The 115343-nt window shown below is 58.3% G+C and carries 105 protein-coding genes, 1 tRNA gene and 1 pseudogene (1 of these 107 cut by a window edge); 86 read left to right on the forward strand and 21 right to left on the reverse strand.

Translation table 11 applies throughout. The features are described from left to right. The 5 genes from GTO89_RS04115 to GTO89_RS04135 form a co-directional block, all read left to right on the forward strand. Positions 1-209, forward strand: the 3' portion of a protein-coding gene (locus GTO89_RS04115; RefSeq protein WP_161260806.1) for a hypothetical protein. Its footprint begins 169 nt before the window's first position; only the last 209 of its 378 coding nucleotides appear in the window; its start codon lies beyond the left edge, outside the window; its stop codon occupies positions 207-209. Positions 210-266: 57 nt separating this feature from the next. Beyond that, positions 267-659 (forward strand): hypothetical protein, encoded by a 393-nt coding sequence (locus tag GTO89_RS04120; RefSeq protein WP_161260807.1) that lies wholly within the window; start codon positions 267-269, stop codon positions 657-659. A 13-nt stretch (positions 660-672) separates the two neighbouring features. Further along, a complete protein-coding gene (locus GTO89_RS04125; protein ID WP_161260808.1) occupies positions 673-1320 on the forward strand; it encodes a gluconate 2-dehydrogenase subunit 3 family protein in 648 nt (215 codons plus the stop codon). Beyond that, positions 1317-2900: a GMC family oxidoreductase gene (locus GTO89_RS04130; protein ID WP_161260809.1), complete on the forward strand. Its 1584-nt coding sequence runs from the start codon at positions 1317-1319 to the stop codon at positions 2898-2900. Before GTO89_RS04125 ends, GTO89_RS04130 begins: the two co-directional genes overlap by 4 nt. A gap of 430 nt (positions 2901-3330) precedes the next feature. Continuing rightward, positions 3331-4530, forward strand: coding sequence for a peptidoglycan-binding protein (locus tag GTO89_RS04135; protein ID WP_161260810.1), 1200 nt, complete (start codon positions 3331-3333; stop codon positions 4528-4530). A 152-nt stretch (positions 4531-4682) separates the two neighbouring features. Here GTO89_RS04135 and GTO89_RS04140 read toward each other — a convergent pair whose 3' ends face one another. Continuing rightward, positions 4683-5270 carry a CHAD domain-containing protein gene (locus GTO89_RS04140; protein ID WP_161260811.1) on the reverse strand — a complete coding sequence of 196 codons (588 nt, stop codon included), beginning with the start codon at positions 5268-5270 and terminating at the stop codon, positions 4683-4685. A 213-nt stretch (positions 5271-5483) separates the two neighbouring features. On the opposite strand from GTO89_RS04140, the gene asd reads away from it, so the two are divergent. Next, entirely contained in the window at positions 5484-6308 is an 825-nt protein-coding gene (gene asd, locus GTO89_RS04145; protein ID WP_204758208.1) for an archaetidylserine decarboxylase, read from the forward strand. 277 nt (positions 6309-6585) lie between these two features. Then, positions 6586-8121: a phosphoenolpyruvate carboxykinase (ATP) gene (locus GTO89_RS04150; RefSeq protein ID WP_161260812.1), complete on the forward strand. Its 1536-nt coding sequence runs from the start codon at positions 6586-6588 to the stop codon at positions 8119-8121. Between the two features lie 123 nt (positions 8122-8244). Here the strand turns inward: GTO89_RS04150 and GTO89_RS04155 are convergent, their stop codons facing one another. The 3 genes and pseudogenes from GTO89_RS04155 to GTO89_RS17280 form a co-directional block, all read right to left on the reverse strand. Then, positions 8245-8958 carry a coiled-coil domain-containing protein gene (locus tag GTO89_RS04155; RefSeq protein ID WP_161260813.1) on the reverse strand — a complete coding sequence of 238 codons (714 nt, stop codon included), beginning with the start codon at positions 8956-8958 and terminating at the stop codon, positions 8245-8247. Positions 8959-9215: 257 nt separating this feature from the next. After that, positions 9216-10010, reverse strand: coding sequence for an RNA polymerase sporulation sigma factor SigK (gene sigK / locus GTO89_RS04160; RefSeq protein ID WP_161260814.1), 795 nt, complete (start codon positions 10008-10010; stop codon positions 9216-9218). A gap of 96 nt (positions 10011-10106) precedes the next feature. Further along, positions 10107-10451 (reverse strand): annotated as a pseudogene (locus tag GTO89_RS17280) (cell wall hydrolase); the annotation flags it as partial. A gap of 344 nt (positions 10452-10795) precedes the next feature. Here GTO89_RS17280 and GTO89_RS04170 point away from each other — a divergent pair. From GTO89_RS04170 to GTO89_RS04200, 7 genes are all read left to right on the forward strand, one after another. Next, positions 10796-12625 carry a DUF2334 domain-containing protein gene (locus GTO89_RS04170; RefSeq protein WP_161260816.1) on the forward strand — a complete coding sequence of 610 codons (1830 nt, stop codon included), beginning with the start codon at positions 10796-10798 and terminating at the stop codon, positions 12623-12625. A gap of 21 nt (positions 12626-12646) precedes the next feature. Then, positions 12647-12973 (forward strand): Hpt domain-containing protein, encoded by a 327-nt coding sequence (locus GTO89_RS04175; protein ID WP_161260817.1) that lies wholly within the window; start codon positions 12647-12649, stop codon positions 12971-12973. A gap of 139 nt (positions 12974-13112) precedes the next feature. Further along, complete coding sequence (locus tag GTO89_RS04180; protein ID WP_161260818.1) at positions 13113-16598, forward strand: hybrid sensor histidine kinase/response regulator; 3486 nt, start codon at positions 13113-13115, stop codon at positions 16596-16598. A 321-nt stretch (positions 16599-16919) separates the two neighbouring features. Then, the gene (locus GTO89_RS04185; protein WP_161260819.1) at positions 16920-17135 is read left to right on the forward strand and encodes a 4Fe-4S binding protein; all 216 of its coding nucleotides are present in this window, start codon (positions 16920-16922) and stop codon (positions 17133-17135) included. After that, the gene (locus GTO89_RS04190; protein WP_235920229.1) at positions 17132-18277 is read left to right on the forward strand and encodes a 2-oxoacid:acceptor oxidoreductase subunit alpha; all 1146 of its coding nucleotides are present in this window, start codon (positions 17132-17134) and stop codon (positions 18275-18277) included. The genes GTO89_RS04185 and GTO89_RS04190 overlap by 4 nt, the downstream gene beginning before the upstream one ends. Next, positions 18278-19105, forward strand: a complete 828-nt coding sequence (locus GTO89_RS04195) for a 2-oxoacid:ferredoxin oxidoreductase subunit beta (protein WP_161260820.1) — start codon at positions 18278-18280, stop codon at positions 19103-19105. Next, positions 19098-19649 carry a 2-oxoacid:acceptor oxidoreductase family protein gene (locus tag GTO89_RS04200; protein ID WP_161260821.1) on the forward strand — a complete coding sequence of 184 codons (552 nt, stop codon included), beginning with the start codon at positions 19098-19100 and terminating at the stop codon, positions 19647-19649. The genes GTO89_RS04195 and GTO89_RS04200 overlap by 8 nt, the downstream gene beginning before the upstream one ends. 165 nt (positions 19650-19814) lie before the next feature. On the opposite strand, the gene GTO89_RS04205 is transcribed toward GTO89_RS04200, so the two are convergent. Next, positions 19815-19967: a hypothetical protein gene (locus GTO89_RS04205; RefSeq protein ID WP_161260822.1), complete on the reverse strand. Its 153-nt coding sequence runs from the start codon at positions 19965-19967 to the stop codon at positions 19815-19817. Positions 19968-20088: 121 nt separating this feature from the next. Further along, positions 20089-21525, reverse strand: coding sequence for a TolB family protein (locus GTO89_RS04210; protein WP_161260823.1), 1437 nt, complete (start codon positions 21523-21525; stop codon positions 20089-20091). 219 nt (positions 21526-21744) lie between these two features. Here GTO89_RS04210 and GTO89_RS04215 point away from each other — a divergent pair, with 219 nt between their 5' ends. Together GTO89_RS04215 and GTO89_RS04220 are read left to right on the forward strand one after the other, a co-directional pair. Beyond that, positions 21745-22140, forward strand: coding sequence for a TIGR04086 family membrane protein (locus tag GTO89_RS04215; protein WP_161260824.1), 396 nt, complete (start codon positions 21745-21747; stop codon positions 22138-22140). 82 nt (positions 22141-22222) lie between these two features. Further along, positions 22223-22897, forward strand: coding sequence for a TerC family protein (locus GTO89_RS04220; protein ID WP_161260825.1), 675 nt, complete (start codon positions 22223-22225; stop codon positions 22895-22897). 92 nt (positions 22898-22989) lie between these two features. Here the strand turns inward: GTO89_RS04220 and GTO89_RS04225 are convergent, their stop codons facing one another. The 4 genes from GTO89_RS04225 to GTO89_RS04240 form a co-directional block, all read right to left on the reverse strand. After that, the gene (locus GTO89_RS04225) at positions 22990-23919 is read right to left on the reverse strand and encodes an L-lactate dehydrogenase (RefSeq protein ID WP_161260826.1); all 930 of its coding nucleotides are present in this window, start codon (positions 23917-23919) and stop codon (positions 22990-22992) included. 54 nt (positions 23920-23973) lie between these two features. Beyond that, a complete protein-coding gene (locus GTO89_RS04230; RefSeq protein ID WP_161260827.1) occupies positions 23974-24930 on the reverse strand; it encodes a ketopantoate reductase family protein in 957 nt (318 codons plus the stop codon). Further along, the gene (gene panB / locus GTO89_RS04235; RefSeq protein ID WP_161260828.1) at positions 24930-25760 is read right to left on the reverse strand and encodes a 3-methyl-2-oxobutanoate hydroxymethyltransferase; all 831 of its coding nucleotides are present in this window, start codon (positions 25758-25760) and stop codon (positions 24930-24932) included. Before panB ends, GTO89_RS04230 begins: the two co-directional genes overlap by 1 nt. An 83-nt stretch (positions 25761-25843) precedes the next feature. Further along, complete coding sequence (locus tag GTO89_RS04240; RefSeq protein WP_161260829.1) at positions 25844-26239, reverse strand: rhodanese-like domain-containing protein; 396 nt, start codon at positions 26237-26239, stop codon at positions 25844-25846. A gap of 166 nt (positions 26240-26405) precedes the next feature. Between GTO89_RS04240 and GTO89_RS04245 the strand changes: the two genes are divergently transcribed. The 30 genes from GTO89_RS04245 to GTO89_RS04390 all read left to right on the forward strand — a co-directional run bounded on the left by GTO89_RS04245 (position 26406) and on the right by GTO89_RS04390 (position 58860). Further along, positions 26406-27395, forward strand: a complete 990-nt coding sequence (locus tag GTO89_RS04245) for a Mov34/MPN/PAD-1 family protein (RefSeq protein ID WP_161260830.1) — start codon at positions 26406-26408, stop codon at positions 27393-27395. Positions 27396-27585: 190 nt separating this feature from the next. Then, the gene (gene meaB / locus GTO89_RS04250) at positions 27586-28554 is read left to right on the forward strand and encodes a methylmalonyl Co-A mutase-associated GTPase MeaB (protein WP_161260831.1); all 969 of its coding nucleotides are present in this window, start codon (positions 27586-27588) and stop codon (positions 28552-28554) included. Positions 28555-28938: 384 nt separating this feature from the next. Next, positions 28939-31623 (forward strand): valine--tRNA ligase, encoded by a 2685-nt coding sequence (locus tag GTO89_RS04255; protein ID WP_161260832.1) that lies wholly within the window; start codon positions 28939-28941, stop codon positions 31621-31623. After that, positions 31623-33116 carry a bifunctional folylpolyglutamate synthase/dihydrofolate synthase gene (locus tag GTO89_RS04260; protein WP_235920230.1) on the forward strand — a complete coding sequence of 498 codons (1494 nt, stop codon included), beginning with the start codon at positions 31623-31625 and terminating at the stop codon, positions 33114-33116. Before GTO89_RS04255 ends, GTO89_RS04260 begins: the two co-directional genes overlap by 1 nt. A gap of 114 nt (positions 33117-33230) precedes the next feature. After that, positions 33231-33860, forward strand: coding sequence for a DUF47 domain-containing protein (locus GTO89_RS04265; protein ID WP_161260833.1), 630 nt, complete (start codon positions 33231-33233; stop codon positions 33858-33860). Next, positions 33853-34851: an inorganic phosphate transporter gene (locus tag GTO89_RS04270; protein WP_161260834.1), complete on the forward strand. Its 999-nt coding sequence runs from the start codon at positions 33853-33855 to the stop codon at positions 34849-34851. The genes GTO89_RS04265 and GTO89_RS04270 overlap by 8 nt, the downstream gene beginning before the upstream one ends. Positions 34852-34867: 16 nt before the next feature. Continuing rightward, positions 34868-35503: a redox-sensing transcriptional repressor Rex gene (locus tag GTO89_RS04275; protein WP_161260835.1), complete on the forward strand. Its 636-nt coding sequence runs from the start codon at positions 34868-34870 to the stop codon at positions 35501-35503. 317 nt (positions 35504-35820) lie between these two features. Then, complete coding sequence (locus tag GTO89_RS04280) at positions 35821-36255, forward strand: DUF6917 domain-containing protein (RefSeq protein ID WP_161260836.1); 435 nt, start codon at positions 35821-35823, stop codon at positions 36253-36255. Positions 36256-36361: 106 nt separating this feature from the next. After that, on the forward strand, positions 36362-36817 hold the full coding sequence (locus GTO89_RS04285; RefSeq protein ID WP_161260837.1) for a RidA family protein: 456 nt from the start codon (positions 36362-36364) through the stop codon (positions 36815-36817). 60 nt (positions 36818-36877) lie between these two features. After that, complete coding sequence (locus GTO89_RS04290) at positions 36878-38344, forward strand: hypothetical protein (RefSeq protein WP_161260838.1); 1467 nt, start codon at positions 36878-36880, stop codon at positions 38342-38344. Between the two features lie 49 nt (positions 38345-38393). Further along, the gene (locus tag GTO89_RS04295) at positions 38394-39680 is read left to right on the forward strand and encodes an FAD-dependent oxidoreductase (RefSeq protein ID WP_161260839.1); all 1287 of its coding nucleotides are present in this window, start codon (positions 38394-38396) and stop codon (positions 39678-39680) included. 55 nt (positions 39681-39735) lie between these two features. Then, the gene (locus GTO89_RS04300; RefSeq protein WP_328793858.1) at positions 39736-41070 is read left to right on the forward strand and encodes a hypothetical protein; all 1335 of its coding nucleotides are present in this window, start codon (positions 39736-39738) and stop codon (positions 41068-41070) included. Positions 41071-41285: 215 nt separating this feature from the next. Then, positions 41286-41534 (forward strand): hypothetical protein, encoded by a 249-nt coding sequence (locus GTO89_RS04305; RefSeq protein ID WP_161260840.1) that lies wholly within the window; start codon positions 41286-41288, stop codon positions 41532-41534. Between the two features lie 6 nt (positions 41535-41540). After that, positions 41541-43373 carry a cobalamin B12-binding domain-containing protein gene (locus GTO89_RS04310; protein ID WP_161260841.1) on the forward strand — a complete coding sequence of 611 codons (1833 nt, stop codon included), beginning with the start codon at positions 41541-41543 and terminating at the stop codon, positions 43371-43373. Next, complete coding sequence (locus tag GTO89_RS04315) at positions 43370-44458, forward strand: hypothetical protein (protein ID WP_161260842.1); 1089 nt, start codon at positions 43370-43372, stop codon at positions 44456-44458. Before GTO89_RS04310 ends, GTO89_RS04315 begins: the two co-directional genes overlap by 4 nt. A gap of 132 nt (positions 44459-44590) precedes the next feature. Continuing rightward, positions 44591-44848: a DUF4321 domain-containing protein gene (locus GTO89_RS17775; RefSeq protein WP_161260843.1), complete on the forward strand. Its 258-nt coding sequence runs from the start codon at positions 44591-44593 to the stop codon at positions 44846-44848. Between the two features lie 24 nt (positions 44849-44872). Continuing rightward, complete coding sequence (locus GTO89_RS04325; RefSeq protein ID WP_328793865.1) at positions 44873-45487, forward strand: Maf family protein; 615 nt, start codon at positions 44873-44875, stop codon at positions 45485-45487. Positions 45488-45533: 46 nt separating this feature from the next. After that, entirely contained in the window at positions 45534-46223 is a 690-nt protein-coding gene (gene radC, locus GTO89_RS04330; protein WP_456237454.1) for a RadC family protein, read from the forward strand. A 20-nt stretch (positions 46224-46243) separates the two neighbouring features. After that, the gene (locus tag GTO89_RS04335) at positions 46244-47275 is read left to right on the forward strand and encodes a rod shape-determining protein (protein WP_161260846.1); all 1032 of its coding nucleotides are present in this window, start codon (positions 46244-46246) and stop codon (positions 47273-47275) included. A gap of 360 nt (positions 47276-47635) precedes the next feature. Next, complete coding sequence (gene mreC, locus GTO89_RS04340; protein ID WP_161260847.1) at positions 47636-48478, forward strand: rod shape-determining protein MreC; 843 nt, start codon at positions 47636-47638, stop codon at positions 48476-48478. Then, positions 48479-48982 (forward strand): rod shape-determining protein MreD, encoded by a 504-nt coding sequence (gene mreD / locus GTO89_RS04345; RefSeq protein WP_161260848.1) that lies wholly within the window; start codon positions 48479-48481, stop codon positions 48980-48982. It abuts the gene before it with no gap. Further along, positions 48979-51087: a penicillin-binding protein 2 gene (mrdA, locus tag GTO89_RS04350; RefSeq protein ID WP_161260849.1), complete on the forward strand. Its 2109-nt coding sequence runs from the start codon at positions 48979-48981 to the stop codon at positions 51085-51087. Before mreD ends, mrdA begins: the two co-directional genes overlap by 4 nt. A 128-nt stretch (positions 51088-51215) precedes the next feature. Next, positions 51216-52088, forward strand: a complete 873-nt coding sequence (gene minC / locus GTO89_RS04355) for a septum site-determining protein MinC (protein WP_161260850.1) — start codon at positions 51216-51218, stop codon at positions 52086-52088. Positions 52089-52101: 13 nt separating this feature from the next. After that, positions 52102-52905, forward strand: coding sequence for a septum site-determining protein MinD (gene minD, locus GTO89_RS04360; RefSeq protein ID WP_161260851.1), 804 nt, complete (start codon positions 52102-52104; stop codon positions 52903-52905). A 33-nt stretch (positions 52906-52938) separates the two neighbouring features. After that, positions 52939-53208 (forward strand): cell division topological specificity factor MinE, encoded by a 270-nt coding sequence (gene minE, locus GTO89_RS04365; protein WP_161261019.1) that lies wholly within the window; start codon positions 52939-52941, stop codon positions 53206-53208. Positions 53209-53357: 149 nt separating this feature from the next. Beyond that, positions 53358-54488: a rod shape-determining protein RodA gene (gene rodA, locus GTO89_RS04370; RefSeq protein WP_235920231.1), complete on the forward strand. Its 1131-nt coding sequence runs from the start codon at positions 53358-53360 to the stop codon at positions 54486-54488. Between the two features lie 13 nt (positions 54489-54501). Continuing rightward, on the forward strand, positions 54502-55161 hold the full coding sequence (locus GTO89_RS04375; protein WP_161260853.1) for a flagellar brake protein: 660 nt from the start codon (positions 54502-54504) through the stop codon (positions 55159-55161). 129 nt (positions 55162-55290) lie between these two features. Then, positions 55291-56973, forward strand: coding sequence for a nucleoside kinase (locus GTO89_RS04380; RefSeq protein WP_161260854.1), 1683 nt, complete (start codon positions 55291-55293; stop codon positions 56971-56973). A 12-nt stretch (positions 56974-56985) separates the two neighbouring features. Further along, complete coding sequence (locus tag GTO89_RS04385; protein WP_161260855.1) at positions 56986-58524, forward strand: N-acetylmuramoyl-L-alanine amidase; 1539 nt, start codon at positions 56986-56988, stop codon at positions 58522-58524. 147 nt (positions 58525-58671) lie between these two features. Then, the gene (locus tag GTO89_RS04390) at positions 58672-58860 is read left to right on the forward strand and encodes a hypothetical protein (protein ID WP_161260856.1); all 189 of its coding nucleotides are present in this window, start codon (positions 58672-58674) and stop codon (positions 58858-58860) included. A gap of 123 nt (positions 58861-58983) precedes the next feature. Here the strand turns inward: GTO89_RS04390 and GTO89_RS04395 are convergent, their stop codons facing one another. Further along, positions 58984-60396, reverse strand: coding sequence for an amino acid permease (locus GTO89_RS04395; RefSeq protein ID WP_161260857.1), 1413 nt, complete (start codon positions 60394-60396; stop codon positions 58984-58986). Between the two features lie 236 nt (positions 60397-60632). Then, entirely contained in the window at positions 60633-60809 is a 177-nt protein-coding gene (locus tag GTO89_RS17065; RefSeq protein WP_170294374.1) for a hypothetical protein, read from the reverse strand. A 113-nt stretch (positions 60810-60922) separates the two neighbouring features. On the opposite strand from GTO89_RS17065, the gene GTO89_RS04400 reads away from it, so the two are divergent. The 31 genes from GTO89_RS04400 to GTO89_RS04550 all read left to right on the forward strand — a co-directional run bounded on the left by GTO89_RS04400 (position 60923) and on the right by GTO89_RS04550 (position 91314). After that, a complete protein-coding gene (locus GTO89_RS04400; RefSeq protein ID WP_161260858.1) occupies positions 60923-61804 on the forward strand; it encodes a murein hydrolase activator EnvC family protein in 882 nt (293 codons plus the stop codon). Next, entirely contained in the window at positions 61801-62688 is an 888-nt protein-coding gene (locus GTO89_RS04405; protein ID WP_161260859.1) for a site-2 protease family protein, read from the forward strand. Before GTO89_RS04400 ends, GTO89_RS04405 begins: the two co-directional genes overlap by 4 nt. Before the next feature lie 123 nt (positions 62689-62811). Beyond that, complete coding sequence (locus GTO89_RS04410) at positions 62812-64806, forward strand: TIGR03960 family B12-binding radical SAM protein (RefSeq protein WP_170294375.1); 1995 nt, start codon at positions 62812-62814, stop codon at positions 64804-64806. Continuing rightward, positions 64781-65479, forward strand: a complete 699-nt coding sequence (locus tag GTO89_RS04415) for a TIGR03936 family radical SAM-associated protein (RefSeq protein ID WP_161260860.1) — start codon at positions 64781-64783, stop codon at positions 65477-65479. Before GTO89_RS04410 ends, GTO89_RS04415 begins: the two co-directional genes overlap by 26 nt. After that, positions 65476-66717: an Rne/Rng family ribonuclease gene (locus GTO89_RS04420; protein ID WP_161260861.1), complete on the forward strand. Its 1242-nt coding sequence runs from the start codon at positions 65476-65478 to the stop codon at positions 66715-66717. Before GTO89_RS04415 ends, GTO89_RS04420 begins: the two co-directional genes overlap by 4 nt. A 263-nt stretch (positions 66718-66980) precedes the next feature. Beyond that, a complete protein-coding gene (locus tag GTO89_RS04425) occupies positions 66981-67751 on the forward strand; it encodes a hypothetical protein (protein ID WP_161260862.1) in 771 nt (256 codons plus the stop codon). A 135-nt stretch (positions 67752-67886) separates the two neighbouring features. After that, complete coding sequence (locus tag GTO89_RS04430) at positions 67887-68999, forward strand: sensor histidine kinase (RefSeq protein ID WP_328793859.1); 1113 nt, start codon at positions 67887-67889, stop codon at positions 68997-68999. Beyond that, a complete protein-coding gene (locus GTO89_RS04435) occupies positions 68977-69663 on the forward strand; it encodes a response regulator transcription factor (protein WP_161260863.1) in 687 nt (228 codons plus the stop codon). Before GTO89_RS04430 ends, GTO89_RS04435 begins: the two co-directional genes overlap by 23 nt. 183 nt (positions 69664-69846) lie before the next feature. Further along, positions 69847-70158, forward strand: a complete 312-nt coding sequence (rplU, locus tag GTO89_RS04440) for a 50S ribosomal protein L21 (RefSeq protein ID WP_161260864.1) — start codon at positions 69847-69849, stop codon at positions 70156-70158. Between the two features lie 18 nt (positions 70159-70176). Next, complete coding sequence (locus GTO89_RS04445; protein ID WP_161260865.1) at positions 70177-70524, forward strand: ribosomal-processing cysteine protease Prp; 348 nt, start codon at positions 70177-70179, stop codon at positions 70522-70524. Beyond that, entirely contained in the window at positions 70518-70796 is a 279-nt protein-coding gene (rpmA, locus tag GTO89_RS04450; protein ID WP_012283722.1) for a 50S ribosomal protein L27, read from the forward strand. The genes GTO89_RS04445 and rpmA overlap by 7 nt, the downstream gene beginning before the upstream one ends. A gap of 116 nt (positions 70797-70912) precedes the next feature. Then, on the forward strand, positions 70913-71515 hold the full coding sequence (locus GTO89_RS04455) for a Spo0B domain-containing protein (protein ID WP_161260866.1): 603 nt from the start codon (positions 70913-70915) through the stop codon (positions 71513-71515). Between the two features lie 95 nt (positions 71516-71610). Continuing rightward, positions 71611-72933, forward strand: coding sequence for a GTPase ObgE (gene obgE / locus GTO89_RS04460; protein WP_161260867.1), 1323 nt, complete (start codon positions 71611-71613; stop codon positions 72931-72933). 169 nt (positions 72934-73102) lie between these two features. Next, positions 73103-74251 (forward strand): glutamate 5-kinase, encoded by a 1149-nt coding sequence (gene proB / locus GTO89_RS04465; protein WP_161260868.1) that lies wholly within the window; start codon positions 73103-73105, stop codon positions 74249-74251. A 30-nt stretch (positions 74252-74281) separates the two neighbouring features. Continuing rightward, entirely contained in the window at positions 74282-75535 is a 1254-nt protein-coding gene (locus GTO89_RS04470; RefSeq protein WP_161260869.1) for a glutamate-5-semialdehyde dehydrogenase, read from the forward strand. Beyond that, the gene (nadD, locus tag GTO89_RS04475; protein WP_328793860.1) at positions 75519-76283 is read left to right on the forward strand and encodes a nicotinate-nucleotide adenylyltransferase; all 765 of its coding nucleotides are present in this window, start codon (positions 75519-75521) and stop codon (positions 76281-76283) included. Before GTO89_RS04470 ends, nadD begins: the two co-directional genes overlap by 17 nt. Before the next feature lie 102 nt (positions 76284-76385). Beyond that, positions 76386-76646 (forward strand): RNA-binding protein, encoded by a 261-nt coding sequence (locus tag GTO89_RS04480; protein ID WP_161258653.1) that lies wholly within the window; start codon positions 76386-76388, stop codon positions 76644-76646. A gap of 55 nt (positions 76647-76701) precedes the next feature. After that, positions 76702-77334 (forward strand): bis(5'-nucleosyl)-tetraphosphatase (symmetrical) YqeK, encoded by a 633-nt coding sequence (yqeK, locus tag GTO89_RS04485; protein WP_161260870.1) that lies wholly within the window; start codon positions 76702-76704, stop codon positions 77332-77334. A 32-nt stretch (positions 77335-77366) separates the two neighbouring features. Next, positions 77367-77735, forward strand: coding sequence for a ribosome silencing factor (rsfS, locus tag GTO89_RS04490; protein ID WP_161260871.1), 369 nt, complete (start codon positions 77367-77369; stop codon positions 77733-77735). Between the two features lie 77 nt (positions 77736-77812). Next, on the forward strand, positions 77813-78475 hold the full coding sequence (gene sdaAB, locus GTO89_RS04495) for an L-serine ammonia-lyase, iron-sulfur-dependent subunit beta (protein WP_161260872.1): 663 nt from the start codon (positions 77813-77815) through the stop codon (positions 78473-78475). An 82-nt stretch (positions 78476-78557) separates the two neighbouring features. Then, entirely contained in the window at positions 78558-79400 is an 843-nt protein-coding gene (gene sdaAA / locus GTO89_RS04500) for an L-serine ammonia-lyase, iron-sulfur-dependent, subunit alpha (protein WP_235920247.1), read from the forward strand. Between the two features lie 246 nt (positions 79401-79646). Next, positions 79647-80888: a threonine synthase gene (locus GTO89_RS04505; RefSeq protein ID WP_161260874.1), complete on the forward strand. Its 1242-nt coding sequence runs from the start codon at positions 79647-79649 to the stop codon at positions 80886-80888. A gap of 200 nt (positions 80889-81088) precedes the next feature. Then, complete coding sequence (locus GTO89_RS04510; protein ID WP_161260875.1) at positions 81089-82444, forward strand: PLP-dependent cysteine synthase family protein; 1356 nt, start codon at positions 81089-81091, stop codon at positions 82442-82444. Positions 82445-82856: 412 nt separating this feature from the next. Continuing rightward, positions 82857-83984 (forward strand): BMP family ABC transporter substrate-binding protein, encoded by a 1128-nt coding sequence (locus tag GTO89_RS04515; RefSeq protein WP_161260876.1) that lies wholly within the window; start codon positions 82857-82859, stop codon positions 83982-83984. A 214-nt stretch (positions 83985-84198) separates the two neighbouring features. Further along, positions 84199-85746, forward strand: coding sequence for an ABC transporter ATP-binding protein (locus GTO89_RS04520; protein WP_161260877.1), 1548 nt, complete (start codon positions 84199-84201; stop codon positions 85744-85746). Further along, on the forward strand, positions 85736-86851 hold the full coding sequence (locus tag GTO89_RS04525) for an ABC transporter permease (RefSeq protein ID WP_161261023.1): 1116 nt from the start codon (positions 85736-85738) through the stop codon (positions 86849-86851). The genes GTO89_RS04520 and GTO89_RS04525 overlap by 11 nt, the downstream gene beginning before the upstream one ends. Positions 86852-86853: 2 nt before the next feature. Further along, positions 86854-87786 carry an ABC transporter permease gene (locus GTO89_RS04530; RefSeq protein ID WP_161260878.1) on the forward strand — a complete coding sequence of 311 codons (933 nt, stop codon included), beginning with the start codon at positions 86854-86856 and terminating at the stop codon, positions 87784-87786. A 36-nt stretch (positions 87787-87822) separates the two neighbouring features. Then, positions 87823-89220 carry a 5'-deoxyadenosine deaminase gene (locus GTO89_RS04535; protein ID WP_161260879.1) on the forward strand — a complete coding sequence of 466 codons (1398 nt, stop codon included), beginning with the start codon at positions 87823-87825 and terminating at the stop codon, positions 89218-89220. A gap of 86 nt (positions 89221-89306) precedes the next feature. Beyond that, positions 89307-90086, forward strand: coding sequence for a selenium cofactor biosynthesis protein YqeC (yqeC, locus tag GTO89_RS04540; RefSeq protein WP_161260880.1), 780 nt, complete (start codon positions 89307-89309; stop codon positions 90084-90086). Further along, the gene (locus GTO89_RS04545; protein ID WP_161260881.1) at positions 90043-90717 is read left to right on the forward strand and encodes a nucleotidyltransferase family protein; all 675 of its coding nucleotides are present in this window, start codon (positions 90043-90045) and stop codon (positions 90715-90717) included. The genes yqeC and GTO89_RS04545 overlap by 44 nt, the downstream gene beginning before the upstream one ends. A 402-nt stretch (positions 90718-91119) precedes the next feature. Next, positions 91120-91314, forward strand: coding sequence for a hypothetical protein (locus GTO89_RS04550; protein ID WP_161260882.1), 195 nt, complete (start codon positions 91120-91122; stop codon positions 91312-91314). A 101-nt stretch (positions 91315-91415) separates the two neighbouring features. Here GTO89_RS04550 and GTO89_RS04555 read toward each other — a convergent pair whose 3' ends face one another. The 7 genes from GTO89_RS04555 to GTO89_RS04585 all read right to left on the reverse strand — a co-directional run bounded on the left by GTO89_RS04555 (position 91416) and on the right by GTO89_RS04585 (position 104523). Beyond that, positions 91416-92870 carry a TIGR02679 family protein gene (locus GTO89_RS04555; protein WP_161260883.1) on the reverse strand — a complete coding sequence of 485 codons (1455 nt, stop codon included), beginning with the start codon at positions 92868-92870 and terminating at the stop codon, positions 91416-91418. A 3-nt stretch (positions 92871-92873) separates the two neighbouring features. After that, positions 92874-97193 carry a TIGR02680 family protein gene (locus GTO89_RS04560; protein ID WP_161260884.1) on the reverse strand — a complete coding sequence of 1440 codons (4320 nt, stop codon included), beginning with the start codon at positions 97191-97193 and terminating at the stop codon, positions 92874-92876. Positions 97194-97338: 145 nt separating this feature from the next. Then, positions 97339-98610, reverse strand: a complete 1272-nt coding sequence (locus GTO89_RS04565) for a TIGR02678 family protein (protein WP_161260885.1) — start codon at positions 98608-98610, stop codon at positions 97339-97341. Between the two features lies 1 nt (position 98611). Beyond that, a complete protein-coding gene (locus GTO89_RS04570) occupies positions 98612-100096 on the reverse strand; it encodes a TIGR02677 family protein (RefSeq protein ID WP_161260886.1) in 1485 nt (494 codons plus the stop codon). 211 nt (positions 100097-100307) lie between these two features. Further along, positions 100308-102290 carry an ABC transporter ATP-binding protein gene (locus GTO89_RS04575; RefSeq protein ID WP_161260887.1) on the reverse strand — a complete coding sequence of 661 codons (1983 nt, stop codon included), beginning with the start codon at positions 102288-102290 and terminating at the stop codon, positions 100308-100310. Next, complete coding sequence (locus GTO89_RS04580) at positions 102287-104044, reverse strand: ABC transporter ATP-binding protein (protein ID WP_161260888.1); 1758 nt, start codon at positions 104042-104044, stop codon at positions 102287-102289. Before GTO89_RS04580 ends, GTO89_RS04575 begins: the two co-directional genes overlap by 4 nt. Continuing rightward, positions 104038-104523: a MarR family winged helix-turn-helix transcriptional regulator gene (locus GTO89_RS04585; RefSeq protein WP_161260889.1), complete on the reverse strand. Its 486-nt coding sequence runs from the start codon at positions 104521-104523 to the stop codon at positions 104038-104040. The genes GTO89_RS04580 and GTO89_RS04585 overlap by 7 nt, the downstream gene beginning before the upstream one ends. A 409-nt stretch (positions 104524-104932) precedes the next feature. Here GTO89_RS04585 and GTO89_RS17135 point away from each other — a divergent pair, with 409 nt between their 5' ends. The 5 genes from GTO89_RS17135 to leuS all read left to right on the forward strand — a co-directional run bounded on the left by GTO89_RS17135 (position 104933) and on the right by leuS (position 110714). Further along, positions 104933-106021, forward strand: coding sequence for a peptidylprolyl isomerase (locus GTO89_RS17135; protein ID WP_204758210.1), 1089 nt, complete (start codon positions 104933-104935; stop codon positions 106019-106021). A gap of 88 nt (positions 106022-106109) precedes the next feature. Beyond that, positions 106110-106862: a class I SAM-dependent DNA methyltransferase gene (locus tag GTO89_RS04595; protein ID WP_161260890.1), complete on the forward strand. Its 753-nt coding sequence runs from the start codon at positions 106110-106112 to the stop codon at positions 106860-106862. 12 nt (positions 106863-106874) lie between these two features. After that, the gene (locus tag GTO89_RS04600) at positions 106875-107522 is read left to right on the forward strand and encodes a DedA family protein (RefSeq protein WP_161260891.1); all 648 of its coding nucleotides are present in this window, start codon (positions 106875-106877) and stop codon (positions 107520-107522) included. An 87-nt stretch (positions 107523-107609) separates the two neighbouring features. Further along, positions 107610-107846 carry a hypothetical protein gene (locus tag GTO89_RS04605; RefSeq protein WP_161260892.1) on the forward strand — a complete coding sequence of 79 codons (237 nt, stop codon included), beginning with the start codon at positions 107610-107612 and terminating at the stop codon, positions 107844-107846. A 288-nt stretch (positions 107847-108134) separates the two neighbouring features. Continuing rightward, a complete protein-coding gene (gene leuS, locus GTO89_RS04610; protein WP_161260893.1) occupies positions 108135-110714 on the forward strand; it encodes a leucine--tRNA ligase in 2580 nt (859 codons plus the stop codon). A gap of 256 nt (positions 110715-110970) precedes the next feature. On the opposite strand, the gene GTO89_RS04615 is transcribed toward leuS, so the two are convergent. Continuing rightward, positions 110971-111046 (reverse strand) — tRNA-Lys (locus GTO89_RS04615). Between the two features lie 272 nt (positions 111047-111318). Here GTO89_RS04615 and GTO89_RS04620 point away from each other — a divergent pair. From GTO89_RS04620 to GTO89_RS04630, 3 genes are all read left to right on the forward strand, one after another. Continuing rightward, on the forward strand, positions 111319-112167 hold the full coding sequence (locus GTO89_RS04620; protein WP_161260894.1) for a lipid II flippase Amj family protein: 849 nt from the start codon (positions 111319-111321) through the stop codon (positions 112165-112167). A 414-nt stretch (positions 112168-112581) separates the two neighbouring features. Continuing rightward, positions 112582-113343, forward strand: coding sequence for a DUF5683 domain-containing protein (locus tag GTO89_RS04625; protein ID WP_161260895.1), 762 nt, complete (start codon positions 112582-112584; stop codon positions 113341-113343). Positions 113344-113357: 14 nt separating this feature from the next. Next, entirely contained in the window at positions 113358-113840 is a 483-nt protein-coding gene (locus GTO89_RS04630) for a hypothetical protein (RefSeq protein WP_161260896.1), read from the forward strand. Here GTO89_RS04630 and GTO89_RS04635 read toward each other — a convergent pair. Next, positions 113837-114550 (reverse strand): hypothetical protein, encoded by a 714-nt coding sequence (locus GTO89_RS04635; protein ID WP_161260897.1) that lies wholly within the window; start codon positions 114548-114550, stop codon positions 113837-113839. The genes GTO89_RS04630 and GTO89_RS04635 overlap by 4 nt on opposite strands. A gap of 324 nt (positions 114551-114874) precedes the next feature. Between GTO89_RS04635 and GTO89_RS04640 the strand changes: the two genes are divergently transcribed. After that, positions 114875-115315: a hypothetical protein gene (locus GTO89_RS04640; protein WP_161260898.1), complete on the forward strand. Its 441-nt coding sequence runs from the start codon at positions 114875-114877 to the stop codon at positions 115313-115315. Positions 115316-115343 lie beyond the last annotated feature (28 nt).

A 115343-nucleotide genomic window follows, 5' to 3' on the forward strand; every position in this document is an offset into this window, starting at 1 on the left:
GACGCAGCCTCACCTCGCTGGTAGAGGGCATCGAGCGGGACAATGACACCCGGGTCATGGCCGCCGCCATGCCGACAGCGTCGGGGATGGCCGATGGCGCCACCTTCGTATCGGGCGAGAACTACCTCGTCACCGTTGTCTGTGACGGCGAACGGCAAGAGGCGGCCAAGGGAATGCTTGCCTCCTATGGGGGCAACGTGGACGCCTGATCGGGCGAGGTGCTCATTACGACAGCGGCGACTGGACGCGCAAGGAGGCTTGCCAATATGGATCGTTGGTTGGGATGGCCCGTCGACCGGATCCTGATCCTGTTTACGTCCTTGGCCTTCGCTCTGATTGCCATTCAGGTAACCCTGTTCCACTACCGGCAGAACTTTCGCCACTATGCCATGTGGGGACCGGTCATCGGCCTGCCTGTGGCGGCGCTGATTGGATTGGCCTTGACCATCCGCGACGCCCCCATCTGGCGCTGGCTCTTTTTCATCGCGCTCACCGGCGAGATGCTCAGCGGGCTGATGGGCTTTTACTTTCACGCCAAGGGAATCAGCCAGCGTGTCGGCGGCTGGGGAGTCAACAATGTGCTGGTGGGGCCGCCGCCGGTGCTTCCGATTGTGGTGTCGGCCTTGTCGTTGCTGGGGCTGCTCGCCCTGTACCTGTGAGGAGGGGAGCGCCATGACTGTGAAAACCATTTATCCCGAATATGACGTGATGCAAGAGAGCCCCCACTGGGATGAGAACACCCGTGTGCTGGTGCAAACACGATTGCAGCCACCGGCGATGCCCCAGGTGTTTACACCCCTCGAATTTTCCGTCTTGCAAGCGGTCATTGGCCGGCTCGTCGATGAGAATGACGAGAACTTGATAATTCGCGTGGCGGGGCAGTTGGACCGCCATCTCTCGGAAAAGCAAGGCCAGGGCTATCATCCCGTCACAGAGCCGCCTGAGGAGCAACTGCTGCGGGGCGGCTTGGCCTGGCTGGACGCGACTGCCTTGCAACTGCACCAGCGATCGTTCCTGCAACTGGCCCCTTGGGAGATGGACGATGTTCTCGGCAAGGCCCAGCGCGGGGAAGTGACCTGGACAGGCCTGTCATCGCAAGACTTTTTTAAGAAAATGCTTCGGACGGCCATCGATTTCTTTTACTCCCAGCCGGAGGTCTGGTCGGAGATCGGCTATGGCGGACCAGCGTACCCGCGCGGCTACTACCGGATTGAATACGGGTTAAAAGACCCTTGGGAACCACGGCTCGACCTGGAACGGGTGGAGGAGCGGGCCAAAGACGGTTTGGGACCTGGTCCCGTTCGGAGGGTGGACCGATGAACCATCAAACCGGCTTGGCCTGGAAGTGGCTCGAAGAAGAGGTGGACGCCGTCATCGTCGGCGCCGGGGCGACGGGGGCCGTTGTGGCCAGGGAGTTGGGGCAAGCGGGGCTGCGGGTGGTGCTCATCGAGGCGGGGCCCTATTGGGAGGTGAGCCGCGATTTCGTCAGCGACGAGTTGCATATGCGGCGAACGGCCTGGCGCTACAAACGGCTGACAGCCGGAACCAACCCGCCCGAACTGGGCCACAACACCTCCGGTTCCGGTGTCGGCGGCGGAACGCTCCATTTTACCGCTGTCGTCCCCCGCTTCTTTCCCTCCGATTTTCGCGCCCGCTCCACCGACGGGGTGGGAGAGGACTGGCCCATCGACTACGCCGATATCGAGCCCTACTACGGAAAACTGGAAGAAGAAATCCCCGTTTCGGGGCCAAAAAACTACCCTTGGGGCGCCTTCCCCGGTCCCTACCCCTACCCTGAGAGGGAACCGATCGCCGGAACCCACCAGGTGTTGCGCATCGGCTGCGAAAAGCTCGGCATCAGCAGTTCTATCGCCCCCCTGGCCATCCTGTCGGCGCCCTACCGGGGACGGCCGCCTTGCATCAACCGGGGCTTTTGCGCCCAGGGCTGCCTGCCCAATTCCAAGTTTTCCACTCTGATTCACCACATCCCCCAGGCCCTGGACGCAGGGGTGGAACTGCGCCACGGCTGCATGGTCAATCAGGTGCTCTGCCGTCCCGATGACCGGGTGGAAGGGGTGACCTTCCTCTTCAACGGCCAGGAATACCGGCAACGGGCGCGGGCGGTTATCCTCTGCGCCTCGGCAATCGAGACGCCCAGGCTGCTCTTGATGTCCGTTGACGGCCGCCACCCCAATGGCCTGGCCAACAGCAGCGGCATGGTGGGCAAGTGCTTTATGCTCCACTCGGGCCACGAGGTCATGGCGAGATTTTCCGAGGAGATCCTTCCATATAAAGGGACTCCAGTCCTGGCCTTGACCCAGGAATTTTATGAGACCCCTGCCGATCGCTCGCGCGCTCGCGGCTTCACCATCCTCGCCCATGGCTCACGACCGCTGGCCTTCATGAACATCGTCGCCAAGGCCACCGGGTTGTGGGGGAAAAACCTGCGCGAGATCGGCCGTGACTATAACTACTTTGCACGCTTGTCCATCGTCGGTGAGACCCTGCCCAGCGAGAACAACCGGATCAGTTTGTCCGATCAGAAGGATGAGGTCGGTCTCCCGGCGCCGCAGGTGACCTTCACCTTCGGAGAAAACGACCACAAGGTGATCGCCCAAGGCATCGAGATGTGCAGGCGCATCCTTGAAGCCGCCGGAGGCAAGGTGGAGTTTGTGGCGCCCGATACGTCCCATATGCTCGGCGGTTGCCGGATGGGCGATGACCGCCAGCGCTCTGTCGTCGACAGGTGGGGGCGCGCCCATGACCACCCCAACCTGTTCATCGCCGATACCTCCCTTTTCGTCACCTCAGGCGCTTCCAACCCGACCATCACGGCCATGGCCTTGGCTTGGCGGACGGCAGACGCGATCAAGGAAGCCTTCCGGCAGGGGGAACTGTAACATCGGCCTGTCGTCATCGTCAGGCTGCCGGGATGTGGGTACCCCGTCTTTCCATGCCAGGGAGGACGGGGTTCTCGTTTATCGACAGGCAGGGACGGCAAAGATAGGGGGGAGGAAACGGCAGGAGCGAGGTGAGCGAGTCGTGGAAGAGCGTCGGGAAGACTTTTTTAGGGGCCTGTTGGCGGCGGTACTGATCAGCCTGCCTCTATGGGGCCTGATCATCGGTATCACATGGATGACATGGCGATAAGGAAAATAGGGTGAAAAAACATACTGTAGCGGAGCAAAGGCGGTCTCGAAGGGAGGCGGCCTTTTTTGATCGTCGCGCTTATGGACCATGAGCGCGCGAGCGGGCGATTCATAGGGTTATTACGGACCGATTGGGTGTGACTGGAATATCATGGAACCGGATAGAAAGGAGTGATGTTGGTTGATCGTTTATTATGTTCGACCGGGCGACACATTGACTGCCATCGCCCAGAGGTATGGCGTCACATTGGAGCAGCTGCTGGCGGCCAACCGGCTGCCGAACCCGGATGTCTTGCAGGTGGGGCAGGCGATCACGATTCCTACACCGGCCTTGCCGGGAGGCCTTTGCCCAACCCTCTCTCTGGGCGCTCGGGGCGCCCAGGTCAGGCGTCTCCAGCAACTGTTAGCCAGGTCCGGTTTCAATCCGGGACCGATCGACGGAATCTTCGGAACCGCTACGAGAAACGCCGTCATCGCCCTGCAGCGACGCCAGAACCGGGAGCCTTCCGGTGTGGTTGAGAGGGCGGAATGGCAAGCCCTGGGTGTCAACTGTGCTCGTCCGCCCATCCCGCCCTTTCCCAGACAGCCGGCACAGCGACCTCCAGCGTCGCCGCAGCCGCCTCGCCGTCCGGCGCCGGCGCCGCCGCGGCCCACGCCGCCGAGACCTGCGCCGCCAGAGCCTGCCCCGCCCCCTACGCCGGCGCCGCCTGCAGGGCCCACCTGTCCCGACCTGGCCCGGGGGAACACCGGGGAGGCTGTTCGGCGTCTGCAACGGCTCCTGGACGCCGCCGAGTACCCGGTCACCGTCACCGGTGTCTTTGATCAGGCGACAGAGAACGCCGTGCGGACCTTTCAATCTGAAGTGGGGATCAATCCCACCGGACGGGCCGATCTGGAGACGTGGCTCTCCCTCGGAGAATCCTGCGGCGATCTGCCCAGGCCGCCTCGTCATCGCATCACCCGCGTGATCAACAATATCCGTTACACCCTGTACACAAACAAGGCCGTCTACCGGCGGGGAGAGCCCATCTTGATCACCTTCATCAAAACCAATGTGGGCGCCCAACCGATCACGCTCAACTATCCCTCTTCCCAGCGGTATGATCTGAATGTGGAGTTGGGATTGAGCGGTATCGAGGTTTGGCGCTGGTCCCGTGGTCGTTCCTTCAATCCCGTAGCAGAGACCATCGTATTGAGGCCGACGGAATATCAGGCCTTCCAGGAAACGTGGAACCAGTCGAGCAACACCGGCCAGGAAATCCGTTACCCCGGACGATACATCCTCACCGCCACCAACCTGGGGACCCGGCAGGGCGTCAGTGTCGAATTCGAACTGCAGCCGGCGGTCAGCGCTTCAGAATCCGAAAACCGGATGGACTGATCGTTCTGACGGGTATGACCGTCACTGGAAAAGGGGAAAGGACGAACCCGTTTGACGCAAAAGACCCGCGTTTTCAGCGCGGGTCTTTTGGTGAGATTCTCTCTGTGTTTTTTTAAGGAATATGCAGGCGCGGTAAAAAGGGGGGGGCAGAGTCAATCACCGCTGGCCGGAGCGCCGCCCTTGACATCACACTCCCTGGGTTCATCGGCTGAAACCGTTGTTTCTGAATCTGCTGTTTCCAGCGAGCCCCGGACCGCTTCCCGGCAGGCGCACAGTTCCTCCGTCAGATCGAGAAGGCGGCAGAAATCGATCAGCGCCGGTTCATCCGGGAAGGTGTTCAGCCGCCTATCGACATCCTGATACCGGTTCACCCGGGAACGCCGCAGGTCGTGCCGGATCCCGGCAAGCAGCGCTTCCGGGTGATGGGCTGTGAGGGCATCGAGGTGTTCTGTCAGCACATCCAGATCTCGCGCCTGTCCCGTCTGTTCCTGCACATCGTCCACAAGGGCGTAAAAACGCTTGCGCGTTCCCTTGGGGAAACAGTCGTAAATCGTTTCCAGGGGATAGCGGAGGCGGCGGAGGCCGATGCGGAGTTGGTGCAACGCCTCCGGGTCTCTGGTCGTCACATAGCGAACATGCTGGGCCAATACCTGGCGGAGCCGGTCACGGATGATCAGGCGCGCCATTTTCGCGAGCGGCTTATCCGGGTCGATCCCCTCAATCTCCCACTTTTTCCTCATCCCGAATCCCCCCTTGCCTTCGACGCCATTGTTTTTTTGGCGGAATCGCCATAATAAAGACCCTTCAGGTCCACACTAAGCAGGTAATTCTGGGAAGAGATTGCTATTCTCATTGTAGCCTATCCCATGCTGGCGCACCAGATTTGTTTGACAGAATTGCGTGCTCTCGGTTATCCTGAACGTTGGTAGACACATCAGCCAGGAGGGAAAAGGTTGCGACGCGTCAAACTTGCCATTCTACATATGCTGCCCCAGACCTGGCTGTCCCGCCAAAGCGGGAAGTGGGCCGCTTCCCGCTGGAGCCGGAGGGCCATCCCCTGGTTTATCCGCCGCTACGGCGTGAACCTGGAGGAAGCGGAAAAATCCTGGCAGGAGTATCGTTCGCTGGCCGATTTCTTCTGCCGCCGCTTAAAGCCGGGCATCCGTCCCGTCTGTCCCGACGACAACATCATCGTCAGTCCCGTAGACGGTCAGATATCCCAGATGGGCGCCGTATCAGCGGGGCGCCTGATTCAGGCAAAAGGGATCAATTACTCCCTCGAACAACTCCTCGGTGACACAGAACAGGCGAGACGATTCACCGGAGGGGAGTTTATCACCATCTATCTGAGCCCCCGCGACTACCATCGCATTCATGCGCCCCTGGCCGGGCGGGTGACCGGGTACGCCTATTGGCCCGGACGGCTCTATCCCGTAAACGACCTTGGCGTGCGCGGGGTGCCCAACCTCTTCGCCCGCAATGAGCGCCTGATCACCTACATGGACACTGACGTGGGACAAGTTGGGGTGATCAAGGTGGGCGCGATGATGGTCGGCAGCGTCCGTGTCGGCTATGCCGAGATCAATCGGCGCAAGCGGGCCAAGTTGGTCTCCGTTACGGAAGGTCCCTATCTGGAAAAAGGGGACGAGTTAGGCTACTTTGAGTTCGGATCTACGGTGATCCTTCTCTATGAACCCGGCGCCATTCGCTGGAAAGCAGGCATTGAAACGGGTGCTCGTCTGAAGATGGGCGAGGAGATTGCGGAAAAAATTATTTGAGAAAAAAGGCCGGCAGATTTGACCGGTCTTTTTTATTTGTATGGCATTATTGGTCAATAAAGAGTCATAATCTAGGGATGAAGTGGCGAGATCTTAATCTATTGGCCCAATTGGGCCATTTTATTTGTATTCGTGAAAGATTCACAAAAAGGAGGGCTCTCCAGAGTTGTGTCGAATTAGCTGTTTTGGGCAAATCCTTCCAAGGGCAGCGCGACAGGAAGCACAGGAAAGCCGCTCCGTAGACTGGGGGTTTGCCACACTATTGGAGGTGTCATTCATGCATCCTTTCCGCCAACCCCTCGAGCTTGCTCGCCTGATCGACAACCCCACGGCAGAGCAACTGCGGGAAATGGCTCGTGGCGAGGAACACACGACAGAGTTTGGCAGTCCCTGTTATGTCTCGGCAGTGCGCAACCGCAGCGCCAAAAAGACCTACCTCGTGGAAGACGGCATCACCCTGGGCGTCGACCAGCAGGGAATCTCCTTGGAAAAAGCGACAGCTTTGGCCGCTGAGGTGCATCGCTACCTGGCTGATAAAAGCGTCATCCGTCTTGACCGGCAGATGGGCCTGGACTCAGCACACAGCTACCACTGCCGCCTCTATATCACCGAGCCCTACGCCCGCATTCCCGCCATGTGGGTACACTCCCTCTTCGCGCCGGTGGACAAGGACAAGGAACCCGATCTGATCAGCATCTATGTGCCCGAGTGGCCGGAACGAATCATCTTTTGCCACCCGGTGGCTGGCATTACATATATCCTCGGCACCGACTACTTCGGCGAGTGCAAGAAATCCTTCCTGCGCATGGCCATGTTCCGGACGAAGCAGAAGGGCGGCCTGGGTCTGCATGCCGGCTCCAAGGTGCTCCGTGTCCGCGACGGTTCAGGAGAAGTGAAGGATATCGGCTTTATCCTCTTTGGCCTCAGCGGCACCGGCAAGACCACCCTGACCATTCATGACCACGGCCTCAACGGTGATGAGCGCGTGATCATCCGCCAGGACGATATTGTGCTCATGGATCCCAACGGCTTTTGCGCCGGCACGGAAGACGGCTTTTATATCAAAACCGACGGCCTCGACAAACCCCAGAAGGTGCTCTACGACGCCGCTGTGTCACCGAACGCCCTCTTTGAGAACATCAAGGTTTTCGAGGGCGGCGTCATCGACTTTTTCAACCAAGAACTGACTTCCAATGGGCGCGGCATCGTCTTGCGCAAGGAAGTGGCCGGCTCGGACGACTCCATTGACCTGCAAAAGGCCCACAAGATCATCTTCATCACTCGACGCAACGACATCGTGCCGCCGCTGGCCCGCTTGAACCCTGTCCAGGGCGCCGCCTACTTTATGCTCGGTGAGTCCATCGAAACCTCTGCCGGCGACCCGACCAAGGCCGGTCAATCGAAGCGGGAGGTGGGCACCAACCCCTTCATCGTCGGTTTCGAAGAGGAGGAGGGGCATCGCCTCCTGGAGATCCTCCGCAACAACCCCGATATGGAATGCTACCTCTTGAATACCGGATCCGTCGGCGCCCATGAGGGCGACGAGGGGGTCAAGCTCTCCATCAAGGTCTCTACGACGTTGATGAAGGAGATCGCCCATGGTCGCATCGAGTGGACCGTCGACCCCGACTGGGGCTACGAAGTTCCTCTCTCCGTTCCCGGCATAGACATCGAGGAACTGATGCCTCGTCACTTCTACAGTGAAGAGGAGTATCAGGCTCGGGTGGAAAAACTCCGCAATGAACGGCGCCAATGGCTGTCCCGCTTCCCAGGACTGGCGAAAGAGGTTCGGGAGGCTGTGGAGAAGGCGTAATGGGAGAGGTTTACGCGCCACCCCGCCTTGTTTGATTTGGACCGTAGGGTATCTATGGCAATGAAAAATCCCTTCTCCGTTTTTTGGCGGGGAAGGGATTTTGTTTTTTAACAAAATCGTATTTCATTTTGCTTGTCGTAATTCTCGGATTTCGGATTCATGCTTCGTGGTTCGGTAGCTCAGTTCTTTGAGAACCGCCGTTACGTCTTCCTGCAGATCGACGATTCGGTTGACTTTTCCCTCGAACCGGTCCATCCGTTCTCCAATTCGAAGGACCTCAGCTCGCGTTTCATGCATATTGTTTTCTATCGCTCTTGTTAATTGGAACAACTCTTTTTGACCTTGTTCCAATCCGGTTTGTCGCTGTTCCATTCTGGACAGCTGTTGCTCCATCCTGGTTTGTCGTTCATCCATTTTGGACTGCTGTTGCTCCATCTTGGTTTGTCGTTCATCCATTTTGGACTGCTGTTGCTCCATCCTGGTTTGTCGTTCATCCATTTTGGACAGCTGTTGTTCCATCTTGGATTGTCGTTCATCCATTTTGGACAGCTGTTGCTCCATCTTGGATTGTCGTTCATCCATTTTGGACAGCTGTTGCTCCATCTTGGATTGCCGTTCATCCATTTTGGACAGCTGTTGCTCCATCTTGGATTGCCGTTCATCCATTTTGGACTGCTGTTTTTCCATTTTAGCTTGCCGTTCATCGAACTTAGACAGCCGTTCATCCATATTACCCTGTCGTTCTTCTATCCCAGTTAATCTTATTTTCATCTCTCTGATATCGGTCTTTGTGAGTTTGATTTCGTCTAGAATCTGACGGAGAATTGTCTCGCTCATTCAGAACCTCCTCATCCAATGATCGCGAATCAGGTCAAATAAAACGTAAAAATCGCATGTGTTGCCATAACGATGACTGAAAATCATAGGTGCTACGCAATTCTTCTGCGAGTTTTCGACTAGTTCAGTCGTCTTATACATAAATGTTCGTCGCTTGCGGACGCCTTTCCTGCGATCGACCCCATACTTCATTTTAAAATAAAACAAGCCCTTCCTATTTTTGCTAACAGGTAGGGCTTGCCTGCAAAGCTATCCAGTTAAAACGTCTCAGGCTCGTCTCCCTTCTTCGGCGTCGTCTTCTTCAACTCCCTGCCCTTCTTCATAAGACCAACTCCATCACCGTTGCCGCTGATCTCCCGCGCATACTCCTTGATCAGTTTACGGATCCCCCGCCCCTCGATCCGGCTCACATAACTGCGAGAGATGTTCAACAGGTCGGCCACAGTCTGCTGCGTCTTTGGCGTCCCGTCGTCCAGACCGTAGCGAAGCATCAAGATTTCACGCTCTTTTTTGTTCAGGCGTCGGCGAACCTTATCCTGAAGGTCTTCCACCTCAAAGGAGCGCTCCACCATCTCAGAAACAGTGTCGCCGTCGGTGCCGAGGATGTCGCTGTAGGTCATCGTGTTTCCGTCCTTATCGACACCGACAGATTCTTCGAAGGATACCACCCGGGAATCGCGTTTTTTGTCCCGAAAGTGCATGAGGACTTCGTTCTCGATGCATCGCGAGGCGTAGGTGCTCAGGCGCACCTTTTTCTCCGCTTTGAAGGTGTTGATCGCCTTGATCAGACCGATCGTGCCGATGCTGATCAACTCTTCAATCTCTTCGTCGTTGGAATAGTACTTCTTGCAGATGTGCGCCACCAGCCGAAGGTTGTGCGTTATCAATTTTTCTCGTGCTTCTGCGTCGCCGCTGGCCGTACGCGCGATGCATTCCGCTTCCTCCTCGACCGAGAGGGGTTTCGGAAAAGAGTTGCTGTTCAGACCGCCGAAGAGCGTGGCAAAGCCCTTGAGCAGTAACGTCAGAAAGGCGGCAACGCATGCCGTTACCAATCGATCACCCCCATACTTGATTCCACTTTATGGAAAAATATGGAGGCTGGTGCGAGTCCACAATAAAAGCGTCCTCCCAAAGGGAGGACGCCACAGTTATCTCGTGAAAATGTGTTTGCCGATGCGATTGATTTGGGGCCGACTCCAGATCCAGCGGCTTGTCGCTGTGGCTGGGTTAAAGTAGTAAATGGCGCCGCCGCTGGGATCCCAGCCGGCCATAGCGTCACGAGCCGCTTTGAGACTGGTCTGGTTGATGTTCATCCAGATCTGCCCGTCATCGACGGCTGTGAAGGCGCCCGGCTGGAAGATCACACCCGATACGGTGTTGGGGAAGACGGGGCTGCGAACACGGTTGAGGATGACGCCGCCAACGGCCACCTGCCCCACATAGGGCTCTCCCCGGGCCTCGCCGGTGATGCAGCGCGCCAGCATCCATACGTCATAGGACCTTGGCCAGCCCGGTCCGATCGCCTGGGCTTCCGCCGTTTCGATCTGTGGTCCGAACTTCTCCAGGAACTGGGCGTAGGTCATCGGCAACGATGGCTCGCTGTCAGGCCACGGGAAAAGCAGCATCGACAGGATCAGCAGGAGGAGCCCCGCTTTTCCACCGATTCGAAGCGTTTGCATCATAGACCCCCTTTTTTGATTCAAATCGATTCGTCAATCCATTTTCGGGGATAGTATGGGCGAAAGGGCGGGAGTCCATGCAAAAGCGATGACGAAAAAGCGCCCCTGCGCATGGGCCCATTTTTCTCTCGTAAGAAAGAAGGTTTTTTCCCCGTCGCATGGAATTGCAAGGGAAGGAAAGCCCCAAGCCGCTGAGCAAGCTCCCTCCCGTCATGAACAAAACGACACAGCAATCAGGTGATATTTTGAGCGCCTCCTACAAGCAATACCGCCTTTTCGCCACCGCAGCGATGCTTTTTTTGCTGATCTTTATGGGGCGATTCGCCATTACCGCCGAAGGATCCGGCGCGATCGACGCTCCCCAAGGGGAAGCGATCAAGACGGCCAAGACGGTCCTTGTCGTCTACCCGACGCCGCGACTTCTGCGAGGCACCCTGCCCTGGCAGGAGCGCGATTGGCCTGTCATGTTGCAAAACCTCCTCGGTCACTTTGACGTCGAGGTGACCCTTCGCACCAGCGGGGAGTACCAAGAAGGCGATCTGGCCCGTTACGATGCTTTCGTCTACATGGGCGCCTACACGGAGAAAGTGCCCCGCGCCCTGTTGCGAGACGTAACCCGTTCCCAAGGACCGGTCATGTGGCTGGGGCGCAACATCGGGCAACTGGCTGTCGTTGGCGGTCCTCGTTGGCAGACTCGTCTTTCCGAGCGACAGACGATCACCTACACCTACAAGGACAAACGGCTGGGTGAGGATCATCCGGTCCAGTGGAACTTGGTTGAGGAAAACCCCGCCGAGAGCGATGTTTGGGCCTGGGCCGACTGCCCCCAGGGGCGGTACCCTTTTGGTTTGAAGGTTCACCGCTTCTGGTATGTGGCCAATACGGATCTGAACAGCCAGGCGTATCTGTTGGTGGCCGATCAACTCTTTGATTTTTTGGGACATCCTCCGGAAGGGAAGCGTTGGGCCAGCTTGCGCATTGAAGACGTTCATCCCTTGCGTTCGCCCGAGATGCTGCGCCAGTTCGCTGATACGCTGAAAAGCCGGAACATTCCTTTTATGGTCACCGTGGTTCCCGTCTATATAAACCCCAAAACGGGGGAAAGAGTAACACTGCCGGAACGCCCGGAAATGGTTGATGCCCTTCGATATATGGAGGCTTCCGGCGGCACGATCCTCGTTCATGGTTTGACCCACCAGGTGGGGGATACGGAGACCGGTTGGGGTTTTGAGTTCTGGGACGCCGATGGGGAACGACCGGTCATCTCGCGGCGCTATCTCGATTGGGCGGAGATGCGGTGGGATCGCGCCATCAATGATCTGCGCGCCCTCGGTTTGCGTCCCCTGGGCATTACCGTTCCCCATTATGCCATGCAGGCCGAGACCTATCGCCAACTGCGTGATCGGGTCGATCTGCTCGTCGGCTGTCCGCAGATCGCCGGTTATTCCAGGCTGACCCAGAAGGTGCCCTATCTCTTGAAAAAGGACCGGAACGGCTATCAGGTGATACCGGAGAATATCGGCTTTTTCGATTATCGCCAGGCCGATCCGGTAGCGCCGATGCTGGAAGCGGCCGATGAGGTCGCCCTGGTGCGCGACTGCGCCGTCGGCGCCTTTTTCCACTCTTTTCTGGACAGCGGGCAACTGGCGCAACTGGTTGATGGTTTGCGCCACCAGGGATTTACCTTCCTTGACGCCCGGAGCCTCCCGGTTCGGGAGGTGCTTCCCTCCGCATCGCCGGAGCGGGCGATCGGCGCGATCGACGATAGGGCTGTTTTCTCCGATCCCATCGTGAACGGCGATGCCGTGAACCCTGCTCCCAGTCTATTGCTTGGAAAGGTGGCAGCAGGGGCAGCCGATGCGCTGCCGCTGACCGGAGTTATCTTGACTGCGCTGATTCTGTCAACAGGCATTCTGGTCATCGGCACAAGGTTGGTAGACGCTGTGTCTTCGACTCCATTCCAATCGAAGGCACAGAAAAAGCAATGAACAAAAAGGGAGGTAGGGAAGATGCGCTTTGTGCTGGAGGAGGCTGCAGCATCGTTGCTGCTGTCGCCCGAGGAGTTTCGGGAAGTCCTCGAGATTTTTTTCGAAGAGGCCGAGAAATCACTGGCGGGTATCGACGCTGCGCTGCCCAAAGGGGATGAGAAGGCGCTGAAAGCCCTCTTTCACGATTTAAAAGGGTCTGCCTTCAATTTTCGTATAGATGAAGTGGGCGAAAGGGCGAAAACCCTGGAGGCCTGCGCCGCAACAGGCGATTGGGATCGGATCCATCGAGAATTTCCCCTTCTCCGGGATGAACTGGTTCAGATCAAGAGGATGGTGCAACCACGGTAGAAATCGTTTTTTTGATGGAAAAGGAACTGCTTTCATGTAAAAACGGCGGAAATCATGAAAAAAGCGCTGCAATGTGCTAGCATAGAAGCAACTGCATCATTGTTTTGATCATCAGTGGTCCCGAAAGGCGGGTTCCGGCATGATATCATTTTTGTCGCGCGAACAGGACTACATTCTTTTTAGCTACGGCCTCGGTCTGATCATGTTGGTGTCTGTAGCAGGGAACCTGCGTCAGAGTGAAAACCGGCAGTTTTCCTGGGGCTATTTTGGGTTGTATGGTTTTTCCCTCGGTTTATCCACATGGCTGGATCTGATCGCTTGGGATTTTGGCGATACGACCCCCTTGGCTGCTGGGCGGTTGTTGTTATCGTTGACCGCCTTCATTTCGCTTGTCCTTTTTGTTAAAAGCGGCTTGTCCCAGCAAAAGGGATCGACGCGGACGACTCCAGTTGACTTCCTGTCCGCCATTTTGGTGATCACAGCCTTCGTCATGGCTGGAATGAGCGCCGGCATGGCCGGCTTAACCGTGATTGCGCGCTACGGTTTGATGTTCTTGGTATGGTTAGCCGCCGCCTGGGCTTTGGGTCGTTGCGCCCGAGAGGAAGAGCGGCAAAGGGCCCGCGCCTTGTTTGGCGTGGCCGGCTTCCTCCTGTTGCAGGCTCTTTTGGCCTTTATTGCGCTGGTGGTTTTTTTCACTGGAAATCGACCGAGTCTGCCGTCTCTGATCGCTGTCATCGGGATACCCATTGCGGCCTTGCAACTGTTGCCGGCCATGGGAGCGGTCTCTTTTCTCGGGTGGTATGCCTGGTTGGTTCATGGGCGGGAGCGTCGCCCCTTCATGACCACGGGAAAGTATGGTTGGTGGCGTCCTCTGGCCGCGCTCTACCTGTTGCTTCTGAGCGGCTGGTTCGCTACAGAAATGATCGGCGATGTCGGTGAAGGTCATGCTCGCGAAAACCTCCTGAAGCGAGCGAAGACAGCCGCGGCAGCTATTGATGGGAATATGGTGGCCCGTCTTTCGGCGACAGAGTCTGATCTGGACAATCCCGAATACCGTTCCCTGCGGGAACGGGTTATCGCTATGCGAGGAGCCAACGAAGATGCCCGTTTTGTCTACCTCTTAGGGAAAAACGAAGAGGGGCTGTTCTTTTTTCTTGATTCGGAGCCGGAGAGTTCGGAGGACTACTCACCGCCAGGAGAAAGGTACGCCACTGTGTCACCGCAGTTGCAGGAGAGCTTCGACACCGGTGAGGCTTTTGTCGAGGGACCGCTGCAAGACGATTGGGGAACCTGGGTAACAGGTCACGCTGTGATCCGCGATCATACGACAGATAAGGTTGTGGCCGTTTTTGGCATGGATGTGAGTGACCGCCAGTGGCGAATGACCATCGCCGGTTACCGGATGGTTTCGATCATCGCCACGCTGGCCTTGTTTGGCGTCGTGGAGATTTTCTTCAAGGCCCTATGGTCTACCCGCCGGGCGGCGGAAAAACTGCGGGAGCATGCGGTCCTGGTGCAGGGCGTTGCGGAAGGCTCTCAGCGGTTGTTGACGGTCAGCGACTACAACCAAGCCATCCAGTCGGCCCTCGCCAGCCTGGGTCAGGCGGCAGGCGCTGATCGCGTCTACATTTTTGAACACCATATCCATCCCCAACTTGGAGATTGGGCGATCAGCCAGCGTTTCGAGTGGACAAGGGATGCTGTTTCGCCACAGATCGATAATCCTGAGTTGCAGAATTTCTCCTACAGCGCCCATGGTTTCCTCAATTGGCGCGACGCCCTTGTGGCGGGGCAGCCGATCAGTGGGAGTCGCCGGACCTATTCCGCGGCAGAAGAACGAGTCTTTATTCCGCAAGGGGTGCAGTCATTCCTGGTGGTGCCCATCGTCGCCGGCGGAGACTGCTGGGGCTTTATCGGATTTGATGATTGCGGCCGCGAGCGCAATTGGACCGCCTACGATAAGACGCTTCTCGCAGCGATGGCCGCCGGCATCGGTGGCTTTATCGAGCGCAAAGGGGCGGAGGATGAATTGGCGAGAGCGCGTGATCAGGCGTTGGAGGCGTCGCGGCTCAAATCGGAATTTGTGGCCAATATGAGCCATGAGATCCGAACGCCGATGAACGCCATTATCGGCATGAACGAACTCTTGCTGGAGACAGATCTGGATTTGCAACAGCGTGATTTTGCCGAGATCGTTCATCAATCGGCAGAAGGGTTGCTCCGGATCATCAACGATATCCTGGACTTTTCGAAAATTGAAGCCGGGAAAATGACCCTCGATGAAGCAGCGTTTCATCTCGCCGATACAGTGGAAAGCATCGCCGACATCTTGGCGGCGGGGGCGCGAAAAAAAGAATTGGCGCTGAGCTTGTTCGTCGATCCGGCCATCCCTGCTGTGCTCCATGGCGATGAGGGTCGGTTGCGCCAGGTCTTGTTGAACTTGGGGGGGAATGCCGTCAAGTTTACGGAACGGGGCGGTGTCACCATCCTGATCACACCGGTCGACGGGTCATCTCATGTCCTGCGCTTTGATGTGATCGATACAGGCATCGGTCTTTCCCCGGTGGCGCGGCAGCGATTGTTTCAACCCTTCACCCAGGCCGACGGGTCGACGACGCGCAAGTATGGCGGCACCGGCCTTGGTCTCTCCATATCTCGCCGCATCGTTGAAGGGATGGGTGGGGAGATTGGCGTGGAAAGCGAATACGGGCGGGGGGCGCAGTTCTGGTTTACCCTTCCCTTTGCCGCAGAGGCAGAACCGGCGCAAGCGCCAGCCGTCATCCGGGAAAAAAGGCTGCTCATTATCGCCGAAGGTGGAACCGGCGTCACGCTGACCCGCTACGGCCAGGCGTGGGGTCTCCATTGCCATTGTGTCGGCAATGAGGACGAGGCGGTGAGACGGTTGCGAGAGGCCAGTGAGGCGCAGGCGCCCTTTGATTTTGTCATTGTCGATGATGCGCTGCCCCATCAGCGCTTCTTGGAAACAGCCCTTCGCTACAGAGAAGGCGACCGACGTTCCGCCTTCATCCTGTTGATCGAAATCGACGGACGGGAGCGGGGAGAGGCGGCGCGGGACGCCGGTTTTTTCGACTACCTGATCAAGCCGGTAAAAGGAGCGAAATTCGCCGCCTCTCTGGCGAAGGCAGTGATGCCAGAAGATCAGCAGAGGGACAAGGAAAACTGGCAAGGGCAGCAACCGGAACCGATCGCGGCGGAGATTGGCGACCCATCGTCGTCGCATAAGGGAGAAATCCTGGTCGTCGAGGACAACCGGTCGAACCAGAAGTTGGCCCTGCTTCTGTTGAAACGGCTGGGTTATCAGGGCCATTCTGTGTCCACGGGACGGGAGGCCCTTGCGGCTGTGGCGGACCGTCCCTATTCGCTGGTGCTGATGGATTGCCAGATGCCGGACATGGATGGATATGGGGCGACTGAAGCCATCCGGCGCCGGGAGAAGGAGAGCGGAGGCCACCTGCCCATCATCGCCATGACAGCCAACGCCATGAAAGGAGACCGGGAACGTTGTCTCGCAGCCGGCATGGATGACTATCTGACCAAGCCGATCCGTCCCGACAAACTCCGTGAAATATTGGAACAATGGCTGTCTTTTTCGAATAACTCCTGAAAAAAGATGGATTAACCTGATAATGGAAGAAACCTGTCGTTTTCAGTTGCATTTCACCGAAAATGACAGGTTTTTTTATCTGAAGCGACAAAAGGCGAACCTTATCTTTGATAAATTTGCTGTAGGCTAAACCCTTGGAACGTTTTTTTCTTTTAAGCAATCATTGGGAGAAGCGAGAAAATATATAGTTTCACTTAAATTGACAGTCGATCATGCCTTCGTCTACAATGAGTATACGAGGCAGGATTAAAAATTCTGAATTGTCTAGGAAAACTTTTCAAAAACAATATTTTGCTCTGATATGAATTATGAGGTGATGGAATGTCATCGGCCGTCGAACAGCCGCCTATTCAGATCAATCTTGCCTGGTGCAAGGGCTGCGGAATCTGTTACACCCTTTGTCCCACGAAAGTCCTCGGCGCGGATGAGTTGGGGAAAGTCACGCTCACGCAACCGAAGAAGTGCACGAAATGCAAGATTTGCGAAAATCATTGTCCTGATTTCGCTATTTCTGTCTCAGGGGGGAAGAAAAGTTGACCACTGCACCCAACAAGGCCCGCCTGATGCAGGGCAACCAAGCTTGCGCCGAAGGCGCCATCTATGCCGGCCTCCGGTTCTACGCCGGTTATCCCATCACCCCGTCCACGGAAATTGCGGAAGTATTGGCCGAACGGCTCCCCCAGGTGGGTGGTCGTTTCATCCAGATGGAAGATGAGATCGCCAGTATGGCCGCCATCATCGGCGCTTCCTTGACAGGGACGAAAGCGATGACGGCGACCTCGGGTCCTGGTTTCTCGCTTAAGCAGGAAAACCTGGGCTACGGCATTCTCGCGGAAGTTCCCTGTGTCGTCGTCAACGTGCAACGTCTCGGCCCCTCTACCGGTGGACCGACAGCGCCGGCTCAGGGAGACGTGATGCAGGCGCGCTGGGGAACCCATGGCGACCATCCCGTCATCGCCCTCTGCCCCAACTCGGTGCAGGAGTGTTTTGACCTCACTGTGACGGCCTTCAACCTATCCGAACGGTTCCGCATCCCCGTTCTCTTCATGCTGGATGAGGTCATCGGTCACATGCGCGAGCGGATGGCCATTCCGGACCCTGGCGAATTGGAAGTGAGCGAGCGGAAAAGGACTGCCCTTCCTCCCGACGAGTATGTGGCCTACGCGCCTGTTGATGATACACTGGTTCCGCCTATGGCGAACTTTGGCGAGGGATACCGGTTCCATGTGACTGGCCTGCTGCATGACGAGACAGGGTTCCCTTCCAACAGTTCATCTGTTGTCGGACCTCATCTGGATCGCTTGCACCGCAAGGTGGAACGCGGTCTCGATGAGATCGTCATGGTGGAAGAGATCGAGACAGACGACGCTGATGTCGTCATCGTCGCTTACGGCTGTGTGTCCCGTTCGGCCGCCCACGTTGTGCGCGAAGCGCGCGCCCAAGGGTTGCGCGTCGGCCTGTTGCGCCTGATCACCCTCTGGCCCTTCCCGGTCGATGCCGTTCGACGTGTCGCCGAAGGCGCCCGGGCCATCATCGTGGCGGAAATGAACCTTGGCCAGGTGCTCGATGTGGTCAAGAGCGCCGTCGAAGGGCAGGTCCCCGTCTATGGCGTCTGCCGTGCCGACGGAGAAATGATCGCTCCCGACACCATCCGGGAGAAGGTCGAGGAGGTACTATAAGTGTTTGCCGAAATCGAACAGTATTTCCGCACGAACCGGCTCCCCCATATCTGGTGTCCCGGTTGCTCCAACGGCATTATCGTCAAGTCGATCGTGGAGGCCATTCAGAAGGCTGGCCTCGATCAAGACAAAACGGTCATCGTTTCCGGCATCGGCTGCTCCTCCCGGGCGACGGGCTACTTAAACTTCGATACCCTGCACACCACCCATGGCCGGGCGATTGCCTTTGCCACCGGCGTCAAAGTGGCCAACCCGGAACTGAACGTCTTCGTCATCACCGGTGACGGCGACTGCACCTCCATCGGAGGCAACCACTTCATCCATGCGGCCCGGCGGAACATTGACCTCAATGTGATCCTCTTCAATAACAACATCTATGGCATGACCGGCGGACAGTACTCGCCGATGAGCCCTACAGGGGCAAAGGGAACCACCGCTCCGTATGGTAATATCGAGCGTCCCTTCGATATCTGCAACCTGGCCATCGGCGCCGGCGCCACTTATGTGGCCCGAGGCAACTCCTTCCACACGCACCAGTTGACCGACATCATCCACGCCGGCATCGCCAACAAAGGGTTTTCCTTTGTGGAGGCTCTGGCTGCCTGCCCCATCTACTATGGCCGCAAAAACAAGCAGGGCAGCGCCGCCGACATGCTCAAATGGCAAAAGGACCATTGCTTGTCCAAAGAGGCCGCTGACCGGCTGCCTCTGGAAAAAAAGGAAGGCAAAATCCTTACTGGCGTCCTCCACAACGTATCGGCTCCGGAGTATACGGAGCAGTACGATAAAATCATTTCGAGATTCAAGGAGGCCAACAGCAATGCGTGATAGTTGGGAAATCCGACTGGGCGGCACCGGCGGTCAAGGTCTGATCACCGGGGGGATCATCCTGGCCGAAGCGGCCATCCTCGATGGGAAGAATGCTGTTCAATCCCAGAGTTATGGTCCCGAGTCCCGTGGCGGTTCCTCCAAAGCCGAGGTCATCATTTCTGGCGACCGGATTGACTACATGAAAGTCAAAGATGCTGACCTGCTGCTGGCCATGAGTCCGGAAGCGGCCAAGAAGTATATCGATGAGGTCAAGGAAGAAGGCATCGTCATCCTTGACAGCACCTATATCAAAAACTGCGAGCCAGCCAAGGGGAAAGTTTACCCTGTCGACATCAGCCGTCTGGCCCGCCAGGAAGTGGGCCGTGAAGTGGTCGCCAATATCGTTGCCCTGGCCGTCATCGTCGGCTTGACTGGCGTCGTTTCCCGGGAAGCGCTGGAAAAAGCCGTTCTTTCCCGTATCCCCAAGGGGACCGAGGAGATGAACCTGAAGGCCATCGCCGTCGGTTTCCGGGCGATTGAAGAGGCGTTGAACGCCGCCTAAGTCAAAAACACCGTAAATCCTTTTTTCTCGTGGTCACTCTCGACCCGAGTGGATCAACTAGAGAAGCCCTGTCACGACTCCGATTAAGGCGTGACAGGGCTTTTTTGCGCACAAGAAAGCCGCTTTGGCCTTCGACTGCTGTCATTGGCCAAAGCGGCAGGAGGGCTACCGGCGCCGGATCGCCTCGCGGATATCGACGACGGCGTCGGTGATGGTCCGCAGTTCCCGAATAAACCAGGCAACCAGGCCGATATAGGCCACTATCGCCAAATGAGCCACATTGGCGTGCATCCTCCGGAAGCCTGAACAGTGGTGCATGCGGTCACCTCCCAGCGTTAGCTTACCCCCGGGAGGTCAAATTATTGAGAGATCTGTAGAAGTCAAACAATGGTTCCATCGGAGCCGGATCGGAAAAAGGCATGCCGGTGAAATGAAGAAATCAATAGGGGCAGTAATAAATCGTGTTGTACCCGTCGACAGCCACCAACCGCAGGGGCGTCGTCGATGTCCACACCTTTTGCCGGGTCATCTGGTCGAAATCAAAGAGGTACAGCTCGTATTTCGACGCATCGGCCGTTGACGTCCCTTCCGATTTGGCGTCGATCATGTAGAAGAGCTTGCTGTCTCGATTCCAGGCGTAGGTGAAGCGGGTGTCGATGGGCAGGTTATGGAGTTTTACCCGTCGCCAGCCGAAGAAGGAGGTGATCTCTCGGTTGGCCGCGATCAGGTCATAGCTGTTGGAAACCTTGGCTCCCGCTTCAGCAGGAACAGGCCCTTCTTTGGACCCTGTCGATACAGCGCCTGCCGCTGGCTGATACTGGCGAAGGATGATCAGTCGCTCGTTGGGCGAAGCGCAGAGGAAACGGTTGGATTCGGCGCTGTCAAAGCCGGTAAGCCAGCGGATGCTGCTATCGGAGTGCGGCCGGATCTCACCGACATGGTGACGGCCTGTATCGATGCCATTGGCCGTAACTTCCGTTTCCATAATGATCGTCGAGGGGTATTTGAGCCAGGCCATCGGCGCAACAGCTTTGCCGAGGTCGGTCATCTTCAGCAGTTCCCTTGTCTCCGGGGCGTAGCGATAGATCTCACACCGCTCCGGTGAGGAGTATTGGCTGAAAATGAGATAGCTGCTGTCCGGCGACCAGCGGGGGGAGCGGAGGTCGGCGCCCATGCTGACTGGGGTGCGGTTGTTGGTCTTGACCTCATAGATGAAAAGGGGATTGTCGAGGGCGATGTAATTGTCGTCAGGCGACCAGATGGGCAGGTTGGGGCGCTTGTCCGACTGGTGAATGTTCTTGACCTCGCCGTCGTTGACGCGGGCCAGGCTGACCGTGTAGGTGAGGGCGCCCCCGTCTTTCGGGTGAGTGATCGTTCCAAAGGTCACCATGTTGTCATCGGGGCTCCAGGCGATGGCGGGGAAGAACTCTGTCCCGTCGTCATCGGTCAACCGGTGCAACCGGATCGACTGTTTCGTTTTCATGTTGACGATAAAGAGACTGTTGCGCGTGGTGAAGGCCATGCGCTCTTTTTTGTTGCTGAAAGTGATGCTGGACCATTGGATCTCGTCCTTAGCGGCGGCATCGGTCGTTTTTTTCTCCGGCGTCGGCTTTGAGTCACCGAGGCCGGGCGTGCGAACCGTGTAAGAAGCGAGCGCCTGGTCACAGACCTCGCGCAGGTCGACAAGATGGTAGCCGGCGGGGGGAACGTCCACTGGCGGAAGGGTCTTCGCTTCGACCCACTGGGTGTCCGGCCCGGGAACGATGCTATCGGCCGTCGTCAAGGGGAAGCGCTTGTTCGTGGCGAGGTTATAGGCAGCAAGGGCAACGATGAGCAGGGCGGCAAGCAAGGGGATTCCGGGCTTAAGGCGTTTCATGGAAGACCTCCTGGTGGTGATGGCCACATTTTAGATTCTGTCTGGACTAGACCTGAATTAGACAAAAGCTATCGAATTCCTGCCGATTAAAGCGAAACTTGTGGCGCTTGTCCTGTTTCCTCCCCTTTGATCATAGGGTGTAGAAGGAAATAGGCGAAAGGGAACGGCGATGAAGGGGGAGCTTTCGCGAGTGAAACAGAACAAGAGAGGAGTGGCGTAATGGCTTCTATCTGGCACTGGAAGCCGATCCGATATGGTTTGCTCCGTGCGGCGGCAGTCCTGATCGTCGGGATGATGATCACCGGTATCCTCGTCTGGCGGTTGTCGGGTCCCGTATACTTTTTCAGTCCCTGGATAATGTTTCTGCTCGGGGCGGCGGCTCTCGCCGGAGGTTATCGGGCGGCCCGCCTGGCCAAGAGGCGCGGGGGGCTGCAGGGACTTTCTGTTGGGGCGTTGCTGGCGCTGTTCTGTATGTTTTTTTGGTCTGTAACAGGGAGCTATTCGCTCGTGACGGCTGGTCTCGACGCCCTTTCTTTAATGGCCCTGGGCGGCGTAGGCGGCATGCTGGGCGCCTTTTCAATCGAGAGAGGACGGACGATCCGAGCCGGCCGGTGACGGAATAACCCCATATATGTCCGCGCAATCTAGTTCTGGAAGCCTGACCGGCAGAACAGAATTAAACGAGACGGAGGCGCGCATGGACTGGGGAATGATTGCGGGTATCCTCAATATCATTGTCATCAATCTTGTCTTGAGCGGCGATAACGCGGTCGTCATCGCGATGGCCAGCAAAGGCTTGCCGGAGGAGTACAGAAAAAAAGCGATCTTTTGGGGGGCTGCCCTGGCGGTCGTCTTGAGGATTCTCCTTACCTTTCTAGTGGCTTTGTTGCTGCGCGTCCCTTTGATCCAGTTGGTTGGCGGACTGTTGCTAGCCTGGATTGCCCTTAAGCTGTTGTACCCGGAGAAAGAGACGAAAAACATGGAGGAGGCCACTGATGACTTCAAAAAAGTGCTGTTTACGATTCTCGGCGCTGATCTCCTGATGAGTCTCGACAATGTCCTCGCTGTGGCCGGAGCGTCACAAGGAAACTTCTATCTGCTCGTCTTCGGGTTGTTATTGAGTATCCCCATTGTTTTGGTTGGGAGCACCTTTTTATCGAATCTGCTCTCACGGTATGCTTGGCTTGTCTATGTCGGTTCCGGGATACTGGCTTGGACAGCAGGGAAGATGATTGTTGAAGACAAAAGCGTGGGACCCTTTCTGGAACACTTGCCCATATCGGAGTATCTTGTTCCCTTGGCGATAACGGCGATAGTCATCTTGGTCGGTAAATGGATCCGGGACAGGGCATTGGCTGCCGAAGGGAGTTGAAAGAAAAAAAGACACGAACGGTTGAAAGGCTGCTTTCAGAACAAGCAGCCTTTCCGTATGCCTCCATCGTGTCTCGATAAACGGTCTAATAATCAAAATCCAAGTCCGGACAGCACCTTGCGCAATTCCTTTGCGCTGTGCCGCAGCAACCCTTCTTCCTCGTCACTCAGGGGCAGGTCAAGGATCCGTTCCCGGCCGCCGGCGTGGACGAGGCTCGGCAGGCTGAGGCAGACGTCGTCGATCCCATAGTGACCGTCGATGAGGCTCGAGATCGTCAGCACCGAGTGTTCGTCGCGCAGGATGGCCTCGCAGATGCGCCGGACGGCAAGGGCGATGGCGTAGTAGGTGGCGCCTTTGCGTTCAATGATGTGATAGGCCGCTGTTTTCGTCTCTTCAAACAATGCTTGACGGTCCAGGGGCGCTTTGCCGAAGAATTCGATGTGATCCAGGTCGGCGCCGGCGATGTTGGCCAGGCTCCAGAGGGGCACCTCTGTGTCGCCGTGTTCGCCGGCGATGTAGGCGTGCACATTGCGCACATCGACACCAAAATGGCGGCTCAAGGTATAGCGGAGACGGGAACTGTCCAGGACGGTGCCGGAACCGATCACCTGCCGGTGTGGCAGGCCGCTGACTTGGAGGGCCACATAGGTCAGGATGTCGACCGGGTTGGCCACCATCAACAGGATGGCGTCAGGGCAGTGCTTCATCAATTCAGGGATGGCCTGTTTGAGGATGGCTGCGTTTTTACTCGCCAGATCCAACCGCGTTTCTCCCGGCTTCTGATTGGCGCCGGCGGTGAAGATGACGATGCGCGAGCCCTTGCAGTCGCTGTAGTCGCCCGAAACCACCTCAACGGGGCTCACAAAGGACACGCCGTGGTTTAAGTCCATGGCTTCCCCTTCAGCCTTCTTCCGGTTGATGTCCACCAGGACCAGTTCGGAAACCGTCGAGGCGCTGAGCAGACCGAAAGCGGTGGCTGCGCCCACATTGCCGGTGCCGATGATAGAGACGCGAACATCCATGGCAAAAGTTCACCTCGCCCTTAGTATGTCCGGTTCCGGCTTTCGCCCGACCACTTATGGCATTGATTCGAGCTGACGCAGTTGGGTGAGCCCATTGACCAGCAATGTGAGGGTTTCATTTACTGGCGTGGCGACGCCATGACGGCGGCCGTAGCGCGCCACCGCCCCGTTGATGGCGTCGATCTCTGTCACCCGGCCGGCTTCCATGTCTCGGAGCATGCTGGAACGGTTGGCGGCCGTTGCCAGAGCAACGGCCTTTGCCCGCTCGACAGGCGCGGGAGAGAGGACGATGCCGGCAGCCGTCGCCACCGCCGCCGCTTCAGCGACCGCCTCGGTCATCAGGCAGGCCAGCGCCGGTGATTCCAGCACTTTGCCGTTGGGAATGCCGGCGATGGTCGTCAACGCGTTGATGCCTACGTTGATGAGCAGTTTATCCCACAACAGTCCCGTCACATTGCCGCTGGCCGCCGCGTTCAACCCGGCCCGGTTGAAGGCCGTCGCGATCGCCACAATCCGTTCGGAGTGAAGGCCTCCCGGCTCTCCCAGGTGGGTCTGTCCCCGCCCGGTCAGCCGGACACTGCCAGGGCCGACAAGGAGGGCGCCGAAGGAACTGGTTCCCACCAGCACCCGTTCGGCGCCCCAGCGCTCCGCCAGGATCTCGGCATTGCCCAGGCCGTTTTGCAGCGTGAGCAGGGAGGTGTGGGGGGCCAGGAGCGGCCCCAAACCCTTGGCAGCAACGGCTGTATCGGTCGCTTTGACACAGAGGATGACCAGATCGGCCGGACCAATCTCGGCGGGACAGGTGGTGGCGCGCACCGGGATGGTCAACGGTTCGTCCGTTCCTCCCGGAGCATCCAATCTGTTCAGTCCGCTCAGGCGAAGGCCTTCTTTGTTCATCTGCTCCACATGGGCGGTCTTTCGAGCGATGAGGGTCACATCGGCGCCGGAGCGAGCGAGGAGGCCGCCGTAGAGGCAGCCCATAGCGCCGGCGCCCACCACGGCGATGAGCATTAATAGAGTCCTTTCATCTCGTCGTCCATGCCGAAGCTGTGTTCCCGGTCGGGAAAGACGCCGTCGGCCACTTCCCGGGCGTACTCATTGAGCGCCGACCGGATGACAGGGCCCGTCTGGGCGTATTGCTTGACGAATTTGGGGATGAAACGATCATACATTCCGAGCAGGTCCTGGATGACGAGGACCTGGCCGTCACAGAAGGGGCCGGCGCCGATGCCGATGGTCGGGATGGAAAGGCTGTCGGTGATCGTTCGGGCCAGGCCGGCGGGGACACATTCGATGACGACGCTGAAGGCGCCGGCCGCCTCCAGCGCCAAGGCGTCTTTCAGCATCTGCTCGGCTGCTTCCTCTGTCTTCCCCTGGACCTTGAAACCGCCCAGTTGGGCCGCCGTCTGCGGGGTGAGACCGATGTGGCCCATGACGGGGATGCCGGCGTCGACGAGAGCGCGGACCGTTGGGGCGATGTGGGTTCCCCCTTCGATCTTGACGGCTTCAATGCCGCTTTCCTTCAGCATGCGGTTGCCGTTGCGAATGGCGTCTTCAGGAGAGACATTGTAGGTTCCGAAGGGCATGTCGGCGACGATCAGGGTGTTCTTTGCGCCCCGAACGACAGGCCGGCAGTGATGGATCATTTCTTCGAGGGTGACCGGAACGGTGCTGTCATAGCCCAGAACAACCATCCCCAGGGAATCGCCGACCAGGATGATCTCGATGTCGCTCTCATCGACAAGGCGGGCGAAGGGGTAGTCATAGGCGGTGATCATGCGCAGCCGTTTGCCTTGCTTTTTCACTTCTTTGCACTGGGGCAAGGTGAGCTTCTTGGCCAAAACCAATTCCTCCTGTCTGTTTCGCTTTCTATAGACGCCCCTTTGGACGTCGAAAATGCGCTGCCGTCGCTGAAGAGGGGCGGTCAGCCGCTTTCCAATTCTCCCTGCCAGTTAGTTATGCCGCCACGGAAATTTTTCACACCAGAGAAGCCCTGTTTGCGGAGCGTTTGAACGGCCATTCGGCTGCGCATGCCGCTGGCGCAGATGACGACGATACTGTACTGCCGGTATGGTTCCAACTCGGTCAGGCGCTGTTTCAACTCCTGGAGGGGAATGTTGTGGGCACCAACGGGCCGGCGGGTTTGGTGTTCACGGGCGGTTCGGACGTCGAGCAGGAGCGCTCGCTTCTCCTCCGCCAGGATGCGCGCCGCCTGATCATAGGAGATATCTTCTGCGTCGCCGCCGAAAACATAGCGCGCCGCCAGCCACAAGGCGAGGGCGGCAAAAGCGGTAATGACGATCGTTAGCGCCAATTCCATGTGGGAACCCCCTGTCTGCTTAGTATTTTTCCCTTTTGGTCTCACCGATCTGTTATTTTTTATGGAGCCGCCCCATTCTCCTCCATTTTCTCCCCTCTGGTGGATTGAATCGTCGAAATACCGGGGATATAATGGTAACGCTACGGGGAAAGGGGTTAGAATTCCGATGAACGAAGAGATTAATGTCGAATATCTACACGTTGAAATCCTGGACAAGGCCTTCAACGATGTGAGTGAATATGTAGGAAAATCCAACCATGAGGCCGGCGGCCTGCTCCTGGGCGATGTCTTTTTTCAGGAACGTTCAGGGATTTTAGGGGCCCTTGTTCGCGTGGACACCTTCCTGCCGGCCCTGAACGCCGAGCCGGTCCATACGAGTCTCAAGCTGACAGAAGCCGATTGGAAGGAGTGGGAGCGCCTGCGCAAGCTGGCGCCGAAACTGCAGGTTCTCGGCTGGGTGCACAGCCATCCCGGCTGCGGCCTCTTCTTTTCCGGTCAGGATTTGACGATTCAGCAGGAGTATTTTTCCCGGCCCTGGCACATCGGCTGGGTTGTCGATCCCCAGTCAGGCACCCATGGCTTTTACCGCTGGCGCAAAGGCGCCATGGTGGCCACAGAAGACTGGCAGGCGATCCAGGTTACCCGTTCGGCGCGCACCCAACCGGTGCCGCTTTACCCTCGTTCGGCGCCAGTTGGCAAAAATCCTGCCTTTTCCAGTCCCAACGCCTATGGAGCGAAGGCCAGCGTCCGTTTCGGAGAAGGGCCTGCCGCCGAAACAGCTGCCGCGTCCGGCGCTCTGTCGCAGAATTCGGCGCAGCCTGGCGCGCCGCTTCCTCGTTTCGAACGACCGATTGAGGAAACGGCCCGGATGATGTTCGCTGTTCCCGAGCAGGCAGGGAATGTGGCTGCGGAAAAAGGAAAACCTGTCCTTGTCATTGATGACACTGTCGCCGGTTCGTCCCTTCCGGTCATCACCAATGATCGATTGCGGGGATCGCGCGATCCGCTCAAAGATATGCCGCCGGAGGCGCGAGCGCGTGGACGACGGGGGGAGAGCGCCTGGAAGCGGGCGGCCATGACCGTGGGTATGGGTCTATTGATCTTTTTGGGGGCGGCCCTGGTGACTGTCGGTGTATACACCCTGTGGTGGAAATAGCCGCAACGCCTGTGACGTTCCTCCTTGCGACGTTTGTGAATAGTCGAACAAATGGGTCTGTGCAGGAATTCCGTCAAGATCGAACGAATACTTTCTGAACACATACCGGTTCAAAGGGCGAGCCATCGGATTTTCAGTTGGCAACGGACGATCCCTCTCGGCGAAATTCGTACAGGTGGTGCATGAACCCATGATCGACCAGATTCCCGCCCTGATCGCCGGCGAGCGACGAGTGGCAGCCAAGATGATCACCCTCGTAGAAAACGGCGGCCCCGAAAAACAGGAGTTGCTGAAAGCGCTTTACCCCCATACGGGCAAAGCCTACGTCCTCGGCATCACCGGCTCGCCGGGCGCAGGCAAATCAAGCCTGACTGACCGCCTGATCTCGGGCTTGCGCAAACAGGGCAAGAAAGTCGGTGTCGTCGCTGTCGACCCGACGAGCCCCTTCACGGGCGGCGCCATCCTTGGTGACCGCATCCGCATGAATGAGCACTACATGGACAAGGATGTCTTCATCCGCTCCATGGGCACCCGGGGCAGCCTTGGCGGCTTGGCCCGGGCGACAAAAGAGGTGCTCAAGGTCCTCGACGTCTTTGGCTGTGACTACATCCTCGTCGAAACGGTCGGCGTCGGCCAGTCCGAACTGGAGATCATGACCGCCGCCGACACCACCGTCGTCGTGCTCACCCCTGGCGCCGGCGACTCCATCCAAGCCATCAAGGCGGGCATCATGGAGATTGCCGATGTTTTCGCTGTCAACAAGGCTGATCTGGAAGGGGCCGATCGTGTCGTCACCGAGATCGAGGTGATGCTTGATCTGGGCGCCCGCACCCGCCCCGGCACCCAGGAGTGGCGTCCCCCTGTCGTGCGCACGGTGGCCATGCGCGACAGCGGCATCGACCAACTGCTCGATGCCGTCCAGAAGCACCGTGATCACCTGGAGACGACAGGAAAACTCGCCGACGAACGAAAACAGCGGATCAAGTTGGAACTGCGCGAAGTGATCGAGCATCACATCAAGGATCTGATCCGGAATAAAGTGGAGAAAACAGGCGAGTGGGACCGGATTCTCGACGAGGTGATCCATCGCACCCTCGATCCGAATACGGCGGCTGAACAGGTGCTGGAAAAAGGGCTCGCATCGGGGGAGCCTCAGTAACCCTTTGGGGCAAACTTGACAAAAGGAACCAAAGTCCCTAAGATAAAGGAATAATCCATCGGTTGAAAACGACGATGGGGAGGAGTACACCGTTTTAAACCCTGCAGAGAGGCGACCCAGGGGTGTTCCCCTGGCTGAAAGGTCGCCGGGTGGCGCGGTGGAAGTCGTCCCGGAGTGCCGCGAGGCCGGTTGGACCCGTTATCGTCCCCCAAGAGCGCTTTTTCGACCGCGGCGATTCGCCGGCGGCCGGAAGAACAAAGGTGGTACCGCGGAGCACTCCGTCCTTTGCCGGACGGGGTGCTTTTTGTATTTTTTGCGCGACCGGAGATTTTTCCGGCGCAGGGTAAGCGGACCGATAGGAAATCAACGGGAGGAAGGATTCAAGTGAGCGAAGCGACATCTTCCGGTTTGTCCAAAACTTATGATCCCAAACAGGTGGAAGCCATGCGCTATGCCTGGTGGAGTGAGAAGGGCTTTTTCAAAGCCGACGTCAAAGGTGGCGGCAAACCCTTTTCGATCGTCATGCCTCCGCCGAACGTGACGGGAAGCCTGCACCTGGGCCATGCCCTTGACAACACCCTTCAGGACATCCTTTCCCGCTTTAAGCGGATGCAGGGCTACAACGTGCTCTGGGTTCCCGGCACTGACCATGCCGGCATCGCCACGCAAGCCAAGGTGGAAGAAGCCCTGTCCAAGGAAGGCGTCTCCAAGTACGACCTCGGCCGCGATGCCTTTTTGGAGCGGGTTTGGGATTGGAAACACCAGTACGGCAACCGCATCACGACCCAACTGCGCACCCTGGGCACCTCCTGCGACTGGAGCCGGGAGCGCTTCACCATGGATGAGGGCTGTTCCGAGGCTGTCCAGGAGGTCTTCATCCGCCTCTACGAAAAAGGCTTGATCTACCGGGGCAACCGGATCATCAACTGGTGCCCCAAGTGCCAAACGACCATCTCCGACATCGAGGTGGAGCATGAGGAGCGCGGCGGCCACCTCTGGCACATCCGCTATCCTGTCCAAGGCGGCGACGGCGAAGTCGTCGTGGCGACAACCCGACCCGAAACGATGCTTGGCGACACGGCGGTAGCCGTCCATCCCGACGATGACCGCTACAAGCACCTGATCGGAAAAATGGTCGTCCTGCCTATCGTCAACCGGCCGATCCCTGTCATCGCCGACGCCTACGTCGATCCCGCCTTCGGCACCGGCGTCGTCAAGATCACGCCGGCCCATGACCCGAACGATTTTGAGGTGGGCCTGCGTCACAACCTTCCCCAGATCACTGTCATGACCAAGGAAGCCCTCATGAACGATGAAGCCGGCCCCTACGCCGGGTTGGACCGCTATGAGTGCCGCAAGCGCATCGTCGGCGATCTGGAGGCCCAGGGGTATCTGGTGAAAGTCAACGACCATGTCCACGCCGTCGGCCAGTGTTACCGCTGTGACACCGTCGTCGAACCGATGGTGTCTCCCCAGTGGTTTGTCCGCATGAAGCCCCTGGCCGAGCCGGCGATGGAGGTCGTCAAGGACGGGCGGCTCAAGTTCGTGCCTGAGCGGTTTACGAAGATCTACTTGGGCTGGCTGGAAAACATCCGCGACTGGTGCATCTCCCGGCAGCTCTGGTGGGGCCACCGCATCCCCGTCTGGTACTGTGATGACTGCGACTACATCTACTGCGGCCGCGCCGACGAGCGTCCCGACGTCTGTCCCAAATGCGGCGCCAGTCACTTTGAGCAGGATCCCGATGTGCTCGACACCTGGTTCTCCTCTGGCCTTTGGCCCTTTTCCACCCTCGGCTGGCCGGAAAAAACAGAGGAACTGGCCAAGTACTACCCCACGTCGGTCCTCGTCACAGGCCGGGACATCATCTTCTTCTGGGTGGCCCGCATGGTCTTCCTGGGCCTCGAATTCATGGGCGAAGTGCCCTTCCGCGAGGTCTTCATCCACGGTCTCATCCTGGACGCCCAGGGGCGCAAAATGTCCAAGTCCCTCGGCAACGGAGTCGACCCCATTGAGGTCATTGACCAGTATGGCGCTGACACGCTGCGGTTCATGCTCGTCACCGGCAACACGCCCGGCAACGACATTCGCTTCCAATTTGAGCGGCTAGAGGGAACCCGGAACTTTGCCAACAAGATCTGGAACGCCTCGCGCTTTGTTCTCATGAACTTGGAGGGCTTCAAGAGCCACCAGCCTTGGGGCGAACTGACCCTGGCTGACCGCTGGATCCTTTCCCGGTACAACCGCCTGATCGGCGAAACGACGGCGGCGCTGGAACAATACGATCTGGGCGAGGCGGCTCGCCTGATCTATGAATTCCTCTGGAACGAATACTGTGACTGGTATATCGAACTGGCCAAACCGCGCCTCTATGGCAAGGAGCCCGGCGCCAACGACGCCGCCGCATCGCGCCAGACGGCCCAGAAGGTGCTCGCCCATGTGTTGCGCGGCACGCTGGAACTGCTCCACCCCTTCATGCCCTTCCTCACCGAAGAGATCTGGCAGCAGTTGCCCCACCATGGCGAATCGATCATGATCGCCCCCTGGCCCGAAGGGGAGCCTGAGTTCATCAACGCCTCTGTGGAGGAAGAGATGGCCCTGGTCATGGATGTCATCCGCGCCATCCGCAACATCCGGGCCGAGATGAACGTGGCGCCGGGCAAGCGGGCTGAGGTGATCCTGGTCAGCGGCAACGAGGAGCACCGCCGGGTCCTGGCCGGTGGCGCTGCCTACATCGTCAACCTGGCCAGCGCTTCCGAAGTGGAGATCGAAGGGACCGGCTACGGACAGCCCGAAGGGGCGGCGACGGCCATCGTCGGTGACACATCCATTTACCTGCCCTTGAAGGGGCTCATTGACCTGACCAAAGAGATCGACCGCCTGACGAAGGAGTTGCGGGCCGTTGAATCAGAGGTGCGCCGCCTCGGCGGCAAGCTGAACAACGCCGGCTTTATCGCGAAGGCGCCGGCGGAAGTGGTCGCCAAGGAACGTGAAAAGGAAGGGGAGGCGCTCCGGAAAAAATCGGCTCTGGAGGAACGCCTGCGCACCCTCACATCACTGGGGACCTGATGGAACGAGCAATGAAACAGGAGCCAAAAAGAGAGCGGGAGCAGCATGCTGCTCCCGTTGTCACTTCGACTTGTCACAATGGGGCCTCCGGGCAAGAGGGGCACGCTGCCAGTCACGATGCCTCTTTCGCCGATGCGCTGGCCTACTTGAAAGACTTGACCAAGTTCGGCTTTAACTTCGGCCTGGGTCGCATTACCGAGTTGTTGCGCCGCCTCGGCGACCCGCACCGCCGGGAGCGCCCCGCTTTTATTCATGTCGGCGGCACGAACGGCAAAGGCTCCACCTCGGTGATGACCGCCGCCGTTTTGCAGGCGGCGGGCCATCGGGTCGGCCTGTTCACATCGCCCCACCTGCACTGTTACACGGAACGGACACGCATCAACGGCGAGCCCATCGCCAAGGCGAAAATGGCGGCGCTGATCGCCGAGCTGCGCCCTCACCTGGAGGCGATGGTGGCCGAAGGCTTTGAACACCCCACCGAGTTTGAGGTCTGGACGGCCTTGTCTCTGCTTTATTTCGCCCAGGAAGACGTCGATGTGGTCGTCCTTGAGGTGGGGCTTGGCGGGGCCATCGATTCGACAAACGTGGTGACGCCGATCGTAGCCTGCATCACCAATGTCACCTTTGACCACATGGATTACCTGGGCACGACGCTGCCGGAGATCGCCGCCGTCAAGGGGGGGATCGTCAAGGCCGGCGCGCCGCTGGTGACTGCCAGCGAAGAGGCCCCTGTGCTGGCGGTGCTCCGGGAGAAGGCGGAACAAGTCGGCGCGCCGGTCATCCAGGTGGTGCGCCGGGGACCGATACTGCCCAAAGCCATCCAGGTCCGGTGGGAACCTGTAGCGGGCCAGGAGCGGGAGAGGATCGTCGTCGAGGGCCGTCTCGGCCTCTACGGTCCCCTAACGCCGCCCCTGACAGGCAAGCACCAGCAGGTGAATCTGGCAACGGCCGTGGCGGTGCTGGAAGCGGCAAAGGAGAAGGGCTTTGACTGGCGACCGGATCACCTGGCGTCGGGGCTGCGCCAGGTGACCTGGCCGGGTCGACTGGAACGTCTCGGTTCCTTTCTGCTCGACGGCGCCCACAACGTGGCCGGCGCGTTGGCCCTGGCCGGTGCGCTCCGAGAAGAAGGCGCCGGGAAGCGTGTCTTCGTCCTGGGCATGCTGGCCGACAAAGAGCGCGAGCGCGTCGTCGAGATCTTGGCCCCCCTGGCCAACGCCATCGTGGTGACGCGGCCCAACAGCCCTCGCGCCGGCGAATGGCAGGCCTTGGCCTCCCTGGCAGCCAGCCGCTGCCCGCGCGTCTTTGTCGTCGACGACATCGGCGATGCCCTGGAGAAGGCTCGGCAACTGGCCCCATCGACGCCGGCAGCCGTTGTCGGCGAACCCCCCCGTTTAGCGGCGCCGATCGTCGTCACCGGATCGTTGTACATGGTGGCAGAGGCGAGGAATGTGATCCTTTCTGACGAATGTAATCGAAGATTTTACGAAAAATGAGATGGTGGCTTCACCATCTCATTTTCTGCTGATATAATAGTTGGGGTGTGCGCGTAAAGATTAGGTTATGGATGTTAGCATTTCGTAAAAATCAGGAAGAAGGGTTTAAACAACATGCTGCTGTCATTGAAGCCCCGGGAAGACAAGTTCTTCACGCTCCTGGAACAAAGTGCCCGCATCGTTCACCGCGGTTCTACCGTCTTTCAATCGCTGATGAAGGATTACCAACTCCTATCGGTCAAAATGGCTGAGATCACTGAGGTCGAACATGAAGGTGACGACATCACCGCAAATATCTCTGACCAACTGAATTCCACCTTCATCACACCGATCGACCGGGAAGACATCTACACCTTGAGCAACCGGCTGGATGACATCCTCGATAACATTCATGGAACGATTGAACGCATGCATCTCTATCAAACGGGCGAACCATCGGAAGATCTTGTCGTGCTCGTCGACGTGCTGTCTGAGGCCACCAAACTGCTTGTTTCGGCTTTTGAATCAATGCGCAACATCCGCAAGGAACAGGAAAAGATCATCGAAACCTGCGCCCGCATCAAGCAGTGTGAGAGCGATGGCGACCGCATCTACCGGCGCGGCATGGCCAAGCTCTTTAAAGAGATCAATGAGCCCATCGAACTGATCAAATGGAAAGAGATCTGGGAACGAGTCGAAGACGCCATCGATAACTGCGAGCATGTGGCCAAGATCGTCAAAGGAGTCGCCCTCAAGAATGCCTAACATTGAAATTGTTGTCTTTGCTGTCGTATTGTTGGCTCTCGCCTTTGACTACATCAACGGTTTTCATGATACGGCCAACGCTGTCGCCACATCGGTCTCCACGCGCGCGATCTCGCCGAGCAACGCCATCCTGCTGGCAGCGGCGATGAACTTTGCGGGCGCCCTCTCTGGCACGGCGGTGGCCAAGACCATCGGCTCTGATATTGCCGACCCGACAGCAGTCACGCTGTCGGTTATCCTGGCGGCTCTCGTTGGCGCGATTTTTTGGAACCTCCTCACCTGGTACTACGGCATTCCCTCGTCCAGTTCCCATGCCTTGATTGGTGGCGTCATCGGCGCTGTTGTGGCTGGACAAGGAGCCAGTCATCTCAAGTGGGCCGGCATCCAAAAGATTGTGTTCATCCTGCTTGCCTCGCCGATCATGGGGCTGGTCGTCGGCTTCTTCATGATGACAGCGCTTTGGTGGCTGTCGCGCAAACAGACGCCGGGCCGGGTCAATCAGCGCTATCTGCGCCTGCAGATTCTGGCGGCGACGGCGGCGGCTTTTTCTCATGGCTCCAACGACGCTCAGAAGTCGATGGGCATCATCACCATGGCCCTTTTCAGCACCGGCATGATCGCCACCTTCGAGGTGCCCAAGTGGACCATCTTTGCCTGCGCCATGGCGATGGCCCTTGGCACGGCCGTCGGCGGCTGGAAGATCATCCGCACCATGGGCGGACGGATCGTCAAGTTGGAGCCGATCAACGGTTTTGCTGCTGACGTGAGTTCCGCGCTGGTCATCTACGGCGCTTCGACGCTAGGCATGCCTGTAAGTACCACACACGTTGTTTCTTCGTGTATAATGGGGGTAGGCTCGGCCAAACGCGTCTCTGCCGTTCGTTGGGTCGTGGCCAAGCGGATCGTCACCGCCTGGATTTTTACCATACCGGCCTCGGCCGCTGTCGCAGCTTTGTCTTACGCAGTGATCCATCGGTTAATCGGTATCTAGAAAGAAGGGATTTGGCGTGAAAACCCTGAAAATCCCCGAAGCCACAATCATCCGGTTGTCCATGTATTCCCGCTATCTGAGCCAGGTGGAGGAGCGGGGCGTGCAAATGATTTCTTCGGGAGAGATCGCCGAAGGGGTGGGCGTGAGTCCCGCCCACGTTCGCAAGGATCTGGCCTATTTCGGGGAATTTGGCACTCGCGGTGTCGGCTACAATGTGGACGAACTGCAACACCACATCTTAAACATCCTCCGGCTGAACCGGGAGTGGCGCGTCGTCATCGTCGGCGCCGGTCATCTCGGCTCTGCGCTGGCCATGTACCGGGGCTTCCAAGAACGGGGCTTCCACCTCGTCGGGATTTTTGACAGCGACCCCGCTAAAATCGGGCAGACCTATGACGATATCACCGTTCAACCCATCGATGAATTGGACAGGACAGTGAAGGAAAAGCAGGTGGGCATCGGCATCATCACCGTCCCGGCCACAGTGGCCCAGGAGGTCGCCGATATCCTCGTCTCCGCCGGCGTGGACGCTCTCTTGAACTTCGCCCCCTGTGTCTTGAACCTGCCGCCTCGGATCGAGTTGCGCAATGTCGATCTGTCGGTGAACCTGGAGGTATTGACCTTCAATCTGGGTTCGCGGGGCAAGCTGTAAACCGGGTTCTCTTCGATTCGGAGTCCTTTTTCTAATGTGATAACCTGCGCTACTTATTCCGTAGACATAGCAACGCTTGTTTCGTATATTTACTTATGGATATTCAGATCAGAAACTGAAATGAAAGAAAGTTACCCCTTATGGTAGTCCTGTTCACTACTATAGGGGGTAACTTTTTTGCTTTTATAATAAGCGCAGGTAAGGCACTTAAATGCATGGCACGAGTGAATAAAAGAGGTAGCTTTTTTTCATAAAAAAACGACACAATGCCAGACTAGAGAATGACCATATCGTGACAAAGGAGGAGCATTACCGCTATGTCTGATCCCTACGCCAAAGGCATGCTCCGCGTCCATCCCTACGCCAAGAAAAAGGATGTCGTCGGCGAACTGGTGGCCATCCTCGAAGGGAAGCTGGAGAATCGCGGGCTGCAACTGATCAAGCCCATCTCCCGCGCCTTGGCCGAGGATGAGATTCACGAGATCATCGTCACCGACGAATTCGAGGCCGGTCCAGGGAAGCAGGTGGACCGCATCGCCTACCTCGGTTTCTTCGAGGTGAAAGGGGGCGGCGTCATTGTTACCGGCGACCCGGTTTTTTTAAAAGGGAAGCTCCTCGGCCATATCGCCGGTTTCGACGAGACCCATATGCCCAACCACATCAATATTGTGATCAAATCAGATGAGCGTCAATCAGGCGTGTCCATCGGCGCTGAGATCGGCCAGCAACTGCTGATCAAAAGTCCCGACTGAAAGAGAATTCCTGGTCAATCAACCGTCAAAAAAGCACATTTTTTTCCCAGCCTCGGTGAAACTAGCGATGAGTTTCAAGGGATTCGCACTTTCAGGAGGTGAAGGGATGTCTGTAGAAGCAAAACTGCAGGAGATGGGAATCACGCTGCCGGAAGCGCCCAAGCCAGTGGCCGCCTATGTGCCGGCTGTCAAGGCGGGAGATTTCATCTACACGTCAGGGCAGATCCCCTTTGTTAACGGCGAGTTGAAATACAAGGGCAAAGTGGGCAAGGATCTGACGGCGGAGAAGGCCTATGAAGCGGCAAAGGTTTGTTGCCTGAACTGCCTCGGCGTGATCAAGGGGCAGGTGGGCGATCTCAACCAGGTCAAAAAGATCGTCAAAGTGACAGGCTTCGTCAACAGCGCAGCCGGATTTCAGGGCCAGCCCGGCGTCATCAACGGCGCTTCCGAGTTGTTGGGCCAACTCTTTGGCGACAAAGGGCAACACGCCCGCTCCGCTGTCGGCGTCAATGAACTGCCGCTCGACGCCGCGGTGGAAGTCGAGATGATCGTGCAAGTTTAAAGTCATTCCCTGAGCCAGCCAGGAGCCAGTCAGCGCATGTAAGACAAGGAGGATCCTGATTTGACGACAACCCTGAAATACAAATACCAACTGTACCGCCATCTCCAGGCCAGCGTCCCCCAGATTTACGCCGAAGCCAAAAAAGTGGCCGATGAGATCGGCATCCCGCCGAACCTGCGCGGCAAATTCGGCCTCACCGGCGCCATCTCGGGCTGCCCGGCGCCCTTGCGTCGCGACATCGCCGAGGCGACCGAAAAGGGCGGCAAAGAAGTCATCCCCTTGGCCAAGCTCGTCGATGAACTCCGGGAGATCGTCAAGGATGTCTACGGCGACGAGTGGGAACCGGTGCCGACGAGCACCTGCGAGGCGGCGCTCTGGCTCTGCTTCGACAGCCTGATGACACCGCCCAACCTGGGCCGCGGCGACAACTACCGCGCCCGCTACATCTGCCCCTATGAAAAGCACATGCACCACCAAGGCGCCTACGGCCGTCCCTTCCCGCCCAAGTACAAGGACATCTACGCCGATCGCGGAACCACCGCCGGGGAACTCGGTTTTTACGGCAAACGGCAGAACAACTTCGATACGGTCATCGTGCCGCTCGTCGGCGCCCAGTATCCCGTCCACGGCATCAAAGCCCACCCTGTGCCGCTGCTGACCGAGGTCGACCCGGAGGCGTCCATCGAGCAGATGGCCTTGGCCGCCGAGGTGCATGCGCCCTTCCTGACTGGTTTCGCCTCCCTCGGCTATGACACCCCCGGCTACGGCTACGGCGTCAAGGATGAGGACGGCGCGCCGCTGTTGATGAAGCGCATCGGTGAACTGGCCCACGAGTACAACGTGCCCTACCTGATCGACAACGCCTGGGGCATCCCCTTCGTCGGCACCGACCCCCGCAAGGTGAACGCCGATGTGATCACCTACGCCATGGACAAAGCCTCCGGCGCCGCCACCTCGGGCCTGGTCATCGGTCGCGAGGACGTGATGACTCACATCCGCCGGGCCATGGGCATGCACGGCGACCGCTGGGGGACGACAGCCTCCTACGGCAAAGCCGCCTTCGTCACCTTCGATCCCGGCAAAGAGGCCCTGCTCAGCCAGGTGCAGACCCTGCGGGTGTTGCGAGACAAGCCGGAGATCCTGACCAAGCCGGTCGACGACCTGGAGCGGATCGTCAACGACGAGTTTGACAAAATTCACCCGAACATCAAAAAAGGCCTCAAGATCAGCAAATCCTACAACTCCCAGGCCGTCGAGGTCAACTACGAAGGCACCTGGAAAGAAGGCGGGCTGGGCCTGCCCATCTTCGCCATCGAAGACATGTACGCCGGCAGCAATATCCTGCAGAGCGGCCTGGCCCAGATGGGGGTCATCCCGACCATCGCCTACGATGCCAACGTCTACATCTCGCCCGGTCTGGGCACGACAGACGACGATGGACAAATCATCGAAGAGAATATGCGCTTTGCCGTCGGCGCCCTTGTCCGCTTGATGGAGATCACCGCCCGCTACGCCGGAATGATCTAATGAATGCCATCGCAAGAAAAAGCGGCAAGGAGAGAGAGGTGACGATCCAGTGCCGAAGGTAGTCGTCGTCGGCGGCGGTTGGGCCGGTTGCGCTGCAGCGATTGCCGCAGCCAAGGCCGGCGCTGAGGTTACCCTGCTCGAACGGACTGACATGTTTCTGGGCACCGGTCTCGTCGGCGGGATCATGCGCAACAATGGCCGCTTTACCGCCACTGAGGAAATGCTGGCCTTGGGCGTCGGCGATCTCTTCGAGGTCACTGACGAGGTCTCCCGCCATAAAAACATCGAGTTCCCCGGCCACCAACACGCCAGCCTCTATGACGTGGCCAAGGTGGAGCCGGCTGTCCGCAACCGCCTGGCCAAATACCCCAATATTCACTTCCGCACGTTGGCTCGGGTGCGGGACATTGCGATGCAAGGATCGCGCATCACCGGCGTAGTCTTGGATGAGACGGAAACCCTTTCCGGCGATGTCTTCGTCGATGCCAGCGGCACAGCAGGGCCCCAGGGGAACTGCGGCAAGTATGGGAACGGCTGTGTCATGTGCATCTACCGCTGCCCGACTTTTGGCGGACGCGTCTCGATCGCCGGCAAAGCCGGCGTCAAAGAGATCATCGGCAAAAAGGCCGACGGCAGTTTCGGCGCCATGTCCGGCTCCTGCAAGTTGCATAAAGATTCGATCCGTGACGACATCGTCGACACCCTGAACAAGACGGGCGTGGCCGTCGTCTCTATCCCGGAGGCGTTGCGCAAGGAGGACGCCCTGTCTCAGAAAGCCTGCCAGCAGTACGCCCTCAAGGAATTTGCCGAAAACGTCATCCTCCTCGACACGGGACACGCCAAGCTGATGTCGCCCTACTACCCCCTGGACAAATTGCGCCACATTCCCGGATTTGAAAACGCCCGCTTCGAGGACCCCTACGCCGGCGGAATCGGCAACTCCATGCGCTATGTGGGCATGTGCCCCCGCGACAATGCCCTGAAAGTCAAGGGCGACGTGGAGAATCTCTTTTGCGCCGGTGAAAAGGCCGGTCTCCTCGTCGGGCACACGGAAGCCATCGTCACCGGCGCCCTGGCCGGCCATAACGCCGTCCGCTTCGCTCTGCAAAAGCCGCTCCTCGAACTGCCCCGTTCTCTCGCTGTCGGCGACGCCATCGCCCATGTGAACGAGCAGATGCAGACCGAGGAAGGATTGACGAAAAAGTACACCTTCTCGGGATCCGTCTATTTCCAACGGATGAAGGAGCAGGGGCTCTATTCGACCGATGTCAACGCCATCCGGCAGCGGGTGGAAGGAGCCGGCTTGACTGGCGTCATGGCACGGCCCGTCTCTTAGGAGGTGATCGCCGCTGGTTACCCTCACAACGCTTCACTGGATCTTCCTCTTCTACGTGCTGGTGGTCATCATCGTCATGGGTTTGCGCCGAGATCCCTTGATCCCCTGTCTGATCGGCATCCTGCACATCGGCTGGATGTATTCGGGCAAGCTCGTCGGGGCGATCCAGTCTGTGTTCAACGCCTTGGTTGTCGCCGGCACGGAGTTTCTCGGGATCATCGTGGTCATTTCACTGATCGTGGCCATGTCCAAGGTCTTGACCGAGTTGGGCGCCGACTACGTGATCATGCGTCCCGCCGCTCGACTGATGGTCAACGCCAATGTGGCCTTCTGGATCCTGGGTTTGTCCATGATGGTCGTCTCCTGGTTTGTCTGGCCTTCTCCGGCCGTTGCCCTGATCGGCGGGATCATGCTGCCCATCGCCGTCCGAGCCGGGCTGCCCTCCATGGGCGCCGCCATGGCCATGAACCTCTTCGGTCACGGCATCGCCCTTTCCAGCGACTACGTGATACAGGGAGCGCCGACGATCACTGCCAAAGCGGCCGGGTTGGGGTCAGAACAGGTCGTTCAGGCCTCGATCCCGCTGGTGATTGTCATGGCGCTGGTCACAACGATCGTAGCCTTTATCTTGATTCGGCGAGACATTGCGGCCAACCGGGCCGTTCATGAAAAGGAACGCCAGGCCTTTGAGAGCAAAAACCAGAATGTCGAGATCACCTCACTTTCTGTGATTTTTGCCATTTTGGTTCCGCTGGCCTTCGTCGCCGACGTAGTGGCGATGTATGTGTATAAACTCAAAGGCGGCGACGCCACCGCCCTTGTCGGAGGAACTGCGGCCCTCCTGCTCGCCTTGGGTTCTGTGCTCAAATATGGCGTCGAGTCGCTGGAGAAGATCACCGATTTTGTCCGGGACGGCTTCATGTTCGGCATCAAAATCTTCGCCCCTGTGATCATCATCGGTGGCTTCTTCTTCCTCGGCAAAGGCGAACTGTCGCAGCAGATCCTGGGCAAGGGGGCGCCCGGCTTCCTTGAAGATGTCGGTCTGGCCCTTTCCAACGCTGTCCCCTTGAACAAAGCGGCGATCGCCGTCATCGAATTGGCGGCAGGCATGATCGTCGGTCTCGACGGGTCCGGCTTTTCACCGCTGCCGCTGGTCGGTTCCATCGCCGCCGCCTTCGGTTCTGCTCGCCCTGACTTGAATGTGGCCGTCCTGGCCGCTCTGGGCCAGATCGCCGGTGTCTGGACCGGCGGCGGCACCATCATCCCTTGGGGCTTGATCCCGGTGGCCGCCATTGCCGGCGTCAACCCCATCGAACTGGCTCGCCGGAACTTCATCCCCGTAATCGCAGGTCTGGCAGCGACAACCGTCGTCGCCATATTGCTCATGTAAGGGGGACCAGAATCCCATTCACAACGGGGAGACAGGGCAACAGCATATCCGGTGGCTGCGCGGTTGACAGGGTAAAGCCTTGTCAACCGTTTTTTTACGAAAAAGGCGGATATGCCGTTCTTTTTGAGGGCCAAAATAAAAATCTCGATTAGGGAGAAAATAATCCCAGCGTAGATGACAGGGTCCCGGCAGGGACAATGACGAGGAGGAAAACAATGGCGCAAGGGGTGCTCTCCCAGGTGCTCGATGCCTTGGACCTGGAGACCTTCCTCATCTGTTCAAGCGAGGAAGAGGGAAAGGAAATGGCCATTCGCCTGATGAAGACGCTGGGCTTTCACGATGTGGACTTGGTGTTCATCCAGTTCGCCGGGCCAGGGGCGCGCGTTCGAGCCCGCGCCTATATCTATCGTCCCGGACAGGATTACGCCTGGGTTCGCAATGTCAACCGGGAAGGGAAGGGGTGATCCGCCATGCCGAACTGTTTGGAACGGAAAAAAGTGTTGCTGGTGCCGCTTGACCCGGTACACGATATCGGCTTGAAAATGCTTCGCCGAGGCATTGAAGAGGCGGGGCATCAGACCATGCTGCTGCCGCCAGACTTGCCGCCCGAGGAGATCGTCAGCGTCATCAGCCGCGAGAGCCCCGATCAGGTGCTCGTCAGCCGGACCTTGGGCTACGGTGTGGCCGAACTGCTGGCCCGTTTTGTCGACTTGACGGATGCGGCGGGACTGCGGGACAAAACAACGCTCGTTGTCGGTGGCATGGCGATTCGTCCCGAATTGGCGGCAGAGCTCGGCTTCGACGCCGGGTTTGGTCCCGGCACATCGGTGGATGAGGTGATCGCCTATATTGAAGGCCGGCCCTTCCAGCCTGACGCGGCGAAGGTGAAGAAGGAAAAAGCCCAGTTGACGGCGGGATATACCTACGAATACCGCCATCCAGCTATCGGAAAATTGCTGGACAAGATCGTCGACGGCATCTTGGAGTGGACCGAAGGGAAAACTTCGCTGGGGATAAAACGGGCGAGACTGCGCGATGAGGCTTGGGATGTAGAGATGTGGCGCCAGGGCAAAATCGATGACCGGTTCAGTGAAGCCTATGCGGCGCTTTGCGACCCTGTCGCCGAAGCCTATTACCGCAAGGGCGAGGTCCATCCTAAGACACGCCGTCAGAGCAAGGAAGAGATCGCCCGCCTGGAAGACTACCTGACCTCCGTAGAAAAAAGGATGACCGTGCGCCGGTTGCAGCACCAGGAGCGCCAGCCCAGGGTCTTTATCCAGTACGGCACAGGTTGCCCCTTTATGGACATTGCTCACATCAAGGTTTGCGAAGCTTGGGGCGCCGACGGCGTCGTCCACTTTGACCCTTCCTGGGGGGCGCGAACGGAGGGATTTATCGGCGATTTTTTGACCCATCAGGAGGATGGTTCGGTGATCACCCCCGAAAACCTCGCCTGGATCAAAGCGGCCCTCGAACCTTCCACCCTCTGGCAGGTGCGCGCCCACCGGGGCGTAAACACGCCGGAGACGGTCGTCCTGGCGGGCAAGCTCGGCGCCGACCTGACCAAGATCAACATCGCCTACGGCGCATTGGCCGCCGGCACCGATCCGGCGCGTTTGACTGTCGATGGGGTGGAGGCCATCCGTATGGCCGTCAAGTACAACCTCCCCTTCGATGTGGTCACCAATGAGGAGTTGGCCGGCGTTCCCGCCCATAAAGCTTTTGCGGGCATGCTGATCGTCGCCGCCCTGGCCCGCCGCCTGGGCGGCCGTCCCATGCTGCAACCGCTCTTCGCCTTCAGCCCCGAGGTGATGGTCAGCGGCCAGATGGGCGACAACTATGTCGATTTCAACGCCGCCAAAATCGAGGCCTTGCGCGCCATCATCGACGCGCCGATCTGGCCCGGAGCGCCCATCGGCTTTTTGACGCAGACGGAGGATCGGGTGCAGTCCTCCATGACCACTGCGCTGCACGCCGCCCTGGCTGCGTCTCTCCAGGTGGACGCCATCTCCATCGCCTCGTCTGACGAGGCCTATTCGGGCGGCCCCATCGTCGCCGCCTCCCGTGTCGACACCCTGCGCGCCGTCGCCGAGGGTTTCCGGTTTTTCGGCGAGGGGCGCGTCGAGCCGACGAAGCAAGCCGGTCCTTGGGCAAGAGAGATCGTCGAGAAGATCGAGGCGGTCTTGCGAGCGGTGGCCGACGCGCCTTCGTTCCCCGAAGCGCTATACACCGGGTTGCTGGGCAGCAAGGAGGAAGGCGCCTACCCGGGACGGGGCGGACGGGGAACGGTCACGACGGAATGAAGACGGTTGGCATCGCAGGAACAGCGAAAAACACGGGTAAGACGACGACCGCCACGGCATTGCTCCGGGAAGCCTATCGCCGCCGGCGCCGGATCGCCGTCACCTCGATCGGCTATGACGGCGAGGAAGTGGATAACATCACCGGCTTGCCCAAGCCGCGGCTCGCCCTGGCGGCAGGAACCCTCGTCGCAACAGCCCGCCAATGCCTGCCGCCGTCCACCGCCGACATCCGCATCCTCGATGACACGAATATCCCCAGCGCCCTCGGACCCATCGTCATCGGCGAGGTGGTGTCACCGGGTCTTGTCGTCGTCGCCGGACCCAACAAGTCGGCCGAGGTCGGCTGGATAAAAGGGCGTCTTGCTCGCTACCGTCCCGACCTGATCATGGTGGATGGCGCCCTCAACCGCATCGCGCCCATGATCGAGACGGACGGGTTGATCCTGGCCACCGGCGCCGCTCGCCATACCGATCCCGGGCGTCTCACTGCCGAGACGGAGAGCATCGCCCAGATTTTTCGTCTGCCTCAGGGCAGTACAGCCGTTTTCACGGAAACAGGCGGCGTCGCCTATCGCTGGGAAGGGCACTGGCGCAAGATGCCCCTGGCGGAGGCGCAGATGCTGACTGTCGACGACGGACGGGATCTGGGGCGGCAGGCCCTCGCCTTTCTCCCTGGTGTGTCCAAGGTCCCATTGGAGGGTTTGATCGCTCTGCCGAGGCTGGTGACCACCGCCGCAGTCCGTTCCCTGCTCGCTACAGCCGGCCATCGGCTGAAAGGGTGGCGCCTCTTTTTTCGCGATCCCGTCACCCTGTTGCTCAGCGACAGCCCCGGTGAAACGGACCTGATGCTGCGCCAGGTGAGGGCGTGGGGACTGACGCCGGTGCTGCGGCGCACGATCCCGCTCCTGGCCGTCACGGTCAATCCCTTTTACCCGGAATATGACGCCGAGAGCCAGAGTTACCGCCCTCGATACCTGCCCGGCGGGGTTTTGGAGGGAAAGCTGGGGAGACGATTGAGAGTGCCGGTGCTGGATGTCAAGCGGGAGGGGGCCTTGGCCCTGTGGCGGAAGGCGCTGGGGTTTTAGAGCCAACATGCAAAAGGGAAAAACAGATAGGGAGAAGGATTTTGATGGTTACTGACGAATAATTTTCGAGTTACCTGGGAATACCGGGAGTGTTCCCGGCTTTCCTTTTTTATTGCGCAGGGGGTACGGGCTGTGAAGGGGATTCGTGTCGGCGCCGGTCAGATTGGGATGCTCGTTCTGTTTATGATCGTGGGCGCCATCATCGGCAGTTTGATCGGGGAAGCGCTGAGCCCTGTCGTGCCTGTCATGAAGCTGAACAAGGAAGTTGAACTCGGCCCGGCTCACATCAATTTGGTGTCATTCAGTTTCACCGTCGGCCTTGGCATCAAGCTGAACCTGGCCGGCGCCGCAGGGATGGTGGCCGGCATCTTTCTTTACCGGCGATTCTAGCCTGGAGGGATTTTTTTGAACCTCGTGCTGGCATCGGCGTCGCCTCGTCGGCGCCAGTTGCTCACCGACCTGGGGATTCCCTTTACGGTCATTCCCAGCGATTTTTCAGAAGAAGGGGTCGACGATCTGGCTCCGGAGGCGCAGGCGATGACGCTGGCTCGCGGCAAAGCGCAGTGGGTTTGCCACCGTGTCTCCGACGGGATCGTCCTGGGCGCCGACACGATCGTCGTCGTCGACGACGATGTGCTCGGCAAGCCGAAAACGCCCGACCATGCCCGGGAGATGCTCAAGGGTCTCGCCGGACGCACCCATCGCGTGATCACAGGGCTGGCCCTGTTTCACGTCAACGAGGGCCGCATTGTCAAAGAAACGAGCGGTTATGAAGAGACGCAGGTCCATTTTCGCGCCCTCACGGAGGAGGACATCGACCGCTATGTCGCCACCGGCGACTGTCTGGATAAAGCCGGCGCCTACGGCATCCAGGGGCTGGCCGCCTTGCTGGTCGAAGGCTTGGAAGGCGATTACTTTAACGTTGTGGGGTTGCCCCTCGTCCGCTTGGACAAACTGCTTCGCCAATGGGGGATTTCCCTGATGATGCTTGGAACGGAAGGGAACAAAAGCGCCACGACTCCCGCTTAGCAGTCGCACATTGACAGCCCGTTCCCCACGATAGAGGGGGATGGCCGTGAGTGAAACCTATCATTTAACCATTAAAGACCTGCCCGAGGATTTGCGCCCCCGTGAACGCCTCCTATCGGCAGGACCGCAGGCATTGACCAACGCCGAGCTGTTGGCGATCCTGTTGCGGACGGGAACGACCCGGGAAACGGCCATTGACATGGCCCATCGCATCCTCCGGCAGGGAGGGCTGCGTTTTTTGGCAGAAGCGACCGCCGACGAACTGAGCGCCCTCAAAGGGCTGGGCGCCGCCAAGGCGGCGCAGGTCAAAGCAGCCGTAGAGTTGGGCCGCCGCATCGCTTCGACGGCGCCTGAATCGCGTCCCGCCATCCGTTCGCCAGAGGATGCCAGTCGACTCGTGATGGAGGATATGCGCTTTTTGGATCGAGAAGTCTTCCGCGCCATCGCCTTGAACACGAAGAACCAGGTTCTCAGCATTGAGGATATCTCCGTGGGCAGCTTATCGTCGTCCATTGTCCATCCCCGGGAGTTGTTCAAAGTCCTGATTCGCAAAAGCGCCGCTGCGGTTGTGCTCGTACATAACCATCCCAGCGGAGACCCTACGCCTTCGCGGGAGGATCGCGAGATTACGCGTCGAATTGTTGAAGCAGGAAGAATTTTGGGGATTGAGATCCTCGACCACGTGATCATCGGTGATAACCGCTACAGCAGCCTCAAAGAACTTGGATACGTCTGATCCGGTAAGGAGATAGGAATATGTTTACAAAAGATCTGGGCATCGACCTCGGCACCGCCAACACGCTGGTGCACATGAAAGGCCGCGGGATCATCCTGCGGGAGCCTTCTGTCGTCGCGATTCAACGGGACAGCAGTTCCGTCATGGCTGTCGGCGAGGAGGCCAAGCAGATGATCGGCCGGACGCCCGGCAACATCACCGCCATCCGTCCCATGAAAGACGGCGTCATCGCTGACTTTGACATCACCATGTCCATGCTGCGCTACTTCATCCGCAAGGCCCTTGGCTCCAGCACAGGCCTCTTCTCCCGCGTCCGCGTCGTCGTCTGCGTCCCCTGCGGCGTCACCGCCGTTGAGGAGCGCGCCGTCAAGGAAGCGGCCCTGCAGGCCGGCGCCAGGGAGGCCTACCTCATCGAAGAACCCATGGCGGCGGCCATCGGCGCCGGACTGCCCGTTCATGAACCCACCGGCAATATGATCGTCGACATCGGCGGCGGCACCACAGAGGTGGCCGTCATCTCCCTCGGCGGCATCGTCACCTCCAAATCGATCCGCATCGCCGGCGATGAGATGGATGAAGCCATTGCCGCCTACATCAAGCGCCAGTACAACCTGGCCATCGGCGAACGGACATCAGAGGAGATCAAGATCCGTCTCGGATCGGCGTACCTCGATCGCGCCGAGGAATTGCATGAGGCCATCGACGTGCGGGGCCGCGACCTCGTCTCCGGCCTTCCGAAAACAGTCACTGTCACGGCCGAGGAGATCCAAAAAGCCCTCTCCGAGCCGGTGGCCGCCATCATCGACGCCATCAAGGTCTGTCTGGAAAAAACGCCGCCCGAACTGGCAGCCGACCTGATGGAACACGGCATCGTCATGGCGGGCGGTGGTTCCCTCCTGCGCGGACTCGACCGCCTCGTCAGCCTGCAGACCGGCATGCCTGTCTACCTAGCCGACGAGCCCCTCTCCGCCGTCGCCCTGGGCACCGGTCGCGTCCTCGAAAACATCCCTGCCCTCAAGCGTGTCTTACTCCCGCAAAAGCGGCTCAATTAGGTCCGGCTTCATCGGCAGGGACATGCATGATTTAATAGGAAATTGTTGAAAAAACCAAAAACCCGTTGATTATTTGTCGTCATTGATCGAAAATAGTTGAGTGACGCGTTGCCTTTTCTGGATGTCGTGAACAGGTGTTCCAGTGGCGTCCTAGGAATTATGCATCACGTCAACGGACATGGAATCAACGGCATAAGCCGGCTAGCGCGCAAGGGGGACTGCACAGGGGACATTGCTGTGCGGCATAAACCGAGTTCGCGGCGGGGCCGCCTGGCCCTGCTTGTAGAGAGCCAGGCAAGTGGGAAAAGGGATAGCGAAAGACACAGGGATGTGCCTTGATCCATTAAGGGGGAAGCCTTTTTGGCCCGAACAAGAATGAGAAAGACACTTCTTGTCGTCGGCTTTGGAACGGTCATCGGCCTGGGGCTTCTTCGTATGACGAGCAACGACCGGTGGGACACGACGATGTTGGAGAGTTCCAGCCATGCGCTGCTGGCGCCTTTCCAGTCAGGTCTTGCCTATGTAACCGGACAGGGGGAGGCCATGGGCCAGGCGGTGATCAACTACCGTCAGGTCAAGGAGGAGAACGAGGCCCTTCGCCAGGAAAATGGCGAATTGCGTCGTGAAAATGGGCTTCTTCGCCAGTACCAGTTGGAAAATCTCCGAATGAAAGAGATGCTGGCGTTTAAAGAGGAAAAAGGGGGGAACTACCAGATGGTCGCGGCCCGGGTGATCGGCCGTGAGACATCGACGTGGTTCCGTTCATTGACCCTCGACCGGGGATCGGCCGATGGGATCGCCAAAGATATGGTCGTCATCAACAATGACGGATTGATCGGTCATGTCACCTCCGTATCGCCCCATTCCTGTCAGGTTCTGTTGATCATTGACCGGGAAGCGCCGGTGCCATCGATGATTCAGATGACACGGGAGCCGGGGATCGTCGAGGCGAAGGGGGACAACTCGGGATTGTTGCAGATGTTGCACCTGCGGCGTGACGCGCCGGTGCAGCAAGACCAACTGATCGTCTCGTCCGGCCTGGGATCGCTGTACCCGAAAGGCCTGCGCATCGGCTATGTCGTCGCCGTCGAGCCCGAACCGAACGGTTTGACGAAACAGGCCACACTCCGGCCTGCTGTCGACTTTCAGAGGCTGGAAGAGGTTTTCATCGTCCAGAAGGTCCTGCGCCAGGAGGGAGAATAGTTGCGCCATCTGAACCTGGTCCTGTTGCTGCTGGCGAGCACGACCTTGCAGACAACCCTGATGACCAACCTGGCCATTGCCGGCGTAACACCCCATCTGGTGTTGATCCTTGTCGTCTTTACGGCCATACTCAACGGCGGTCGTTTCGGCAGCATCTTCGGTGTCTGCGCCGGCCTGTTTTTGGACATGCTGACAGGACGCTACATCGGGTTGAACGCACTGGCCCTGGCGGCTACGGCCGGCCTCTGCGGCTTCATCGAGGGGCGGCTGTACAAAGACAACCTGCTCGTACCCATCGGTTGTGTACTCGCCGGCACCTTCGCCTACCATACCCTGGCCTTCTTGCTGGGGAGTTTCGCCGGCCTGCCCTTCGCCGTCGGCGGTTTTTTCATGACCCTCTTGACCCAGGCTCTTTATAACACAGCGGCAGTCCCCTTGCTCTACGGCGCCTTTTACCGGGTCGCTCGCAAGGGATGGCTGCCGAAGGAAGAGGTGGGTTCGTGAGTCTCGATTTACACAACCTCGTCAATGAAATGGGCAACGAGATGACCGTCGATCCGCCTGCCGCAAAGCGTCGAAAAGACCTGGAAAAGACGTTGCGGTTCTTTGCCGTGGCGGCGGTCTTCGTCTTCCTGATCCTCATCAGCCGTCTCTTTTATCTCCAATTTGTCGCTTCAACGGAATACCTGACGACGTCCGAGGAAAACCGGATCAAGATGCTGCCGATCCCGGCCATGCGCGGCGATATCGTCGACCGCAATGGCGCGACGCTGGCCACGTCAGTTCCGGTCTTTAACGCCTATGTGACATATTTGGGCATTCAGAATAACGACCGCGAGGCTGTTGTGCAGAAGCTGGTCCAGATCCTGGGCGCCAATGACCCCACGATCACAGCGGACTACATCAGCGAACAGTTCAAAAAGCGCAGGTCTCGGCTCTACGAGCCCATCCTGATCAAGTCCAACCTGACCGACACCGAGGTGGCCATGCTTGAGGAACGCCGGGCCGAATTGCCGGGTGTTGTTGTCGAAAAAGGCCCTGTGCGCAGCTATCCTTCCGTAGATGGCAGCCAGATCGCCGGTCACCTGCTCGGATATGTCCGGCAGATCAGCCCTGAAGAGCTCAAGCAGTATGGCGATGAGAATTATCGCCTCGATGATATGATCGGGAAGACGGGTCTGGAAAAGGCCTATGAAAAATACCTCCGTGGACGGGACGGCTATCAGCAGGTGGAGATCAACCAGTCCAACCGCCCCATCCGCAACCTCTATACCAACAGCCCTACGCCGGGCGATCGTTTGGTCTTGACCATCGACTCCAGGGTGCAGAAGGCGATGGAAGAGACGATGGACCGGACCTTGATCCAGCTGCAGAGAGAGAACGCGAAGGCCAAAGCCGGCGCCGCCGTTCTGATCAATGTCCGCACCGGCGCTATCCTGGGGATGGTATCACGGCCGGCCCTCAACCCGAACGACTTCGTCGGGGCCATGAACCAGGAAAAAGCGGACTATTACTTCCGCTCCGATCCGCCGGCGGGAATCAACCGGGTGATCCAAGCCTCCTACCCGCCGGGATCCACGTTTAAACCGATCACCGCCATGGCTGCGTTGGAAGCAGAACGACTGAACCCCTATGAGAAGATCACCTGCACCGGCGCTTACTGGGAGAAACCCAATATCAAATGCTGGAGCGTGCATGGCGCTGTCAACCTAAACGAAGCGGTCGCCGGTTCCTGCAACGTCTATTTTCAAGAGATGGGTCGCCGGGCCGGCATCGACAACATCAGCCGCATCGCCCGCGAGTTTGGCCTCGGTCAGGAGACGGGCATCCTGCTGCCCGGTGAGGAGGAAGGTCTCCTGCCCGGTCGCGACTGGAAGCGCGCCTGGGGAAGTTCCTATGCGGACAACCGGTACCAGGCTCGCATGCGGGAACAGGAAAAGAAGACCCGTGAAGAATTGGCCAATGCCCAGACGGAAGAGGAAAAAGGCAAGATCCAGAAAAAAGACACATCCATGCGCAAGACGATCGAGCGCGACTATCGCAACGATCTGAACTACTGGCCCTATTGGCAGCCCTACGAGACCTACAACACCTCCATCGGTCAGGGTCGTAACCAGTATACTGTGTTGCAGATTGCCAACTACATTGCCACACTGGCCAATGGGGGCACCCGCTTCCAGCCCTACATGGTCGACCGGATTGAAACGCCGGACAAGTCGGTTGTCCAACAGTTCGGACCGACCATCCTCAACCAGGTCTCTGTATCGCCTGAGCACATGGCCACGGTCCGACGGGCCATGCTGGCTGTCACAGAGCCGGGGGGGACGGCGTCGTACCTGTTTCACAATTTCCCTGTCAAAGTCGCTGCCAAGACAGGCACAGCCGAAACGGGACGAGCCGGTGACAACAAGGATAAGGATTACCACGGTGTTTTCGTCGCCTTTGCGCCTTATGACAACCCGGAAGTGGCCTATGCCGGCGTTGTCGAGTACGGTTACCATGGCGGGGCTTCCGCCGGCGTCGTGGCGCGTGCTGCCCTGGAATCCTACTTCGGCGTCTCCCCATCGAGCCCGGATGCCTTGGTTCCCTTTGGGCGTGTCGAAGAGTAAGGGAAACGAGGAGCCAGTCTCCTCGTTTTTTTGTTTTGCTTGAAGGAATTCCCCCCAAAGCGTAGAATTTATTGATGGAACAAAAATGGTAAAGATATGGAAATCGGCTGAGGGGCGAGTTGACGGCAATGCGAAAAGCAGACATCGTGATCAAAGGATCCAAAGACGGTCTTACCTTCTTTTTGGACTCCCAGTGCGATTTTTACGAACTGGCCGCTGCGATAGAAGAAAAACTGGCTTCCGCCGATTGTTTTCTTGTGGGCGCCCATGTCACCATCGATGTGGGGACACGGCAACTCCAAACGGACCAGATCGAACGGCTTCGAACCCTCTTCCCGTCCTATGGGCTCATCTTGCGGGGCATCAATTCCTGGGCCGACTCGGCCGGCCAAAACGACGAGGAGGAAAGGGTTGTGTTGAAAGGAAACCGGGAACGCATCTACCAGATCGCCAATCACCTCTATGAGTCGAGCGAACGGACCGATGGCGCCGCCAAAAACCGGGAGAACTGGGAGAGCGCCGCACCTGATTTTTCGCCCGTCGAAGAGGCTTTTGAACATACCGTTGCCCCAGCGGAACCGGTTGATCAATACGGCGGCGCCTCCACCGATTCGCAAACCGGCATCCTGACCCAGGGGGGCGATGAGCGGACGCTGCTCATCCAGCGAACCCTTCGTTCCGGTCAGACGGTGCGCTATCCCGGCCATGTGGTCATTCTGGGCGATGTCAACCCGGGCGCCGAAATCGTCGCCGGGGGCAACATCATCGTCATGGGAGTGTTCCGCGGTGTCGCCCACGCCGGCGCCATGGGCAGCGATGAGGCGGTCGTGACCGCCTACCGGCTTCGCCCGACCCAACTGCGAATTGCCAATCATATCACCCGTCCGCCTGATGAGGAGGAGGAAGGCCCTGACCATCCGGAAATCGCCCGCATACGGGATGGCATGGTGACGATTGAGCGCTACCATTATGGAAACAAAGCTTACGGCAAAGACATGTAAGGGAGGATCACACATGGGTGAAGTGTTTGTCATCACCTCAGGCAAAGGCGGCGTCGGCAAAACAACAACGACGGCCAATATCGGTACAGGACTGGCTGCACTCGGCTTCAAAGTCGTCCTGGTCGATACGGATATCGGGTTGCGCAACCTCGATGTCGTCATGGGGCTGGAAAATCGGATCGTCTACGATATCGTCGATGTGACCAGCGGCCAAGTCACCTACGCCAAGGCGCTGATCAAGGATAAGCGGTTCCCTGACGGTCGTCTTAGCCTGTTGCCGGCAGCCCAGACAAAGGACAAGACAGCCGTCAACCAGGCCCAGATGAAGAAGCTCTGCGAAGACCTGAGACAGGAGTTCGACTTCGTGTTGATCGACTGCCCCGCCGGAATCGAACAGGGGTTCAAGAACGCCATCGCCGGCGCTGAAAAGGCCGTTGTCGTCACGACACCTGAGGTCTCGGCGATCCGGGACGCCGACCGCATCATCGGTCTCCTGGAGGCGGCAGGACTGCGCAACCCCCGGCTGATCATCAACCGCCTGCGGCCGACGATGGTCAAACAGGGGGACATGATGTCTATCGAGGACATGGTCGACATCTTGGCCATCGATGTCCTCGGTGTCGTGCCTGAAGACGACACCATCGTCATCTCTACCAACAAAGGCGAACCGGCGGTGCTTGATGACAACTCCCGCGCCGGACAAGCCTACCGGAACATCACCCGTCGCTTGACCGGCGCCGAGGTGCCCCTGATGAACCTGGAGATCTCGGAAGGCTTCATTGATAAAGTTCGCAAAATCTTCGGCATGAACCGCTAACAGGCAGGAAAGGGGGCAGGAAAGCCCATGGCGGTGCTGGATTTTTTAAATCGCATGTTCAGCCGCGACAGCGGCAACAGCAAAAACATTGCAAAGGAGCGCCTGCGTCTCGTGCTGGTTCACGATCGCAGCAGCGTTTCGCCGGAAATCATGGACGCGCTCAAAGAGGACCTGATCAAGGTCATCTCCAGTTATCTGGAGATCGATGAGAGAGCCTTGGAAGTCAACTTAAACAATGAAGAGGCCTCTGTTGCCCTGGTGGCAAATATTCCCGTCCTCGGATTAAAGCGTCGCAATGTCTGATTTTGTGGGAGCGACGGGCAACTTCAAAAAATAAGTAGAATCCCAGTAACAGGAAGCCCCTCTTTTTACAAAATGGGAGGGGCTTTTCATTGTCTGTACGATCCCCTATAATAGGAATGTCTTCAGACCATAGGGTAGGGGGAACACCATTGCGCTGGAAACTTGCGCGGAACCTGGATCTGACACTGGTTGCCGTTGTGCTTCTCCTGCTGACCTTCAGCATTATCATCATGCGCAGCGCTTCATCCAATGTGGGCGCCGACCCGATGGCCTTCGCCCGCAAGCAAACCATCTGGGTCTTTGTCGGAGTCGGCCTTGTGATCGTATCGATGTTTTTTCACTATCAAGCCTATTCCCGCTATTCCTGGTACCTCTATGGGCTTAACATTGTGATCCTTGTGGCCGTGTTGATCCCCGGTCTTGGTGTCAACGTCAACGGGGCCGTTCGCTGGATCAACATTGGCGGATTTCAGTTTCAGCCATCTGAATTCGCCAAGCTCCTCATGATCCTCACCTTTGCCGACTTCCTGTCCAAAAGACAGGGGCGTCTGGACACCTTGAAGGACATGCTTCCTTGTTTCGCCTTCGTGGCTGTGCCGATGGTGCCGATCCTGAAGCAGCCGGACCTAGGTACATCCCTCGTCTTCATCGCCATCATGCTGGGAATGATGACAGCGGCCGGAGCGAACAAGAAAATCCTGGGCCTCCTCGTGTTCTCCGGTATCGTGGTGATCGTTGTGGCCATCTATAGCCACCTGAACTGGGGACTTCCTTTGCCCTTGAAGGACTACCAGATCAAGCGATTGATCATCTTCCTCGATCCGGACATAGACCCCCTTGGTGACGGATACCACATCCGCCAATCGCTCGTCGCCGTCGGCTCGGGCGGACTCTTTGGCAAAGGGTTATTCCAAGGCACCCAGGCCCAATTGAATTTTCTGCCGGAACACCACACAGATTTTATCTTTTCCGTTGTCGGCGAGGAACTTGGCTTTATCGGCGCCGTTGGCCTGTTGGCGCTCTTCTTCGTCATCATCCTGCGCGGCCTTCGCATCGCCCTTGATGCTCGAGACGGTTTCGGTTCCCTCGTTGTGACGGGAATTGTATCCATGTGGCTCTTCCATGTCCTGGTCAACGTGGGTATGACAACAGGCATCATGCCGGTTACGGGGATTCCCTTGCCCTTTGTCAGCTACGGCGGTTCGGCCATGCTGACAAACCTCGTCTGTTTGGGCTTGTTGCTCAACGTTTACTGGCGTAGACAGTCGATAATGTTTTAGGAGTGGACATGTCATGAGTCAGGAACAACTAAACGTCAATGACCTCATCCAGATCCTCATCCCGGCGGGGAGTATCTATTCCGGTCATTACAAGAGCCGGATTGAGGATGTGGGAGAGGACACCCTGACGCTGGCATTGCCTTTCAAAGAGGGACAACTGATTCCGCTGCATATCGGGGAGCACCTGATCTTTTACAAGGCCAGCGAGCACGGGGTCTGGGTCTTTCAGACGATCGTGCAATCGCGCCGCTCGAACCCGCTTCCCGTGATCATCGTGAAAAAACCGATCCGCGCCGATAAGGTGCAGCGTCGCAACTTCTACCGCTTTCCCATCACCATTGCCACCCAGTACTGCAAACAAGAGAAGGATGTGGAACCCAAGGACTGGACCTGGTTCAAGGGGGTCATCCGCAACATCTCCGGCGGCGGCGTTTGCCTGACCGTTAAGGAGCAATTGCATGTGGGCGACAAGATCCTTGTGGATCTGCCTCTCGGCAAAGACCGGCTCCGCGTCAGCGGACAGGTCAAACGCTCCCTCATCGAAGGGGAGGGAAAGGAACTCGCCTACGTGTTGGGCATTGAGTTCCTGAACATCTCCCGGGGAGAACAGGAACGGGTGATTCAGTTTATCTTCACCCGACAGCGCGAGATGCGCAGCCAAGGAATCCAATAACCCTGCCGAAAACCCCCGGCGGGGTTATTTTTTTAGGACAAAAGCACCTGTCGGTGTAACTCATAACGAAGTATAATGAAAGGGCGACTCGGAACACACGTTCCGGGGCAACAGAGGAGGAACGGCGTGATGAACGAATATGCAGCCAACTGTCTGGGACTCACCGTGTCCTCTCCCAAGACAGGCTTTTTCTGTCGTTGGTGGAACCGCCGTCTGCCGCTGCAGGCGTTGGCCTGGGAACTGCAGCCCGAGCACCCGGCGCCGATTGTGGCCGTCCGTGTCGACAATGTCCTGGAGGATCTGGCCTATGTCCCCGAAGGGGACTGTCTGGTCGAGATGGTCGACATGTCCTCGGAAACGGGTCTGCGCGTCTACGGGCAGAGCCTTGCCTTCGTCTTGATGCGGGTGGCGCGCGAGTTATATCCCGGTCGTCAGTTGGAGGTCCAGTTCTCCCTGAACAAGGGCTTTTACGGGGAACTTTTGGGCGACCAACCGTTGACCGAAGAGATGGTCGACCGCTTGCGGGAACGGATGTGGGAAGTCGTCCGGGCCGCTGAACCGATCGACCGTCAGGTCGTCAGCCGTGATGAGGCGTTGCACATATTGGAAGCCGCCGGTCGCCAGGACCAGGCCGACATCCTCCGCTTTCGCAGCCGTGAACCGATGAACATCTACACCTGCGGCGGCTATGTGGCCTATAGCGACGAGATCCTGGTTCCCCATACGGGGATGATCACCACCTATCAACTGGTGCATCACTACGCCGGTTTTCTCTTGCGCCATCCGGACCAGTCCGATCCGTACCGGATCCCGCCCAATGTGGAACAGAAGCAACTGGCCTACATCTTCCGCGAGTCCGACAAATGGACCAAGATCGTCAAGGTGGGCGATGTGCGCGACCTCAATGGTCACATCGGTGCAGAGAAGACGGGGGAATTGATTCGCATCGCCGAAGCGCTTCATGAAAAGAAGATCGCCCAGATCGCCGATCGGATCGCCGAAGATCCCGATAAGGCGCGATTGATCCTGATCGCCGGTCCCTCTTCCTCGGGAAAGACAACCTTTGCCCAGCGGCTAAAGATCCAGTTGCGCGTCAATGGCCTTGATCCGGTGACCCTGTCGATCGACGACTACTTCCTGCCGCGCGCCCAGACACCGCGCGACGGTGCCGGCAACTATGACTTCGAGTCCATCGACGCCGTCGATTGCGCCCTCTTCAACGACCACTTGATGAAATTGATCGCCGGAGAGGCTGTCGAGATCCCGCGCTATAATTTCCATACGGGCGATCGGGAGTTTCACGACGATATGGCCCAAGCCGGCATCGATCGGCCCATCATTGTGGAAGGGATCCATGGTCTTAACGAAAAGTTGACGGCAGCGGTCGCCCGCGATCACAAGTTTAAGATCTATGTGAGCGCCCTCATGGAACTCAACCTGACCCCCATGAACTACATCAAGACGACCGATGCCCGCTGCATCCGCCGCATCGTCCGGGACCACCAGTTCCGTTCTCACGATGCGCTGCGGACCTTGACCATGTGGCCCTCTGTCCGCCGAGGCGAGGAACGGTGGATCTTCCCCTTTCAGGAAGAGGCGGACATCATGTTCAACTCTGCTCTCGTCTATGAACTGGCTGTCCTGGCCCGCTACGCGGCGCCGCTGCTGGAGGCCATCTCTCGCGACTCGAAGGCCTACGGAGAGGCGCAACGACTCTTGACGCTGCTCGATTATTTCCGACCGATGGGGGATGTTGAGGTTCCTCATAACTCCATCCTCCGCGAATTTATCGGCGGCAGTTGTTTTTTCTAAGGAGTGCTAACGGTGGTAAAAGGATCTCATCGGTATCTCGCGGCGGCAGCCCTTTTGGCGGGCTGGCTGACCGCGTCTCTCTGCTTTGGACAACCCCAGACGGCGGCTGCGGCTTCGCCGTCCCAGGAGACCGTCAATCTGGTCATCAACGGCAAAGCCGTCGTCCCCGATTCGCCGCCGGTCATCGTCAAGGACCGGGTGCTGGTGCCCGTTCGCGTCATCTCAGAACAACTGGGACTGAAAGTGGATTGGAACAGCGAAAAATACGAAGCCGCCCTGTCCGGCGACGGGTTGATGATCGCCCTGCGCCCCGGACAGTGGGAGGCCGAGGTCAATGGCAAAAGGGTCGCCCTGGACGCCCCGGCCCAACTCCGAAACGATCGGCTCTTTGTCCCCTTGCGCTTTGTCGGCGCCTCCATGGGCGGGAAGATCGATTGGGACGGCGATAGCCGGACGGCGTACGTGGCATCGACAGGGGAACCGTCGTCACCGCCGTCGTCATCGCCGGCGACACCGGGGACGACATCCCCAACGTCCCCTGCAGGTCAGGCGCCGGCAACGCCGGCTTCGCCGGGCGGGGCTGGCCCATCCCCTGCTTCGCCAGGTTCGTCGACACCGTCCGGAACGCCGGCAGCGCCCGCCGGAACGACAAATCCGGCCCCGGCCCCGGCGCCGACGGGTGGGCTCTATGATCTTGATTGGCAGATCGAAAATAATAAAGATATCGTGGTTCTGGCGAAGACGGACCAGCCTCAGTATCAACTCACCATTCTGGGCGGGCCTGACCGGGTCGTCGTCGATTTGCCGGGCGCCAAGCTGGGCGATGACCTGCTGAAAAACAGGACCATCAACTTGGGACCGGTCAAACAGGTGCGGCTCGGCCAGTTCCGGGAGGATATGGCTCGCATCGTCATCGATGTGAACGGACCGGTGACCCCGCAGATTGAAAAAACAGCCGACGGCCTGCGGATCCGGATTCCGGGAACAGCCCTGTTGCGGCATCCCGGAACGCCCCTGATCCTGCTGGATCCCGGTCACGGCGGCAGCGATCCCGGGGCGCTGGGACCGACAGGCAAACGGGAGAAGGATTTCACGGTGGCCATGGCCCTTAAGGTCCGTGACCTCCTGGTAAAACAGGGTGTTGATGTCTTGCTGATCCGCTCGGCAGACATGGATGTATCGTTGACCGACCGGGGGATCATCAACAACCGGATCCACCCTGACCTCTTTTTCAGTATTCATGCCAACTCTGCCTCGGCGCCGGAAGCGAGCGGAACAGAAACATGGATTTACGGGGAGGATAGCCGTCCCTTTGCCGAGGCGATCCAACGGAAGGTCCAACCGGCTACAGGGAGATCTGACCGGGGGATCAAACAAGCCAGATTCTATGTGTTGCGCACCTCCGAGGTTCCCGCTGCCTTGCTAGAGAGCGCCTTCATCTCCAATCCTGAAGAAGAGGCGCTCATGTTCTCACCGGATTTTCAAGATCGCGTCGCCCGGGCGATCGTGGGCGCCATGATGGAGTATTTAAAACGGCCCATGCGAACCTAAAGGTGTAACCGGTCGGAATATGACGAACGAAAAAAGATGCAAATGGAAGGAATTACTAGTCGTTCTATTGAATATGCATCATTGTGCTAGCGAAAGGCGCAGTGGAAGCGATGGTCGACCGGAGGCATGAGAGGGGGAACGCGGCTGATGTACATGGTTGCCTTGTTGGCGTTATTCATCGGGGCTGTCATTTGGCTCGAGTTGGGCCAAAAGAAGAGCTACCGGAAGATGCAGCGGCTTGACCCACAGGCGGTTCGGCGACTGGTCGGACAGGCCCAATCACGGGATCGTTTTCCCCCGGCGCAGGAGTACGGGACTCGGTATCCCGCCGAATAGGTTCGTCTTCTATTAAAATCGAAGTAGGATCAAAGAAACCCGCCCTTTTTCTTGCAACAGAAAGAGGGCGGGTTTTTTTGACGGTTTTCAATGTGTGCGACCGTATCATCTCCGAACTGAGCGCTAGCTCTCCGATGAGTGTTGGTTTCCAGCAGGTGTTGCGATCCGGCTGTGGGAGTAGCCATAGAGGAAATAGACGACAATTCCTGCCGCCATCCAGATCAAAAACAGCTTCCAGGTGATCCAGGGCAGGGAACCCATCAGGAAGGCGCAGAAAAGCACGGCGAGCAGGGGCGTAAAGGGGACGCCGGGGCAACGAAAAGGGCGATTCAATTCGGGACGTTGACGCCGCAGCAGGATCACGCCGATAGAGACAAAGACAAAGGCGGACAGGGTGCCCAGATTGACCATCTCCGCCACAATCCCGATGGGAACGAAACCGGCGATAAAGGCGACGATAAACCCGGTCAGCCAAGTGGAGACAAAGGGGGTGGAAAAGCGGGGATGCACCTTCGAGAAAAGCGGCGGCAGCAGGCCGTCGCGGCTCATGGCGAAGAAGACCCGCGTCTGGCCGAACATCATCACCAGGAGGACTGTCGTGATGCCGGCGATGGCCCCGACAGAGACAAAGCCGGCCAACCAGTTCTGACCGGCCACCTGCATGGCCAGGGCAACGGGCGCCGAAACGCCTTTGAACTGGTCATAGGGAACAATGCCGGTCAGAATCGCCGAGACGATGATGTAGAGGACGGTGCAGATCGCCAGGGAAGCGACGATGCCGATGGGCAGGTCACGCTGGGGGTTCTTTACCTCTTCGGCAGCCGTGGAAACGGCGTCAAAGCCGATGTAAGCGAAAAAGACGATGGCGGCGCCGGACCAGATGCCTGAGACGCCGTAGGGCATGAAGGGGATCCAGTTGGCCGGTTTGACATACCAGACACCGACGCCGATGAAGAGGAAGACGACAACCATCTTGATAAAAACCATGATGTTGTTGACGCGCGCGCTCTCACGGATGCCGATCGACAACAGCGTGGTCACGATCAGGACGATGACCACAGCAGGCAGGTTGACGATGCCTCCCGTTGCCGGCGGATTGACAAAGGCCGCTGGCAGGTGGAAGCCAAGCCCTTCGACAAGTTTCACGAAGTAAGCGGACCAGCCGATTGAGACCGCGGAAGAGGCCAACCCGTATTCCAGGATGAGGGCCCACCCGATCAGCCAGGCCATAAATTCCCCGAGCGTGGCGTAGGAATAGGTGTAGGCGCTGCCCGACACGGGGCAGAGGGCGGCGAACTCGGCATAGGCGAGGGCGGCGAAACCGCAGGCCAGGCCGGCGAGCACAAAGGAGAGGACCAGGGCCGGACCGGCGTGTTCGGCGGCGGCGATGCCGGTCAGGACGAAGATGCCCGTGCCGATGATGGCGCCGATGCCCAGCAGGGTCAGATCAAGGGCGCCCAGGGTCTTTTTCAGACTGCCTTTCGATTGGGCGAACTCGATCAACTGGTCCAGGTTCTTTTTCCGCCAGAGGTTCATGAAGAGAGGCTCCTTTCCTTCCGTAAGCTATGGGCATAAGGGTTGCTTAAATGAGGTCGCGCAATGACGGGCATTAAAAGTTTTCCCTGCCCGGGTTTTGGATATCACGATTGGCTGTGCGATCCAACAAGCACATATTATACGCATTTGTCCTTTTTTACACAAGTGTCCTTCTCCGGTGGACAAAGAAAAAAGGCGATCTGGAATTCCCGGATCGCCTGTGTTTGGGGCTAGGGCTATCGATCATCGTCGCGCCGGTGGATGCATTCTTCAAAGGCTCGCTTCATCGCTTGTGTATGTACGGGGTTGATTGAGATACGGTCCGCCGGGTTGGTGTAGCACCATGGGGCCATGGGGCATTCAGAGCATTTGCCGGCTCGGTGCGGCCGCGGCAAGGGGATGATTCTGGCCATTCACACTACCTCCTGCATGCCAGTATGCCCGCGGCCCTTCGCAAACATGCCTGTCCTATTTTTTCCAATTAGGCCATAGAGTGTATCAGGTATGGCGAATAGGGGGGATAGGTGTGAAGAAGTCGATCATTCCCGAAGGGGGCGAATGGATCCTCAATCGACGACGCCGCCGTCCGGCGCCGTCGGGCGAGAGCCTTCGCGAACCGGAACGGGAGATCGGCCCTGAACCGCCGAAGGACGGAATGGGCGGTGGAAGCGGCGGCGCCGGGGGGAACCGCTGGCTCAGCCGTTTTGGTCTTGCCGCTTCACGGAGTTGGTTTCCGAGCGATGAGACAGCCCGCTGGGGCGAATCGCCGCCAGGCAGGGGGGAGGCATCGCTGCTGCGACGCTGGCTCTGGCAGACGGCCATCTCGTTGGCGCTCTTCGCAATCTGCTGGCAGATCTTCCAGTTTGACCAGCCCTGGGCACGGTGGCTGCAGGGCGAGGTTCGGCGCGTTGCTACTGAGAATGTCGAATATGAGGCCCTCCATGAAGCCGTCTTGCGCCTGGGTCTCTGGACCGACGCGGCTGCCGTCACGCCTGTCTTTGCCCCTGCCGGCGGCGGCGCGCGGGTGGGCCTTCCAGTGGACAGGCCGGTCAAGGGCATCCTCGTCCAGACCTATGGGCAGCGAGGGGGTCAATTTTATCCCGGCGTTCGCATCGCGGCGCCCGCCGGATCGGCTGTCACCGCCGGTGTCGCCGGCAAGGTGGCGGTCACATGGGTGGAAAACGGCGGTCACTTCGTCCAGATCGCGGTCGATGATGGAACGGTGCGCATCCTGGGCCCGCTGGAATCGACGGAGGTCAAAACCGGTCAGGCCGTCGGATTGGAAACGCTCCTGGGTCGCCTGGCCCGCAGTGAATCGGACGGTCAAGCGCAACTCTACCTGGAGGTTCGCCGGGAGGGACACAGCGTCGATCCCTTTGAAGGGGAAAAGGGGGGGCGTCCCCAGTGAGAATCGTCCGCCTGGCCGGGGTGGACGTGCGGATCAACGAATGGCTCATCGTGCTGGCGGCGTTGTATGTCTGGGCAGGTGTCGTTACGGAAGTGGCTCTCGCCTTTGCCTGTGTGGCCTGGCATGAGTTTGGCCATGTGCTTGCAGCCCGGCGCAAAGGCTTCGCTGTGCAGGAGGTTGAGTTTTTTCCCTTCGGCGGTGTCGCGCGCCTTGAACCCGGCCTGGAACAAAGCCCCGGCGATGAAATTCCTGTTGTTCTCGCCGGTCCACTCTTTTCCTTTCTCCTCCTGTTGATCCTGGAAGGTGGAGTGCGCCTGGGCGTCGACTGGGGTGACTATTTTGACTTCCTGCGCAACGTCAATTTCTCGATCGGCCTGTTTAACCTGTTGCCGATCCTGCCCTTAGATGGCGGTCGTCTCTGCCGGGCCTGGCTGGCCGGGCGCTGGGGCGTCATGGGCGCCTCTTTGCGCACCGCCGGTTGGGGGGAAGGCCTCGCCCTGCTCTTTGGCCTGCTGGCGATCGCCGGCCTTTACGGGGGACGGAGCGGTCTTGACCTGCCCTTGATCGCCGGATTTCTTTTTTTGGGCGCCCACAAGGAAAGGAGCAACGGCCCCATGTTTTTCTGGAACCTGCTCCGGGTAAAACGACGCAAACTGACGGGTCAGGCGGCCTGGAGCGGCGAGGTGGTCGTTGCCCGGCGTGATGCGCGCGTCTCCAGCCTGCTGCCGCGCATCGTCCCTCAGCGGTGCCTGCTTGTCACGGTTATCGACGGGGAAGGCGCCGTTATCGGCCAGGTCAGTGAGAGCGAACTGCTCCAACAGATGCTGCAAGGCAAGGAAGACCTGGCCGTTGGGGAACTGATTCGCAAAGACGGTGGGCGATAGGCCAAAAAAGCGTCCGGCGGGGTTGTCTTTCCGGGTTAAAGGGGATAATCTTATCGTAAGTTCCGTTATCATTGTGTATGGGTTATAATTGAACGAATCAGCGCGTGAGGCGGGGATACCAGTTTGAGTCGTAAAAATGAAATCAGCAAAATCCTAGAAGACGAATTGCTGCAAAAGGTGACGAAACCGACGCGGTATACGGGAGGCGAACACAACCAGGTAAAAAAGGACGGGTCACAGGTCGATGTGACGATGGCCTTCGCCTTTCCCGATGTCTATGAGGTCGGCATGTCCCACCTGGGTTTGCGCATCCTGTACCACCTGATCAACGAACAGCCGCGTATGGCGATGGAGCGGGTCTTCGCTCCCTGGCCCGATATGGAGAAAGCCATGCGGTCGCGAGGCGTGCCGCTGTTTTCCCTGGAGAGCCGGCGACCGCTGACAGAATTCGATGTGCTCGGTTTTACCCTGCAGTATGAGATGTCCTACAGCAATATCCTCAACATGCTTGACCTGGCCGGCATCCCGCTCTTTGCCGAGGAACGGGGGGACGGCGATCCGCTGATCATGGCGGGCGGCCCCTGCGCCGTGAACCCGGAGCCCGTGGCGCCCTTTTTGGATCTGATCCTCCTTGGCGAAGGGGAGGAGACACTGCCGCGGGTTCTGCAGACCATCGCAGACTTTAAAAGCGAGACAGCCTTTCCGGCTGGCGGAGCCGACTGCGGCGGCGAACAGGTTGAAACCGGCGCGGCGTCGCCGCAGACTGGCAAGGCGCACCGGGGCGATCGCTCCCGCCGGGAGACGCTGCTGCTTCGATTGGCCGCTATCCCCGGCGTCTACGTGCCTGCCTTCTACCGGCCTGAGTATGAAGAGAACGGGCGTTTTCTCGGCACGAAGCCGATGCGGCCCGGTGTTCCGGAAAAGGTGAAGAAACAGATCGTCACCGATCTGGACAAGGCCTACTTTCCCACCACATCGCTGGTGCCCTTCATGGACGTGATCCACGACCGGGTCATGCTCGAAGTGCTCCGCGGCTGTTCCCGCGCCTGCCGCTTCTGTCAGGCCGGGAGCATCTACCGGCCTGTTCGGGAGCGCTCCCCGGAGACGTTGAAGCGGCAGGCGGAAGAGCTCGTGAAGGCGACGGGCTACGACGAGATCGCCTTGACCTCCTTGAGCACCGCCGACTACACCTGTGTCGAGCCCCTGATCAAGGAATTGATCGCCACCCATGCCGGGCAGAAGGTGGGTCTCTCCTTGCCGTCGCTGCGCGTGGACGCCTTCTCCGTCGACCTGGCCAAAGAGGTCCAGAAGGTGCGCAAGACCGGCCTCACCTTCGCGCCGGAAGCTGGCACCCAGCGCCTGCGCGATGTGATCAACAAGGGGGTCACTGAATCGGACCTGATGGAGACGGTCGAGAGCGCCTTTTCCAGCGGCTGGACCGGTCTCAAGCTCTACTTCATGATTGGCCTGCCGACGGAGACGGAGGAGGACCTGGAAGGGATCGCTCGCCTGGCCGAACAGGTCGTGTACAAGGGAACGGCGATCCTGCGGGAAAAGGGCATCAAAAAGAGCGTCCGCGTCACCGTCAGCACCTCATCCTTTGTGCCCAAAGCGCAGACCCCCTTTCAGTGGGAGCCTCAGGCCGCCATGGCCGACCTGGAGGCGAAACAGGCCTTCTTGAAACAGCGGCTTCGCGACCGCCGCATCAGCTACAACTGGCATGACGCCCAGATCAGCTTTCTCGAAGCCGTCTTTGCCAAGGGTGACCGCCGGCTCGCCCAGGTGCTCCACCGGGCTTGGCAAAAAGGCTGTGTCTTCGACGGCTGGTCTGAATTCTTCCGCTATGACACGTGGATGGAGGCGTTCCGGGAGTGCGGCGTCGATCCGGCTGAGTACGCCTACCGGGCCATCGGCTATGATGACCCATTGCCCTGGGACCACCTCGATTTTGGCGTCTCTCGCCAGTATCTCATCAGGGAACATAAAAACGCCCTGGCGGCATCGCTGACCCGGGACTGCCGGGTCGACTCATGCGCCGGATGTGGCGTCTGTCCGACTTTAGGGGTAAGTATCGATTTGCGGGGTGGTGACCATGTTCCGAGTCCGGATCGCCTTTAGCAAACAGGATCCGGTGCGCTGGCTCTCCCATCTGGACACCCAGAAAGCTTTTGAGCGGGCCATGCGCCGCGCGGCCATCCCTCTGGCCTTTTCAGAGGGCTTCAATCCCCACCCTAAGATCGCCTTCGCATCGGCGCTGGCCGTCGGGATCGTCTCTTTTGGCGAGTATGTCGACATCGATCTGGCAGAGTCTGTAGACCCGGAAGCGGTGAAGGAACGGCTGCAAAAAGCCATGCCCGAGGGATTCGGCATCCACGGCGTCAAGGCCGTTCCGCCGGGAACACAGGCGTTGATGGCCGCCGTCAACCGCGCCCAGTACCGCCTGCGGGCGCCGTTGCAAGAACCCTTTGATGAGGCGGCGATCAGCGAGGCCCTGACCAGGAGCCTGGCCGAGACATCCTGGCTGGTGGAACGGGAAGGGAAAAAAGGCGTCTCCACACGGGAGATCCGTCCCGGTCTTTTCCAACTGTCCGGCTCCCGAACCGACGACGCCGTACTTTTGGAGATGCTCGTCCAGACCGGCAGCGAGGGCAATGTCCGTCCCGAAGAGGTCTTAGAGGCGGTGTGTCGGTACGGCCGCCTGCTGGTCGATCGGGAGCGAGTCCGCATCCTCCGTCTCGGCTTGTTTGTCGCCCAGGGAGAGCGGCTGCTGACGCCGATGGACGTCCTATGAACAAGACCGTCCTTGTTCAGGCTGACCAGGAATGGACAAAGGTAGCTGTCTTAGAGGAAGAGCGCCTCGTCGAGGTCCACTGGGAGCAGAGCGATCAGGGCGTTCTGGTGGGGAACATCTATAAGGGCCGTGTGGAAAACGTGCTGCCGGGCATGCAGGCGGCTTTCGTCGATATCGGTTGGGAACGGAATGCCTTTCTTGTCCTTGCCGACGCGCTGCCGCCTGACTTAAAGGATCTGCGCGCCGGTCTTTCAATCGATGATATCCTCAAACCGGGCCAAGAAGTGACGGTCCAAGTGCTCAAGGAGGGGATCGGCGGCAAGGGGCCTCGCGTGACCTGCCACTTGACCCTGCCTGGACGCTGGGTCGTCTTGTTGCCTGACGGCGATCAAGGAGGCGTCTCCCGGCGGATCGATGATCCGGCGGAACGGGAACGCCTTCGCCAATTGGTTGAACAAGTGCGCCCGCCCGGGATGGGACTCATCGTCCGTACGACGGCGGCCGGCGCCGCAGAAGAGGAACTGGCTGCCGATGTGGCCCGCTTGGCCAAGCGCTGGGAGAGGATACACGAAAAGGCCAGCCGCCGACCGGCGCCCTGCCTGATCGACGGCAGCGGCGACCTGGTCGAACGGCTCCTGCGCGATCGCATTGACGCTGAGGTGGCGCTGATTCGGGTCAGCGATCTCGATGTGTACAACCGGATGTGGGAGTGGGCCGGCGAAAACCTGCCGGCGCTTCGCCAGCGTTTGCATCTGGAAGAGGGACGCGACTTTTGGGCCGAGCACAACCTGCACAGCGAGATCGACAAAGCCTTGCGTCCCAAGGTCTGGCTCAAGTCGGGTGGCTATCTGGTCATCGAGGAGACGGAAGCGCTCACCGTCATCGACGTGAACACAGGCCGTTTCACCGGTTCCGTCAATCTGGAGGAGACGATCCGCCAGACCAATATTGAGGCGGCTCGCGAGGTGCCGCGCCAGCTCCGCCTGCGCGAGATCGGCGGGATCATCATCATCGATTTTATCGACATGCGTGACGAGCGACACCGCGCCGAGGTCCTGGAGACGCTGGAGGCGCACCTGGCGCGGGATAAGACGCGGACGAGCGTGCTGGGGTTGACGGCGCTGGGGCTGGTGGAGATGACCCGCAAGAAGGTGCGTCCGAGCCTCGCCTCGCTCCTGACGACCCCATGCGACTGTTGTGACGGGAGGGGACGGGTCGTGAAGGGGGAAACCCCCTGACCCTTGACGCCTTCCCTTGCGCTCGCAGATCCGCCCAACCAATTGCAGATTGAAGCGCCCTGGACTTTCTGGGGCGCTTTTCCATTTGATTTTTTCATTTCCTGGTCCTTGACCAGAACTGCTCAGGCGATAGATGTGACGACAGGTGTCGACACTTTAAAACCTCGAAAGAATCGTTTATAAACTTTTTAAACTTTCTTTATTGCCGCTTATCCTTTGCGGATTAGAATGACCTCACAAGATAAACGAAGGAGGTTGTTCGAATGAACAAAATGAAACTGCTGCTTGACGTGGTCAAGGCGATGAAGGAGAAGGATGTCTTCAAAGGCGCTCTCACGGTGGAGGGCGCGAGAGACGGTGTGACCGTACTGAAGTTTGGGAATGACTTTGAGGTGAGCGACACGGTGAAGGCCAAGGTTTGCGCCGAGGTGAACGACGGAGACCGGGTGTTGAAACATGAGAGCAGCACCGAGTTTTCCCGTTCCTGCGGCGGCCATGGCTTCCATCGCCGTCATTTTCACCATGGCTTCCATAGACATGGCTTTCATGGACATAGCTTCCACGGCCATTGCAGGCTGGGACGCCATGGCATCAAGGGATTTTTCGAGCGAATGAACGTGGCATTGACCCTTCTCTCCCATGTGCAAGTGGAGGCGCAGGAGGATAAGACCGTTCTTGTCTCCTTTGATTCCGACGCCCTTCCTGCCGAGATGCGGGCAACCATTCACCAGCGGATCAAAGAACGGCATCTCCATTGCGGTCATGGCTTTGAAAGAGCGGGCGCTCCTGTTGAAGCTCCCTTCCACGGAGAACACGGCGGTCATGGCGTTCACGGCGGACACGGTTCTCACGGACCCCTTGGCATGGTCCACCGGTTCTTGCCTTCAGCCCAGGGAAGAGTCCGCTGCAAGGCGCTGATCAATGAAGCCAACGAGATCATCATGATCGCTGCCGATATGGAGGGGAAACGGCAGGGGGCGGAAGAGGCCATGGAGGACGTGAAACTGAACGCGCAGGTTCGTTTCGTCTGGTAGACAATCGCCATCCGATCCGGTTCAACAAAAGAGGGTATAAAAGGGCGCCGGCAGAATTCCTTTGTCGCGCCCTTTTTCCTTCAGATAAAAAGCGTAAAAAGCGGCGCCGAGTCGCAGAAAGGACGCGGAGAAAAAGTGAGACACAGGCATTTTTTCCACCATCACAGGAATCACCGGGACTTTCATCAGTTTCATAAGTATTTCCGATGGGTGCGTCCCGGCGTCATCCTCTTCAACCTCCTGTTTCTCTATGTGCTGTTTTCTTGGGTCGGAAACACGGCGATCTTGCTGCTTCTCGTGGCCTTCATCGCCGTGAAGGAAGTCATCCATCTCTTCTTTCTCCGTCGATTGGAAAGACGGCTCTTTGCCCCTGTTCAGGAGTTGGATCAGGGCGTCAAGGAGATCGCCAAGGGAAACTACGATGTTTCGATCGATTGCGATATTCCCAACGAAATCGGGGCGTTGATCGTCTCGTTTAATGAGATGGCTCGAAAGTTGCGGGAAGGCGAAAAACTGAAGCAGGAGTATGAAGAGAATCGGAAGACACTGATCGCCAACATCTCCCATGACATCAAGACGCCCATCACGGCGATTCAGGGTCATGTGGAAGCCCTTCTGGAGGGGGTGCCCGACTCGCCGGAGAGGGCAGAAAAATACCTGAAGACGATCCACCGCAACACCATCTACATCAACAAACTGATCGATGATCTCTTTCTCTTTTCCCAGTTGGACCTGGGGAAACTGGCCTTGCACCGGCAGACCCTTTCGATCAGGCCCTTTATGCAGGATTTAATGGAAGAATTCAAATTTGAACTGGAGGAGCGGCAATGCGCCTTCACCTTCAACGATCGGCTGGCGCAAGAGCATCATGTGTCCATTGACGGGAAGCGAATCAACCAGGCTGTACGCAATATCATCGGCAATGCCGTCAAATACGGGCCGGAAAGGGATCTGGCGATCACGGTAGAACTGTATCAGGAAGGTGACTTTATCTGCCTCAGCATCCAGGATAACGGTCCCGGGATTCCCTCCGAAAAGCTGGCCTTCGTCTTTGACCGGTTCTACCGCATCGATCGGGCGCGAACGAAGGATCTGGGGAGCACCGGTCTCGGATTGGCCATCGCCAAGGAACTGATCGAGGCCCATGGCGGCGCGATCTCCCTTTCGAGCAAGGAGAATGAGGGCGCTCGTTTCATCATCGCGCTCCCGGTGGAAAGGAGCGACCATGAAGCAAATCCTGATCATTGAGGATGACATCCATATCGCCGAACTGGAGCGGGACTATCTTCGTCTCAACGGTTACACCGTCACCATCGTGCAAGATGGCGCGCTGGGTCTCAAGCAGGCCCTATCGGGCATCTATGATGTGGCGCTGGTCGATCTGATGCTGCCCAACAAAGACGGCTACGAGATCGTCCGGGAGATCCGCAAGAGCATGGAGATCCCCATCATCATCTTATCGGCCAAGTCAGACGATATCGACATCATTCGCGGCTTGGCCGTCGGCGCCGACGATTACTTGACCAAACCCTTCCGGTTTGCCGAACTGGTGGCCCGGGTGAACTCCCATATCCATCGCTATGAGCGATTGACGGGCAAACGAGCGGCCACTGAAGTCATCAGCCACAAAGGGCTGGAGATCAACACGGCCGCTCGCAAGGTTTTTGTCGACGGCAAAGAGGTTTCCATGACGACCAAAGAGTACGAGTTGCTCTTGTTTCTCGCCTCGAATCCGAACATCGTCTTCAGCAAGGAACAACTCTTTGATAAGATTTGGGGCGAAGAGAGCCTGGGCGAATTGGCGACGGTGGCCGTTCACATTCAAAAAATACGCAAAAAGGTCGAGAAAGACCCTTCCAACCCGGCCTACATTGAGACGCTCTGGGGAACGGGATACCGTTTTAACGGGTGATGGCCGTGACGGCGGATGCCTCAATGATTTGAAGACAGATCCCTTGACAAAGGCATTCCAACTCGATAAAATACTGATTTGTAGGTATATGTCCTCTGTCCTCAACCGCTCAGGACGGGCTGGGGAAGTCGGCTTCGGCCGCGCCTTGCGCCTGGCGAGTCTAGTATGGGAGGTGTAGCATTCATGTTCGCGATTATCGAAACCGGTGGCAAGCAGTACAAAGTTCAACAAGGCGATGTGCTCAAGGTGGAGAAACTTGAAGCCAATCCTGGCGATGTGGTCGAAATCGACCGCGTTTTCGCTGTCAGCAAGGATGGGGAGCTGAAGGTCGGAGCCCCGACCGTCGAAGGCGCCAAAGTCCTGCTGAAAGTGGAAGACCACGGCAAAGGCAAGAAGATCGTCATCTTCAAGTACAAGTCCAAGAAGAACTACCGCCGCAAGCAAGGTCATCGTCAAGCCTTTACCCAAGTCCGCGTCGAAGCCATCGAAGCCTAAGGCCCGGTTGGACTCGATATGGTCAAGGTAACGGTCTATGTCGATGAGGAACAGCGGATTCTGGGATTTGAAGCCCTGGGTCATGCCGGAGCGGCGCCCCACGGGCAAGATGTGGTTTGCGCCGCTGTGTCGGCGTTGACCTTTACGGCGGTCAATGGGTTGGAGCACTTTCTCGGCGCTAAGGCGACTGACGTGAGCGCCTCCAAGCCGGGAGACTTACGCTGCCTCTTGCAGGACCCGCTGGCGCCGGAAGCGGCGCGGACGGCCCAGATCATCCTGGAAACGATGGTCCTTGGTTTGCAACAAACCGCGGAAGCTTATCCGCGTTTCCTTCACGTCGAGAAGAGGAGGTGTGTCCCATGCTAGTCATGAATCTGCAATACTTCGCCCATAAAAAAGGTGTCGGTAGCTCCCGCAACGGCCGTGACTCCGAAGCCAAACGCCTGGGCGTCAAGCGCAGCGACGGTCAAGCCGTTTTGTCCGGCAACATCCTGGTCCGCCAGCGCGGCACCAAGATTCACCCCGGCAACAACGTGGGTCTGGGCAGTGACGACACCCTGTTCGCCCTGATCGACGGCGTCGTTAAATTCGAACGCAAAGGTCGGGACAAAAAACAGGTCAGCGTGTACGCTGTCTAAGAACAAAGCAGCCCCCGGAGAAATCCGGGGGCTTTTTGTCAATATTAATACTGTGCGCCGGACTGGCAGCAGGATGTTCGTTCACAAAGATCCGGCGTGGCCGGGAGTGTTTTCAGATGGCCGAGAACGGTTTGCCAGCCGCAACGGACCGGCATAACCCGGCAGAGGGCAGTCTCGCCCAGAGCGCCGCAACAGCGGCCGATCCGGCAGGGGCCCATTTCGCCGGTTTCAGTCCTGACACTGCCGAGTGGGTAGAACTGTGGCGGGAGCTTCGCCATGATTTTATCAACCACTTGCAGACGATCCTGGGATACATCCAGGTGGGGCGGGGAGAGCGATCCCTCGAATACCTCCGGGAAGTGGCCCTCCGGCTCCAGGAGGATGGCGGCATCATGCGCTTAGGCGTCCTGCCCGTCATCGCCCACCTGCTGCTCCGAGGGCAAGATCTGCGGGAACGGGCCGTCGACCTGCGCATCGGCGTCGATCAGGCGTGGAACCCGGAACCCTGGCAGGAGGAGAACTGCGCGCGCCGGCTCGCCTCAGCGGCATCGGGAATGATCGAAGCGTTGCTGCCTTCCCAGGATCCGTCGGAAGAAGAGCCTGCCCTCTGCCTGCGTTTTCGCGGGCCAGACCCTGTTTTCGAGGGATGCTGGCTGGGCCGCGACGAGACATTGAAGACGGTCGACCTCGTTTCCCTTTTGCAGGAGGGAGCGCCCTGATAGTTTTCTACGTTCGGTTCTCTGCTTCGATTCCCTGCTCGATTCCCCATTTCATGAACCAACAGACGGGTTCAAACTCATAGGAGGTTTCGCCGTTGTTTTACGATCAGGCGAGGATATTTGTTAAAGGCGGTGACGGGGGGAACGGCATCGTCTCTTTTCGCCGTGAAAAATATGTGCCCGAAGGCGGGCCCAACGGCGGCGATGGCGGCGCCGGCGGCAACGTCATCTTCATCGGCGACGAGGGGTTGCGCACCCTCGTCGACTTCCGTTACCAGCGCCATTACAAGGCCGAACGGGGCGAGCATGGCATGGGTAAGAACATGCATGGCCGCGACGGCGAGGACATGACTGTCCGGGTGCCCATCGGCACCGTCGTCAAGGACGCCGAGACGGGCGCGCTCCTGGCTGACATCACCGCTGAAGGCCAGCGGTACATCGCCGCCAAGGGCGGCCGGGGCGGCCGGGGCAACGCCAAGTTTGTCAGTTCCACCAACCGGGTGCCCATGATCGCCGAGAAGGGTGAACCCGGCGATGAACAGTGGCTGGAACTGGAACTGAAACTGCTGGCCGATGTGGGACTTGTCGGTTTCCCCAACGTGGGCAAATCGACGCTCATCGCCAACGTCTCGGCAGCGCGCCCCAAGATCGCCAACTACCACTTCACCACCTTGGAGCCCAACCTGGGCGTCGTGCGCATCGCCGAAGGCCAGAGCTTCGTCATGGCCGACATCCCGGGCTTGATCGAAGGCGCCCACACCGGCGCCGGCCTGGGCCACGACTTCCTGCGCCACACCGAGCGCACCCGCTACCTTGTCCATGTTCTGGACATCTCCGGCAGCGAGGGGCGCGACCCGCTGGAAGACTATGACGCCATCAACCGGGAACTGGTCCTCTACAAGCCCGAATTGGCCAACAAACCGATGGTTGTCGCCGCCAATAAAATGGATCTGCCCGGCGCTGAGGAACAGCTGGCGCGCCTGCGGGAGAAGCTCGGTGAAGAGGCCGTGATCTTCCCCATCTCGGCGGCCACCCGCCAGGGGTTGGACCCGTTGATCTATCACGTTCACAAGGGACTGGAGGAACTGGGGCCTGTCGTCTTCGAGACGGTCACCGCAGACGCGCACATGGATGTTCGCTTCTCCGGCAAGGCTGAGGAACGCTTCAAGATCCACCGGGACGAAGAGGGCGTCTTTGTCGTCACCGGCAAGGAAGTGGAGCGCCATGTGGCCATGACCGACATGGAAAACGAAGAATCGGTGGCCCGCTTGCAGCGCATTTTTGACGTGATGGGCGTCGATCAGGCCTTGCGCGACGCCGGTTGCCAACACGGCGACCCTGTCCGCATCCGCGACCTGGAGTTTGACTTTATCGAGTATGCCGCCCAATATGCCGATCGTGGCGACGACGGCGAATAAATTGATTGCCCAATTTGCTCGATTCTGAAAAAATTGTGTAAAAAGGGTCAAGGCAGGAAACGCCCGTCCTATCGAGAATAAACCACAATACAAAAGGGACGATCCTGTATACAGGACGCTGTTACAGGTCGTCGCCGACGCCCATCAATCGACTGTGGAGGTGGCCCCCGTGTTTGGACGCCAGGACCTGCCCAAGGCCCGCCGCGTCATCGTCAAGGTCGGCACCAGCACCTTGACCCACGGCACCGGCAAACTGAACCTGGAGCAGATGGAAAAGCTGGTCCGGCAACTGGCCGATCTCTCCAACCGGGGTCATCAGGTCATACTGGTCAGTTCCGGCGCCGTTGGCGCCGGCATGGGGCGATTGGGTCTGGAGAAGCGGCCGAAAGCGGTGCCGGAGAAACAAGCCTGCGCCGCCGTCGGCCAGGGCATTCTCATGCATATGTATGAAAAGCTTTTCGCCGAATACGGCCTCGTCGTCGCTCAGGTGCTGTTGACGCGGGACGACTTCGCCTTCCGGGAGCGCTACATCAACGCCGGCAATACCCTGGAGGCGCTCCTGCGGATGAACGTCATCCCCATCATCAATGAAAACGATACGGTCTCCATCGACGAGATCCGTCTTCGCTTCGGCGACAACGATACCCTGTCGGCCTTAGTGGCCGGTCTGGTTCAAGGCGACGTGCTGATCCTGTTGACCGATATCGAAGGTCTTTATTCGGCCAATCCGCGGGTTGACGCCGAAGCGGTTTTTATCCCTGAAGTGGCAGAGATCACGCGGGAGATCGAAGCGATGGCCGCTGGCGCCGGCTCCAACCTGGGCACCGGCGGGATGGCCACCAAGCTGCAAGCGGCCAAAATCGCTGTTGAATCGGGCGTCGCCATGGTCATCGCCCAAGGCAGCCGGCCCAACGGTCTCCGCGAGATCATGAACGGGGAAGAGGTAGGGACCTTGTTTTTCCCCAATGAAAAGCCGCTGCCTGGCTACAAGCGCTGGCTGGCCTTCAGCTCAGCCAGCAGCGGCCGCGTCTACATCGACGCCGGCGCCGCCGAGGCGATCGTCTCCGGCGGAAAGAGCTTGCTCCCTTGCGGCATCACCCGGGCGGACGGTGATTTTCAGAGCGGCGATATGGTGAGCATCATCGCGCCGGAAGGCCTGGAAGTGGCCCGCGGCGTCACCCAGTATTCGGCAGACCAGGTCCGGCGGATCATGGGGAAACAGTGCCAGGACATTGAAGCGGCCTTGGGCGCAAAAGGCGTTGACGAGGTCGTGCACCGGGACGATCTGACCGTTATGGTCTCCCGGCATATCGGATAAGAAGCAAAGGCGAAACAGGGGGAAAGAGCCATGAACATGTATTCCGAACTGTCCCTGAAGGGCAAAAAAGCCAAAGACGCCGCTTACAAACTGGGGTCGTTGTCCTCGCAGGTGAAAGACAAGGCCCTTGAGGCGATGGCCTACGCCTTGGTGGCCCAGGAGGAAGAGATTCTGGCCGCCAACGCCCTTGACGTGGAAGCGGGACGGCAAAAAGGCATGTCCAAGTCGCTCTTAGATCGGCTGATGCTGAATAAAAAGCGTGTCGAAGAGATGGCGGAAGGTCTCTATGCCCTTGTCAGCCTGCCCGATCCGATCGGCGAAGTGAAGCGCCAGTGGCGCCGCCCCAACGGCCTTGAAATCGGGCAGGTGCGGGTGCCCCTCGGTGTCGTCGGCATCATTTATGAAGCCCGTCCGAACGTCACCGTCGACGCCGCCGGCCTTTGCCTGAAGACGGGCAACGCCGTCTTGCTGCGCGGCGGTTCTGAGGCGATTCGCTCCAACATGGCCATCGTCAAGGTCATCGCCAAGGCGGCTGAAGAGGCCGGCATCCCGGAAGGGGCCATCCAGTTGGTGGAGGACACGAGCCGGGAAGTGGCCCAGCAGATGATGACCATGAACGATTACCTGGACGTGCTCATCCCCCGCGGCGGCGCCGGTCTGATCCAGGCGGTCGTCAAAAACGCCACCGTCCCGGTCATCGAAACAGGTGTTGGCAACTGCCACATCTATGTGGACGCCGACGCCGATCTGGAAATGGCGGAACGGATCATCATTAACGCCAAGTGCCAGCGCCCCGGCGTCTGCAACGCCGCCGAGTCGCTTCTCGTTCACCAGGATGTGGCCCGCAAGTTCATCCCCCATATCGGCAAGGTGCTGACGGAGATGAACGTGGAGCTGCGCGGATGTCCCCGCACCCTCTGTTTCTTTGAGGGGATCAAGGAGGCCACCGAAGAGGACTATGCCACGGAGTTTCTCGATCTGATCCTGGCCGTTAAGGTTGTCGACAGCTTCGATGAGGCCCTTGAACATATCCGCAAATACTCGACCGGTCACTCGGAGGCCATCATCACCCGCGACTATGGCCGCGCCCGCGAGTTCACCCGCTGTGTCGACGCCGCCGCTGTCTACGTGAACGCCTCGACGCGGTTCACCGACGGCTTCCAATTTGGCATGGGCGCCGAGATCGGCATCTCCACCCAAAAACTGCATGCCCGCGGTCCCATGGGACTGAACGAACTGACGACGATCAAGTACGTCTGCTACGGCGATGGACAGATCCGCTAATCACCCTGTTGAGCGCAAGGGCTTTATCATCGGTCCCCATGGCGTCGTCATCTCCATCCCGGAAGACCTGACTGACTATGAGTGGGTGGACACCACCTTCGGGATCAAGGTGCCCAAATTCAAGGTGAATCAAACGGGCGACGGGATTGTACGCGTCGGCATCATGGGCGGGACCTTTGACCCTGTTCACTTTGGCCATCTGGTGACAGCCGAAGCGGCGGCCGATCTCTTCGACTTGTCTGTCGTCGTCTTTGTGCCCTCAGGGAGACCGCCCCACAAACGGAGCCAGCTTGTGACCGACCCTTGGGAACGCTATCGCCTCACCGAGTTGGCTACCTGCTCGAACCCGCGTTTTCGCATGTCTGATGTGGAGGTAAGCCGCCCCGGCTATTCCTATGCCATCGACACGGTCCGCTCCTTCCGGAGCGACTATGGGGAACAGGCGGAGTTTTTCTTCATCACCGGCGCCGACGCCATCTTGGAGATCATGACCTGGCGCCAGATCGATCAGTTGATGGCCGAATGCCGTTTTATCGCCGCCTACCGCCCCGGTTATGGCCGCGATCACCTGCGCGAGGCGGTGGCCTGCATGGAGGCGTTTTCCGGACGGATTCACCTGATCGAGGTGCCAGCCTTGGCCATCTCGTCGACCGACATCCGCCAGCGCCTCGCCCAGGGGCGTTCCGTCAAGTACCTCTTGCCCGAGCCGGTGGTCCACCGCATCATCGAAACGGGAAGTTACCGCTAGCACCCCGCGAATAACCCCGCCGTATCCGGTCATACTAAGTCGCGAGCGCAGGGCGAAAGTACATCGCTTGAGGCCGAGTATCATGGGGTTATGGTGAGGTGAATGGAATTGACTCGGACCCTTTATGTGGGCAATTTGCCTTGGGCAACGAAGCCCGAAAACCTGACGGATCTCTTTTCCCCCTACGGGGAGGTGCTGAGCAGCCGGATCATCACAGACAGAGAGACAGGGCGATCAAGAGGATTCGGTTTCGTCGAGGTCAGAGATGAAGACGCCGAGCGCATGGTGGAAGCCATGAACGGCGCCGAGTATGAAGGCAGGATGCTGACCGTCAACGAGGCCAAGCCCAGACAGGACCAATAAAAGAATTTATATGCACCTCCTAGACCGTAATGGGATAGGAGGTTTATTATTGTGTATGACGGAAAGGATGATCCTGTTGGGAGATTGGCAAGCCATCAGCCGGCGACTGAAGGAAGATCTGGCCCGTGCATTGAGCCCCCGTCGCTACGCCCATACGGTGGGGGCCGGCGAGACGGCCTTTCGATTGGCAGTCCGGTGGGGCGCCGACGCCGAGCGGGCCCGTGTGGCCGGACTGCTTCACGACATCGCCCGCGAGTGGCGGGCCGATCGGCTGATCGAGGCCTGTGAGGAAGCCGGTGTTTCTCTCCACCCGTGGGAGCGAAAACAGGCCGAAATCCTCCACGGGTACGCCGGCGCCTGGTGGGCGGCAAGGGAGTACGACTTCGATGACGACGAGGTGCTCGAGGCGGTGCGCCATCACACGGTCGGCCATCCCGGCATGGGGCTTTTGGCAAAGATCGTCTACGTTGCCGACAAGATCGAGCCGAACCGGACCTACAAGGGTGTAGAAACGCTCCGAGACTTGGCCGAACAGTCGCTGGACCGGACTGTGCAGGCTTGTCTCGATCAGGCGATCCAGCATGTTCTCCGCAAGGGCACACTGTTGCACCCCCTTACGGTGGAGACGCGCAATTGGCTGATTTTGGAGCAGAAGAGGGAAGACGCCTGCAGTCAAAAACATAGCTGATCATGGATCACAATTAGGGAGGAACCAATACATTGGGACAAGACAGCAAAGCAGCGGCCATCGCCATCGCCGAAGCGGCCGCCGATAAGAAAGCCTACGAGATCACGCTCCTCGATCTGCGAGGCAAATCGAATGTGACCGACTACTTTGTCCTTTGCAACGGCAATTCGACGCCCCAGGTGCAGGCCATCTGCATGAACATCGAAGAAAAACTGAAAGACTACGGCCGCCGCACCCTCCGTGTCGAAGGGTACCGCGATGGGCGCTGGGTGCTGATGGATTACGGCGATGTGGTCGTTCACATCTTCCGCCCCGAGACGCGGGATCACTATGCCCTGGAACGCCTCTGGGGCGACGCGCCGAAGGCGGTGGAGCCAAACTTCGAAGAGTTCCTCCAGTAAGCTCTCAACAGCAGCGTGAGTGGTAACCAATAGGTGAATCGATAGGAAGCGGATTGGACAGGCACAGGAGCGGACCTATGAATATTTTCGATGTGATCGGACCGGTTATGATCGGTCCGTCCAGCTCCCATACCGCCGGCGCCGTGCGTCTCGGCAATGTGGCCCGCCTGATCCTGGGCGAAGCTGTCATGGAGGCCCGGATCGGCCTCCACGGCTCCTTCGCCGAGACCCACCGGGGCCATGGCACTGACCGGGCCCTGGTGGCCGGTCTGCTTGGCTGGGCCACCGATGACCTGCGCATCCCCAACTCTTTTGAATTTGCTGAAACGGCCGGTTTGGCGGTGACTTTTTCCGACATCAATCTGGGGGAACTGGCCCACCCGAACTCGGTTCGGTTTAATCTGATCGGGCAAGCGGGAACCCGTTCAGATGTCACCGGCGCATCCATCGGCGGCGGGCGCGTCCAGGTAACCCGTGTGGATGATTTTCCCGTCGAATTGACCGGCGACTTTGCCACACTGCTGGTCACCCACCATGACCAGCCTGGTGTGATCTCCCTGGTGACGGCTGTATTGGGCCAGCAGGGGATCAACATCGCCCAGATGCGAGTCTCGCGAGAACAGAAGGGCGCGCGGGCGCTGATGGTGCTGGAGACGGATCAGACCGTCACCGATGAAGCCTTGCGCGCTATCGCTGCGCTGCCGCCCGTGGAGAGGGCGCGACGGATTCAAATCGACTGAACGAGGGGGCGCGCGTGTGGCCCAAAAGCTGTCCTTGCAGCAGTGGATTGCGCAAGCGGAAGAGAAAAACCTCACTTTTGCAATGTTTTGCCTGCAGCGGCAGGCAGCTGACCTGGAAACGACGGAAGCGGCGATCCTGGCCCGCATGGAGGCGCTCCTGCCGGTGATGCGGGACAGCATCCAGGCCGGATTGCAGGGCCACCGTTCCGTCGGCGGCCTTGTCGGCGGCGACGCCGCGAAGATGGCCGCCTATGGCGCGGAATGCCCCGGCAACAGCGTCGTCGGGCCGGTTCTGGCCGACGCGGTGACGATGGCCCTGGCGGTAGGCGAAGCGAACGCCTCCATGGGCCGGATCGTGGCCGCTCCGACGGCCGGGTCGAGCGGCGTGTTGCCGGCGGTGCTCTTTGCGCTGGGCAAATCCCGCCGTTTATCAAATAAACAGCTGGCCGAGGGGCTCTTGGTGGCAGGCGCCATCGGCATGGTCATCGCCTCCCGGGCGACTCTTTCCGGAGCGGCCGGCGGCTGTCAGGCCGAATGCGGCGCGGCAGCGGCGATGGCCGCCGGAGCGGCGGTGGACCTTTGCGGCGGCAAGCCAGCCCAGGTCGGCGACGCTGTCGCCATGGCCTTGAAAAACATGCTGGGACTCGTCTGCGATCCCGTCGCCGGCCTCGTTGAGGTCCCTTGTGTCAAACGCAACGCCGGCGCTGCCGCTCAGGCTCTCGTCGCTGCCGAGATGGCCCTCGCCGGAGTCACCAGTGTCATCCCTGTCGATGAGGTGATCGACGCTATGGGTTCCATCGGCGCCGCTCTGCCGGCGGCGTTGCGTGAGACGGCCCGAGGCGGTTTGGCCGATACGCCTACGGGGCGGGAGTGGGCGAAAAGGCTCTTTGCCGGCAAGGGAGAAGGAAATTCCACAGAAACGTAGGTAGGTGAGTAATCTCGACAAGAACCGAGAAGCGGTTTTTTCTGTATCGTTTTGTTTCATATAAAAAAAAACATATCAAATTGAGACAAGGAGAGCGAGAAAGCAATCTTCACTCAGTTTGGTTTTAAAATGATGGTAGGGTATATAACGAGTTTTTGGGCAAAAGGAATCCTGTTTCCAGTCATTTTTGAATAAACGGCGATCTTGGCTTGATTCTTGCATGGATAAATCAAGTGAGGTGAGATGATGAAACACGTTCAAGCGCTTCAGTGCATCCATTGCGGGAAACAGTATGACCCCGGCGAAGTTGACTATTACTGTCCCGCCTGTGGTTACCATGAGGGCATCCTGGATGTGATCTACGACTATGAGGCCATTAAGGCCGAGATGGATCCGAAGACATTCACTGCCGGCGGACCCCGTTCCATGTGGCGGTACCTGCCGCTCCTGCCTGTCGCCGAACCGGAGCGGATCAGCCACCTGCAGGTCGGCTGGACACCCCTCTACGCCGCCCCAAAACTGGCGGCAACGCTTGATGTGGCTGCCTGTTGGGTGAAGGACGAAGGGCGCAACCCGACCGCCTCGTTTAAAGATCGGGCCAGCGCCGTCGGGGTGCTGAAAGCGCTGGAAAAGGGCGCTTCCCGGATCACCTGCGCCTCCACCGGCAACGCCGCCTCGTCGTTGGCCGGCTTCGCCGCCGCCGCTGGCCTGCCGGCTTCCATCTTCGTGCCCAAACGGGCGCCGGAAGCCAAAGTGGCCCAGTTGCTCGTCTTCGGCGCCCAGGTCTTCTCCGTCCAGGGAACCTATGATCAGGCCTGGGAGCTCTGCATGGCGGCGAGCGCTCATTTCGGTTGGTATAACCGCAACTGCGCCATCAATTCCTACTTGATCGAAGGGAAGAAGACGGTGGCGCTGGAACTGGTTGAGCAGTTTCGAGAGCGGGGAACCATTCCCGACTGGGTCGTCGTCTCTGTCGGCGACGGCTGCACCATCGGCGGCGTCTGGAAAGGCTTCCAGGAGATGCAGCGCATCGGTTGGATCGAACAGACGCCCAAAATCCTTGGCGTGCAGGCTGCCGGCTGCCAGCCCTTTGTCACCGCGTGGCGGGAGGGGAAGGGGCTCACCCCTTGTGAGGCCGACACCCTGGCCGATTCCATCGCTGTGGGCCACCCCCGTAATTTTGCCAAAGGGTTGCGAGCGGTCGTTGAATCGGGCGGCGCCTATGTGGCCGTCCCCGACGAGGCCATCTTGGAGGCGATGACCACCTTGGCTCGCAAAACCGCCGTATTCGGCGAACCAGCCGGCGTCACCGGCGTGGCTGGTGTGCAGGAGGCCCGTCGCCAGGGAATCATCGGACCGGACGATTCGGTGGCCATCATCGTCACCGGCAATGGACTCAAAGACATCGCCAGCGCCATCCGGGCCGCCGGGCAGCCCTTGTCGGTTGAGCCGGAACTGGAGGCGGTGCAGCGCGCAGTGACGGCCTAAGCCGAAATTGCAATTGCAACTTCGGCAGTACATAACGGCGCGCAGGATCCAACGACTGCCCAACCTCCGTGCAGCGAAACAGGAGGAAGATCGCACAATCACGGCGAAAAGAAAAAGACAAGGCAGTTATAGAGATTGAGGCAGTGCGGAAAACATCACGGGGTTTGCCCAGAGGGCGTTCCCCCGAAGGAGGAACAACCATGTCTCGAATTCCCTTCGGACCCACATATGATGAGATGCTGCGCCCGGAAACCCTCGATGGTTCAGTGCGCGCTCAGGCGCTGACCGCTTTGCAGGAAAACGAACTGGACCCGATCAACCTCTTCAACATCACCTGGAAAAACGCCGGCAACCAGGTGCGCAAGGTCGTCCTGCCGCCGGCCCTCACCGGCATCGACGCCAATGTCGTCGTCATGCTGGGCTGCGGCTTTCCATCCGGCTCCCACAAGGTGGGCCCCGCTTACAGCACCTTGATCGAGGGACTTGTTGACGGCGAGATCGTCCCCGGCGTACATACCATCCTCGGTCCGTCGACAGGCAACTTCGGCATCGGCACCGCCTACATCTCCCGGTTGCTGGGCTTCCGGTCTATCGTCATCATGCCCGATAACATGAGCAAAGAGCGCTACGAACGGATCCGCAAGTACGGCGGCGAATTGGAACTGACGCCGGGCAGCGAGTCTGATGTGATCTTGACACTGGAACGGACCCATGAGATGATGAAAAACCCGGCCTACAAAGCCTTGGCCCAATTTGAACTCTTCCCGAACTACCGCTTCCACCGCCATGTGACCGGCAACAGCGCCATCGAGGCCGTCCAGGGCGTCGGCAATGGGCGCATCGCCGGCTTCGTCTCCGCCCCCGGTTCGGCAGGCACCCTTGCCGCCGGCGACCAGATCAAAGCGATCTATCCCGAGGCCAAGATCGGCGCGCTGGAACCCTATGAGTGCTCCACCCTGGCCGATGGCGGGCGCGGCCAGCACCGCATCGAGGGCATCGGCGACAAGATGTGCACCCTCATCCACAACGTGCTGACCACTGATTTCATCATCCTGATCCGTGATGAAGAAACCGTCCAGGGATTGAAGATCTTCCGCGACGGCGTGGAAGCCCTCGTCCAGATGGGCGTCGATCGCGATTTCGCCCTCTCCATCCGTGACTGGTTCGGTCCCTCCGGCATCTGCAACATCCTGGGCGCCATCAAAATGGCCAAGTTCCTTCGCCTCGGCCCTGGGGACAACGTGGTCACCGTCGCCACCGACGGCTTTGACCGCTACCACTCGGTGATGGAAGACCTGGACCGCCGCTACCTGGAGACAGCGCCCTTTGTCCTGGAACGGTGGGCGAAGGACATCTTCCTTGGCGCCGACGACCAGCAGGTCTTCGATGTCCGGCGCGACGACAAGAAAGAGCGGCTCTTTCAGCAGAAGGAAAACGACTGGCTCAAGTTCGGCTACAGCATGGACTTCCTCAACGCCATGCGCGACGCCGGCTTCTGGGAGGACCAGTACGCCAAGGTCCAGGTTTACAACGAAAAAATCGCCGCCAGCCGCTAGGCAGGGAACGCGCCCTGTCGTCTGCCATCGGTCGCACACGGCTTCAATTCCTATCCTTACAATAGCGGGAAAAGACGCCATGATCGGCCATAAAGCAATGGCGATGGCCATCTGAAACGGCGAAATTAAAGCCAAAAATCAAGAATACATTGTTGAGGTCTTGCTTTTCCGGCGGTCTGGGAATAAAATTACAAGTATCAGGGGAAATGGGTCGGAACGACAGAACAGAATGACAGAAGGGCAATGGCGCCCTTCACCGCGAAGGGAAGAGGCCGCGTGGTGAAGGGCCTTTTGTTTGTGCCATGAAGAACTTTCGTGGGGAGGGATGAAAAAGCGGCGAGGGATAGAGAACCGAAACCCTCGCTACACCGGCGCGAAAGAAGACCAAATAATAAAACGGGGAGGATGCATCGTGAAATTCAAAACGAAGACGCTGGCAATTCTCTTGAGCCTTACGCTCGTGCTCGGTCTCGTTCTGACCGGCTGCGGCGGACAACCCACGGCTTCTCAGCAACCGGCCGGCGACAACAAAGCCGCTGGCGACAAAGTTAAGGTGGCTTTCGTGTACGTCGGACCTGTCGGTGACGCCGGCTACACCTACGCCCATGACCAAGGTCGCAAATACCTGGAAAAAGAAATGCCCAATGTGGAAACATCCATCGTGGAATCGGTGCCGGAAGGCGCTGACGCCGAGCGGGTGCTCACCGAACTGGCCACCAAAGGCAACAAGATCATCTTCGCCACCAGCTTCGGCTATATGGACTATGTGATCAAAGTGGCCCAGAAGTTCCCCGATGTGACGTTCCTCCATTGCTCCGGCTATAAAACCGCTCCCAACGTCGGTACATACTTCGGCCGCATCTACCAGGCTCGTTACCTCTCCGGTCTCGTCGCCGGCAAGCAGTCCAAGAGCAATGTCATCGGCTATGTGGCTGCCATGCCCATTCCGGAAGTCATCCGCGGCATCAACGCCTTCACCCTCGGTGTGCGGGAAGCCAACCCCAACGCCACTGTGAAGGTTGTCTGGACCAACACCTGGTATGATCCCGCCAAAGAAAAAGACGCCGCCAAGAGCCTTCTTGACGCCGGCGCCGACGTGATCGCCCAGCACCAGGACACCCCTGCGCCGATGCAAGCTGCTGAAGAAAAAGGCAAGTTCGGCGTCGGCTACAACACGGACATGAGCTCCTTCGCCCCGAAAGCTGTCCTGACCGGTCCCGTCTGGAACTGGGGTCCCTACTATGTGAAAACCGTCAAAGCTGTCGTGGACAAAACCTGGAAGTCGGAACAGTACTGGGGCCCCATGTCTGACAAGGTTGTTGACCTGGCTCCCTACGGTCCCATGGTGAGCGACGACGCCAAAGCCCTGGTCGCCAAGAAGAAAGAGTCCATCCTGAAAGGCGAATGGGACGTCTTCAATGGCCCGATCAAAGATCAATCCGGTCAGGTGAAAGTGCCGGAAGGTTCCAAGATGACCGACAAAGAAATGCTCGAGTTCAACTGGTTCGTTCAGGGTGTGGACGGAACCATTCCTAAGTAAATCATCACCTAACCGAACAGACGATTCGCTACCAGCCCTTTCTGGAAAACAAGCGATCCCAAAACAAAGAGTATTCATTTCAAACGACAGGTTTTCCCATCACGTAGGTGCCCAAGCATCAGAAGATGGTCGCCGTCCGCCGGTTTTCCGGCGGACGGCAAGCCGTTTGTCGGGGCTGATTTTGCAAACGACAACATAGGGTAGGGTGCATGCAATGGACTATATGGTCGAGATGATCGACATAACCAAACGATTCCCGGGGGTCCTGGCCAATGATCGGGTCAGCTTCGCCGTTCGCAAAGGGGAGATTCATGCCCTGCTCGGAGAGAACGGCGCGGGGAAGAGCACCCTCATGAACGTACTCACCGGCCTGTACCGCCCGGACGGCGGAGAGATCCGCATCAACGGACGGCCGGTGGAGCTCTTATCCCCCCGGGATGCCGTCTCACAGGGCATCGGCATGGTGCACCAGCACTTTAAGCTGGTCAAGCCCTTCACTGTATCGGAAAACATCCTGCTCGGTCTCAAGGGAGTCCGGCAGGTTTTTGACATTCGCGCCATCAACACACAGGTGGCGGCGGCCAGCGAAAAGTATGGCCTGCAAGTCGATCCCACGGCTCAGGTGTGGCAGCTTTCTGTCGGCGAGCAGCAACGGGTGGAGATCTTGAAGATCCTCTTCCGCGGCGCCGACATCATCATCCTCGATGAACCGACGGCCGTCTTGACACCCCAGGAAGCCGTCGAACTCTATCACACCCTGCGGCGCATGGCCGATGAGGGGAAGGCGATCATCGTCATCTCCCACAAGCTGAGCGAGGTGCTCGGAAACACGGACCGCATCACCGTCTTGCGGGGCGGACGCTCCGTCGGGACCGTCAACACGGCCGAGACAAACGAAACGGAACTGACGCGAATGATGGTCGGCCGGACCGTTATCCTGCGCACTGACAAAGCGCCCGCCAACCGGGGGGAGAAGATCCTCGAACTGGGAAATGTGTCGGCCCTCAACGACCGGGGGCTCCCGGCCATCAAATCGCTCTCCCTGGACATCTATGGCGGCGAGATCCTGGGCATCGCCGGTGTGGCCGGCAACGGCCAGCGGGAACTGGCCGAGGTGGTGGCCGGTCTGCGGACCATCGAAAGCGGTGTGAAAAAAATCGGCATTGCCGAGATGACCCAGGCGACGCCGAAGCAGATGATCGAGGCGGGCGTCAGCTACATCCCTGAAGACCGGCTCGGCACCGGACTGGCGCCGAACATGAACGCCGTTGAGAACTACCTCTTAAAAGGCGCCGGTGACACCTCTCCGGTGATTCATTGGAAAAAAGCCACCGAGGAGACGGAAGACATCATCAAACGGTTCGATGTCAAGATCGCCAGCCTCAAAGATCCCGTCAAGATGCTTTCCGGGGGCAACCTGCAGAAACTCCTCCTGGGGCGCGAGATCTCCAACAACCCCCGTCTGATTGTGGCCATGTACCCCATGCGCGGCCTTGACGTGGGCGCCATGGAGACGATCCGCAACCTCCTGGTGGCCCAGCGCGACGCCGGCGTCGCCGTCTTGCTCATCTCCGAGGAACTGGAAGAACTGTTCGCCCTGTCCGATCGCATCGCCGTCCTCCATGGCGGAGAGGTCATGGGCGTCGTTGACCCGAGGGAAGCTACCATCGAAGCCGTTGGCATGATGATGGCCGGCGAGCGGATGAATGCGACAGCAGACGCAGAAGGCGCAGGGGGGAAGGTGAATGGCGATGCATCCTAACACCGCAGAAAAACAAGGATTCACCGGGCGCTTCCGCTTTGCCGACTGGCGTTTTGAAAAGCGGGCCAACAACTCTACGACGGTGCTGGTTCTCGTCCCGATCCTGTCCATCGTCGTCGGTCTGCTGTTTTCCGCCCTCTTTATCGCCGCCACCGGCAAAGAACCCCTGAAGGTCTACGCGCTGATGCTCGACGGCGCCTTCGGCTCCACCTATGGCATCTCGGAAACGGTTGTCAAGGCCATCCCGCTCATGCTCTGCAGCCTCGCCGTTTCCATCGCCTTTCGCATGCAGTTGTGGAACATCGGCGCCGAAGGACAACTGTACATGGGCGCATTTGGCGCCAGTTGGGTCGCCCTCAACCACCCCGACTGGCCGGCTTTCGCGCTGTTGCCCGCCATGGCCATCGTCGGAATGGCCTTGGGCGGCCTTTGGGGCCTCCTGCCGGCCATTCCGCGCGCCTACATGAAGGTGAACGAAACGATCACCACCCTGTTGATGAACTACATCGCCATCCTTTGGGTCGATTACTTCGTTTACGGTCCCTGGAAAGACCCGAACGGTTTCAACTTCCCCATCACGGCGCCCTTTTCGGCAAGCGCCATCCTGCCGGCCTTCGGCACAAGCCGCATCCATACGGGCTTGCTGTTAGCGCTGATCACGGCGGGCATCCTCTACTTTGTCCTGCGCCACACCCGTTGGGGCTTTGAGATCCGCGTCAGCGGCGAAAGCCCCTCGGCTGCTCGCTACGCCGGCATGAACCACATCAAAAACATCCTCGTCGTCATGTTCATCAGCGGCGCCTTGGCCGGCCTCGCCGGCATGACCGAGGTCTCCGGCATCACCCAGCGGCTCCAACACGGCATCTCACCGGGCTATGGCTACTCGGCCATCATCATCGCCTGGCTCGCCCGCCTGCACCCCTGGGCGATCGTCTTCGTCTCCTTCATCTTCGGCGGCCTGCTTGTCGGCGGCTACAGCATCCAGACGAGCGGCTTCCCGGCAGCGACCGTCTCCATGCTGCAGGGCGCCATCTTGTTCTTCGTCGTCGGCGGAGAAATCTTTGTCAACTATCGCCTGCGGACCGGCGGAAAGGAGGAGCGATAACCATGGAAACATCGATGTGGGTATCCCTCCTGGCCACCGGCGTCATCGCCGGCACGCCGATCCTCTTTGCTGCCCTCGGCGAGATCCTGACGGAACGAGCCGGCATCCTCAATTTGGGCGTCGAAGGCATGATGCTCGTCGGCGCCGTGACAGGCTTTCTCGTCACCTACAGCGCCCAGAACGAATGGGCCGGTCTGGCCATGGCCACCATCGCCGGCGGCCTGATGGCCTTTATCCATGCCTTTTTGTGCATCACCCTGCGGGCCAACCAGGTTGTCAGCGGCCTTGCCTTGACCATCTTCGGTTCCGGCCTCAGCGGCTACCTCGGCAAAAACCTGATCGGCGTGCCCCTGACCCACACCTTTAAACCGGTTCCCATCCCCGGTCTCAGCGAGATCCCTGTCATCGGCGAGATCCTCTTCAAGCACGACTTGCTCGTCTATTTCAGTTATGTCTTGATCGCCCTCATCTGGTTTTTCCTCTTCCGGACGAAGGCCGGTCTGGAACTGCGGGCCGTCGGGGAAAACCCTGCCGCCGCCGACGCCGCCGGCCTCAACGTCTTCGCCACCCGCTACGCCTGCGTCATCGCAGGCGGCATGCTGGCGGGCATCGCCGGCGCCTACCTGTCCCTGGCCTACGCGCCGTCCTGGCTGGAGAACATGACGGGCGGACGGGGCTGGATCGCGGTGGCACTGGTCATCTTCGGCATGTGGAATCCGGTGCGGGCCTTCTTTGGCAGCTTTTTCTTCGGCACCATCGATGTGCTCGGCTTCACCATGCAGACCCTGGGGATTCAGATCCCGTCCTTCTTCCTCAAGATGTTGCCCTATGTCTTCACCATCATCGTCCTCATCGTCGTCACCCGGGAGACGAAGACGCGCCGTGTCGCCTCGCCGGAGGCGTTGGGCCTGTCCTACAACCGGGAGGAGCGATGAGGTTCACCCACTTCTAAGAAAAACGAGGTGGATCCCATGTCCAGCATCGTCATCAAAAACGCCGCTATTGTCACCATGAACGCCCAGCGAGACATTGTCGAGGGTGAACTGTGGATCCGTGATGGAGTGATTGCGGCGATTCGCCCCGGCAACGCGCAGGCGGAGAACCCTGCCGCGCCTGAGCGCTTTCCTCAACAGGACCTGCCGATCGAACCATCCTTCAGGGCTGATCAGGTTATCGATGCCCGAGGACGGCTGATCATCCCCGGCATCATCCAGGGCCACATCCATCTCTGCCAGACCCTTTTCCGGGGCCAAGCCGATGATCTGGAACTGCTTGACTGGCTGAAACTGCGCATCTGGCCTCTCGAAGGCGCTCATGACGCCGAATCCCTCTACACGTCGGCCCGCCTGGGCATCGGCGAGATGTTCCGCTGCGGCACGACAGCCATCATCGACATGGCCACCGTCCACCACACCGAGTCGGTCTTCCAGGCCATCGTCGACTCAGGCATGCGCGCCTTGAGCGGAAAATGCATGATGGACTGGGGTCAAGACGTTCCCGCCACCTTGATGGAAAAGCGGGAAGCGTCGATTCGCGAGAGCGTCGATCTCTTGGAAAAGTGGCACGGCAAAGGCGATGGACGGCTTCGCTACGCCTTTGCGCCCCGTTTCGCCGTTTCTTGCAGCGAGGAACTGCTTCTGGAAGTGGGCGATCAGGCCCGGCGTCACGGTGTCATGATCCACACCCATGCCTCGGAAAACCGCGGCGAGATCGCCCTGGTGCAGGAAGAGCGGAAGATGCGCAATGTCAGCTACTTCGATCACCTGGGCATGGCTGATGAAAACCTGATCCTGGCCCACTGCATCTGGCTGGATGAAGATGAATTGGATCTCATCGAACGACGCCGCATCAAGGTGGCCCACTGCCCCTCCTGCAACCTGAAGTTGGGTTCCGGCATCGCCCCCATCCCGGAGATGCGCCGCCGGAACATCGCTGTCTCCATCGGCGCCGACGGCGCCCCTTGCAACAACAACCTTGATCCCTTTACAGAGATGCGCACCGCCGCCTTGATTCAGAAGGCGCTCCATGGACCGACAGCGATGCCGGCGCAGCAGGTCTTTGAACTGGCCACCCTCGGCGGCGCAGCGGTCATGGGCATGGCCGATCGAATCGGTTCTCTGGAAGTGGGCAAGCGCGCCGACCTGGCCATGATCGATCTCCACAAACTCCACTGCGCCCCCTTGGAAGGCGCCGACGTCTATGCCCAACTGGTCTATCAGGCCCGGGGGAGCGACGTCGTGTTGACCATGGTGGACGGCCAGATTGTCTATGAAGAGGGAAAACTGACGACGATCGATGAAACCACACTTCTCCGCGATGCCAGCCAGGCCATCAACCGTGTGGCGCGCAGGGCGGGCATTGTGCGGTGACTTCGCTCTGACTGTGCAGCAAAGGGACCTTATCCTGGCAAGGCAGTCGCCTGGCCAGGATACCGATTGCGCCGGAGGGTGATACAGTGAGGTTATCAGAGGCGCTGGGCATCGTGAGCCCGACGGTGCTGTCAGTCGTCGGGGCAGGCGGAAAGACGTCGCTCCTCATGGCGCTCAGCGACCAGTGGGAAGCTGAGCGAATCCCCTATGTATTGACGACGACGACCCGGATGGCATACGAACAGGTGGAACACCTGGCGCCCATCGTTGAGGAGGAGTTTCATTCGGGACTGCAGAAAGCGCTCTCCGATCTGGGGCGCTTTGGTCGCGCCGGCTGGTTCCGGTCCGTGAAGGATGGAAAGGTGCAAGGTATCCCGCCGGAATGGGTGGATCGTCTCTGTGATTACCGCTGTTCCTGGCATCTGTTGATCGAAGCGGATGGCGCGGCGGGCCGGCTGCTGAAAGCGCCTGCCGCCCATGAACCGGTGGTTCCGATGCGCAGCGATGTGACGGTCGGCGTTCTCCATCTCGACGCCATCGGCTGCCCCCTGGACACGACCATTGTCCACCGGCCCGGTCTTGTCCGTCCCATCGTCGGCAAGCCGAACGGGGCGCTGATTGAACCGGAAGACCTGGCAAAGCTGGCTCTTCACCGCAAGGGGATTTTTCAGGGCGCTGCCGGCAAAAAAATCCTCCTGCTATCCGGTGGTGTGACTGATCCTGCTGGTGACACGATGCAAAGGCAGTGGACGGAAGCGATTGTCGACCGGCTATGGAAGGATGGAAATGGCCGCATTGAACGGGTCATCCGGACAAAAGGATATGGAAGAGAAATGCGGGTATCGCGCCTTTACAGGCAACCATGACGAAGGCGGGAACCCCGTTTTCTCCTCTCTCGGGATTGCCGTGCTGGCGGCGGGGTTATCCCGGCGCATGGGTCAACCGAAGCTGCTCTTGCCGTTCCGGAGAAAACCGCTCCTGGCCCATGGTTTGGATCGGGTGAGGGAACTTCCCTGGGGGCAACGGCTTGCCGTTATCGGCGAACCGAAGGCAGCCCTCGATGAGCTTTGTGCCATCCGTGGGTTTCAAGCCCTCTTGAACGCGCAGCGGGCAGAGGGGCAAGCGACATCGGTAAGGTTGGCAGCAACCAACCTATCAGCCGATCTGACGGGCTATGTGTTTATGCCGGGTGATCAGCCCTTTATCGACCCCAATCTGCTCGTGGCGATGGCCGAGACGTTTGATCGGAGAAATGACACCAAAGCCATTATCGTCCCTCGAAACAGGGGGAGTTGGCGAAGCCCTGTTCTCTTTGGCGCCGGTTGGCGATCTGATTTGGCGATGTTGTCGGGGGACCAGGGGGGACGAGAGATCATCCGCAAACACCTCGACTGTGTCTGCGCCATCGATTGGGCCGATGATCGCGTTTTCATGGACATCGATACGTGGACGGAATATGAGTCCCTGTGCCGGGAATCAACGAATATTGAACAATAAAGCCCACTGCTGATTTGTAAGCGGTGGGCTTTTTCACATTGATAATTCTATTGGCACAATGAACGATGTAAATATTGATCGTAAACAGTAAATCAACATGACGGTAGGACGAAAGTCCCTTGATGAGACTATTTAGACATGGTAACCTTTCTTTAATAACGCAATTGGCAAGTCTACAAATAAACATATAGAATAACGATGTAAAATATTCATTAACAACAAAACTTATCAATGAATAAACTGATTAATACCGATGTTAATATTCTGTTAAATTCGCATCATCAGCCGTTGCCTTGGAGCCAATTCACACGTTTTTCAGTCTGATCGCATATCCTAGAAAGTACCTCGTTCTAAACGAGTGAAAATGCGATTCCCGCACATCATGGAAAAGGAGAGGTCTCTATGCAAAAACGCATCTTCTCTCGTCGTGAACCTGGCGCGATCGAAAAGGCGCTGTTTCACAGAGCCCAGAAGGACGTGAAGCAGGTTCTCTTTGGCTGGTTGGAAAAACGCCAGGAAAAACAAATCGCCGGCTCCCTGCGCATGCTTGGACAGTACTATGCCCAAGAGATGCAACGGAACCGGCTCCCCGGGTAAGTCGACGATAGGTCGACTTGCCGTGGATAGGGTGACGAAAGGTCGTCGAATGGTGTCGAATGGTCGTCCATAGGTTGACGATAGGTTGGGTTTTCTGTTCTTTATGTAGCGTTCAGCCAGTCAATGATCAGATCGACGATGAGATTTTCCTGATAGGCGATCAACCCGGTCTCGACCATGATCGCTGGCAATTGAGCGTCCCAAGGCACCGTCATTTCCGCTACCCTCCGGCGCTGATCTTCTGACAGAGCCACCTGTTTAACCGCCTTTTGATAGGTTTGGCAGTCAAAGCGCCACGGTTGAAAAAGGCTGGCACCGGAATAACCGGAGGCATTATAGCGGCGTTCCAGTTGGAGAGCGATTTCCAGCCCCTTGCCGTCGAAATCGCCGCTGTAAAAAAGCCGGCAGCCGGCATGGATCAGGCTGTCAAGCAACAGCAGGGCGGCCAGCGAAAGTTGGCCGCTCGTGCAGATCAAAGGCCCCTTATGTCTTCGCGAGGCGGGGGGCAAGTGGAGCCATCGATCCAAAAGGCCGGAGAAAACAGCCGGATTTTCAACAAGGTAGACAGGCTGGCCTTCCGGGACATCCCAGTGTTGTCCGCTGGTCAGCGTCGTCGGAATATGTCTTAGATTGCGAAGGGTCAAATTGAGCGGTTCGCCGGCGCCGGTGGCGGCTTCCATCAGCGGATGCAAGGGAGTTCCCCCCATTGCCGGCAGGCCGAAGACGGTCACAAAAGAAGAGATATCATCGCCATCGAGGCCCGCCGCGCGCAGCAACGCACGGTGGGCCTCTGCCGATTCAGAGGCATCGCCGGAGGAGTCGACGTCATCGAGCGATTCGCCTGGACGAAACAGATAGGCCAGGGCGGAACTGAAGAGCCGCCCCAGGGGGGTGGCTCGGTCAAAGGCGTGGGGATCGCCGGTGATCTGGGCGGCGAAGATGGGTAGGCGTTCCGCGGGCAGGGTGTGCGCCGAAGGTGATCGCCGATCGAGCCGAGCGATGGCGCGAGTGACGGCGAGCAACTGCGCTTCGGTGTCTGCGGGGTTTCCGTCAAAGGCGCTTTTTAAGATGCGGTAGCCGCCGGAACGCCGGTCAGCAACCGCATCGATCCATGCTTGCGCCGCCGGGGAGGCCTGCGCCTTGACTCGCTCGATCAGAGTTTGCCAGGCCTGGCGGTTCTTTTGGCGTCGCTGGGGACGAAGTTCCAACTGTTGCCCATAAAGGCTGTAGAGAACCTCTTCCAGGGTGATTTGCCACCGGCTCTGGCGCAGGGCCTGATCGATCTCGGTCATGCGAACAGAGACGGTGAAGGTGAGAACCTCTGGGGCGACTTGGGAAGAAACCGCGCCGGCAGGGCAATGGGGTGAGGCGATCTGCCGCCCGAAAAAACCGTTGAGGCAATCCAGTTGTTCGCCCGTTAGCTTGTCCAGGCGCAGGGAACCGCCGATTCGGCCGAGCGATTCAAAGCGGCGCCGGGCCGCCTCCAGGAGCGGCGGGAAGCCGGGCTGTCGGAGATAGCGGCAGAGATCGGGCGGAAGCGGGGCAAAGGCATCCATCGGTTAGGCTCCTTCCGGCAGAGGCAGGTCGGCCGGCTCATCACTGCTTTTCGCGGCGGCGCCATCCCATGGTTCGACAGAACCGCTCTCCAGATACCGTTTTTGGTGACCGTTCCAGTGATAATGGAACAAGGTCACATAGTTCACATCTTTCGGCCGGAAGATCTCATAGATCGACAGATCGGGCACCGTGTCATAACAGCCCCAGAGCACCTGGCTCGTCATCATGTAGTCAAAATCCATCTGGGTGAGCAGGTCAAACATATCGCGCACGTTTTCATCGTCCACGCCAGCGAAGGCTTCATCGAGGGAGATGATGTGCGGCGCTTCCGGGCGCACGTCGTTGTAGCGGGAATAGGTGGCGGCGAAGAGGGGAATGTACATGCTCATTGCTTTTTCGCCGCCGCTGAGCACATTGAAGCGCGAGTCGGTCAGTTCCCGGCGCGTCCCTTCCCCTTTCTCATAATAGAGGACGAAGCGGAACCACTTGCGGTAGTCGAGGAGTTGGTTCACCCAGTGGCGGAGGGAGTCTTTTTCTTCTGATTCCTGTTTGGCCCACTCGATCCGGGAACGGAAGTGCTGAACCATGCGATCGATGTCGTCATCGTGAAGCTGATCTGGGTTGGTTTTCAACAGCTTGACGAGGGCGGTCGTATCGAGTTCCCGTTCGCTGCTGGCCGGACGAGGCTCCCATTTCAGCTGCAACCGCAATCCGCTGGAGGTGTTGCGCTGGCCCATCAGGTCGTTCACCCGGTGCACCCACTGCTCGGCCCGGTGGATGCGATTGCGGATGGTCTTGCCGACAGCGCGGATGATGATCTCCTCGTAGAGTTCGCGGTCTTTCTGGTTTAACAGGAGCATCTGCTCTTCCTTGGCCAGCGTCAACTCGTCAAGCAGGTGCTGCGGCGTGATCGGGTTCTGGCGATCGCGCATGAAATAGATGAGAACTCGTCCGGTCGCCTCGTCTTCCTGCGATTCGGGCACATACTGAAAGAGGGTTTGGCGGATCGTGTTCAAGATGCTGAAGAGGTCGTTCGTGATCGATTGGGCCAGACGGGATTCGTAACGCCCTCGCCACAGTTGCAGGAGCAACTGCGCCGTGTCCAACACGGTTTCCAGGACGGTCTGATCAACGCTGCCGGCGAGGTCGGAGGGGGGAGAGAAGGAAGCATCGCCGGCGTGGGCGGCAGGGCCAACCGAGGCGGCGAGATGGGCGGGGTCGCGCCAGACCTTTTTACTGGAGTTGGAGCGGCAGAGGTCGGCCACATCGGGGAGAAGGCCGCGCTTCCACTCCAACAGCCACTGGGATTGGAGGCGTTGCAGTTCCCTTTGCGCCGCTGCCAGCGCCGCGTGGCGCTGTTCATAGGCAGTCAAGGTTTTCCCGCGAGACTCGGCCAATCTGGGCAGGTTTTTGTGATAAGCGCTGATCGCCTGTTCCGTCTCTGCGATCAGCCGGCGCAGTTCATCGAGGCGGCGCATGATATCGTCCAGGCCCATATCCCGCAGTCGCCGTTGCAGGCTCTCGATCTCTGTGTCGAGGCGGCGCAGTTCCTGCTCATAATCGCCGATTTCGGCCTCTTCCCGGTCAGCCTGATCATTGTAAGCCGCCTCGTCGGCCGCTGCATCGGCGAAGTGTTTTTTGGCGGCTCGATGCTGTTCCCAAGCGGCCTTCAGCTGAAACCACAGGCGGCCATAGCGATCAAACTTGTCCAGAGCAATGCGAAGGGAAGGCTCATCCCGCTTGATCGTCAGATCCTTCATGCAGTCATGGAGGGCGGCTGTGGCGTCCTGATAGGCCTTGATCGCTTGACGGAACCGCTCATCCTGGCGGGCGCACTCGCCATCAGCCGCATCGAATTGAAAGCGTCGCGTGATCACTGCGCCGTTAGCGGCCTGCAGGCCTTCGCCCTTCGGAAACAGCGCCAATTCCCCATCCAGGCCAGCGGCTTCTGCGCTGAGGCGTTCCAGTTCTCCGGCAATAGCCGTGATGGAGGCGTCCATTTCGGCGATGGCTCCATCAAGAGCGGCGATGCGGGCCAGGCGGGTGCGGCGGCGGCTCTCTTTGCCGATGAATTCGGCCAGAGGCTTTGCCGCCGCGACGCCGACACGGGCGCCAAGGCGGTAGGCGCCGTCAGCGCTGAGCCAGACGCCGCGCGGGTCCGGGCTGTCGCCGCTTCCTTGCAAGACCTGATCCCGATCGGCGATGCGCACCGTTTGCAGCAGATCCAGGATGGCGCCGTCGCCGAGGCCGCTCTCTTCCGGAGGAAGGGGACAGAGGTAATCGGTCAGGGTGATGCCGAGAAGTTCCGGATCAGCCTGCAGCCAGGTCTCGTCGAGAGGGACGGCGCCGTCTCCGGCTTTGGCAGTCTCCGCCCAGGCGACGCCCTGGGGACCGACCCAGGCATCGAGCAGCCCCGCTTCGGCGAGTGCGCTTTCCAAACAGGCCCGGGTCGGTTCATCGACAGAGGGGAGAAACTCCACACAGGCGTAGAAGGGCGCGCCGGCCGGATTTGACTCCTGTCGATGCTGGCGGTAGGCCTGGCGAGCCGGCAGTCGCGCCGGTTCCGGTTCTTTGTGGGCGAGCCACTGCTCCCGCTCGGCTGTCAGTTCCCGGCGCTGCTGTTCCAGTTCCTCCTTTTGCCGGAGCCGCCCGGCCCGGTCATGGGCGATCTGCCGGTTGCGCTCCTGCCAATCGGCCAGGATGGGCTGGCGGACTTTTTCGTAATCTTTTTCGGGAAAGCCGGCCAGGTGATGGAGGGATTCGCGAAAACGCTCTTCTGACAGGGGCAGGTGGCGCAGCGACGCGCGCCAAGAAAAAAGCGCCGCTTGTTGCGCTTCTTTGGCGTCCTCCAGAGCATCTTCGGCAAGGCGCCACTCCTCTTCCGCCCGGTCTTTCGCTTTTTGAGCGTCGCTGAGGGCGTTTTCGGCGTCGTTTTTGCGCTGGTGCAGCGTGGCCACGGCGCGGGCCTGTTTCTCCGCTTCCTCCAGGCGATGCCGGTGCCCTTGCCAATCCTTTTGCCAGGTTTCAAAACCCCCATCCTCTTCCGGGATGGCCCCTTCCCAGGGCTGGCTGTGGAAACTGTGCAGGGGAAAATCAGTCTCGCCGGCGAGAACCGCCATGTCGCCCAGGGTCGACTGCTGCTCTGCCGCCGCCTTTCCCATCGTCTCGGCGGCTTCGTCCTTTCGATCCATCGCTTTCTGAAGCCGCTGGCACGTTTCGTCCAGTCGATTTTCGGCGGTCTTTTTCCTCTCTGCCAGAAACTGGCGGTCCCGGGTTTTCGCGTCCAACTGTCCTTGGGTGGCGAAGGCCTCGTTTTGGCTGAGCATCTCCCGCTCCGCCTTGTAGTCGGCCAGCGCTTGCTGCGCCTTTTCTTGCCGCTCCTTTTCAGAAGCGAGCTTAGCATCAAGTTCCTTGAGTTCCTGCTCGCTCTGTCGGAGATCCTTTTCCGCTGTATCGCGAAGTCCTTGTCTCTCCACAAGTTCCTTAGAAAGGCTGAAGAGCAGGTGCTCGTTATAGCGCCGGTAGCTTTGATTGAGGCGGTTCGTATCCTCCTGGTGGCGCGACAGTTCATCGAGGCGTTCCCCGATCTGGTCCATGTCGTCAAGAACCTCGGCGAGGGGGCGCAGATCCTCTTCATGGAGCGGCGGCAGGGCATTGCCGAGGATCTCGTAGATCGTTGTCGGCTTAAAGTCCTTGGAGAGCTTGGGCGAACGCAACTGGATGAGCAAGTCCAGCAGTTCGCTGTAGGCGTCAAGGTCATTGAAGCCGAAGAGATGGCGGTTGACCAGCGCCTTATACTTGCCCTGTTCAGAGACAACCTCGCCGCCTGCGCCGATCCGTTCGGCCAGCGCCTGCCGTGTCAGCGGGATCTTGCGCGGTTGCTTCGGATCGCTGTAATCAAGCTGATAAAGGGACAGGTCCTTGCCCATGCGGCGGTTGTCGGTGACGACAAAGCCCCAGAAAGCGACCTGGGGATTGTTGCGGCGCGCTCGCAGACCGATGCCGATGGTGAGGTACCGTTCCTGAAGAGGATGGAAAAACTCCAGCCACAGGTAGCCCGTCCGGTCGGTGATCGATTCATCGTCGACGAGCAGGTAGTACTCCATCCTGCGATCTTTAGAACCGAAGGGATCGAGGCGGTGGGGGCGTTTGTCGCCGTCCAAGACGAGCGGCAAAAAACTCTGCATGGTCACACTCTTGCCGGAGCCGTTGGCGCCGCGAAAAATCGCCCGGCCTGACGCCAGTTCGAATTCCGCCTCATCATCATAAAACCAGAAATTCAAAATCCCGGCGCGGTGCATTCGCCAGCGTGGGGAAGTCAAGGGCATCATCTCCTTACAACCGTGATCATTCGCCTATTCCACCAGTAACGCCGTCAAAAGACGTTCAAATGATGATCAAATATGAACATCAAATTACGATCAAATGACCGTTAAATGACTGCTACATAACCGTCAAACATGCCTGCTACTCGTCAAAGTCGGCCTGGTAATCGCCGATGAAGCGCCCCAGAGCCGGGCCGACCCAGAGACGGTGGTCATCGATGACGCCGCCCAGGTTCCATTCTTGAAGATGGGCGAAGAGATCCTGGGCCAGTTCGCGAAGCTTGGCTTCGCGGAATTGGGCGCTCCAGAGACGTCCGTGCCGTTCGCGCAGGTGGTGCAACAGCGCCTCCGCCTCCTGCCAGGTAAAGACGATGCGGTGTCCCTCGTCATCGCCGGCAGGCTTTTGCTGGGCACGCCGGCGACGCACCTCGCCGGCGAAAAGCAGCGCAATATCGGAGATGGCTTTTGCCGTGGGAAAGAGCTGGCACTCGCCCGTCAAATCAGGATGAAAGAGGATCAACCCCTCCCTGTAGCGTTGGCCGGTCAGACCGAGCTGTTTTTCCAGGGTCTCCAGGATGTAGCGCCGTTGCGTGAGCACATACTGGCGCTCCTCATCGGTAAAGTCCCCGTCATAGACGACCGGTTCTTGCAGCAGGCGGCGGAAGACGCGGTGACGGCGACGGCGAATGCGCCCCTCTTCCGTGTCGGCGTAATCGCCTTCACAGATCGCCTCGATGCTCCCGTAGGTGGAGAGATCGCGGGGGAAACGGCGCAGCACAAAGGCGGCTCCCTGGCCGCACTCATAGAGGACGTTATGTTCGCTGCCGCTGCTGCGGCTCCATTCCGTCTCGTCGCCGTCAACGGCGATGACGATGGACAAATCGCGCAGCTTGCGCAGCGCCCGCGCCATGGAGAGGCGGTGCTCATAGAGGTTCCAGTCAATATCGATGTCGAGGCCGAGCAGGTGGTTTCGGATCTCCTCGATCATGTCGGTCAGGAGAAACTGCTCGACCTCATTTTTTCCCTCCAGATACCAGAGGCAGAAGGTGAAGAACATGTAGTCGCGGCTCGTCGCGAACTCCTCAAAGCCCATCCAGGGCTGGGGCGCTGTGGGGTATTTGTCCAACTTGGCCACCTGCCGGGTGACGATGAGGACAAAATCGCAGTAGTCCTGGAAAAAGCTGCGCAGTTCTTCATAGTGCTGCTTGATGGCCTGGAAGAGGTCGGGATCCGCCTCTTTCGTGATCCAGGGGCGATTGAGCAGGGCTTGGGCGCAGGCGATGCGTTCCTGGTGGAAGTAATCGGCAGACCCTGGAGAAAAGCGCCGGCGGAGCGATCGTTTGCCTGTCCCATCCCCTGTGGGTAAAACCGCCGGCGGCGACTTTTTTTCGGAAGCCGGTGATATGATAGGCATCTTACTGGGCTTCTCCTTCAAAGTGCAGAATGTAGTTGGGCATGTCCAGTGCGCCATCGAGACAACGCAAGAGGGCGCGCCCACCGTCCGGATGGCGGAGGGAGATGCGCACGCCTTCCGGTGTGCGAAAGCTTTTTCCCTGCTGGTTCATGCAGCGGCTGATCCAGTACAGCAGATGGGTGCGCAGGAAGGGAGACACCTCGGGCATCTCGGAGATGCGCACCTGCCCCTGGGCGACAAACTGGGCCAGCAGATCCTGTTCCGCCTTCCGCTCCGCCAGATAGACCTGTCGCGCCGCCCTCTTTTGACGGGAATGGTCGGCGATGGCGTCGGTGCCGCCTTCGCGGCGGCGTTGACGAGAGCGGGAACGGAGGGCATAGGCATTCGGCGCCCCAGTCCACATGGCCAAGTCGGCCGATTCGGTGCCCTTGTGATCATGCCCTTGGAAATGGCGCGTCCGGTACAGGCCAAAGGCCGCAGCGGCCAAACGGTGCGCCCTCTCCACATCATTTTCCAGAGAGGCAAACCACTGACCGAGATAGGCCAACTCGCGCCTGCGCGAGAGGCCGCTCAGTCGCTTTTCCTGGATGCGCAGGGCGCAGCGCACGATTTTGGCGATCGTGTCCTTGCTCGCCTGTTCCAGGTACTGAATGTCGCTGGTTTCGCCGTCTTCGCCGATAAACCAGCGAACAAGGGCGCGCCACTCCCGGGTGAACCGGTCCGCTTCTTCGACCTCACTGGGCCGGTCGTCAATGACCGGCAAGGCGGCCAGATCGCGGAGGACCTTTTGACAGAGCCGTTCCATCGTTCCCGGCGGAACCGTCTCCAGCAGGCCTTCGATGCGAAAGGCGCTGCGCTGCAGGTTCTGGACGAAGTTGCGCAGGTATTCTGTCAAGGTGTTTTTGTAAACCAAGAAGGCCTCGGTGGCCATCAGTTCTTCGGCCTTGGCGCTTTGCAGCGAAGCGATGTAGTCAGAGGCGTTCTCCGTCAGCTTGGTGAAGGCCTCATAGGTCGTGCGCCAGAGGGGAAGCGCTTCGTCGGCGGAAAAATCGCCCTGCCCTTCGATGATGCGCCGGAGATTGGCAGAGATGGTGTCAAGGAGGGTTGGTTCCAGGGAGCCGCCGTAACCGCGGATCGTCTCCAGGCCGGCCACCATGCGTTCGATCTCTACGGAGTACGGCGTCATCTGGTAGCGGTACTTCTTCCGCAGATACTCCTCGATCGTGCTGGAACGGCCGCCGTCGTGGCGAGGAGCCAGGTTTTTCCACTGAACGAGGGCGTTCAAGTCCTGCTGGCACTGGTCCATGCTGTAGTTGGGAAGCAGTTGAAAACGGCAAACGCCTTCGAACACCTCTTCCGGCTTGAGCCAGTAGTGCAGGCGCAGGTGCTGTTCATAAAAAAAGCGCATGATCAGGCGGTAGCGCGGCGTGTTGGCCGCATTAAGATAAGCGAGTTCTGGAATAGGGCGGAGGAGGTGTTCGGACATAGGGCCTCCTTGGTGTCGTTTTTTGTCGGTACTGATCAGTATTATAGGTGCATATTACGATGATTGCCAGTTTCTCCTATATGTAATTATTGAGAGGTGAGAAAGGATCAAGACAATATAAAAGCAGAAGGCCCTGCCCGCTCAGGCGACAGCCTTCTGCTTTTTCATCTTTATGACACGAAACTGACGTTACCTGGGGGATCGGCATAGTTTACCCAGCCTGGGGCAGTCCGCCATCGCGAAACTGGCTGCGATACAGTTCGGCATAGAAGCCGTCCTGGGCCAGCAATTCCCCATGGGTCCCCTGCTCGATGACGCGTCCATGATCCATGACCAGGATCAGATCAGCCTCGCGGATCGTGGACAGGCGGTGGGCGATGACGAAGCTGGTCCGCCCCTGCATCAGTTTGCCCATGGCCTTTTGAATCAGCGCTTCTGTGCGCGTATCGACGCTGCTCGTGGCCTCATCGAGGATCAAAATGGCCGGATCGGCCAGGAGCGCCCTCGCGATCGTCAGGAGCTGCTTTTGCCCCTGCGAGATGTTGGAGGCCTCCTCATTGAGAACCGTGGCGTAGCCCTCGGGCAGGGTGCGGATGAAGCGGTCGGCGTTGGCCATTTTGGCAGCGCAGACAATCGCCTCCTCTGTGGCGCCTTCGCGGCCATAGGCGATGTTTTCCCGGATGGTGCCCTGAAACAGCCAGGTGTCTTGCAGGACCATGCCGAAACAGCGCCGCAGATCGCTGCGGCGAAGGCGGCGGATATCGACGCCGTCGACGGTGATGCAGCCGCCGTCGACCTCATAAAAGCGCATCAAGAGATTGATCAGTGTCGTCTTGCCGGCGCCGGTGGGGCCGACGATAGCAACCCGTTGCCCGGCCTTGACCTGGATGGTCAGGTCTTCGATCAGCGGCTGATCCGCCTTGTAGCGGAAGGAGACCCTTTCAAAGGTGACGTTGCCTTTCGGCGTCATTTCCTTTTGGGGAAGGGTAACGTCCGAAGGGGCGGCTCCGATCTCCTGAGCCGGCAAAGTCGCAGGGCTGTTTGCCTCCACGGCGGCCGAATCGGCGTCGTCGCCAAAGGTCCCATCTGGTATTTCTTCCGCCTCATCGAGCAGTTCGAAGACCCGTTCCGCCGAGGCGATGGTCGATTGAATCACATTGACGATGTTGGCCGTCTGGGTGATGGGGTGGGCAAACTGGCGGGCGTACTGGATAAAGGCCTGCACATCGCCGATCTCAATCGACCCCCTCGTCACCAGCAGGCCGCCGGCGACACAGACGAGGACATAGCCGATATTGTTGATGAACATCATCAGCGGCATGATCATGCCCGAGATGAACTGGGCTCGCCAGCCGGCTTCATAGAGCGACCCATTGACGGCGTTGAACTTGGCGATCGCCGCCGCTTCCTGCCCGTAGGCTTTCACGACGGGATGGGCCGAAAACATCTCCTCAATATGCCCGTTCAGTTCTCCCAGTGTTTTTTGCTGGTTGATGAACTGGGATTGGGAGCGGGAGGCGATGCTTTTAAGGACGATGGCGCTCAGGGGCAATGTGATCAGCAAGATCAACGTCATCCAGGGGCTGATGACCACCATCATGACGATGACGCCGAGAATCGTCACCACGTTAGTGATCAACTGGGTCAGGCTCTGGCTCAAGGTGTTGCTGATGTTGTCCACGTCATTGACGGCGCGGCTCAGCGTCTCGCCGTGGGAGCTGGCGTCAAAGTAGCGCAGGGGCAGACGCGCCAGTTTTTCGTTCACATCCTGCCGGAGGGCGTAGACTGTTTTTTGCGCTACGCCGGCCATCACATACTGCTGCACATACCCAAAAAGGGCGCTCAAGCCGTAAAGGCCGGCCAGGACGAGCAGAATATGGATGATATAGGGGAAATCGATGGCGGCGCCAGGGAGCCCTTGGTGCTTGGCCATCAACCCATCGAAGAGCCGGGTTGTGGCGTTTCCCAACAGTTTGGGGCTGACGATGGAAAAGACGGTGCTGAGCAGGGACGTAATCAAGACGGTGAACAGCGAGAGCCTGTGGGGGCGCAGGTAAGCGGACAGCCGGCGCAGCGTCCCTTTTACATCCTTGGCCTTTTGCACCGGCATCCCCATGGGAGGGCCGCCGCCCGGACCGCCTCCGGGGCTGAAACCGGCGCGCGGCGCTGTTTTCGTTTGCCTGGTCTGGCTCATGCGGCGTCCTCCTCTGAAAGTTGCGATGCCACGATTTCCCGGTAAACGTCACAGGTTTTCAACAATTCCCTGTGAGTTCCGATGCCGGCGACGCGTCCCTGATCGAGGACGATGATGCGGGTGGCGTCCATGATGGTCGTCACCCGTTGCGCCACGATCAGCACGATGGCGCCGGCGATCTCCCGTTCCAGGGCGGCCCGCAGCTTGGCGTCAGTCTTAAAGTCGAGAGCCGAGAAGCTATCGTCAAAAAGGTAGATGTCGGGCTTTCGCGCCAGGGCGCGGGCGATGGAGAGGCGCTGCTTTTGCCCGCCCGACAGGTCGGCGCCGCCCTGGGCAATGGGGGCGTCCATCCCGCCGGAACGGTCAGCGACGAACGCGCTGGCCTGGGCGATGGACAAGGCCTGTAAAACCTCCTCATCGGAAGCGGCTTTGTTGCCGTAACGGACGTTCTCGGCGATGGTGCCAGAAAAGAGCAGCGCCTTTTGCGATACATAGCCGATCCGGGCGCGCAGGTCTTGCTGCGCCAGATCGCGGATGTCGACGCCGTCCAAAAGGATGCGACCGCCTTCGATGTCATACAAGCGTGGGATCAGGCTCAACAGCGTCGATTTGCCCGAACCGGTGCCGCCGATGATGGCCGTGATCTCGCCGGGACAGGCCGTAAAGGAAATGTCAGACAGTACCGGCTGTTCGGCGCCGGGATAGGCAAAGGTGACATGGTCGAAAGTGAGGGCGCTCACAGGCGAGTCTGCCGGAGGCAGCGCCGCGGAGCCCGATAGGTTGTCGATCTTTGGCGCGTGGTCGTCGATCGTGGGCGCCGTGTCGAAGATTTCGTTGATGCGGGCAGCCGACGCCGCTGCGCGGGGGATCAAGACAAAGAGAAAGGCGGCCATCATCAGCGAAAACAGGATCAGCATGGCGTATTGGATGAAGGCCATCAAGTCGCCGATCAGCATGTCTCCGCTCTCAACGCGCAGGCTGCCGAACCAGACAATGGCGATGATCGAGAAGTTCAACACCAGCATCATGATCGGCATCAGGGCGGCCATGATGCGGTTCACCCGGATCGCCGCCTCGGTCAAGTCCTCGTTGGCCTGGGTGAAGCGCGCCTGCTGGTGAGCGACGCGGTTGAAGGCGCGGATCACGCGGATGCCGGTCAGGTTTTCCCGGAGCACCTGATTCAACCGGTCCAGTTTCACCTGGATGGCCCGATAGAGGGGGATCCCCCGGCGGGCCATGACGAAGATGGTCACCGCCAAGATCGGGACGACGGCGGCGAAGACGAGCGACAGGTGGGCGTTGCGGGCGACGGCCATGATGATGCCGCCGACACACATCAGCGGCGCGCTGATCATCATGCGCAGCATGATCGTCAACACCTGTTGCAGTTGGCCGATATCGTTCGTCGTCCGCGTGATCAGCGAGGCGGCGCCGAAACGGTCAAACTCCTGGAGGGAGAAGCCCTCCACATGAGCGAAGAGAGCGCCCCGGAGATTGCGGCTAAAACCGGTGGCCGCTTTCGCGGACAGGTAACTGGCTGCGACGGAACAACTCCCCCCGACGGCCGCCACGAAGAGCATGATGACGCCGATGCGCATGATGTAGCCGCTGTCGCCGGTGATAACGCCGGTGTTCACCATATCGGCCATCAACGTGGGCAGATACAGTTCGGACAGGGATTGCAAAAAGAGCAGCGCCAGGAGCAGGGCCACGAAAAAGCGGAAAGGGCGCAGAAAACGGTACAGTTTTAGCATAGGCCATCCTCTTTCTTGACCGGAGGTTGGGGGGCCGGCGGTTCTTTCGTCGTGTAATACTGGAAGACCTCATTTAATAACAGGGCCAGTTGCCGGCTCTTGTCCTCACCCAGATGGGCCACCAATGCTTCAAAGGCGCGCACAAAAGCTTCGGAGGCGGCGGCAGTCAACGCATCGCCCTTGGGCGTCAACCGGACCAGGACGGCGCGCCGATCGGTCGGATCGAAGGCCCGTTCTACGAGGCCGTTCGACTCCAAGTCCTTGATCAACTGGGTCACCGTGGGGGGCGTCACCCGGAGGGTTTGGCTGATTTCCGACAGCTTCATCCCCGGTGAATCGGCTCTTCGCCCTTTATGAATGCAAAAGAGCAGTTTGATCTCACTGGGCTTGTAGCCGAGGACGTTTCGCTGGTGCCACTCCATCCGCTTGAACCGCATGAAGGCTTGCAGCAGTGTTTGGGCCGTACTGCCTTCATCCATCTTTTTTCACCTCACTGATTGTTTCAACAAAGGAAACGATGGGATTCGCTACACAGAGACGCTGATGAGAACGGTAAAAAATTTGTTAACCTAACTAATTATATGGCCGCCCTCCCAACAGCGTCAACGTTTCATGATTGGTTTTTCCGGTGGCATTTGGGGTAGCGGGAAGAAGTCCAAGGTGACAAACCGTGGCTGCAACCGAGAAGGGGGAAGGGGCGTCGAAAAAGGGCAAAGAAGTCAGGAAAAAGGATTTTCTGTCGCTGTAGCCAATATACAGATGGGGACACGGTTGCCCAGGCAGGCTGCCGAGGAGACAAGCCGAGGCGGTTCCTTGGCGCTGAACGCGATACAACGGCCCTGCTTACATAGACACGACGAGTGTGATTATTTTTAGGAGGAATAAACGTTGAAAAAAAGAGCTGCTATGTTTGTCTGTTCCATGATGCTCCTCGCCGCGCCCATCGCCGGTGAGGCCGCCGTGACCGATGGTGGAACCGAGCCCACCGGGGCCGACAGCACCAGCGCAATCAGTTCAGTCGGCGCGGTCAGCGCCAACGAAGGCGCCACTACTGCGGCCGCCGCCCACACGGTCACCATCCGTGTCAACGGTGCGACCGTCTCGTTCCCCGACGCCAAACCCTTTGTCAACGACGATGGGCGCACCATGGTCCCCGTGCGTTTCGTCAGTGAACAACTGGGCGCAGAGGTGAAATGGAATGACGCCACGCAGATGGCCGATATCCAATACCGGGGCCGGAAGATCTCCATCCCCCTTGACCAGCCGGTTGCCTATATCGACGGCCGGAAGGCGAGCCTGGACACATCGGCGGTCCGGCGCGACGATCGCGTCATGGTTCCGCTGGCCTTGATCAGCGCCGTGTACGGTGTTAACACCGACTGGAACGGGGACACGAACACGGTGACGCTCCAGGCCATCCCGGAAAAGACGGTCGTCGCCAGAAATAAGATGTACCCCCAGGCGCCGCCCATGACCATCGACGTCAAAAAAGAATACAGCGCTGTCGTCACCACCAACTTCGGCGATATCACCATCAAACTCCATCCTCAAGACGCGCCCCAGACTGTCAACAACTTCATCTACCTGGCTCGTCAGCACTACTATGAGGGCATCCGATTCCACCGGATCATGAAAGACTTCATGATCCAGACAGGCGATCCCCTGGGGAACGGAACAGGCGGCCCCGGCTATCAATTCGCCGACGAACTGCCGGCGAAAATCCCCTATGCCCCTGGCGTCGTCGCCATGGCCAACGCCGGTCCGAACACGAACGGCAGCCAGTTTTTCATCTGCACCGGTGACGAGGCCAAGGGACTGAACAGCCACCCCAACTACACCGTCTTCGGCGAGGTCGCCTCCGGCATGGACGTGGTCAAGCGAATCGCCGCTGTTCCCGTCGTAAAAGGGCAGGGGAACGAGGTCAGCAGCCCCCTCTTCGATGTGATCATCTATGGGGTGTCGGTGGAGGAGAAATAACTGCCGGTCTCAGCGTTTGAAATCCCTGGCAACCATGGTAAAATGAAAAACATATGTCTGACAGAATCAAAAAACGGAGATGAACAGCATGTATGAACTCCTGGCCGGTGTCTATGACCGGCTGATGGCTGATGTCAACTATGACGAATGGGTGGACTTCACCGAGGGCGTCTTTGCCCGGTTCGGCCTCCGACCGGCCACTGTCCTCGATCTGGCTTGCGGGACCGGCGCCATCACCGAACGGCTGCTAAAGCGGGGCTACCGCGTCGTCGGCGTCGACCTCTCGCCGGACATGCTGGCCGTCTGCGCCGATCGCCAGGAGGAATACCTGGAACGGGGTCAACTGCTCCTCCTCAACCAGGACATGCGGCGGCTCGAATACCCGCGGCAGGCCGACGCCATCGTCTGCTTCCTTGACGGCCTGAACTACCTTCCTTCCAAGGAGGATCTGACCCAGACCTTAAAAGGCGTCGCCGCCGCCCTCGCCCCGGGCGGCGTGCTGGTGGCCGATCTGCACACGGAGCACAAACTGGCGACGGTCCTCGGCAACGAAACCTTTACAGAAGTCCGGGAGGATCTGGCCTACATCTGGTCCAACGACTATGACGCAGACACCCGGACGGTGGAGATGAATCTGCTCTTCTTTGTCTCCCGACCGGACGGCCTCTATGAGCGCTTTGAGGAGAGCCACTACCAGATCTGGCACACCCGCGAGGAGATCGAAAGCGCCGTCGTCCAGGCTGGCCTTACCGTCGAAGGGCTCTATGGCGACTTGGCCGGCAACGCCCCGACCGCCACGAGTGAGCGTTTCTACCTGGTGGCCCGGAAAACAAACAGTTAAGGAGAGTCGTCGTTGAGCGATCTGATCAAAGTCATCGAGGTGTTTCTGACCCAAATCGTCACCTACCTGAACTCCTTCGGCTACGCCGGCGTCGTCATCGGCATGACCATCGAGAGCGCCTGCATCCCCTTGCCCTCAGAGATCATCATGCCTATGGCCGGTTTCATGGCCTACCAGGGCTCGATCACCCTCTTCGGCGCCGCTGTCGCCGGCACGGTGGGCAATGTCATCGGCTCTTTGGCCGCCTACTTCGCGGGGCGAGCCCTTGGCGAGGAGTTTATCTTCAAGTACTTCGGCTGGTTCATCTCTCGCAAAGAATTCAACATGGCCCAGCGCTGGTTTGACAAGTACGGCGAGGCGGCCATCTTTATCAGCCGCATCCTGCCGGTCATACGGACCTTCATCTCCCTGCCGGCGGGCATCGCCGGGATGGACGTGAAGAAATTCACCCTCTACACCTTGCTGGGTTCTTTCCCCTGGTGCTATGCCCTCGCCTACATCGGCTATGTCCTCGGCGAAAACTGGCAGTCCATCCGCAAATACGGCCACGACCTGGACATCGTCATCATCGCCATCATCGGCCTCATCGGCGCCTGGTGGCTCTGGCACAAGATGAAGGACTACCGGGAGAGCCGGACCCAGATGAACCGTAAGGATTAAACGGTAAGGACTGGACATCAAGGATTGATGTCGATTAAATTGCATTTGCTACGGGAAATGCTATAATAGGAAACATATGACCCCGTAATGAGATCCCGAGATCACGAATACGGATATGACGAAAACGACGAAGAACGGGAGCAGTACGCCGCCCATCCTCCTCCAGAGACCTGCCGGCCGGTGCGAGGCAGGGGAGAGGCGGTCGAATCTCGCCCGGGAGTCGCAGGGCCGAAGAGAGAACGACGGAACGTTTCACCGCTGTGCCTAGGCGCCAACGGTGAAGCGGCAACCGGCAGCCCATCGGGCCGTTGTCACCTCTCCTAAGCCCAGACGGTTGCGGGACCGTTATCCCTGGCACGAGCGGCCGATCCCGGCAGCGGACCGACCATTGGCGAGGGTTGTCTTCGAGCGACAGCCTTTTCGCGATGAAACGCCTCTCAGGAAAGAGCCTGGAGGCATGACACAATGGCAAGTCCCCCGGCGCGGCAACTTGGGTGGTAACGCGGAAAGAACCTTTTCGTCCCATGGCGGGCGGGAAGGTTTTATCTTTTTCCAAAGAAATAGGGATGGATGAAAAAGGGATCGATATTCGTTTGGGAGGAATCCACACCGATGCAAGAACGCTACGACTACCAGCAGATTGAAGCGAAATGGCAAAAACATTGGGCTGACCATGACATGTTCCGACTCCAGCAGGAACCGGGCCGGCCCAAATACTACTGCTTGGAGATGTTCCCCTACCCCTCGGGCAACCTGCACATGGGCCATGTGCGCGTTTACTCCATCGGCGACGTCGTCGCCCGCTTCAAGACGATGCAAGGCTACAACGTGCTGCACCCCATGGGCTGGGACGCCTTCGGCCTGCCCGCCGAAAACGCCGCCATCAAGCACAAGGTGCCTCCCGCCGACTGGACTTGGAGCAACATCGCCAACATGCGCCGCCAACTCCAGTCCATGGGCATCTCCTATGACTGGGAGCGGGAAGTGGCCACCTGCCACCCTGACTACTACAAATGGACCCAGTGGCTCTTCTTGCAACTTTACAAGGCCGGCCTGGCCTATAAGAAAAAGGCCAACGTCAACTGGTGCCCCGACTGCGCCACCGTCCTCGCCAACGAGCAGGTCGTCGACGGCCTCTGTGAGCGCTGCGACGCCACCGTTGAGAAGAAAGCCCTGGAGCAGTGGTTCTTCCGCATCACCGACTACGCTCAGCGCCTCCTGGACGACCTGAACAAACTGCCCGGCTGGCCCGATAAGGTCAAGACGATGCAGGAAAACTGGATCGGCCGCTCCGAAGGCGTCGAGGCTGACTTTGCCTTGGAAAACCCCGTTGGCGCCGTGGACAAGCTGACCGTCTACACGACCCGCCAGGACACCATCTTCGGCGTCACCTACATGGTGCTGGCGCCGGAGCATCCCGCCGTGGAAAGCTTGGTGAGCGGCAACCCCCGCGAGGTGGAGCTGCGCGCCTTCATCAAAAAAGTCCTCGGCCAGAGCGAGATGGACCGCACGGCGAACGACACGGAAAAAGAGGGCGTCTTCACCGGCCACTACTGCATCAACCCGCTGACCGGCGATAAAGTGGCCGTCTACCTGGCCAACTATGTCCTCGTCGACTACGGCACCGGCGCCGTCATGGGCGTGCCAGCCCACGACCAGCGCGACTTTGAGTTCGCCACCAAATACAACATCCCCATGAAAGTGGTCATCCAGCCCGAGGGCCTGCCTGACCTGGACGTGGAGGAGATGGACCACGCCTATGAAGAGGAAGGCCGTCTCGTCCGCTCGGGCGAGTTCGACGGCCTGATCAACACGCAAGCCCTCGACGTCATCGCCGATAAACTGGAGCGGGAAGGCAAGGGTGTCCGCAAGGTCAATTACCGCCTCCGCGACTGGCTGATCTCGCGCCAGCGCTACTGGGGCGCGCCGATCCCGGTCATCTACTGCGAAAAGTGCGGCGAAGTGGCCGTCCCCGATGAACAGCTCCCGGTCATGCTGCCCACCGACGTGGAGTTCACCCCCTCCGGCGAATCGCCCCTGACCACCCGTCCTGACTTCTACGAGTGCACTTGCCCCCAGTGTGGCGGCAAAGGCCGGCGCGAGACAGACACGATGGACACCTTCGTCTGCTCCAGTTGGTACTTCCTGCGCTACTGCACGCCGAAGGACAAAGACCACGCCTTCCTTAAAGAAGACGTGGACTACTGGATGAACGTGGACCAGTACATCGGTGGCGTCGAACACGCCATTTTGCACCTCATGTACGCCCGCTTCTTCACCAAAGTCCTCTACGACCTGAAGCTGGTCAAGGTCGAAGAGCCCTTTGAAAACCTGCTCACCCAGGGCATGGTCCTTATGGGCGGCTCCAAGATGTCCAAGTCGAAAGGCAACACCGTCAGCCCCGAAGAGATCATCGCCAAATACGGCGCCGACACGGCCCGCCTCTTCATCCTCTTCGCCGCCCCGCCCGAGCGCGACCTGGAGTGGAGCGACCGGGGCGTCGAAGGCGCCCACCGCTTCCTGCACCGCGTCTGGCGGCTTGTCCACGCCTACAGCGAGCCGATCGCCGGCGTGGCGGGGACGCTGGTGGGGAGCGGGGACGGGCAGACCGGCGCGGCGCAACCCGTGGCAGGGCAAACTGATGTGAAGCTCGCGGCAAAGGGCTATGACCTCTCCGCCTTAAACAACGACGACCGCGAACTGGTCCGGGTGGCCCACTACACAGTGAAAAAGCTGACCGAAGACATCGGCCAGCGCTTCAACTTCAACACAGCCGTCTCGACGATCATGGAGATGGTCAACCACCTCTACCAGTACAAGGACAAAGTTCCTGCCGAACAGCAGAACATCCCCCTCGTCAAAGACGCCCTGGCCCGCCTCGTCCTCGTCCTGGCCCCCTTCGCCCCGCACATCTGCGAAGAACTGTGGCAGGTCATCGGCGGCGGCGACTCGGTCTACAAACAGCCCTGGCCCAACTACGACGAACAAGCCCTCGTCCGGGACGAAGTGGAAGTGGTCGTTCAGATCAACGGCAAGGTCCGTGAGAAGCTGCAAGTGACCAATGGCTTGGACGGCGAAGCGTTGAAGGCGAAGGCGCTGGAGACGGAGAAGGTGCAGGCGCTGATCGCTGGGAAGAGTGTGGTGAAGGTGATTACGGTGCCGAATAAATTGGTGAATATTGTGGTGAAGTAGTGTGCAAAGCCCCGGGGTGACCCGGGGCTTTATTGCTAGTATCACCTGTCGGAAATACCTTGTATAGCAAAGTAATGATGAAAGTCATCTAAAACTTTGGCAATGCAAAGCCAAACTGTTGACTCGACTGGTTGAGAAATTCTTTGGTCGACCCTTTATAGTCGGAAACCAGCTATACAGGTTTGGGTGGATTCCAGCCCTACCATTCTCCGAACACGTAAAAAAACCCCCCGCAAGCGGGAGGCTTTATATCGTTTGGTGGACTTGCTGGGACTCGAACCCAGAACCTATCGATTAAGAGTCGAGTGCTCTACCAATTGAGCTACAAGTCCATCGACAAAATTTATTATACCACATAATTTTTGCATTTGCAAACACCAATCATCTAATTTTTGATGGAGTAAAAAGGAAAGTTCGATAACGAAGCGTAACCGTTCAGGGCAGTAGTCCTGGACTTTTTTTCGTGTAAACCATTGGATTATGAATAATTTTGCTTTACATTTAAAGGGTGAATACTTGTATTTAGGATGACGCGAGTGTCTAACGGCAAAAATAAAAGCGCCTAGCTTTTTGAATCTATGAGTTTAATAGAAGGAAGAGTGCAATGCTTACAGATTTTCGTTTGACCCTGATTTTTGGATTAACGGCATTCATTCATATGTTTCAGACATTTAACTATTCGGTAAGACTGGCCGGAGTTCGAACACGGCGGGTATCAATGGCCTATTCATTGTTTAGTGTGTTATTCCTTTTAGCGAGTACGGCGAATACTTTTCAGGCGCCACTAATGGCCAAAGGGATAGAGGCCAGCAATCTGCTACTCTCGAACATCAGCAACGATAGTTCCCAGGCATACTTGCTTTTTGTAGAATCCGTCGATAGACAACTCCGATGTATCCTTTTAGGCGCAACAACAGGGACTGTTTGCGGGACTTTATTGATTCCCAGTTTTACACGAATTTTTTCAAAGAGCATTCTATTGCTTGAAAAAGCCGGATCGGTTCCGAAGTTGTTGCTGGCTACGCTCTCCTTTCGCCGGTTTAAGCATTTGCTCGAGGACGTGCAACTCCCAAACGTTGCGGTTATCACTCGAATGAGAGAAGAGCGCACGATTCCTACAAAAACGATCATATTGAATATTATCGTAACAGCGATATTTTCGACGGGAGTTTTATCTGCCATGTACGCTGGGGTGTTGGCGCCTGAGTATCGCCAAACCGCCGGGTATTTGGCGGCAGTCATAAACGGCATGGCGACGATCCTGCTTGCTACGCTCATCGATCCCGTTACAGCAATATATACCGATGAAGCGATCAATGGCAAAAGATCAGAAGAAGAGGTGAAGTCACTTGTCATGTACATGGCATTTAGTCGGATCGCCGGAACCCTTTTTGCGCAATTGCTCCTATTGCCTTCCGCTAAAGTCATTCAGTTCGTTACCCGGGTTATTTAATTGATATTTATACAGAAATTTACGAATCTTTTCTCGTGTTTAATAGGAATTAAAGGGAGTGATCAAAATGAAAAACGTTTTGGGATTGCTATGCATTATTGTTTTTAACGTAGTCACTATAAAGATATTCATGAACATAGTCGACTACTATGTGGATAAACGTTTTAATTCCTCCAAATACAGACGGGTGCTAATCAAACGAAAATGATGCCGTAACTCATCGAGAATGAGAAATTCGTGCGTCAACAGCTCTCGCCGGAAACGCTGGTGACGCCCCGCGGCTTGCTTCTATTGGTCGCCCCGAGGAAAGGCGTTTTTTTGCTATTGGACGGGCGAATGTGAACGATCTCGAATAATTGATAAAGATACCTCGCAAAATATATGGGCAATTATTTGTGTGAAGGACATTACTCGATGAAGAACAAGGTTCGTCGTCCATACGCAACAATAAGCGTTTATGGAGTAAGTTTCTTACGCCACCAGAACCCATACATGGTCGCCTGGTGGTCAGCATCTTTTCCGGGTTTTGGACACTATCTGCTAAACCAATATATAAGGGGAACTCTCTTAACCTTAGCCGAAGTGGGCATAAACAGCGTGACAAATATTAACTTGGCGATTATTTATTCGTTTTGTGGTAAGTTTGAGATGGCAAAATCGGTGCTTCAACCTCGATGGGTAATTGTTTATGTGCTTTTATATTTTTTGATTATTTGGGACTCCTATCGTTCTGCTCTAATTCAAAACAAATTATCTCATTTAGCACAACTTGAAAACGAAAGATTAGCTGCAGTTAACTTTCGACCTTTAGAATTGCAGTATATTGAACCGAAAAAACCTTGGGTGGCTGTTGTATACTCGTTGCTATTTCCAGGATTAGGGCAACTATATAATCATCAGTTCGCGTTAGCTTTCTACGCCATGACGTGGTGGTGGATCTATGTCACATTATCACATGCGCACGAATCATTAATTCTGTTGTTGCTCGGTAACGTTCAAGAATCAATTACGGTGATTCAGCCCTCCTGGTTACTTTTTATGCCATCTGTTTTGGGAGGGTCCGTATATTATGCTTTTATCACAGCGAGGGAACTGAATCGACTTTTCAGAACAGAGCAACGTCAGTTTCTTGCGGAACGCTATCGTAAGTCTGACGTTAGAGTGTTTCCCGAATAGGGGTAGCGAAATTGTTGGTTATTGGAACATTTAAATGCTCATTTGAGCTGGAACAAGCCCTTGGGGAATTGGAACATGACGGAATTTCTCGACAAAAAATACTAATCGTTCAGATGGATGCTGCCCCTAAGAATACTATTGAGTTTTTAGGCGGGCCCCGTGATTTGCATGCCAACGCTATTGAGGTTGGTATGGCATCCGCTACCGCTAGTGCTGTGATCGGAACTGCTGTCGGATTCAGTCTTGAACTGGGGCCCATTCTTTGGGGACTGATTGCCACATTTATAGGTTTTAATGTCGGCTATTGGTTATATCTCTTTATAAAAAAGGGGCTTCACACAAAGCGTGATAACGATCTTCCGGAAGTCATAGTTATTGTACAAACCTCAAGAGAACAGTCGGTACGATTCATTGAAACAATGTGGAAGTATGGCGCGTTAACCGTTGGAAAAGCCTCAGAAGTTAAAAAAGATGCGGTTGCAAATGTCGACACTTAGCTTTTTGTGATCGAAATGTATTTCCAACCATTCGCCGTATGTTTCATTGTGTAAATTTTCCTGTATATCACCATGCTGTTATCCATGTTGTAAAAATCAGCGGTAATCCTTATTGAGTCATTGGATATTTGTTCTACCTTTGAAACCTTTATATTTCTTGCTCCTCCGAATCCTGCAAAAATTTTTGTGACTATTTCATTTTTTGCAGGGTCATAACCGTCAATTTTAGTAGGGTCGAATATAGTTTTTTCAAAGTACCTGTCCAGTACGTTGTGGATCGTGGGCACAGGGATGTGATATTTTCTGTCCTTTCGATCAAAAAACGCATCACCGCTGCTTGTAGATTCGTTTGGACTGTGCCTGGCGAAAAACTCCTGATCAATCGCGTAAATGGCGAATATATATAGCTGCTCTGACGGAATACCTTCTGACTTCGTAAAGATCAGTTCGTTATTCCCGCTAAGACAGATATCGAGAGCCTCAATATATCTGGAAACAAACGGAGTGTCTATAGCGTTTACCAAGTTGGAAGCAATTCTAGCCTTACTTTGAACTGCATTATTGGGCAATGTGGTCGGTGTCTGTGTATCATTTTTAGCGGTTGGGATTGGGTTCGGGTTCGGGGATTCGATAGTTGAGATCGTACCACAGCCGCTTAATGTAAAAATCGACATTAATGCGAAGAAGAGAATGATTATAGTTTGTTTCACATTACATGCCTCCAGAGTAGCGATACAGGGAGGAAGTTCTGTAGGAATTTGTCTTTTTCCTTCCTCAATCTCCACGTTAAAGACAATAATGTCGACAATAAAGAGCAATAGATGAAATCTGTTCTTTACAGAAAATTATGGGTTCCTCATAATGGATATAGATTTGAAGCTACAAGTTGCTTTTATGATCATGTATGCAGTTGATTTTCAATAGGATCTCCTTGAGGGACCTGCGAGCGGAAGGTACCCTGCGTTGTGTCTTAACTCGGCGATTTGACATTCCGCATCCGATAATTGTGGTCATGCGTTTTAGGGGGAGATTGATTGGTTAATAAGTCAAATGTCTTCTTAGCGATCGTTATTGCTTTGATATTAACGTCTTGTCAGAACGGAAGTTCTGGAAATGTGAACAACAAAGATGGCAATAACATTGTTACACAGCAAAAAAATTTCTATGTAAACCCATATGATGATATTAGGGATGATGATGAAAGATTAATAAAACAAGACCGCTCCCATTCTGAGTATTGCAATGAAGAATTAAACGTGTTAAAAATTGAGTTTTTAGGTGAGGTAGAAGGTTATAGAGTATATAACGCTCCATTGAAAGGTCCTAATTCTAAGCTTAATGTACTCGCAATAAAGAACGGAAAGGCGTATAACCTTTACAAGTTAGTACATGAAACATCTATCAGTATAGAAAAATTAAATGAGATATTGCCAAATGAGTTCCGCATAGGTGATCCCATAAACAGAGTTATCTAACAATTGATGCAATTCAAGTACGAAGACC

Source organism: Heliomicrobium gestii (assembly GCF_009877435.1).
Lineage (GTDB): Bacteria > Bacillota > Desulfitobacteriia > Heliobacteriales > Heliobacteriaceae > Heliomicrobium > Heliomicrobium gestii.

Bases quoted from the DNA above. Each gene is read 5' to 3' on its own strand.
- GTO89_RS04565 (WP_161260885.1), bottom strand. From the start codon at position 98,610: ATGCCTATCATATCACCGGCTTCCGAAAAAAAGTCGCCGCCGGCGGTT.
- GTO89_RS04620 (WP_161260894.1), top strand. From the start codon at position 111,319: ATGCTTACAGATTTTCGTTTGACCCTGATTTTTGGATTAACGGCATTC.
- GTO89_RS17065 (WP_170294374.1), bottom strand. From the start codon at position 60,809: ATGGCCAGAATCATCCCCTTGCCGCGGCCGCACCGAGCCGGCAAATGC.
- GTO89_RS04445 (WP_161260865.1), top strand. From the start codon at position 70,177: ATGGTCAAGGTAACGGTCTATGTCGATGAGGAACAGCGGATTCTGGGA.
- sdaAB (WP_161260872.1), top strand. From the start codon at position 77,813: ATGAATATTTTCGATGTGATCGGACCGGTTATGATCGGTCCGTCCAGC.
- GTO89_RS04215 (WP_161260824.1), top strand. From the start codon at position 21,745: ATGGCTTCTATCTGGCACTGGAAGCCGATCCGATATGGTTTGCTCCGT.
- GTO89_RS04525 (WP_161261023.1), top strand. From the start codon at position 85,736: ATGCATCCTAACACCGCAGAAAAACAAGGATTCACCGGGCGCTTCCGC.
- GTO89_RS04520 (WP_161260877.1), top strand. From the start codon at position 84,199: ATGGACTATATGGTCGAGATGATCGACATAACCAAACGATTCCCGGGG.
- GTO89_RS04625 (WP_161260895.1), top strand. From the start codon at position 112,582: ATGAAGAACAAGGTTCGTCGTCCATACGCAACAATAAGCGTTTATGGA.
- GTO89_RS04240 (WP_161260829.1), bottom strand. From the start codon at position 26,239: ATGGAATTGGCGCTAACGATCGTCATTACCGCTTTTGCCGCCCTCGCC.
- GTO89_RS04380 (WP_161260854.1), top strand. From the start codon at position 55,291: ATGAACGAATATGCAGCCAACTGTCTGGGACTCACCGTGTCCTCTCCC.
- GTO89_RS04420 (WP_161260861.1), top strand. From the start codon at position 65,476: ATGAACAAGACCGTCCTTGTTCAGGCTGACCAGGAATGGACAAAGGTA.
- GTO89_RS04170 (WP_161260816.1), top strand. From the start codon at position 10,796: ATGGAATTGCAAGGGAAGGAAAGCCCCAAGCCGCTGAGCAAGCTCCCT.
- GTO89_RS04220 (WP_161260825.1), top strand. From the start codon at position 22,223: ATGGACTGGGGAATGATTGCGGGTATCCTCAATATCATTGTCATCAAT.
- GTO89_RS04510 (WP_161260875.1), top strand. From the start codon at position 81,089: ATGTCTCGAATTCCCTTCGGACCCACATATGATGAGATGCTGCGCCCG.
- GTO89_RS04310 (WP_161260841.1), top strand. From the start codon at position 41,541: ATGCCGAACTGTTTGGAACGGAAAAAAGTGTTGCTGGTGCCGCTTGAC.
- GTO89_RS04245 (WP_161260830.1), top strand. From the start codon at position 26,406: ATGAACGAAGAGATTAATGTCGAATATCTACACGTTGAAATCCTGGAC.
- GTO89_RS04480 (WP_161258653.1), top strand. From the start codon at position 76,386: ATGGAATTGACTCGGACCCTTTATGTGGGCAATTTGCCTTGGGCAACG.
- GTO89_RS04210 (WP_161260823.1), bottom strand. From the start codon at position 21,525: ATGAAACGCCTTAAGCCCGGAATCCCCTTGCTTGCCGCCCTGCTCATC.
- nadD (WP_328793860.1), top strand. From the start codon at position 75,519: ATGGACAGATCCGCTAATCACCCTGTTGAGCGCAAGGGCTTTATCATC.
- GTO89_RS04285 (WP_161260837.1), top strand. From the start codon at position 36,362: ATGTCTGTAGAAGCAAAACTGCAGGAGATGGGAATCACGCTGCCGGAA.
- GTO89_RS04455 (WP_161260866.1), top strand. From the start codon at position 70,913: ATGGCCGAGAACGGTTTGCCAGCCGCAACGGACCGGCATAACCCGGCA.
- GTO89_RS04570 (WP_161260886.1), bottom strand. From the start codon at position 100,096: ATGTCCGAACACCTCCTCCGCCCTATTCCAGAACTCGCTTATCTTAAT.
- GTO89_RS04545 (WP_161260881.1), top strand. From the start codon at position 90,043: ATGGAAGAGAAATGCGGGTATCGCGCCTTTACAGGCAACCATGACGAA.
- GTO89_RS04375 (WP_161260853.1), top strand. From the start codon at position 54,502: ATGAGTCAGGAACAACTAAACGTCAATGACCTCATCCAGATCCTCATC.
- GTO89_RS04575 (WP_161260887.1), bottom strand. From the start codon at position 102,290: ATGAGCCAGACCAGGCAAACGAAAACAGCGCCGCGCGCCGGTTTCAGC.
- rplU (WP_161260864.1), top strand. From the start codon at position 69,847: ATGTTCGCGATTATCGAAACCGGTGGCAAGCAGTACAAAGTTCAACAA.
- GTO89_RS04270 (WP_161260834.1), top strand. From the start codon at position 33,853: ATGCCTAACATTGAAATTGTTGTCTTTGCTGTCGTATTGTTGGCTCTC.
- sdaAA (WP_235920247.1), top strand. From the start codon at position 78,558: ATGTTTTGCCTGCAGCGGCAGGCAGCTGACCTGGAAACGACGGAAGCG.
- GTO89_RS04130 (WP_161260809.1), top strand. From the start codon at position 1,317: ATGAACCATCAAACCGGCTTGGCCTGGAAGTGGCTCGAAGAAGAGGTG.
- GTO89_RS04605 (WP_161260892.1), top strand. From the start codon at position 107,610: ATGAGATCCCGAGATCACGAATACGGATATGACGAAAACGACGAAGAA.
- GTO89_RS04530 (WP_161260878.1), top strand. From the start codon at position 86,854: ATGGAAACATCGATGTGGGTATCCCTCCTGGCCACCGGCGTCATCGCC.
- GTO89_RS04305 (WP_161260840.1), top strand. From the start codon at position 41,286: ATGGCGCAAGGGGTGCTCTCCCAGGTGCTCGATGCCTTGGACCTGGAG.
- GTO89_RS04200 (WP_161260821.1), top strand. From the start codon at position 19,098: ATGCGTGATAGTTGGGAAATCCGACTGGGCGGCACCGGCGGTCAAGGT.
- GTO89_RS04175 (WP_161260817.1), top strand. From the start codon at position 12,647: ATGCGCTTTGTGCTGGAGGAGGCTGCAGCATCGTTGCTGCTGTCGCCC.
- minD (WP_161260851.1), top strand. From the start codon at position 52,102: ATGGGTGAAGTGTTTGTCATCACCTCAGGCAAAGGCGGCGTCGGCAAA.
- GTO89_RS04505 (WP_161260874.1), top strand. From the start codon at position 79,647: ATGAAACACGTTCAAGCGCTTCAGTGCATCCATTGCGGGAAACAGTAT.
- GTO89_RS04425 (WP_161260862.1), top strand. From the start codon at position 66,981: ATGAACAAAATGAAACTGCTGCTTGACGTGGTCAAGGCGATGAAGGAG.
- GTO89_RS04580 (WP_161260888.1), bottom strand. From the start codon at position 104,044: ATGCTAAAACTGTACCGTTTTCTGCGCCCTTTCCGCTTTTTCGTGGCC.
- leuS (WP_161260893.1), top strand. From the start codon at position 108,135: ATGCAAGAACGCTACGACTACCAGCAGATTGAAGCGAAATGGCAAAAA.
- GTO89_RS04185 (WP_161260819.1), top strand. From the start codon at position 16,920: ATGTCATCGGCCGTCGAACAGCCGCCTATTCAGATCAATCTTGCCTGG.
- GTO89_RS04280 (WP_161260836.1), top strand. From the start codon at position 35,821: ATGTCTGATCCCTACGCCAAAGGCATGCTCCGCGTCCATCCCTACGCC.
- minC (WP_161260850.1), top strand. From the start codon at position 51,216: ATGCGAAAAGCAGACATCGTGATCAAAGGATCCAAAGACGGTCTTACC.
- GTO89_RS04435 (WP_161260863.1), top strand. From the start codon at position 68,977: ATGAAGCAAATCCTGATCATTGAGGATGACATCCATATCGCCGAACTG.
- GTO89_RS04140 (WP_161260811.1), bottom strand. From the start codon at position 5,270: ATGAGGAAAAAGTGGGAGATTGAGGGGATCGACCCGGATAAGCCGCTC.
- GTO89_RS04265 (WP_161260833.1), top strand. From the start codon at position 33,231: ATGCTGCTGTCATTGAAGCCCCGGGAAGACAAGTTCTTCACGCTCCTG.
- GTO89_RS04260 (WP_235920230.1), top strand. From the start codon at position 31,623: ATGGAACGAGCAATGAAACAGGAGCCAAAAAGAGAGCGGGAGCAGCAT.
- meaB (WP_161260831.1), top strand. From the start codon at position 27,586: ATGATCGACCAGATTCCCGCCCTGATCGCCGGCGAGCGACGAGTGGCA.
- GTO89_RS04225 (WP_161260826.1), bottom strand. From the start codon at position 23,919: ATGGATGTTCGCGTCTCTATCATCGGCACCGGCAATGTGGGCGCAGCC.
- GTO89_RS04125 (WP_161260808.1), top strand. From the start codon at position 673: ATGACTGTGAAAACCATTTATCCCGAATATGACGTGATGCAAGAGAGC.
- GTO89_RS04390 (WP_161260856.1), top strand. From the start codon at position 58,672: ATGTACATGGTTGCCTTGTTGGCGTTATTCATCGGGGCTGTCATTTGG.
- GTO89_RS04150 (WP_161260812.1), top strand. From the start codon at position 6,586: ATGCATCCTTTCCGCCAACCCCTCGAGCTTGCTCGCCTGATCGACAAC.
- GTO89_RS04585 (WP_161260889.1), bottom strand. From the start codon at position 104,523: ATGGATGAAGGCAGTACGGCCCAAACACTGCTGCAAGCCTTCATGCGG.
- GTO89_RS04555 (WP_161260883.1), bottom strand. From the start codon at position 92,870: ATGGATGCCTTTGCCCCGCTTCCGCCCGATCTCTGCCGCTATCTCCGA.
- GTO89_RS04180 (WP_161260818.1), top strand. From the start codon at position 13,113: ATGATATCATTTTTGTCGCGCGAACAGGACTACATTCTTTTTAGCTAC.
- GTO89_RS04335 (WP_161260846.1), top strand. From the start codon at position 46,244: ATGTTTACAAAAGATCTGGGCATCGACCTCGGCACCGCCAACACGCTG.
- GTO89_RS04415 (WP_161260860.1), top strand. From the start codon at position 64,781: ATGTTCCGAGTCCGGATCGCCTTTAGCAAACAGGATCCGGTGCGCTGG.
- yqeK (WP_161260870.1), top strand. From the start codon at position 76,702: ATGACGGAAAGGATGATCCTGTTGGGAGATTGGCAAGCCATCAGCCGG.
- GTO89_RS04470 (WP_161260869.1), top strand. From the start codon at position 74,282: ATGAACATGTATTCCGAACTGTCCCTGAAGGGCAAAAAAGCCAAAGAC.
- GTO89_RS04230 (WP_161260827.1), bottom strand. From the start codon at position 24,930: ATGCTCATCGCCGTGGTGGGCGCCGGCGCTATGGGCTGCCTCTACGGC.
- GTO89_RS04155 (WP_161260813.1), bottom strand. From the start codon at position 8,958: ATGAGCGAGACAATTCTCCGTCAGATTCTAGACGAAATCAAACTCACA.
- rpmA (WP_012283722.1), top strand. From the start codon at position 70,518: ATGCTAGTCATGAATCTGCAATACTTCGCCCATAAAAAAGGTGTCGGT.
- GTO89_RS04535 (WP_161260879.1), top strand. From the start codon at position 87,823: ATGTCCAGCATCGTCATCAAAAACGCCGCTATTGTCACCATGAACGCC.
- GTO89_RS04395 (WP_161260857.1), bottom strand. From the start codon at position 60,396: ATGAACCTCTGGCGGAAAAAGAACCTGGACCAGTTGATCGAGTTCGCC.
- GTO89_RS04550 (WP_161260882.1), top strand. From the start codon at position 91,120: ATGCAAAAACGCATCTTCTCTCGTCGTGAACCTGGCGCGATCGAAAAG.
- GTO89_RS04120 (WP_161260807.1), top strand. From the start codon at position 267: ATGGATCGTTGGTTGGGATGGCCCGTCGACCGGATCCTGATCCTGTTT.
- GTO89_RS04205 (WP_161260822.1), bottom strand. From the start codon at position 19,967: ATGCACCACTGTTCAGGCTTCCGGAGGATGCACGCCAATGTGGCTCAT.
- GTO89_RS04315 (WP_161260842.1), top strand. From the start codon at position 43,370: ATGAAGACGGTTGGCATCGCAGGAACAGCGAAAAACACGGGTAAGACG.
- GTO89_RS04595 (WP_161260890.1), top strand. From the start codon at position 106,110: ATGTATGAACTCCTGGCCGGTGTCTATGACCGGCTGATGGCTGATGTC.